Here is a 113,321-nt window from a genome sequence, read left to right on the forward strand (position 1 = left end):
CCCAGGCCGGGATCGCCGTCGACCTGGCCGAGATCAAGCCGGACGTCACGGCGGCCGGTTCCGGGATCACGTTGCAGGGCAACGCCTTGCGCGAGCTGAAGCAGCTCGGGGTGTGGGACGAGGTGAGCCGGGCCGGGTATCCGTTCGACGTCACCGCCCTGCGCGCGCCCGATCCGGCCGGCACCGTGCTGGCCGAGATCCCCGACGCGCGTACGGGCGGGCCGGACCTGCCCGCCGTGCTGGGCATGCCGCGGCCTGCGCTGGCCCGCATCCTGGCCGACCGGGCGGCCGCGGTCGGCGTGAAGTTGCGGCTGGGCACCACTCACACCGCCTTGAGCCAGGACCCGGACGGGGTCGGCGTCACGTTCGCCGACGGGTCGACCGGACGCTACGACCTGGTGGTCGGGGCGGACGGGGTGAAGTCGTGGACGCGGCGGGCGCTGGGCGTCGAGCTCGAGACGAAGCCCGTCGGCATGGGCATCTGGCGCGCGTTCGGGCCCCGGCCGGCCTCGGTGACCCGCACCGACCTCTACTACGGCGGGCCGTCCTTCATCGCCGGGTACTGCCCGACCAGCGAGACCACGCTGTACGCCTACATCGTCGAGCCGGCCCAGGACCGTTCCACCCTGACGCCGGACGAGCAGCTGGCCACCATGAGGGAGCTGTCGCAGCCGTACCACGGGCCGTGGGACGAGATCCGGGACAGCCTGACCGATCCGGACCGCGTCAACTACACCTGGTTCGAGACCCACGTTCTGCCCGCGCCCTGGAACCGGGGCCGCGTGGTGCTGATCGGCGACGCCGCCCACACCTGCCCGCCGACGCTGGCCCAGGGCGGGGCGCAGGCCCTGGAGGACGCGTCGGTACTGGCCGATGTGATCGTCCGCCGCGACCGGCTCGACCAAGGCCTGTGGGACGCCTTCCACGCCCGCCGGGTCGACCGGGCCCGGGCCGTCGTCGACGCGTCCAACCAGATCGCCCGCTGGCAGCTCGACCACGTACGCGGTGACGTGCCCGGCTTGATGCGCGACATCGCCCGCCTCGTGGCTCAGCCCGCCTGACCGTCTTGATAGGACAGAAAATGATCACTCACCTGCGGCACGTCGACCTCGCGGTCACCGACTACGCCGCCCAGCTCGACTTCTACACCGGCACCTGGGGTCTGAAGGCCGAGCACAGCGACAGCGGCATCACCTTCCTGGCCGCCGAGGGCAGCCCCGAGCAGTACGTCGTACGGCTGCGGCAGGCCGCCGACAAGCGGATCGACCTCATCGCCTTCGGGGTCGCGAGCACCGCCGACGCCGACGCGCTCGCATCCCGGCTGGCGGCGGACGGCGTGCGGCTGGTGACCGAACCCGGGAAGCTGCAGACCCCCGGCGGCGGCTACGGCTTCCGGTTCTTCGACAACGAGGGCCGCACCGTCGAGATCTCGGCCGACGTCGCCGTACGCCGGCACCGGGCCATCGAGGAGGGCGAGTCCGTCCCCGTCCGGCTCTCGCACGTCGTCATCAACTCGGCCGATCCTGAGGGCACGCGCCGCTTCTACGAGAAACACCTCGGCTTCGCGCTCTCGGACACGCTGACCCACCCGCGCATGGGCGACATGATGTGGTTCCTGCGGGTCAACGCCTGGCACCACAGCCTGGCCATCGCCCGCTGCCCGCACCCGTCGCTGCACCACGCGTCGTTCGAGCTGCGCGGCCTCGACGAGTACATGCGGGGGACCGGCCGCGTGCTGCGGGCCGGTGTCGAGAAGATCTGGGGCCCGGGGCGGCATCTGGCCGGCAACAACACCTTCAGCTACTTCCTCGACCCGAGCGGCAACACCATGGAGTACACGACCGAGCTCGAGCTGATCGACCAGGACACCTGGCACCCGCACCTCTACGACTTCTCCGACCCCGCGGTGTCCGACCAGTGGGGCACGGCCAACGCCATGAACGAGTTCGTCGCCAAGCGCTCGTTCAACGACCCGGACCGGGGCCTGTTCGTGGCCCCGCCGGTCTGATGCGCCTCGCGACGTGGGAAGCGGCGGGCGTCGTACGGTCCGGGGTCGTCTCCGCCGCCGGGCTGCACGCTTTCCCTTCCGGTACGACGGTGCTCGACCTCGTGCGGGCCGGGCTGCCCGCCGCGCTGGAGGCAGGAGCTGCCGCCGAACGCGAGCCCGCCGTTCCCGTCGCGGCGGTTCGCCTGCTGCCGCCGCTGGAGCCGCCGACCGTACGGGATTTCGTGACGTTCGAGAAGCACGTCGAGGGCATCGCCGGCCGGGTGCCCGCGGAATGGCACGAGGCGCCCACCTTCTATTTCACCAACCCGTACGCGCTGATCGGCGCCCACGACGACGTCGCCATCCCGCCCGGCTCGAAGCTGTTCGACTTCGAATTGGAGGTCGCCGCCGTCGCCGGCCGGGACGTCGCGTCGGCCACGCCCGAACAGGCCCGAGCGGCCATCTTCGGCTACACCGTCTTCAACGACTGGTCGGCCCGCGACCTGCAGCGCCGCGAGATGAAGGTGAACCTCGGCCCGGCCAAGGGCAAGGACTCGGCCACCACGCTGGGGCCGTGGCTGGTCACCGCGGACGAGTTCGAGCTCGACCGCGACGGCTTCCTCGACCTCGACATGCGGGTGTCGGTCAACGGCGCCGAGATCGGCCACGACCGGCTGTCCGGGATGGGCTGGCCGTTCGAGGAACTTATCGCGTACGCCTCACGCGGCACCTGGGTGCGGGCCGGTGACGTACTCGGGTCGGGCACGTGCGGCAACGGCGGCTGCCTGGCCGAGTTGTGGGGCCGGCGCGGCGACGGCGATCCGCCGCCGCTGCAGCCGGGCGACGTCGTCGAGATGACGGTCGAGGGCATCGGCACCATCCGCAATCGGGTGGTCCCCGGGCTGGAGTTGCCGCCGGTGAGGCCGGCCCGCCGCAACGAGAGGACCTAGAGGTGTTCGAGTACTTTCCCGGCAACTACGTCTGGAACCTGGGCGTCGTCGCCACGCTCAACTCAGGCGGCCTGATCGACGAGGTGGACCGGGCCTGCCGGCCGATCCGGGAGGCGGCCGCCGGCGGCGAGGACGCCGGCACCCCGGACTTCCTGCGGGCGTGGACGGGCCTCACCGATCAGCTCGTCGCGCAGGCCGCCGGCGCCGAGAAGGCCGGTCACACCCGTACGGCCGGGCAGCTCTACGCCCGGGCCACCAACTACCTGTGCCAGGCCGAACGGATGCTGGCCCACTCCGACCCGAACCGCCTGCCTGCCTACCGCCGCGTGCTCGACCTGCAGCAGAAGGCCTTCGACCTCCACAGCCCGTCGGTGAGCCGGGTCGCCGTCCCGTACGAGGGGACAACCCTGCCCGCCTACTTCAGCGCGGCCTCGGCCGGCGGGCGGCCGGCGCCGGTGGTCGTGCTGGTCAACGGGCTGGACTCGACCAAGGAGCACATGTACTCGTCCCGGCACTGGGAGGAGCTGGCCGCCCGCGGCATCTCGTGTCTGATGCTCGACCAGCCCGGCACCGGCGAGGCCCTGCGGCTGCAAGGCCTGACCGCCCGCATCGACGCCGAGGCGTGGGGATCGGCGGCCGTCGACTGGCTGCAGGCGCGCGACGATGTGGACCCGGCCCGGATCGGCGTCGTCGGCTGGTCGCTGGGCGGTTACTACGCCCCGCGCGCGGCCGCGTTCGAGCCCCGGTTCGCGCTCTGCGTGGCGTGGGGGGCCAACCACAACTGGGGCGCGGTGCAGCGCCGCCGCCTGGAACGCGAGGGCGAACGACCCGTCCCGCACTACTGGGAGCACGTCCTCTGGGTGTGGGGCCACGACGACCTCGGCGAGTTCATCGAGTTCGCCGACGCCGTCCACCTCGACGGCGTCGTCGAGCGCATCCGCGTCCCGTTCCTGATCGCCCACGGCGAGAACGACCGGCAAATTCCTTTGGCGTACGCCCATCGCTCGTACGAGCAGGCCGTCCACTCACCGAAGCGGGAGCTGCGTGTCTTCACCCCGCAGGAGGGCGCCACCGAGCACATCGGTCTCGACCACCTGCCGCACGTGAGCGTCTTCATCGCCGACTGGGTGGCCGACACGTTCGCGGAGCTCGATCGCTGATCCGGCGGCCGGTTGGCAGTATGGGGGCATGACCGAGATCGTCGGGCGGGGCGCCGAGGCCGGCGTGCTCGATGCTCTGCTCGCGGAGGTGGCCGGGCGGCGCGGTGCGACGAAGGTGTTGCGGGGTGAGGCCGGGATCGGGAAGTCGGCGCTGCTCGAGTACGCGGTGGAGGGCGCGCGGCGGCGCGGGGTGCGGGTTCTGCGGGTCACCGGCGTGCCGGGTGAGGCTCGGATCCCGTACGCGGGAATCGACCACCTCGTCCGGGCGGCGGCCGGCACGTCGCCCTACCGGCTGGCCATCGACCTGCTGCAGCAGCTCGGCGAACCGGACGAGCCGGTGCTGCTGGCGGTCGAGGACGCGCACTGGCTGGACGACGCGAGCTGGCAGACGCTGACGTTCCTGGGGCGGCGCCTCGAGTCCGACCGGATCGGCCTGGTGCTGACCGTGCGCGACGGCGAGGACGTCGACCGGCGGCTGGCCGCGGCCGGGCTGCCCGAGCTGCGGCTCGAACCGCTGGCCGCGGCCGACGCCGAGACGCTGCTCGAACGGACCGCGCCCGGCCTGGTCCCGGCGCTGCGGGCCCGGGTTCTGGACGAGGCGGCCGGGAACCCGCTGGGCCTCGTGGAGCTGGGCGCGGCCGCGGCCCGGTCGGGCGGGTCGGCGCTGCTGCCGTCCTCGATCCCGCTCAGCACCCGGCTCGAGCGGACGTTCGGCGGGCTGGTGGCCGAACTGCCGCCGGACACTCAGGAGCTGCTGCTGGTGGCCGCGCTCGACGACGGCGGCGACTTCGACGAGATCGTGGCGGCCGCGGCGGTGCCGGCCGAGGCGGTCGAAGCGGCGGTGGCGGCCCGGCTGGTGACCGTGGACGAGGCGTACGAACTGCGGTTCCGGCATCCGCTGCTGCGCTCGGCCCTGCGCCAGCGGGCCCGGCCCAGCGACCGCCGCCGGGTGCACGCGGCCCTGGCCGGAGTCGTGCTGAGCCCGCAGCGCCGGTTGTGGCACCGCGCCTCGGCCGCGCCCGGACCGGACGAGGCGATGGCCCGGGAACTGTTCGAGGTGGCCCTGGGCGCCGCCCAGCAGAACGCGGTCGCCGTCGCGCTGGCCGCCGTCGGCCGGGCCGTGCGGCTCAGCGAGGACCCGGCCGAGCGGGGGAGCCGGCAGATCTGGGCCTGCGACCTCGCCCACGAGCAGGGCGACGCGGAGACCGTGCGGCGGCTGCTGGGCGAGATCGACGAGACCGCGCTGCGGCCGGGCGACCGGGCCCGGCTCACCTGGATCCGCGGCTTCTATCTGGCCCCGGAGGGCTCGGCGGCCGACCGGCTGTCGACCTACGCCGACCTGATCGAGGGCATGCGCCTGGACGGCGACCCCGTCACGGCGGTCAAGGCGATGAGCGAGATCTCGCTGGCCGCCTATTACGCGAACCTGACCCCGTCCGTACGGGACCGGCTCGTCGCCGTGGCCCGGGCCCTCGACCTGCCCGACGACGATCCGCGGCGCACCGAGATCCTGCTCAACGTCGCGCCCGTGCAGTGCGGCGCGGCCGAGCTCGAGCGCCTGCGGGCCTTCGCCAACCGGGTGGACCTGGCGCCGGTCCGGCGCTTCGAGATGGCCATCGCCGCCTTCTCGGCGGGCGCGCTCGACCTGTCCCGCCGGCTGGCCCTGTCGGCCGCGGCCGACCTGCGTGCGCAGGGCCGCATCGGCACCCTGACCCAGGCGCTGAGCACGGCCGCGTCGGCGTCGGCCGGGCTCGGCGACACCCGGGCCGCGCTGCCGCTGGCCGCCGAGTGCGTCGCCCTGGCCACCGAGACCGGGCAGCGCTCGTGGGCGCTCGGCGGCAGCCTGGTGGCCGGGCTGGCCGAGGCGCTGCGCGGGGACACCGACGCCGCGCGGGCCCGGGCCGACGCCGCCGAGCAGGCGCTGCACGCCGTCGGCCGGCTGCCGATGCTGGCCCTGGTGCAGCGCATCCGCGGCGTGGCGGCCCTGGCCGAGGGGCGGGCGAGCGACGCCTTCGGGCAGCTGCTGCGCATCTACGACCCGGCCGACAGCGCCTGGTTCCCGAACTACCAGCTGCTCACGCTGGGCCACCTGGCCGAGGCGGCAGTGCTGGCCGGCCTGCCGGACGAGCTGCGGCCGGTGGTGACCGACCTGGAGCCGATCGCCGAGCAGAGCCAGTCACCGGCGCTGCAGGTGGGTCTCGCGTACGCCCGGGCGGTGCTGACCGGGAACTATGACGAAGCGCTGGCCGAGGATCTGGCCGCGTGGCCGTTCGACCGAGCCCAGCTGCAACTGACGTACGGCGCGACGCTGCGCCGCCAGTTCCGGGTCACCGACTGCCGGCCGCTGCTGCGGGCCGCGGCCGGAACCTTCGAAGCGCTCGGCGCCACGCCGTGGGCCGAACGCGCGCGGGCCGAACTGCGCGCGGCCGGCGAGGCCCGGATCCGGCCGCCGTCCGCGCTGGCCACCCTCAGCCCGCAGGAGCAGCAGATCGCCCGGCTGGCCGCGGACGGGCTGAGCAACCGCGAGATCGGCGCCCGGTTGTTCCTGTCGCCGCGCACGGTCAGCACCCACCTGTACCGGGTCTATCCGAAGCTGAATGTGACCTCGCGCGGGGAGCTGGCCCGCATCTTTACGTCATCCGACGTAGGCGGCTGAACCCCCGCACTGCCTAGCCTCGGCTCATGTCTGGCGACACGGTCAACCTGCGCATCCTGGGCCCGCTGCAGGTCTGGCGGGGCGGAGTCGAAGTGGATCCGGGGCCGCGGCAGCAGCGGGGCCTGCTGGCGGTGCTGCTGGCCCGGCCCGGGCACGCGGCCGGCGTCGGCGAGCTGATGGAGCTGCTGTGGGGGCCCGAGCCGCCGCCGAGCGCGGTCAACAGCATCCAGAAGTACGTCGGAACGCTGCGCCGCCTGCTCGAACCGGGGTTGCCGCCCCGGTCGGCGGGCGCCTACCTGACCCGCCACGGCGGCGCCTACCGGTTCACGGCCGGGCCGGAAACCCTGGACCTGGTGCGGTTCCGGCGGCTCGTCGCCCAGGCCGAGGCATGCGCGAACCTCGAACGCTCGCTCGACGGCTACGTGGCGGCGCTGCGGCTCGGGCGGGGCGCGGCCGGCGCCGGACTGGCCGACTCGCCCGAGGCGGGCGCCGTCTTCGCCAACCTGGACCGGGAGTTCTCCGACGCGGTGGTGGCCGCGGCCCGGGTGGCCGTCCGCCTGCGACAGCCGGACCGGGTGCTCGCGCCACTGCGCCGGGCGGCCGGCGCCGAACCGCTCAACGAGGTGCTGCAGGCGAGCCTGGTGACCACGCTGGCCGCCGCCGGGCGTCTGGCCGAGGCGGTGGCGGCCTACCGGTCGGCGCGGCGGCGGCTCTCCGAGGACCTTGGTGTGGAGCCGGGGCCGGAGCTGCGCGCGGCCTACCTGACCGTGCTGGAGCGGGACGACATCCTGATCGACGAGCTCATCGAACTGTGTGATCGGCTACCGGTGCTACTGGGCCGGCTGTCGGCCCGGCTGGCCGCTTCCGGCGGAGCGCCGTGACTCCGTACAAAACAAGACCCGCAGCCGTCAGCACGAAGCCGGCCCAGACGGTCGACAGCGTCCCCCAGCCGGCGTCGAGGGTGATCGCGCCGCCGATCGCGCCCAGCGAGTTGGCCAGATTCAGGGCGGCCAGATTGAGCGCGCCCATCAGGGTCGGCGCGTCCGGGGCGAGGTCGGTCAGCCGCACCTGGATGGTCGGGATGGCGAACATCATGGTCGCGCCCACTCCGAACAGCGCCGGCATCAGAACCGCGACGTTGCTGCCAGCGACTCCGATGACGACCAGAATGACCAGCACGCCGCCGAAACCGGCGACCAGGCCGCGGCTCTCGTAACGGTCGGCGATCCGGCCCCCGAGATAGTTGCCGACGGCCATGCCGACGCCGAAGACGGCCAGCGCGATCGGGATGAGCGAGGCGTCCCGGCCGGTCGCGTCGGTGATGAACGGCCCGATGAACGTGTAGACGGCGAAGATGCTGGAGATGCCGAGCGCGGCCACGGCCACCATCACCCAGACGGCGGGCCGTCGCAGCGCGCTCAGCTCGCGAGCGACCGAGCTGCCGCGCAGATCGTCGGTGCGCGGAAGCCAGGCGACCAGCGCCAGCAGCGAGAGCACGCCGACACCGACCACCATCCAGTAGGTGGCGCGCCAGCCGAACGCCTGGCCGACGTACGTGCCCAGCGGCGAACCCACGATGGTGGCCACGGTCAGGCCGCCCATGACGGTGGCAAACGCCTTGCCGCCCTTGCCCGGCCCGTACACATAGGCGGCGACGACCGCGCCCGCCCCGAAATAGGCGCCCTGCACGCTGCCGGTGACGAACCGGAAGACGACCAGCAGCGCGATGTTCGGGGCCAGCGCCGACAGCACATTGCCGGCCAGGAACAAAACCATGAGACCGAGCAGCAACGTACGGCGGTTCACGCGCGCGCCCAGCACGGTGATCAGCGGCGACCCGATCATGACCCCGAACGCGTACGCCGTGATCGCGTACGTGGCGACCGGCACCGACACGTCCAGCCCGGACGAGAACAACTGGATGATGCCGTTGCTGCCGAACTCCCCGGTGCCGATCGCGAAGGTGCCCAGCGCCAGCGCGAACAGGGTGCGCCCGGTGTGCCGGACCGGGGTGGTCGCCCCGGTGTGACGCCCCTCCTCGGCGGTGCATTGTTTCTCGTACGCGCGCTGATGCATCCCCAGATGGTGGGGGCCGCCAGTGGATCGTGACTGGATCGCGGCGGCCGACGATCCAGTCCGCGCTCACTCGCGAGGATTCGTCGAGCTTCCGGTGTCAAACGGCCCGTCAAACGGGGGCGCTCTTTGATGGTGTGAGCACCCGGGAAACGCCCGGGGCGGCACCGATAGGAGCAAGGTCATGCCCGTTTTCATGGACGTCCACAATGTCGAAGGTGGCGTGTCGGCGAGCGATGTCGCCGCCGCGCACGAGGCCGATCTGGCCACCCAGGGCCCGCATGGGGTCAACTATCTGAAGTACTGGGTGGACGAGGAGGCGGGGAAGATCTTCTGCTTGGTCGAGGCGCCCGACGCGGAGGCGGCCAACACCGTGCACCGGCAGGCGCACGGTCTGGTCGCCGACGAGATCTACCCGATCAGCGCGCAGGGCTGACATGGGCCTGACTGTGCACCTGCTCGGGTCGCCCTGGGTCGACCGGCCCGACGGGGTCCCGTACCAGGTGCGCAGTCGCAAGAGCTGGGCCCTGCTGGCCTGCCTGGTCCTCAGCGAACGGCCGCTGACCCGCAGCCGGCTGGCCGGCCTGCTCTACCAGGAGGCCGACGACCCGCTGCGGGCGCTGCGCTGGGGCCTGGCCGAGATACGCCGCTGCCTGGGCGTGGAGGTGGACGGCGACCCGGTCGTCCTGCGCCTGCCGCCCGGGGCGGTCGTCGATGTCGACGTGCTGCGGCACGGCTCGTGGGCGGCCGCCGTCGACCTGCCCGGGCTGGGCGCCGACCTGCTCGACGGCATCGCCGTGCGGGGCGCTCCCGCGTTCGAGTCGTGGCTGCTCTCCGAGCGCCGGCGGATCGCCGCGGCGGCCGAGGCGATCCTGCACGAGGCGGCACTGGGCCGGTTGGCGGCGGGCGATCTGGTAGCGGCCCGCGGCCTGGCGGTGCGGGCGGCCGGGATGAACCCGCTCGAAGAGAACCACCAGGCCCTGGTGATCCGGCTGTACCGGCTGGCCGGCGACGACCGGGCCGCCGAGAAGCAGTACCGGGCGGTGGCCGAGCTGTTCGCGCGGGAGCTCGGCGTCCGGCCCGGCGCCGCGGTCGAGGCGGCGATGGCGGCCACGCGCGAATCCCGTCCGGAGGCCGACGACGCCTCCCTCGAGGCCATCGTCGAGTCGGGCGCGGCAGCGGTGGCGGCGGGCTCGGTCGAGGCCGGGGTGCGGTCGTTGCGGACCGCCGTCCGGCTGGCCGACCGGGCGCGGTCGGACCGGTGGCGGCTCGCGGCCCGGGTCCGGCTGGCCGAGGCGCTGATCCACTCGCTGCGCGGCCTGGACGAGGAGGGCCTGGCCTTCCTGCACGAGGCCGACCGGATAGCGCTCGCCGTGGGGGAGCGGGCGGTGGCAGCGCAGGCCCGGGCCGAGATCGGGTACGTCGACTTCCTGCGCGCCCGCTACGACCGCGCCGAACGCTGGCTCACCGACGCCCTGAGCGTCGCCGACGGCTCGCCCGCGATCACGGCCCGGGTCAGCATGTATCTCGGCTCGGTCGAGAGCGACCGCGCGTTCTATCCGAAGGCCCGGCTGTGGCTCGAGAAGGCGATCGGGCTCGCTGCCGACGCCCGCACCGAGGCCTACGCGCTGTCCATGCTGGGCCGGATGCACCTGCTCACCGGCAACCTGGACGAGGCCGCGGCCCGCCTCGACGAGTCGACCCGCGTCGCCGAACGCGACCACTGGCTGGCTTTCGTACCGTGGCCGCAGGCGATGCGCGGCGAAACGTTCCTGGCCGCGGGCAACCCCGCCGCCGCAACCCGTCTGCTGCAGCAGGCGTTCGCCCGCGCCTGCCAGATCGGCGACCCCTGCTGGGAGGGGATGGCCGCCCGCTCGCTCGCGCTCGTGGCCGACGCGGCCGGCGACCCGGCCCGCGCGTTCGACCTGCTGGCCGACGCGCGCACCCGTTCCAACCGGCTGGCCGACCCGTACGTCTGGCTCGACGCCTACATTCTGGACGCCCAGTGCGACCTCGGCCGCCGCCACGACCACCCCGAAACTCAGGAGTGGGCCGGCGCGCTGCGCCGGTTGGCCGCCCGCACGGGCATGCGCGAGATGACCGTCCACGCACTGCGCCACTGCGCCGGCCCCGGCGACGAGGAGGCCGCCGCGCTCCTGGCCGGCGTCATCGCCGGCCGCCCGGACGCGTCGTGACGGCCATGCTCGAGCGTCAGACCCGGAGACGTGGTCCGGCGAGTCAGCGGAAGACGTCGATGTTCCGGGCGGCCCACTCGGCGAACGGCTGCGGAGGCCGGCCCAGAACCTCCGTCACATCGGGACTGACTCGCTGCTCGCTGCCGGTGGGTGCCCCGAGAATCGCCAGGGTGCCTTCGACCACCGGCGGCGGCATGAACGCCAGCATCTGCCGGCGCGCCTCGTCCGGCGACTGCTCGACGAAGCGGACCGGTTCGCCGAGCGCGGCAGCGAGGTCCGCCGCCCGTTGGCGTGGGGTGCTCAGCGCCGGGCCGGTCAGCTCGTAGGTGCGACCGTCGTGGCCGCCGTGCAGGGCGATGGCGGCCACCCCGGCGATGTCGTCCGGGTCGACCACCGGCAGGCCGACGTCGCCGAAGGGCGCGGCCACCGTACGGCCGGACCGGACCGAACCCGCCCAGGCGAAGGTGTTGGAAGCGAAGCCGCCCGGGCGCAGGATCGTCCAGCCGAGACCCGACCGGCGTACCTGCTCCTCGATGACGTGCAGCGGAGCGTGCGACGCGGTTCCGGGCCGGGTGCCGACGGCCTGCGAGGATTGCAGCACGATCCGCTTCACCCCGGCCGCGGTGGCCACCCGCACAATCTCGGACCCGTCAAGGCCGGCGCCCGCGCCTTCCACCAGGAGGAACATCGCGTCGGCGCCGGCGAGTGCCATACCCAGGCTCTCCGGGTCCTCGAGGTCGGCGCGTCGGTGGCGAACGCCGTCCGGCACCGCGACCGGGCGCCGTCCACGCGACACCGGCGTGACCGCGGTGCCCGACGCCGCCAGAATCGACACCAACGACCGGCCGACGTTCCCGGTCGCTCCTGTTACGACGATCATGTTTGTCTCCCCTTCGGACCGCTCGCTCGTGCGGTCGAGAGGGACGTTAGTTGCCTCCGTATACTAGGTACCTAGAAGATAGTATTGGCTTTGTGGTGGAGGGCACATGCAACGCTCAGCGGACCCCGAGGTCGCGTGCCCGGTCGCGCCGGTCGTCGACATCGTGTTCAGCCGGTGGACAACCCCGATCCTGTGGGCCTTGCACGAGTACGGGCGGCAGCGGTTCGTGGAGCTGGAGCGCCGGCTGACCAGCATCACCCCGAAGGTGCTCACGCAGCGGCTGCGTCAGCTGGAACGCGACGGGCTCGTCGCGCGTACGTACTACGCCGAAGTGCCGCCCCGGGTGGAGTACGAGATCACCGAGCTCGGCGCCGGCCTCGGTCCGCTCTTCGCTCACCTGGCCACCTGGGCGGATGCCAACCTGCCGGCGGTGGAGCGGGCACGGAACGCCTACGACGCCCGATCGCGGGCGTAGCATCGAGATCGGTGCGGCCTGTGTGCCGGCTCAGTCGATGATCGCCGTGACCTCGGCCTCGACGAGGATGCCGGGCTCGAAAAGGATGTCGACCCCGATCAGCGCGGCCGGCGGGGTGGCGAGGTCGAACTCGCGCGCCGCCTGGTCGACGCCCGCGGTGAAGGCGTCATACATCTCCCGCTTCCAGCCCGCGGCGTACCAGGTGAACCGGACGACGTCGTGGAAGGTCGCCCCGGCCGCGTCCAGTGCCTTGGCGACATTGCGGTACACCTGGGCGACTTGTCCGGCGAGGTCACCCGGCGCGACGAGTTCGCCGTTCTCGTCCCACGCCACCTGGCCGGCGATGTGGACCTGCCGGCTGCCGGTCGCCACCGCGACGTGGTGGTAGAGCGGGATCTGCACATGCCGGTCGGGGTTGATGAACGAAACAGCCACGACTTGTCTCCTGCTCTCTTGTAGTTACTGAGGAACCGTAGGAGAGTGTGGGCTGACGTGGAAGAACGCACTTTTCAGTGACTGGGGAACCCGATGGTGACCAAGCAGCTCAGCGGCCTGCCGGAGGACGCGGATCTCAGGCGCGCCGACTCGTTGGCGCGGGAGATCTTCTCTGATGTCGCCAACAAGTGGGCGTTGCTGATCATTGAAGCGCTCGGTGAGCGCACTCTTCGCTTCAGCGAGTTGCGCACCGAGGTCGAGGGCATCAGCCACAAGATGCTCACCCAGAACCTGCGCATGCTCGAGCGCAACGGCCTGGCCGTGCGAAAGGTGCACCCGACGGTGCCGCCGCGCGTCGAGTACACACTCACCGAGCCGGGTCAGGCCCTGCGCGCGACGGTCGACCTGATCTGCGGCTGGACCCACCAGCACTTGAGTCACATCGAGTCGGCCCGCCGCCGCTTCGGAAGCTGACCTGTTGTTCCGACCCCTTGCCTCTGTCGGCCAGTGTTGGGACAGCCGGGGTCACGGATCTGCCGCTGATTACGCGTCTAGAAGTCGCGCCACTCGTCCGTCAGTTGGCTTCGGTCGAGGTCGCGGCGTTCGGTTACGGCGTCGACGTCGACGCCGGCGGCGGTCACCACGTCGTCGATGTACTCGCACAGTTCTTCGCGGGTCATGGTGTCGATGCCGGTCTGCACGTCGTTCAGGGTGAGCACCACCCGCTCGACCGCGCGCCAGACGGCCTGGTCCGTCGGTGCGGGACCGAGCTGGGCCACCTCGCGTTCGTACGCCGTGAGCCTCGCATCGACGGCGTCGATGAACTCCGGCGGCCATGCCATGGCGGCATACGCGTGCTCACGCGCCAAGGTTCCGGCCGCGACTTGCTGGGCTTGTTCGGCCACCTCGCGCCGCCACCGGTCGGTCAATCGCTCGATCATGGCGGGCAGCCTAGACCGCCGGAGAGGTTGGCTACAGCCAGATCTGCTCCCAGGTGCGGTCGCCTCGATCGTCCGGGTCCTCGAGGTATCCGCGAAAGATCTGCGCGACTTCTTCGAGTGCGTCGACCTCGCATCGGAAGTGCCGGTCCGGTCCGCCCTCGCGTCGCTCGACCTGGAACTTCCGGGCCGGCACGTCGTGACGGCCGCCGGCGGCTGCTTGGAGGTAGTGCTCACCGCCGCGGTCGACGATGAGATAGTCGAGCCCGTCGCCGAGCCGCTGGACCTGTGACTCGACGTCGAGGGCTGACGGTTGCGGGATCGGGCGGCCGTGCGAGCGTTCCAGTGTCAGCTTCGGCGCACCCCGTCGGTAGCCGGCCAACGGCACCAGGTCCGGATCGGGCATTCCGTCCGGCGGTGTCCCCTCGATGGCGAACCCGCACAGGGCGGCCAGCGCCTCCTCGCCGAGATCCAGCGGATGGAACGGCAGGGGATAGGGCTCGTCGTCCTCGTCGTCGGGCTCGACCGGGTGCCGACCGGCCCAGTACGACTGCTCGAACGGCAGCCGGTTCCCGTGGTCCTCGACGATGCCACGGGCAGGGTTCAGGCACAGCGCTCGTTCCTGCGTTCCGTCGGCGGTCCAGACCGCGAAGCCGAGGAAGTCCGACCCGCTGTGCATCGAGTGCAGGATCACGCGCCGGCCCGACCCCTCGGCCAGCCAGCTCGGCCGTAGGTCAGCCGGCCGGATCTCGCCCAGGTCGGCGTCGCAGATGATCGTCAGGCCCGGGAACACTCCCGCGTAGAGCAGACCGGCCGGCGGGTTGACGGCCGAGTCCAGGCTGCCGTCGCCGACCGGGACGACGTCGAGCCCGGGCAACAGCCGGGCCACCAGCGCGTCGGTCGCCGCGCGGTCCAGTTGGAGCGCGTCAGGCAATGCCCGACGCGCATCACCTTCGGCATAGATCAGCAGTGCTGTCTTGGCACCCACGCCCGGACACCCTGCAGACGGGTCAGCTGTCCAGGTCGCCCAGAAGTTGTTCGGCTACTCGGCGGGCCGCTTTCCGGCCTGCGCGCTGGGGGATGAGGCCTTCCTTGGCCACGCCGCGGACCGTGGCGACGACCGTGTCGTCCTGTTCGCGGAGCGTCACCGTGACGACTGCCGGGTTCAGGTTCATCGCGCCCGAGCCCATGACGGCTTGCGACTCGGCTGTCCTCGTGCCGAGGGCATCCAGGGCCAGGCCGACCAGCTCCGCGGCGGCCGGCAGCGACAGCGGGAGCTCCACCTCGGTCTCGAAGATGTCGGCACGCATTCTCCGGGCCGCGAAGCTCGCTCCCTGCCCGGCGCCCCGCTTCACACTGTTGCCCACCGCCTGAAGGCCGGCGACCAGCAGTTGGTTCTCCTCGGGGGTCAGCTCCATGATCGGCAGTAGATCATGATCAGTGGCCCGTGGCGAGCGACCTCATCCGAAACGAATGAGGCCGGCGGCGGCCGGGTGGTCGATAGTGAGGGGATGAGCAGACCGATCACCTCCACGCTTCTCATCACCGGGGCCGCGCTCACCGTGGTGGGCGGGATCATCGGGCTGGCCGGTGCGGCCGTCACCACGATCGGCGCCGTCACCGCGGCCCGGCGGCGCATCGAGCAGATGGACACCCCGCCGAGTGAGCTCGCCCGCCGTCAGTGGCGGCGAGCCCGGACAGCCGTGACAGCCGGCACCGGCGCCTGGCGCAACGGCGATCTGTCAACGGTTCCCTGAGCTCACGGTGCGGCGGTGCGGTACCAGTCGAAGGCGGCCGATCCCCGTGTCACGTACAGGCCGATCACGCGCCCGGTGAAGCCGGTGGCCACTTCGGTGGAGAGGTAGCGGCCGTCCAATTCGGCCAGGGGCGGCCCGTCGCCGACGCGGAACGTGATCCTGTCCGGCCCTTGGAAGGACTCGTGCGTACGGGTCTCGACGGTCAGGTCGAGCGAGCCAGGCGGCACCGGCTGCTCGGCGACGACCTGGCGAACCGGGCCGATGCTGGCCACCACCCGGGCCTGGCCGTCGGTGATCTCCAGGTCGTAGTGGTGCGCGTCGTCCATGCGTACGGATAAACCGGCGCACGCCGTCCCGGGGTCCAGCCGGGTCGTCACCCGGGTGTCGTGCTGCTGCTGGCGGCGGCCGACGAACGCGCCGGCGTGCAGGGTGAGCCAGCCCGGCCGCTCGGTCAGCGACCACGAGTCGTCCGGGCGCTGCCGTGGCGAGATCCACTGCGGGGCCAGGGTTACCGCGTCGAAGTCGTCCCGTTCCGCCGGCAGCGAAGGCCCGCTCGGCACGCCGACCTCGCCCACCACGGGCCAGCCGCCGGCCCAGTGCACGCGGGCCAGGAACGTCTCGCGGCCGAGCACGTGGAAGGCGGGCGTCTTGCCGCGCGGGCGCGTGGCCAGCAGAACCATCCACCAGTTGCCGTCGGGGTCCTCCACGAGGTCGGCATGGCCCGTGCTCTGGATCGGGTTGTCGGTGCTGCGGTGGGTCACCAGCGGGTTGTGCGGGGCCGGCTCCCACGGGCCGAGCGGCGTCCGGGCCCGGGCCATGGCCACGGTGTGCCCGCGTTCGGTGCCGCCCTCGGCGATCATCAGGTACCACCAGCCGCCGATCCGGTAGAGGTGCGGCGCCTCCGGATACTGCAGGCCCGTGCCCGCCCAGGCCGGGAACGGGCCGTCGAGCACCTGGCCGGTGGCCGGGTCGATGCGCGCGACCTGCGTGCCCGACACCATGCACCAGCAGGAACCGTCGTCGCCCCAGGTCAGGTCGGGGTCGATGCCGGGCAGGTCGATCCGGACCGGGTCGCTCCACGGGCCTTCCGGGTTCTCGGCCGTGACCAGGAAGTTGCCGCCGGCCGAAGTGTTCGTCGTGATCATCCAGAACCGGCCGTCGTGGTGGCGCAGCGTCGGGGCGTAGATGCCGCCCGACGCCTCGGTGTCCGCGGGCAGCGGCAGCTGGGACGGCCGGTCGAGCACGTTGCCGATCTGCCGCCAGTTCACCAGGTCACGGCTGTGGAACAGCGGCACGCCAGGGAAGTACTCGAAGCTGGAGCAGACGAGGTAGTAGTCGTCGCCGACCCGGCACACGCTCGGGTCCGGGTGGAAGCCGGGAATGATCGGCCGGCTCATCAGGGGTCGCCGAGACGCGTACGCAGGAACTCGAGGGCCTTCTGCTCGTCGAGGATCGCGCCGCCCTCGTGACCGTTGTACTCCCACACCTCGATCTGCTTCTCGCCGCCGTACTCGTGGTAGGAGCCGAACACGGTCGACGGCGGGCAGACGGTGTCGCGCAGCGCGGCCGAGAACAGCGCGGGCGCGGTCGCCCGGCCGGCGAAGTTGACCCCGTCGAAGAACTGCAGCGTCCGGTGCACCTGCTCCACCTCGGTGCGGTGCACGACCAGATAGTCGATGATTTCCTTGTACGGATACGACTCCGTCACTCGCAAGGCGCGCGGGAAATCCGACAGGAACGGTACGAAGGCCACCACCGCGGCCAGGTCGGAGCGCAGCCCGGCCACCGCGAGCGCGTTGCCGCCACCCTGACTGCCGCCCAGCACGGCGATCCGGTCGTTGTCCACCTGCTCGAGCGAGCGCGCCGCGTCGACGGCCCGGACGGCGTCGGTGAACATGCGCCGGTAGTAATAGGTGGCCGGGTCGAGGATGCCGCGGGTCATCACGCCCGGCACCTGGGGCGACGCCGTGGCTTCGTCGGGGGTGACGCCCAGGCTCCAGCCCGAGCCCTGCCCGCGCGTGTCCATCTGCAGATGGGCGAAGCCGGCCGAGGCCCACAGCAGGTTCTCGAGCTCGTGGCCGCGCCCGCCGCCGTACCCGACGTACTGCACGACCGCGGGCAGCGGGCCGGTGGCGTGGGTGGGCACCCGTAGCCAGCCGCTGACGTCCTGCCCCGCATAACCCCGGAAGGTCACGTCGTACGTGGAAATGGTCTTGAGGCCCGTCGGGACCGCACGCAGGCGCACGTCGATGTCGTGGGCGGCCGCCTCGGCCAGGGTCCCGGCCCAGAACTCGTCGAAGCCGCCGGGCGCGGTCTGCGTGCTGCGGTAGGTGGCGAGCTGGTCCAGCGAGAGGTCAGTGAGCACGCCAAGATCCTAGGGCGATACCGGCTAGCCGGTATCGCCGTTGGGTGCCTGCCCTGACGACAACCGGCCCGGCGCGCGGGAGGGTCAGGGCATGACAGCTGTCTCGTACGCGCCGGCGCGCCGCCCACTCGGGAGCCGGACGCTGGCCGACGCGATCCGGGCCGAGGGACGCCTGCCGCTCGACCAGGTCTGCCGGATCGGTCTGCGGCTGCTCGACGCGATCGAGGCGGCCCACGCGGCCGGGGTGGTGCACGGCAACGTCCAGCCCGGCACGGTGCAGTTGTTCGACGACGACCGGGTGGTCCTGCTGTTCGGGGCCGAGGGCGGCGTGGCCGAACCGACCCGGGACGGCGACCTGGTGGCGCTGGGCGCGACCCTGTTCGCGGCGTCGGCCGGGCGGCCCGGCTTCCTGCGCTCGGTGATCGACGACCTGTTCGATCCCGGAACGCGGTGCGGCATTGATCAGATTCGCGCGGCCCTGACGATTGGCCAAGGTCAATTCTTCTGAGAGTTTGCGCGATATGAATTGACCGATTGCCGGTCAACAACGCGGCCGCGACGGGGTAGCGGGGCGGAGCCGAGGTGTCTACGGTCTGCTCAGGTTTCAGGTTCGTCGAAACGTTCGGCCGTGGCTCCGCGGCGTTTTTGCCCCGTTCGTTCCCGGTTGGGTGCGGGTGGCGCGGGGTGGCGTGTGCCGCGGGGGAAGGTAGGCATGCGGTATCAGATCCTCGGTCCGCTTCTGGTGGAGCACGAGCAGCAGACCCGCCCGGTGACCGGCGGCAAGGTCCGCACGCTGCTGGCCGCGCTGTTGCTGCACGCCAACCAGCAGCTGTCGGTGGCCCAGCTGGCCCAGCGGATGTGGCCCGGCGAGGCCCCGAACTCGCTGCGCCGGGTGGTGCAGACCAACATTGTGCGGCTGCGCCACGAGCTGCCCTGGCCGGGTTCGGTGGTGACCGGTCCGGCCGGTTATTCGCTGCTCGTCGAACCGGACGAACTCGACATGCACGTGTTCGACCGGCTGGTCGCCGAGGCCGGAACCGTCTCGAGCCTGGACGCCCAGGCCCGGCTGCTGCGCGAGGCGCTTGACCTGTGGCGCGGGCCGGCCTGCGCCGACGTCGCCTCGCCGTGGCTGCACGAGATGGACCTGCCCTCGCTCAACGAGCGCCGGCTGCTCGCGCTGGAGCGGCGCATCGAGGTCGACCTGCTGCTGCACCGGGCCGAGGGCATCGTGCCCGAGCTGCGCCGGCTGACCGTCGAACACCCCTTCCGGGAACGCTTCTGGGTGCAGCTCATGGCCGCGCTGTACCGGCAGGGGCGGCAGGCCGAGGCGCTCAGCGCCTACCACACGGTGTCCCACCGGTTCATCGACGAGCTGGGCGTCGAGCCCGGCGGCGAGCTGCGCGAGGTCCACCAGCAGATCCTGCGCGGCTCCGGGCTGCATCCGCTGCTGTCCGAGGCGGCCGCTCCGGTGCAGGTCGCGGCGGCGCCGGCCGTGGCTCCGCACACGCTGCCGTCGGGGCCCCTGCATTTCGTCGGGCGGGCCGAGGAGTTCGCCACCCTCGACTGGCACCGGGACGAGGCGGCCGCCGTGATCGTGCTGGACGGGCCGGCCGGCATCGGCAAGTCGGCCCTGGCCGTGCGGTGGCTGCACGACATCGCCGGCGACTATCCCGGCGGGCAGCTCTATGTGGACCTTCGCGGGTACGCCGAGGAGCCGCCCCTGGACCCGTCGGACGCGCTGGCCGTGCTGCTCGAGGGCCTGGGCGTGGCCGCCGCCGAGGTGCCGCCGGGCGTCGCGGCCCGGGCCCAGCTGTTCCGCTCGCTCACCGCGACCCGGCAGCTGGCCGTCCTGCTCGACAACGCGCTCGACGCCGTGCAGGTGCGCCCGCTGCTGCCCGGCCCGGCTGCGACCGCCGTGATCACCAGCCGCAACCAGCTGCGCGGCTTGGTGGCGCTGGACGGCGCGGTACGGGTGACCGTGCCCCGCCTCGAGCCGGCCGAGGCGTCGTCCCTGCTCGGCCTCAAGCCGGGCACGGAAGAGGCGGCCCGGCTGGGGGAGTTGTGCGACCGTACGCCGCTGGCGTTGCGCATTCTGGCCGAGCGCATGGCCCGGCTGCCGCACGTGTCACCCTCGTCGTGGATTGCCGAGCTGCGCGACGAGGCGGACAGGCTGACCGCCCTCGACGCCGGTGACGGCGGCTCGGGGTCGCTGCTGCGCTCGCTCTCGTGGTCGTACCGGCGGCTCGACCCCGACGCCGCCGAGCTGATGCGCAGCCTGGCCGTGCACACCAGCGAGGCGTTCACGACGGCGCGGGCGGCCGAGGTGGCGATGATGCCGGTCCCGGCCGTACGCCAGCATCTCGATCGCCTGGTCGGTGTGCACCTGGTCGAGCAGATCTACCACGATCGTTACCGGGTGAGCCCGCTGGCCGGGCTGTACGGCCGGCACGGCGCTCAGCTCGACCCGGCTTCACTTCGGCTTCAATGAGGTTTCACGGCGGGGGAACGGCCAGTTTTCCCCGAACCGGCCGTTGTGCCGGCCGTCACGGCCGCCGAAGCTTCACTGCGTGCAACGGGGGAGCCGAATCGGCTTCGTTGCCTTCGGTGATATCAAGGCGAGCAATCGGGTGAGGAATCAATGGCCAAAGATCTTTCCGTCGATGTGAATGCGTTCTGGGAGAACGGTTACCAGATCATTCGTAACGTCTACTCGCGCGACGAGATCAAGGGTTTCCGTGAGGCGGCCTTCGCCTCCCGCGGCCGTGGTCCCGGCGATCTGCTCTCCAACCCGAAGATGCGCAGCTCGCTGACCGACGGCCGGTTCGTCAGCGTCGCCCGCCAGCTGCTCGGCAGCGACGACATCTGGTACTCGGGCGACAGCTCGTACACGATCAACTCCGGCCAGCGCGGCTTCCACAAGGACAACGTGGACCGCAAGGACGGCAACGGGCCGGACTGGAAGGGCCGCTACACGCTGCTGCGTTTCGGCATCTACCTGCAGGACCACTACCGGCACACCGGCGGCCTGAACCTGCGCGCCAAGTCGCACAACACGGCCGACCACAACTTCGGGCAGAACGTCTACGTCCGTACGCGCCCGGGTGACCTCGCGGTGTGGAGCATGCGCACCACCCACAGCGGCAACGGCGTCCTGTACAAGTTCCCCAAGTGGGTGCACCCGGAGCCCAAGGACATCCCGAACATCCCGCAGTGGCGCATCGCCAAGGCCGACGGCGACCGGCTCGCGGTCTTCGCCGCGCTGGGCCTCGACGACGCCCACCACAACCGCTACGTCGAGTACATGAAGACCCGCACGTACATGGTCAACTCGTTCCGGGCCTCGATCTACGACGACGAGACGCGGCTCGAGGCCAAGAACGCCGGCCTCAACATCCGCGACGTGGCGGCCGAGATCGAGGGCGACGACACGGTCGGCAAGAACCTCAACTGGGAGCCCATCCCGTACGAGGTCGGCGCCGAGCCGCGCCCGCGGGCCTAGGCACACGCTCCGGTCGGCACGGCTTGGCGGAGCCGTGCCGACCCTTCAGCTCTCGCGCAGGGCGAGCAGACTCTCGGCCGTCTCGACAATCGTGTCCTCGATCGGGCGGGCCTTCCAGCCGAGCAGGCGTTCCGCCTTGGCCGAGGTCGCGTCGAGGTTGCGTCCCAGCAGCAGACGCAGGGCGCCCATCTGCGGGTTCACCTTGGCCAGGCCCCGGGCCACCACGAGCGGCATCTCGCGGGTCGGCACCTTGGCCGCCCGCTCACCGAGCCGCGCGCGCAGGATGGCGGCGATGTCCCGCTGCCAGAGGCTGTGCCCGGCGGTGGCGATGAACCGCTCGCCCGCGGCGGCCGGCTCGGTCATGGCGAGCAGATGCAGCGAGGCGACGTCGCGCACGTCGACGTAGCCGGTGGCGAACTTCAGCAGGGCCGGCGCCGAGCCGTCGAGCATGCTCGCGATCGAGTTCAGCGACGGCGAGTAGTCCGGGCCGAGCACCGGGCCCAGCACGGCCGTCGGGTTGACCGTGGCCAGTTCCAGCCCGCGGCCCTCGCCGTTCACGAAGTCCCAGGCGGCCCGCTCGGCCAGCGTCTTCGATTTCTGGTACGGGGCGATGTCCGCGTCCACGTTCGTCCAGTCCTGCTCCGTGAACGGGGTGTCGCGCGGCGGGTGGCCGTAGGCGATGGCCCCGATCGCCGAGGTCATCACCACCCGCCGTACGCCCGCCTCGCGCGCCGCTCGCAGCACCCGCAGTGTGCCGTCGATCGCCGGGCGCACCATCTCGTCGTCGTCGCGCGGCACCTGGGTCAGCGTGGGCGAGGCGACGTGCAGCACGTGGTCGCAGCCCGCCACGGCTTCGGCCCAGCCTTCATCGTTCTGCAGATCGGCCCGTACGAACGTCAGTTGCGCGCCGGAATCGGCCTTGAGCATCGCGCGCACCTGGGGCTCGCGAGCCAGATCGCGCACGGTCGTGCGCACGGCGTACCCCGCGTTCAGCAGCGCCAGCACGCAGTAGCTGCCGATGTAACCCGAGCCGCCGGTAACCAATACGTCAGTCATGCCCCAACGGTACTGGAGACCTCTCCACTTATGCCAGAGTTAAGCGGAGAATTCTCCGGATAGACCGTCGAGCAGCAGCGCCAGCATGGGCTGGGTCCGCTCGGGGGCGGCCCGCCAGAGAGCGCCGGTGAACTGCAGAAAGTCGCCCGGCTCGGCGTCGGCGCGGATGCTGCCGTCACGCTTGCCCGCGTCGAGCAGCCGGGTGATGACGTCGATCACCGGCCCGTACGTCTGCTCGGTGATCGACTTGTGCGCGTCCGGGCTGAGGGCGGCCCCGAACGCGTGCTTCTGCCGCATGGCGTCGACCAGTTCGGTCGTCCAGAGCCGCAACGCCTCGCGAGGCGCGTGCCCGGCGAGCAGCCCGTCGGCCGAGCCGATGATCCGGCCGACCTCGTCGGCATAGATCTCCAGGATCAGCGCCTCGCGCGACGGATAGTTGCGGTACAGCGTGCCCGGCCCGACGCCGGCCCGCTGGGCGATCTGATTCATCGACGCGTTGTCGTCCTCGGCGAACGCCGCCCGGGCGGCGGCCAGAATCCGCGCGCGGTTCTCCCGCGCGTCAGCTCGAACCATGGCTCACTCCCTCACCCGGAGACGTCTCCGCAACTGTAGACGGGCTCGTATCGCCCGCGTATCGGGAAGCGCATACGCCGCCGCAACGTCAGGCTGTCTTCAGTGGAGGAATGGACAAGCAGATAGGTCGGCGACCACTGATCCTCGGCGGCAGCGCGTTGGTGGCCGGGATCGGCCGGGCCGGGCCGATGCCACCGGGCGCCGGGGCGGTCGAGGCATACGACAAGTACGTGGCGGGTCTGGCCGCCGAGGGCAAGTTCTCGGGCGTGGTGCTGCTTTCGCACCGCGGCCGTACGGTGTTGTCGCGCAGCTACGGCTGGGCCGACCGGGAGAGGCGGATCCGCAACCACGAGGGCACCGCGTTCAGCCTCACGTCGGCCGGCAAGCCGTTCCACGCGGTGGCCATGCTGCAGCTGGCCCAGCGGGGCGCGCTCGCCCTGTCCGACCCGGTGGGCAAGCACCTGACCGGCTTCAGCCAGGACATCGCCGAGCGCGTCACCGTGCACCACCTGCTCTCGGGCACCTCGGGGCTGGACACGCCGCCCGAGGAGGTGGGCCGGGTGTTCCGCAGCCGCGACGAGGTGCACGCGTTCTATCAGCGGCGGGCCCGGCAGGCGACCCTGGCCGGCGTGCCGGGTCTGCCGACCACCACCCACGCCGAGGCCGAGGTGACGCTGGCCGCGCTGATCGTGGAGGCGGTGACCGGCACGACGTACTGGGACTACGTCCGCCGGAACATCTTCGAGCGCAGTGGCATGACCAGCTCGGCCTTCCACACGCGGCCGCAGTGGCTCACCGGGCGGGACATCGCGCACCCGTACATGAAAGTGGCCGGCGGCGGCGTGGTGGACGCCCTGCGGAACCTCGGCCAGGGCAGCCCCTACCCGTACGTGCTGGGCAAGAACCCGGGCCGCGCGTTCGTCGACGCCCCGGGCGACGGCGGCTTCGCCAGCGCCCCCGACCTGGTGCGGTTCGCGCGGGCCCTGAGCGACGGCACGCTGCTGGACCGCCCGTGGCGCGACGTGCTGTTCGCCCCCAAGCTCCCGCACGGCCCGGCCTCGTTCGGGGCGTACGGGCTCGCGGTCGAGATCGCCGGCGGCCAGTGGGTGCAGCAGCGGGCCGGCGGCAACCCCGGCGTCGGCGCCAACTGGACCATCTACCCGGACACCGGCTGGGTCGGCGTCATCCTGGTCAACCGTGACGCCGACGGCGTCGCGCTGGCCGACCTGATCGGCCGCGAGACCTGGGCCGTCACCGGCGTCCCACCCGGCCCGGGAGCGGGCGGCTGACCCTCATCGGTACGGCGGGGTCACCTCGACCCAGTAGTCGTCGATGTAGGAGCGGTAGAGAAGGCCCGCGAGGATGCGGACGAACTCGGTGCGGCTGTCCGGGCCGGCGTTCTCGCGCAGGCGGGTCACCAGGTCGTAGGCGGCGTCGCGGCACTGCGCCCCGATGCTGCCCTGCGGCACGACGATCGCCCCGTCGTCCAGGCGGTCGGCCAGCCAGCGGGCGAACGGCCGGTCCGGGTCGTCCTCGGTCCAGATCTCGCCCTCGTCGTCGTGCCAGTAGGCGTCCAGCACCCTCAGCGCCAGCTTGCGGGTGAAGCGTCTCCACCGGTCCTCGCTGTTGACGGCCTCGAGCTCGCGGACGAGATCGTCGGCCGCCGTCGAACACTCGGCGCCGAGCGGCCCGGCCGGCGCCAGGGCGTCCGGCTCGGCCATGCGGGCCACGTAGCCGGCGAGCCAGGGCTCGAACGGTCGTTCCGGGTCCTCGACGCTGAAGTCGATGGTGTCGGCGGCGTCTTCAACCACGACCCGAGCTTATGAGCCTCCGGTCCGGCTCGGAGGCTGAAGTCGTGACTACGCTGGGGCGGGTGCCCTACCTGCGGATCGGCGACGTTGACCTTTACTCGGAAGTCGACGGAGAGGGCGAGCCCGTTCTGCTGCTGCACGGCGGTTTCTGCTCGCTCGAGTCGCTGCGGGTGACCTCGGATGCGCTGGTGGGCGATCACCGGGTGTACGCCTTCGAGCGGCCCGGGCACGGGCGGTCGGCCGACATCGCGGGGGAGTACGGGTACGCGCGGATGGTGGCCGACACCCTCGGCTACCTCGACGCGGTCGGGCTGGAGTCGGCTCACGTCGTGGGGTACAGCGACGGGGCGATCATCGGGTTGCTGCTGGCCCTCGACCACCCGGGGCGGGTGCGCTCGTTGACCGCGATCAGTGGGAACCTCGATCCGTCGGCGTTCGGCGACACCGGCGGGGCGCTGTCGAAGGAGGAGGCGGCGGAGCCGGGGCCGGATGTCGAGCGGATGCACTACGAGCGGTTGTCCCCCGACGGGGCTGCGCACGCTGACGTCGTACTGGGAAAGCTCTTTCGCCTCTGGACCAGCGAACCGCACATCGAGCCGAAAGAGCTCGCCCGCATCGACGCTCCGGCGCTGATCATGTCGGGCGACCGGGACACGATTCCGCCCGGGCACAGCCTGCTCATCGCCGCGTCGATTCCCGGCGCGCAGCTCTGTGCCGTGCCGGGGACCACGCATCACCTGGTGGCCGAGCGGCCCGAGCTGGTCAGCGGGCTGGTCCGCGACTTTGTGACCGCAGCAGCCACACGAAGTACGGGGCGCCGATCAGGGCCATCATGAGCCCGGCCGGGATCTGCGAGGGCGCGATCAGCGTACGGCCGAGGGTGTCGGCCACCGAGACGAGCAGAGCGCCGAGCAGCATGGCGACCGGGACGATCCGTCCGTGCCGTACGCCGACCAGACCGCGGGCCAGATGCGGGGCGACCAGCCCGACGAAGCCCACCACGCCGACCGCGATCACGCTGACCGCCGCCGCGACCGCTGCCGCGGTCAGTAGGGACAACCGCGCGCCCTCCCGCCGTACGCCGAAGATCTTGGGGGTGTCCTCGTCGATCGCCAGCAGGTCGAGCTGGCGGCGCAGCCCCACCACGATCGGCGTCGCGAGCAGCAGCACCACGGCGACCGGCGCGACGTCGGCGAACGTGCGGCCGTAGGTGGTGCCGGACAGCCAGGTCAGGATGCGCGGCGTGTCCCACGGGTCGGCCCGCAGCAGCAGGAACGTGCTGACGGCGCTGAGCGCGTAGCCGCAGCCGATGCCGATCAGCAGGAACCGGTCGGGCAGCAGCCCGCCGCGCCAGGCCAGCACGGCGATGAGCCCGAAGGTGGCCAGCCCGACGGCCACCGCACAGACGATCAGCGCCGTCCGGCCGCCGAGGCCCGAGGTCACCACGAACACCGCGCCCAGGCCGCCGCCGGCCGTGATGCCGAGGACGCCCGGCTCGGCCAGCGGGTTGCGGACCGTGCCCTGCACGACGGTTCCGGCCAGGGCGAGCGCGGCCCCGGCAGTGATGGCCGCCGCCACGCGGGGCGCCCGGTCATCGAGCGCGCGGCCGATCAGATCGGGTGCAGTGCCCTGCAGCCACAGCGCGATGTCGCCCGTACGCAACCACAAGCTGCCCGCCAGCAGACCGGTCACCGCGGCCGCGGCCAGCAGCACCGCCGCGACCACCACGACCGTGAGGAAGCGCCGCCGCGAGCGGACCGCCACGTACGCCCGGGGCACGATCCCGGTGTCCCGCAGCCGGAGGGCCAGGATCACGATGACCACGGCCCCGAGCAGGGAGGTCGGAACTCCGGTGGGGATCGAGGCGGCCGCCTGGGCGCCCATGACCGCCCGCAGCACGGCGTCGGCCAGCAGCACCAGAAGCGCGCCGGCCAGCCCGCAGGCCGGGATCAGAAACGCGTGCCGGCCGAGCGCGCTGATCCGGTTGGCGGCCAGCCGCACCGCCACCGGCGCGGCCAGCCCGACGAAGGCCAGCGGCCCCGCCAGCGTCACCGAGATGCTGGTCAGCAGCACCGCGCACAGCACCGCGAGGACCCTCGTCGAGCGGACCGGCACGCCCAGCGAGGCGGCCGCGTCGTCGCCCAGGCCGAGCACGTCGAGCCGCCGGGCCAGCAGCAGGGCGGCCACCAGCACGACGACGATGACGGGGGCGGCGCGGGTGGCCGCGTCCAGGTTCAGCTGGGCCAGCGAGCCGCTGCCCCACGCGTACAGGCCGGTCGTGCTCTCCTTGAACAGGATCAGCAGCATCGCCGTGGCCGCGTCGAGGGCCATCGCGACCGCCGACCCGGCCAGGATCAGCCGGGTCGACGCGGTGCCCGAGGCGGCGCCGACCAGGCCGAGCACCAAGGACGCAGCAAGCAGACCGCCGGTGAAGGCCACCGCGCCCGAGGCCCACACCGGCACGGCCAGCCCGAACGCGGCGACCAGGCACAGCGCGAAGTACGAGCCGGCGGTGACGGCCAGCGTGTCCGGGGCGGCCAGCGCGTTGCGGGTGACCGACTGCAGCAGCGCGCCGGCCGAGCCGAGCGCCACCCCGACCGCGACGCCGGCCAGCAGCCGCGGCACCCGGGAGCCGAGCAGGATGCCGTCCACGTCGCCCTGCAGCAGGTCGAGGAGCCCGATGCCGGACGTCCCCTGCGTCAGGTGCCACGCGCCGACGGCCAGCACGGCGACGAGCAGGACGGCCAGGACGGCCGCCCCGCGCACACCTTTCACTTCCGGGTCAGAATTTTCACGTACGCGTCGATCGCCTGCTCGTTCGACTTCGGGCCGCCGGCGCCCCACACCCCGGCCGGGAAGGCGTACGCGCGCTTCTCCTTGACGGCGGGCAGCGCGGTCCAGATCGGGCTCTTGGTCAGTTCCTTGACGTAGCTGTCGGGGGTCTCGTCGTCGGAGTAGAACAGGGTGGCGGCGCCGACGGCGGTCAGCCCCTCGATGTCGGTCTGCGCGAGCCCGTACGCCGGGTCGACCCCGCCACTGCCGTACGCCGAATTGATCTTGTCAGTCCAGGCCGGGGTCAAGCCGAGCTGCTCGCCGAGTTCGGTGAAGAGCGCACCCTTGCCGTACGGACGGATGACCACGTTCCCGCCCTCGATCCAGCCGTCGAAGAACAGGAAGTCACCGGTCGCCGTGACCTTCTGCTTGGCCTCGGCCAGATGCTGATCGAACTGCTTCAGGACGAGATCCGCGCGCTCGGTCCGGCCGGTGGCCTGGCCGATCATCGAGAAGACCTTCTTCATGTTGGCGATCTGGCCCTTGGCGTCCGCCCCGACCGTGGCCAGCACGGGGACGCCGCGCTTCTCGAGCTTGGTGATCAGCTCGTCGTCGGCCTTGAACGCCTCGACCACGATCAGGTCGGGGTTGGTCGCGTAGAGCGCGTCGAAGTCGGGCTCCCCGCGCTCGCCGGCGTTGGCGACACCGGCCGGCAGCGGTTCCGCCTTCACGTACGTGCCGTAACCCTTGGGGTCGGCCACCGCGACCGGGTTGAGGCAGAGCGTGAGCAGGTCCTCGGTCTGCTGCCACTCCAGCACGGCGACCCGCTGGGCCGGCTTGGCCAGCTCGACCTTGCGGCCGACGCCGTCGGTCATCGACACCGGGTCGGTCGAGGTCTTGGTGGTGTCGTCGGCGCACGTCTGGGACGCGGGCGGGGCCGTGTTCTCGGCGGCGGGCTCGACGGTGGTGGTGCCGCAGGCGGTGATCGCGGCTGCGGCCACGACGAGGGTCGCCGCCAGGCGCGTGAGGCGGATCATGTCGCTCCTGAAGAGGTACGGGCGGGATGCCGCCCGACGGGGTCGATGCGGAGGCGGCCGGTGCGCGGGTCGGCTTCGACCTCGACGCGCAGGCCGTAGACCTCGCTGAGATGCTCGGCGGTGAGCACGTGGAGGGGGTCGCCGGCGGCGTGGACGCGGCCGGCGTGCAGCAGCAGGAGCGTGTCGGCGACCCGCGCGGCGTGATCCAGGTCGTGCAGCACCACGCCGACGGCGACGCCGTGTTCGTCGGCCAGGTCGCGGATCAGGTCGAGCGTCTCGATCTGGTAGCGCAGGTCGAGGTGGTTGGTCGGCTCGTCCAGCAGCACGACCCCGGTCTGCTGGGCCAGGCAGGCGGCGAGCCAGACGCGCTGCATCTCGCCGCCGGAAAGCTCGCCGACCGGTCGTTCGGCCATTTCCCGTACGCCGGTCACGCGCATGGCGTGGTCGACCGCGCTCCGGTCGGCCGCCGACGGCCCGGCGAAGCGCCGCCGGTGCGGATGGCGCCCGAACGCGACGACCTCGCTGACGGTCAGCCCGTGCGGGGCCTGCCGCGACTACGAGAAGAGGGTGACCTCGCGGGCGAACTCCCGCGCGCTGAGCAGCGTGACCTTCCGCTGGTCGAGCGCCACCTCGCCGCCGTCGACCCGGTGCAACCGGGCCAGCGCGCGCAGCAGGGTCGACTTGCCGCTGCCGTTCGGCCCGACCAGGGCCGTCACGCGCCCGGACGTCAGCACCACCTCGACGTCATGGACCACCGTGGTGCTGCCGTAGCGCAGCACCAGGTGATCACCGCGAAGGGACATCGACCGTCTCCGTACAAGTAAGGTTTGCCTTGCCTTACGGAGGCTAGGTGATGATCAACTTGTCGGCAATCCCGCACTCAGGACAGGCGATACGGGATTTCGGACATGAGGGCTCCCGGCGTCACTTTCATCACCCGCCGGAAGGCCGCGATGAACGTGCTCGGCTGCGAGTACCCGAGCCGTTCCGACACCCCTTGCACGTCGACGCCGTCCGACAGCAGCTTCAGCGCCTCGTGCACCCGGAGCGCCTGCCGCCACTGCGCGAACGACAGCCCGGTCGCCTCGCGGAAGGCCCGGGTGATCGTCCGGTCGCTCAACCCCAGCTCGTTCGCCCACTCCAGCAGGCCGCGGTCGTCGGCCGGATCGGCCAGCAGCGCCTCGGCGATCGGGTCGATGCGGCGGTCGCCCGGCAGGGCCAGGGCGAACTGCCGTTCCGAGGGATCGAGCACGTCGAACACGACCGCTTCGGTGCGCGCCCGCGCCCCGGCTTCCAGATCTCGCTGCGCCAGCCGGAACAACAGCGACTCCAGCAGCGGAGTCATCGTGATCGGCGTCGGCCCGCCGAACTCGACCGGCGTGCGGTCGGGCGCGAAGAAGGCATCGTGCAACTCGGCCGCCGCGGTCAGCCGCCCGCCGTGCACCACCCCGGCCGGCAGCCACAGCCCGAACCCCGGCGGCACGGTGAAGATCCGGTTCCCGATCCGCGAGGTCAGAGTGCCGCCGCGCACCCACACCAGCACATGCATCGGATGCGCGTGCGGCGCCCACTCCGTCGCCACCCCGGGCACCTCGGACTCGGCCACGATCGCGCCGGCCGCCGGATCCCCCTCGGGCACCGTGACCCCGCGCCGCACCACCGTGCCCGGGTCCCGCCGCCAGGTCCCCAGCCCGAGCTCCATGCCGGCGAGCGTACGCGGCAACCGATCCGCCCCCGGGCCGGACGGTGGCGGCGGCCGGTCACGGCCGCCGGCAGCATCGGCTACGCGCTGGGCCGGGCCGGCCAGTCACCGGACGAGGTGCTGACCGCGGCCGACGCCGCGATGTGCCGGACCAAGCGCGCCGCCCGCGTCTAGCAGGACGCCTTGCCGCCGAGCTTTTCGGAGCTGTGGCGCTGATAGCCGACCTCGGCCCCGCCGCGCAGGGTGATGGCGTTGCAGCGGTGGCTGGCCGGCGTCTGGTGGGCGACGAAGCTGGCCGTCGACACCGTGTTGCTGGTGAAGGTGACCGTGCTCAGGTCGCCGTCGAGGATGGGCGGGTCCTGCGAGCCCGTGCTCGAGATGGTGTTGCCGGTGATGGCGATCTGGGCGTCGGCGATGGCGAAGTTGTTGTCGGTGTGCAGCACCAGGCCGCCGTGCGAGTTGGTGAACTTGTTGTTGCGCAGCTTGATGTTGCGCGCCGACGAGTCGGGCTGGTCGGCGCCGATCTCGAGGATGCCCTGGGTGTTCGAGCCGGTGCTGTGGTGCACGTCGAGGTTGTCGGCGTTGTTCCACACCTCGACGAAGCCGCCGTCGTGACCGTAGTCGTTGCTCGGGGCCCGGCAGTTGGTGCAGCTGCTGTGCCCGATCTCGACGTCGTGCGCCTCGACCAGGAAGCCGACCGCGCCGTAGTCGTCGTCGCCGCCGGGGGTGTCGCGCACCATGCTCAGGTCGCGCACGGTCACCTTGTCGGCCCAGGTGCCGGGGGAGCGGAACTGCACGCCGACGCCGGACTTGTCGACGGTGCTGGACCGGACGCCGCTGTTCGGGCCGTGCACCACGATGCCGTTCTTCAGGGCGTTGGTGACCCGGATGTTCTCGACGATCTGGTACTGACCGGTGAGCAGCACGACGCTCTCTTGGTCCGCTTTGCCGCCGTTGATGACCGGCAGTGCTCCTGACCCGTACGCGGTGAGTTTGACCGGTTTGGCTTTGGTGCCGTCGCCACGAAGCTCCACAGTGGTCTGCCACGTGCACCCGCGGGCCAGGCCGACAACCGTGCCGGCGTCGAGCGAGCGGGACGTGGCGGCCCCGATCGTGCGCAGCGGTTCAGCCAGCGTTCCCTTGTTGTTGTCGTTGCCGTCCTTACAGTTCACGTGGATGTCGACGTGCTGCGTGGGCGCGGACGCCTTCGGCTTGGGTGAGGCCGTGACGTACGCCGCAGTTCCGAGGCTGGGGGCGACGCTGACCGTGGGCGACGGCGCCGCGGACGGGGAAATCCTTGCACCGGACGGCGAAACGGGCACCGCGAGCGAAGCCGGTTCTTTTTCACCGGGCGAAAACGGGGAGAAACCGGCGACGACCAACGCGCCGCCCAGCACGACCGTCGCGGCGGTGGCCACCAGCGGGAGACGAAGGCGTCGGCTCGGCATGGCGCCACCCTAGCTGACCTGCGTGACACACATATTCAACAAGATCATTAGGTGACAACCGACGCAGTTTTATGTCGTACCCCACGGGTATGCTGCTGGCACGTCACCGAAACACCCGTCGCCGCCGTGCGGGTGTGGCCGGGGGCGGACGGCCATGGGGAGGTCGCAGTGCACATGCTCGCGGGGCGTTACGGATTGGGCGCGGCCCTGGGCCAGGGCGGGAGCTCGGTCGTCCATCACGGATTCGACAACACGTTGAAGCGTTCCGTGGCCATCAAGATCTTCGACGAGGCGGCCACCGACGTCCTGCGCGAGGCGCGCACCGCGGCCGGCCTCAGCCACCCCAACATCGCCCAGGTCTACGACTACGGCGAGGTCGTCGACGGCTCGCGCCGCACGCCCTTCCTGGTCATGGAATTCGTCGACGGCGAGACCCTGGCCGACCGGCTGGTCACCGCGGGCGCTATGCGCTGGCGTCAGGCCGCCGAGATCTGCGCCGAGACGGCGTGCGCCCTGGCCGCCGCCCACGCGCAGAACCTGGTGCACCGCGACGTCAAGCCCGGCAACATCATGCTCACCGCCGACGGTGTGAAGGTGCTCGATTTCGGCATCGCCGCCGCGGCCGGCCACAACAGCGTCGACATCAACGGCGCGCTCTGGGGCAGCCCGGCCCACCTGGCGCCCGAGCAGCTGCGCGGCGAGCCGGTCTTCCCCTCGGCCGACGTGTACGCGCTGGGCCTGGTCCTGTTCGAATGCCTCACCGGTTCCCGGGCCTGGCCGGGCGCCAGCCTGGGCGAGATCCTGGCCACCCGCCACGGCCGCCCGGCCCCGCGCCTGCCTCGCTTCGCCGGCCTGCCGCGCGAACTGGTCCGCCTGTACGAGGCCAGTACGGCCGAAGACCCGGCGGCCCGGCCCTCGGCCACCGAACTGGCCGAGGCCTTCCGGCTGCTCACCAGCCCGGCTCCGCTGGCCCGCCCGATCCAGCCGCTGCGGTACGGCGCTCGCCCGCTGACGCCCGCGCCGGCCACGAAGTCGCCGCCCACGATGTCGCAGCGGTCGCGCCGCCGGGCCACCGTCATGGCCTCGGCCGCCGTCGTGGCGGCGGTCGTCAGCGTCTTCGGCATCCAGCTGGCCAACGGCACGGCCACCCCGGGCGGCCGTCCGGCCGAGGCGGCCGTGGAAGGCGCCGGTCCGGCCAAGACCTCGCCCAAGGTCACCAAGCCCGCGCCGTCGGCCTCGACGTCGCCGGCCGCCCCGCGCATCCGTGAGGCCGACTCGTCGACGACCACCACGACCGTACGCAAGAAGAACCGCCGCACGACGCCGGTCGACTCACCCACCACCACGCCGACCAAGCGCCCGGCCGCCACCAAGCCGCCGGTCGTGTCGCCGAGCACCCCGCCGGTGACCACGCCGCCGGTCACCAAGCCGCCGACGAAGCCGACCGAGCCCGAGACCACCACCCCGCCGCCCACCAAGCCGACCGAGCCCGAGACCACGACGCCTCCCGTCGAGACGCCGCCGGTCGAGACGCCCCCGGTCACCACCAGCCCCCAGGCGGAGGACGACAGCGCGGACGGCGCCCGCATGGCATGATCTCGGCCATGTCGTTGACTCGCCGCCACGTCCTGGGCGCCGGCGCTGCCGCGCTGACTGCCACCGTCACCGGCTGCGGGCGTGGCGAGGGCGGCTGGGTCGACGGGCAGGCGAGCGGCGGTACGGGTGGCGGTGCGGCGGCTGCTGCGGCGCCGGCCTATGTCGCGCCGCTCAAGGCGGTGCTGACCAAATACCTGAAGCCCACGACGGCCAACCCGAAACACCCCACGTACGCCGGGGCGGCGCTGGTCGTGATGGTGAACAACTCGACCACGGCCAACCTCGCCGTCGGGCACGCGTTGCGCTACGGCGCCGGCCCGGTCGAGCTGGCGGCGGCCAAGCGCGTGGCCATGCGGACGGACTCCATCTTCGACCTGGCCTCGCTGACGAAGGTGTATGTGTCGATCGCCCTGCTGCAGCAGGTGGACAAGGGCAAGGTCGAGCTGGACGCGCCGGTCGTGCGCTACCTGCCCGGGTTCACCGGCGCGGGTAAAGACAAGATCACCGTACGGATGCTGCTGACCCACACGAGCGGCCTGCCGGTCGGTGTCACCGGCGTTAAGGGCTTGTCGGTGGCCGCCCAGCGGGCCAAGGTGCTGGCCACCCCGCTGGTCGGCGGCGCGGTGCCGGGCAAGACGTTCCGCTACTCCAGCGCCGGGCTGATGGTGGCCGGCCAGATCGTCGAGAAGGTCACCGGCCTCGCCCTGGACGCGGCGATCAAGAGCGGTGTCACCTCGCCCATGGGCATCCGCTACATGGGCTTCAACCCGCGCAAATGGCTCACCGCGGCCGACCAGGCGGCCCGGCTCGTCGCCACCGACGCCCGCACCGCCCGCGGCCTGCTGCGCGGCACCGTCCACGACGACATCGCGGCCCAGATGGGCGGCGTCATCGGCAGCGCGGGCCTGTTCGGCACGGCCCGCGACGTCGCCCTGACCGGCCAGATGCTGCTGGCCGGCGGCGTCTACGGCGGTAAGCGCATCCTCTCGGCCCAGATCGTCAAAGACATGCTGGCCAACCACAACGCCGGCCTGCCCGCCGTCGACCCGGAAAGGCCGGGCCGCCCCTCCGACCACGGCCTCGGCGTGACGTTGCGCCAGCCCTGGTTCATGGGCGCCCTGTCGTCCCCCACGACGTTCGGCCACACCGGGTTCACGGGCACGTCGCTGCTGGTCGCGCCCCAGCACAAGCTGGTGCTGTCGCTGATGACCAACCGCGCCCACCCCAACTGGAGCTGGGCCAACCCCGACCCCATGCGGGCCGAGATCGCCACCACCCTGGCCAAATACCTCTGAGGCCCAACCGTGCGGCCGCGCACCGACGCGGCCGGCCGCCTCGGGCAGCGCGGGGGACCCGGCCGAGCGCATCAGCCGGCGCCCGCAACCGCCCCCAACCGGCCGCGACGCCGCCAGGTCGTGGGCCTGCTCACCCACCGGGTCGCTTGCGTAGTCGCATTGCTTCCGGGGCGCCCGCTGACGGGCCATACGCGTCAGGAGGACATGTTTCTTGGAGCGCATCATGTATGGCGTGCTTGCCGTGGCCGGCGTTCTGGCCATCTTTTTCAACCGCCGGTTCGGGATTTCGGGGGTCGAGTCGAGTCGTTCCTTCTTCGGGCGCGACCCGCGACCGGGGTCGCGAGAGCACCGATTCACCATGGCGTATGGCCGGGCAATGGCCGTCCTGGTCGGCGCGGCAATGGTGGTGTTCGGCGCTCTGGGCGTAGTCGGCATCTTTCCGCTCGAATAGGGAGCGCGAAATGTGTGAATGGCGGCGGATGCTCCGCGATGTCAACGGCGCCTGAATACCGACCCCGCGGTGGGTGGCGACGCTCGATAGCCTCGACCCCGTGCTGCGCTGGTTCCTCGACGACGTGCGGGACCGGTTTCCTGGATCGCCGGCGCTGGTCGCCGACGAGTCCGGCGGCCGGTTGCAGCTGAAGGCTTCGGGCTGATCGTGACCGGCACCCGGAAAGCCAAACAGAACAACGCGTTTCGCGGCCGGGCGATGCCGTCGGCCCGACGCGCGTGCCCGAGTGTCTGGGGACACCGTGACCGAAGCCCGGCATCTGCGTGTCGCAGCTCGGATCGTCAAAAGCGCGCTGCCGCTCTACGTCAACACTCTGATCGCGTCGGTGGGCGCCCTCGTCAACACGGCCACTCTTGGCCGGCACGGGACTGCCTCGCTGGCGGCGTTCGTTGTCGCCGTCGCTGTTTACGGGCCGGTCGTCACCACGGTGACCGGGGCGATGCGCGGGATGATGCCCTACGTCAGCGAGCACGAGAACGACCTGCCGCGCCTCGGTAAGTTGCTCGGCAATGGGCTTTGGCTCGGCTACACCGTGGGCGGAGCCGGCGCCGTTGTCGTGCTGTCGACGTCGCAGATCGGTCGGGTGACCGGCGTGGCGGAACCGGTCCTGCGCGGGCTCGGTGCGCTGCCGGTGCTTTTGGCTCTCGCCGTGGTGGCTCAATCTGTGGGTGCCGCTGCGAGCTCGACGCTCGTGACGCTCGGTCGCGGCGGGACGGTCATGCGGGCCGGCCTGATCAGCACTGCCGTGACTGTGGGACTGTCGGGCTCCCTGGTGCTCGGACCGGGACCGCTGCCCGCGCTCGGAGTGACGGGCGCGGGAGCCGCCATGCTGGCCTCCAGCGTCGTCTACACCGCGCAGACGCAGCTCGCGCTCCGGCGCATCACCGGCCTGCGCCGGACGATTCTGCCCGGTCGCCCCGACCGCCGCGAGATCGTGCTGCTCGCCCGCACCGGGATACCGATGGCCGGCACGGTGCTGGTCAAGTTCACGGTGCTGGCCGTGCTGACGATCGCGGCGGCCCGGCTCGGCACGCAGCAGGCGGGCGTGCACGGCGTCGCCGAGGCGCTGGTCAATCTCATCTACACGATCGCGGTCTCGATCGGCCAGGCCGTCGTGCCGATGGTGGACCGGTCGGTACGGGCCGCTGATCTCGACGGCGCGCGCCGGGCCGTGCGAACGGGCGCAGTTGTCGCTTTCCTCTGGGTCGGTGTGCTGGGCAGCGCCGCGGTGATCCTCGGCCGGTGGATCGTGCCGCTGTTCAGCTCGGACGCGGCGCTGCAACCCCGGATCGAGGCTATGCTCCCGCTCGTCGTATTCGTCGTCGTCACCGACGCTCTTCAGGCCGTCTTCGGGTTCGGCCTGCTCGGCCTGCGCCGCACCTACCCCGGCTTCGTCTCCACCGCCGTCTTCTTCGGCCTGCTCTGCCTGGTCGCGGTGCCCGTGGCCGACGCCGGTGGCCTGACCGCCCTGTGGTGCGCCCTCGGCATCGCCAACCTCGCGCAGGCCCTCAGCAAAGGCTTCTTCTTCCACCGCGCGAGCCGAAGTTGAACGTCGTGTCGAAGGTCGTGGTGAAGAAAACCGCGTAACCCCGCGACGACAGGTACCGCGGCACGATGGCCGGCGCCTGATCGACGCGGTTGGAGGCCAAGCGCCTCGGCGGCGAGGGCCGTCCCCGGCAGCATGCTCCCGGGGACGGCGGCCATACCGGCTGCTTCGAGGAAATCGCGGCGCGACGGCATGACAAACGATTGTTACGTCAATCTCTCACGGGCTGCAGCGATGCGGATTGACCCAGTCGCCCGCGTAGCCGTTCCACACCGCCCGGAACTTCCGGACGCTGTAGCCGATGTGGTAGGGACTGCTCTGACCCGGGTACTGGATGACGGTCGTGCCGTTGTCGATGCGCACGTAGGTCGAGGCCCCGTCGGGCGTGGTGTCGATGACCGAGACCTCGGCCGGATCGCTGGTGTCGTCCCAGATGATGGTGGCGACGACGGACCCGGCGTCGGTCTTGTAGTCGATGCGGATCCGGTTGTACGGGTCGCAGGACGGCCCGATGACGCTGAAGGCCAGCGCGGGCGAGGCGTAGACCCCGACCATGCAGGCGCCGGCCAGCACGACGGCCAGGGCGCGGGTGAGCATTCTTCTCAGCACGGAAGAACTCCTCGGATGTGGTGGGCAATTCATCGATGCCCATGAATCGGACTGGCGCCAGTCTGGCCGCGCGTCCCTGTGGAATTCTTGTGGTCGTCCCGCTCCGGCCACGGGCGGCGCGGAAGCCGCCGGTAGGGTCGCGGCATGTCTGGTGCTGGTTCGTTCGACGCTGTTCTGTTCGACTGCGACGGGGTCCTGGTCGACTCCGAGAGCATCACCAACGGGGTGCTGCGGACGATGCTGCACGAACTGGGCTGGGCGATCAGCGAGGAGGACTGCTTCCAGCTCTTCGTCGGGCGGGCCCTGCGCGACGAGACGGCCATCATCACCGCGCACACCGGCTTCGAGGTCACCGAGCAGTGGCTGGCCGAGTTCCGCGACCGGCGCAACGAAGGCCTGCGGGCGCGTCTGCAGCCGATTCCGGGGGCCGTGGCCGCCGTCCACGAGATCGACTCCCGGACGGGTGGCCGGATCGCCTGTGCCAGCGGCGCCGACTTGGGCAAGGTGCAGCTGCAATTGACCAAGGTCGGCCTCGACCGGGTGTTCGCGGGCAAGATGTTCAGCGGCATGGACCAGCCGCACAGCAAGCCGGCGCCCGACGTCTACCTGGCCGCGGCCGCCCACCTGGGCGTCGATCCGGCCCGGGCCGCCGTCGTCGAGGACACGGTGCCCGGGGTGACCGCCGGAGTGGCGGCCGGCGCCACCGTTTTCGGCTTCTGCCCGCCGGACAGTCCGGCCCACCACCCGCCCCAGGCGCTGCTCGACGCGGGCGCCGCGCACATTTTCACCGACATGACCGAGCTGCCGGCTCTCGTGGCGGCCGCGGTGTCCAATAGGCCCGCCTAATGCTCGCGGATGATCAGTGCTTGCGCATCACCGATCGATATAGAAGCATGTCTGGCGTACATCGTTCGAGCATTGCCGTGGCGGCGGCTCACGATCGCACAAAGGACTGAATAGTTAACCGGAACTCACTGTAACGAGAGTTAATTATTGGTTCACGCACACCCGCGCCGCGCATTTCCGCGTTAGCGCGTACTCCCTGGTGTGTCCACCACACGCTTCTCGAAATGGCCGTCGCCGATCAGCGCTGCGCTGTGCGTCATGGCCTCACGGGCGGCGGGGTGTCCCGCGGCCGCCACCGTGGGGCACCCCGCCCCGGCCCGGGGAAGCACCTTTGCACAGAGCGGACCAGGGGCACAGCAGTGAGAATTTCTCCCTATCGGGTAATGGCTTTCCGCCCCGACGCGCGGCGGCTCGCGGTCAGCGCGCCCAACGGCGAACTGACGCTGTGGGACACCACTGATCCGGCGCGTCCGGGCCGGGCCGGGCGGCTGCGGCTGGGCCGGGGGATCGTCGCGGCGGCGTGGAACCCGGCCGTGAGCGACCGGCTGGCGACGGCGTCGACCGACGGCACGGGCGCGGTCTGGCGGGTGGGCGACGACCGTACGCCCGAAATGCTGGCCCGTTGGCGAGCCTTGCCCGACCGGCCGCGGCACGTGGGGTGGGTGGCCGGCGGCACCCGGGTCTTCGTCATGACGGCCACCGGTCGCACGACCGTGTGGGAGGTCGCCGGCGGCGCGTGCGTCGGGCAGTCGGACCTGAGCGGGGGACGGCCGGTCGTGGCCGCCCACTACCGCCGGGACGAGGTCGTGGCGGTCACCGGCACCGGCTGGGCCCGGGCCTGGGTGCCCACCCGCCAGCCGGGGGAGTGGGTGCGGCTCACCGGCAAGCCGGTCAGCGCCTGCGCCTGGTCGGGCGCCTGGCTGGTGGTGGCCGGGTCCGACGGGCAGGCGGCCTGCTTCGACGCCGAGTTCCAGCCCGTGCACGCGCTGCGGGTTGCGCGGGAACGCCCGTACGCGCTGGCCTGCCCCGAGGACGGCCGGCTGATCGCCTCGTGCGGCGACAACTGGGCGGTGGCGGTCGACCGGGGCGGGTCGGTGCGGTGGGAGAGTTATCTGGCCCCGTCGGCCGCGCGGTCGATCGAGGTCGCCGGGGATCTGGTCGCCGTCAGCGGGGACCAGCCGAGGCCGGTGATCCTGGCCCTGGCCGACGGCGCGATCATGACCGGTGAACACGTCTGAGGCCGGCTGTCCGACGATAGGATCAGGGCATGTCCGGCCGATCACGCGGGGCTGCGGCGAGGCCCAGGCGGCGCCTGACGGCGTCCGCAGAACGGCCACATACAACACCGGTATGCGACCGCTCTGCGGCCGACGTCAGCCACCACCTGGACCGCGCCTCGCACCCACGTGATCGGCCGGACATGCCCTAGCCGAAATCGGGGAAAAGGAACAGTCATGGATGCGCCTGCTTACGTTCTGGCCACGCTGACCAAGGCCGAGAAGGGCGGTGCTCATCCGGCCGAGCTGGCCGCGCTGCGCCGCCGGCTCGAACAGCTGGACTCGCCGCACGCCGGTCTGCTGCCCGGCAGCGACCTCGAGCCGCTGACCGACGTGGCCGGGCTCGAGGAGCTGCCCGAGCCGTCGCCCGAGGTGGCCCGCGAGGTTCTCGACCGGCTGGTCGTGGTGAAGCTCAACGGCGGTCTCGGCACGAGCATGGGCCTGACCGGGCCGAAGTCGCTGCTCCGGGTGAAGGGCGGGCTGAGCTTCCTCGACGTCATCGCTCAGCAGGTGCTGGCGGTGCGGGAGCGTTACGGCGTACGGCTGCCGCTCCTGCTGATGAACTCGGTGATCACCCGCGAGCCGTCCCTGGCCGTGCTCGAGCGCTACGACGACCTGGACGTCCAAGACTTCCTGCAGGGCCGCGAGCCCAAGCTGCGCGCCAACGACCGGTTCCCGGTGGAGTGGCCGGCCGACCCCGAGCTGGAATGGTGCCCGCCCGGCCACGGCGACCTCTACACCGCGCTGACCGCCTCGGGCACGCTCGACCGGCTGCTCGACGCGGGCATGCGCTGGTGCTTCGTCTCGAACTCCGACAACCTGGGCGCGATCGTCGATGCCCGGGTGGCCGCGTGGGTCGCGGCCGAGCAGATCCCGTTCGCCATGGAGGTCGTGCGGGGCACGGCCGCCGATCGCAAGGGCGGCCACCTGGCCCGCTACGGCGACCGCATCGTGCTGCGCGAGACAGCCCAGGTGCCCGAGGGCGACGACTCGTTCAGCGACGTCGAGCGCTGGCGCTACTACAACACCAACAACCTGTGGATCGACCTGGAGGCGTTGAAGCGGCTGCAGCAGGAGGACCCGGCGGCGCCGGAGCTCCCGCTGATCGTCAACCGCAAGACCGTCGACCCCAAAGACGCGTCCAGCACTCCCGTCATTCAGCTCGAAACGGCGATGGGCGCCGCCATCGGCTCGATCGCCGGCGCCAGGCCGGTGCTGGTTCCGCGTACGCGATTCGCCCCGGTCAAGACGACCAACGACCTGCTCGTGGTGCGTTCCGACGCGTACGAGATGGCCGACGACGGCCAGGTGCTGCCCGCCTACGAGGGTGCGGGCCCGGTCGTCACGCTCGACCCGGAGCACTACCGCCTGATGCCCGACTTCGAGCAGCGCTTCCCGGCCGGCCCGCCGTCCCTGCGCCAGGCCCGCCGCCTGCAGGTCGACGGCGACGTCACCTTCGGCGCCGACGTCACCATCGAGGGCGACGTCCACCTGACCGGCCCGAGCCAGATCCCGGACGGAGAGACGCTGACCTCCTAGCGTCGCTCCGCAGCAAGTCATACCCTTCGATGGAGGAGGGGTCATGAGACTTGTGGGCAGAATCGTAATGACCGTGGTGCTGGTGGGGGCCGGGCTGGTCGGGTCGGCCGGGGCGGCGTCGGCGCACTCCCGGTTCAGTGCGCTGGTCTTCTCGAAGACCGCCGCCTTCCGGCACGACTCGATCCCGGCCGGGGTGGCCGCGATCAAGCAGCTGGGCGCCCGCCACCACTTCAAGGTGGACGCGACCGAGGACGCCGCGGTCTTCACGTACAAGAACCTGTCCAAGTACGACGTGGTGATCTGGCTCAGCACCACCGGGGACGTGCTGGACGACGCGCAGCAGGCCGCGTTCGAGCACTACATCCGGCACGGCGGCGGGTACGCGGGCATTCACGCGGCCTCCGACACCGAGTACGACTGGGCCTGGTACGGCGGTCTGGTCGGGGCGTACTTCCGCGACCACCCGGGCGGGGTCAACCCGCAGTTCCAGGTGGCCACGGTGAACGTCCTCGCCCGCGACACGGCGGCCACCCGCCCGCTGCCGCGGCGCTGGCAGCGCGAGGAGGAGTGGTACAACTTCCGCACCAACCCGCGAGGCAGCGTCCGGGTGCTGGCCGAGGTGGACGAGAGCACGTACGACCCGCGCGGCTACAGCGAGCCCGAGGGCTCACCCGGCATGGGCCCGCACCACCCCGTCTCGTGGTGCCACCCGTACGCCGGCGGCCGCGCCTTCTACACCGCGATGGGCCACAAGGCCGAGTACTACTCCGACCCGCTGCTGCTGGCCCACCTGCTCGGCGGCATCCGCATGGCCGCCGGCGAGGCCCGGTTCAACTGCGGACGTTAGACCCCCAGTCCGGGCGCTCTCCCACAACGGCGTGCGGTGATCGGCCGGGCATGGCTGCCGTCCACGCGGGCGGTGAAGATGTCCGGCTGGTCGCCCACGCCGCCGCGGGCGTAGACGATCTGCCTGCCGTCGGGCGAGAACGAGCTGGACAGCAGCATGGTGTCCGCGCTGACGTGGGTGACCTGGCGCAGGCCGCGACCGTCGGGGCGGACGACGTACAGCTGCGAGTTCAGGCGATCCGCCCGTTGACCCCCGGCGTGGTGGCCACCGCGGGCGCCGCCATCACCCCTGTGACCACCAAACCGAGCGCCGCCGCGGCGAGCTTCCGCGTCATCGTCATCACGGGCCTCCGTCCCTGGGAGCAACCAACGGCCGGCGTGCCTTCGTCGGTGCGCCGGAGCATCGGATGATCCGGCAGAGTCCGGATCAGAGGGACGAGAGCGCCAGCGAGGCGGCGAAGCCGGCCACCACGAACGGCCCGGTCAGCGGCCCCTCCACCTCGTAGGCCTCCGGCAGCAGCGTGTTCGAGAGCATGGCCAGCAACGCGCCCGCCGCGAACGCCTGCACCAGCGCGCCGGTGCGGCCGGCCGACGGGTCGAGCAGGGCGTAGCCGGCCACGGCGGCCGCGCCCGACACGAGCACCACCGCCGACCACATCAGCAGCACCCGCCGTTCCGGCCAGCGGGCCACCCGAAGGCCGGACGACGACGCCATGCCCTCGGGCAGGTTGGACAGCACGATCCCGGCCAGCAGGGCCACGCTGATCTGACCCTGCATGATGGTCAGGCCGAGCACGAACGACTCGGGAATGCCGTCCAGCACCGAGCCCAGCACGATCGCCAACGGAGAGCCGGACGCCTGAGCGCCGTCGGCGTCCTTGCGCTCGCCGCCGCCGCGCCGGCTCAGCATCCAGTCCCCGGCGGCGAAGACCGCGGCGCCGATCAGCACCATCAGGCCGACCGCGCCCACCGTGCGGGTCCGCAGCGCCTCGTCGATCAGTTCGAACGACACCGAGCCGAACAGCAACCCGGTGCCGAACGCCATGACGACCGCGATCAGCCGCCGCCCCGGCCGCAATTGATACGCGACAACCGCCCCCGCCAGCAACGACGAGGCACTGACCGCACCCCACAGAAAAGCCCCCACCACCACGCCACCCTGAGCCGCCCGCTCCCGCCCCCACATCACCTGCGGCGAATGAGGACGGTCCTCGACTCCGTCTGGATCCGGCCTTTCTCACCCCCGCCGCTGACGTTCGTCCTTGATCGGCGTCGGCATCGGCCGTCCCGTCAGCTGCCCGGGCGGTTCCCGCCCGCGATGGCCCGTCGGCGGCCGGTCGGCCTGGTGGTCCGGTCCGTGGCCTGCGTCGCGCTGAGCGCCGGCATCAACCGCGTCCGGCAGCGTCGATCGGCGGGATCACTTGACGGTGACGGTGGCCTTCATGAACGGGTGGATCGAGCAGTGGTAGGCCACCTCGCCCGCCGCCGGGAAGGTGTGGGTGTAGGTCTGGCCGTTGCCCATCGGCTGGGACGCGAACGAGTTGTCGTCGGCCACCACGGTGTGGTCGGTGGAGTCGTCGAACGTCCAGGTGACCTCGGCGCCGGGCTTCACTGTCAGGGTGGGCGGGTCGAAGGCGAAGTTGTGGATGGTCACCGCGTCGCCGTTGCTCGGCGCGGATCCCGCGACCGGGGCCGGCGCGGCGCCGGAACCGCATCCGGCAACCGCCAGGACCAGGACCGCCGTCAGGGACATGAGAGTCTTCATGCTGAAGCGGACGCGGGCCGGCGCGGGGAATTCACGGCGTGACGCTCGACTCGTGAATTCGGGTCGGATGGGCGCGTCCGCACCGACATGAGCGATTCTTTGTCCACCGAGGAACACGCGCTGTTCGACGCATTCGTGAGCGCCGCCGTCACCGTCCAGCGGGGCGTCGGCGGGGATCTGCAGGAACTCAACCGTACGCTCAGCGAATACCTGACCATGCGGCATCTGTCCGAGGCGCCCGCGGGCCGGCTGCGCATCGGGGAACTGGCCACGGCCGCCTTCGTCAGCATCAGCCGGATGAGCCGGATCGTCGAGAAGCTTGAGCACGAGGGCCTGGTCGAGCGCGAGACCGACGTCAACGACCGGCGGGCCTCGTTCGCGGTGCTCACCGAGGCCGGGCGCCGGTGGCTGCGGGAGGCCCGGAACCCGTACGAGGCCAGCGTCCGCCGCCACTTCCTGCGCCTGCTCGATCCGGGCGGGGCGAGTTCGCTGGCGGCCACGGCGCACCAGCTCACCGGCGGCGCCACCGGCGTAGGGTCTGCACGGCGACGACCGTGATGAACGACGAGATGGCCACCACGATCATCCACGCCCACACCCGCCAGCCCACGGGGCGTTCCAAGGCGAGCCATTCGACGGAATAGTGCGCCACCGCCGCGTACGGGAAAGTGAAGGACCAGAACCCGAGCGAGAAGCTCAACCGCCGGTATCGAGGCGCCAGCGCGAATTGCATCACCGTCAGAATGACGGTGGCCCCGCCCAGCGACAGGGCCATCACGTCGGCCCGCGGGCCGTTCAGGGCGAACCACGCGCTGCCGCCGACCGCCGGCGGCGCCACGAAGATGGCCAGCGTCGGGATCAGCGGCGCCGGCAGGTCGGAGTGGACGGCGATGCGAGCCAGGATCAGCGTGCCGATCATCAGCCAGAACAGCAGCCCGACGGCGAACGCGCAGTAGCCGAGCCCGGGCAGTCCCACCTTGGCCAGGCTGCCGCCCGCGACGAACCCACCGGCCACCGTGGGCAGGAAATAGCCGCCGTGCACGCTCTCGAGGTGCAGGTGGCCGCTCACCCAGTGCGCGAGCATCCAGCCGGCGAACACGGTGGCGACGACGGCGAACACGATAACCAGGGCCGGCCCGAGGCGGGGCAGCCAGCGGTGCGCCTCGGCCCCGACGAGCAGCCCGACCACCGGCATGAGCGCGGCGATCGGCCCCTGCGCGGGATGCCGCAGCTGATCGGCCAGGGATTCGTCGCTCTGCCATCCGCGTACGGCATGGGCCACGGTCAGCCCCACCCAGGCCACAACCGCGACCGCCCACAGCAGGAGGGCCACGGATTCGGGCGCGCCCAGCACGTCGGCGGCGAGCGTCCACATGCCGGCCAGCCCGGACAGGCCGAACGCGACGGCCAGGTTGTTCAGCGGCAGGCGGGTCCTGCGTGGTGCGACGACGGCGGTCATCTGCGGCGCCCCTTCGGGAGAGAAGTTTCGGCGAGGCAGACGCAGCCGGGCCGCCGTTGCTCAGGAGAGCTGCGGCACACCGCTGCGATCTTGAAGTGAAGGACGGCCGGCGGCCTGCGTTGACGGGTTATGAGGTCCTTTCCCCCGGCGTTCGACGACCGCCACGATCTGGCGCCCGTCGTCGTCCGCTGCGACTACTCCGACGACGACGCCTTCACCGCTGTCGTGCACGCCCTCACCAGGCCGTTCTTCATCATCCGGGGTCCGGAGTGGGACGGCGCGACCGTCGGCGAGGTGATGGCGGTGGCCAGGTGCCACCCCGCCGTGCCGGTGGTGTTCATCGCCGACACCCGCACCATGTCGTCCCCGGAGCACCCGCTGCTCGCCGTGGCCAACACGACACCGGACGACGACGACTACGCCGAGACGACCCGCGCGGGCCGCGCCTTCCGGGTGCGGCCGTCGGCGGCGCACGAGGTGCACGGGCTGCTCGAACTGCTCGTCGCCGGGTTCGCCGGCCTGGCCGAGCAGGCGGCCCGCGAGCCGGACCAGGTGTATCGCGGCCTCCGGTGAATTCTGCCCCGCGCGCGGCGTCTGACCGGGGTGGAGACACGTGCCGGACTAAGGAGAGCAATGACTCTGAAGGGAAAGGTCGCCCTGGTCACGGGATCCTCGGAGGGTCTCGGGCGGGCGGTTCTGCAGGGGCTGGCAAGTCAGGGCGCCGACGTCGTCGTCAACTACCACAGCCATCCCGAGGGCGCTGAGCAGGCGCGCAAAGACGCCGAGGCCGCGGGCGTACGGGCCATCGCCGTGCACGCCGACGCCACGTCCGCCGGCGGCATCAAGCGCCTGTTCAACGCGGCCGTCGACCACTTCGGGCACGTCGACGTGGTGGTGGCCAATGCGGGCATCGAGATCGTCAACGTCACGGTGGCCGACACGACCGACGAGCAGTTCGACCGGCTGGTCGCGATCAACACCAGGGGCTCCTTCCTGGTGCTGCGCGAGGCGGCCCGGCGGATCAGCGACAACGGCCGGATCATCACGGTCTCGTCCAACACGACGACCGTCCCGCAGGTCGGTGTCGGCGCCTACGGCGGCAGCAAAATCGCCACAAATTATCTCGTACGAGTTCTGGCCCTCGAACTAGCAGCCCGGAAGATCACGGTCAACACCGTCGTCCCCGGCCCGATCGACGGCGCCGGCATCTTCACCGACCCGGCCGTGAACGTCGACTACCGCAAGGACCTGATCGCCCGGATCCCGATCGGGCGGCTGGGCACCACCGACGACGTCGCCGCGGTGACCATCTTCCTGGCCGGCGAGGGCGCCGCGCTGATCACCGGCCAGCAGATCGTCGCCGACGGCGGCATGCACTGAGAGGGGTACGACCATGACCATGCGTGCGGTGCAGGCTCAGGTGGCCGGGGCGCCGTTCGTCCTGACCGAACTGCCGGTTCCCGAACCGAAGCCGAACCAGGTGCGGATCAAGGTGCACGCCTGCGGGGTGTGCGCGGGCGAGGCGATTCCCCGCAACGCCCTGTTCGGCACCCGGCTGCCGCGGGTGCCCGGCCACGAGGTCACCGGCGTCGTCGACGCGGTCGGCGAGGCCGTGACGGTGTGGCGCCCGGGCGACCGGGTCGGCGTCGGCTGGTCCGGCGGCGTCGACTTCACCTGCGAGTACTGCCGCCGGGGCGACTTCACCAACTGCGAGATGCGGACGATCACCGGCAGCTCGTTCGACGGCGGCTACGCCGAGTACACGGTCGCGCCGCAGGACGCGGTGGCCGCCCTGCCCGACGAGCTGGACTTCGCCGAGGCGGCCCCGCTGATGTGCGCCGGCATGACCGCGTTCAACGGGCTGCGGCACTCGACGGCCGGCCCGGGTGACCTGGTCGCCGTGAGCGGGGTCGGCGGCGTGGGCCACCTGGCCGTCGCCTTCGCCAACGCGATGGGCTTCCGGACGGTCGCCATCAACCGGGGGACCGCCAAGGAGGAGATGGCCCGGCAGCTGGGCGCGCACGACTACATCGACAGCACCGCGCACGACGCCGGCGAGGCGCTGCGGGCCATGGGCGGCGCCCAGGTCATCTACGACACGACGTCGCGCGGGGACGTGCAGACCGGCCTGATCAAGGGGCTCAAGCACAGCGGCCAGCTGATCGTGGTCGAGGGCGCGGACCCGATCGGGGGCACCGGCCACGACCTCTCATGGTGGCGGCTGCACATCGACGGCTGGTACAGCGGGGTGGCTCGGGACAGCGAGGACGCCCTGAACTTCGCCGTCCTCAAGAACGTCCGCCCGATCATCGAGACGCACAAACTCGAGGACGCCGAACAGGCCTACTCGAACATCGGGAAGGCGCACATGCGGTCGGTGCTGCTGCCCTGACCCGTACGGCCTACTGTCCGCGCTCCCAGACGGCGACCGCTTCCTCGTCCTGGCGGGGCACCCAGCCCACGGCCTCGGGCCGGGCCGAGGTGCCGGCGAAGGTCAGGCCGAGGGAGCCGGCGCCGGCGGCGAACCGGACGCGCTTGGTCTGCTTCGGGTCGTACTCGTAGCCCTGGGCGTCGTACAGCGTGAACAGGGCCGGGTTGATCGTGAACGGCCGGGCGGCTTGGACTGACAGAACCAGCTTGGCCGAGCGCGCGGCGTAGGTGGCCGAGGCGAGCTTGACGGTCGCCACCTTCGCGCCGCCCTTGGTGATCGTGACGACCCGGCCGGACTGGACGTACTTGAGCCCGCGGTCGTGGTCGTCGATCACCGGGACGGTCTTCACCGCGACCGGAGCTGCCTGCGCCGCGACCGGCGCTGGGGCCGCCGGAACGGCGCGGGCCGGCGGCTCGGCGGCCGCGGCCACACCGGCGAAGGCGGTCATCGCCACGGCCGTGAGGCCGAGCGACGCGAGGCGGGCGAACTTCTTCATGCGCGACATCTCCGGTTTTGAGGTGGTGGCGGCGTCTGACAAGTGCAACGGCGAACTGCCACCACGGTTGTGCCGGTCGGCACATCTTACAGGTGGTTGGCGAATCCCCGGTGACCCGTGGGTCACGCCCTCAGCCGGGGATCGGCGATCCCTGGATGAGCCCGCGCGGCGGCGTTACAAACGACGCAGAACACCGAAGGGAGCGTCTGGTGATCGATCGAGCCGGCCTGGCCGATTTCCTGCGCCGCCGCCGTGAGTCGCTGCAGCCCGAGGACGTCGGGCTGCCCCGCGGCCCGCGCCGCCGCACCGACGGCCTGCGCCGCGAAGAGGTGGCCGCGCTGTGCCACATGTCGATCGACTACTACGAGCGGCTGGAACGCGAACGCGGCCCGCACCCGTCGACCCAGATGGTGGCGGCGATCGCCCTGGGTCTGCACCTGACGCTCGACGAGCGTGACCACCTGTTCCTGCTGGCCGGGCATCAGCCCCCGCCCCGGGGCGAGAGCGGCGAGCACGTCGGCCCCGGGCTGTCCCGCGTGTTCGACCGCTTGACCGACACCCCGGCCGAGATCGTCACCGAGCTCGGCTACGCCCTGCGGCAGACGCCGCTGGCCGTGGCCCTCACCGGCGACGCCTCCGCGTACACGGGCCCGGCCCGCAGCCGCGGCTACCGCTGGTTCGCCGACCCGGCCGCCCGCCGCATCCATCCGCCGGAGGATCACGCGTTCCTCTCCCGCGTGTACGCCTCGGGCCTGCGCCGCCTGGTCACCCTGCGCGGCCCCGGCTCCGAGGCCGCGCGCTTCGTCGAGCTGCTGCTGGCCGAGAGCGACGAGTTCCGCACCTTGTGGGACGAGCACGAGATCGGCGTCAAGCCCGACTCGACGAAGCGCTACGTCCACCCCGACGTCGGCCTGCTCGTGCTGAACTGCCAGACCCTGGTCGACCCGCAGCAGTCCCACCTGCTGATGGTCTACACCGCCACGCCCGGCAGCGAGAGCCACGAGAAACTGCGCCGCCTGGCGGTCTTGCCGGCGCCTTGGCCGGCCGGCGGCGATCTTCAGGCGCGGCGGACCAGGTCGGCCTCGAAGCGGTAGGCGTCGCCGCGGTACGTCCGCCGGCCCGAGCGGGAGCTGCGCGGCTTCGACAAGGTGACCCTCGAACCCGGCCGGAGCGCGCGGGTCACCTTCGAGCTGAGCAGCCGCGACTTCGCCTACTGGGACGTCGCCGCCGACGCCTGGCGGCGCGAGGGTGGCGAGTTCGTCGTCGAGGTCGGCGCCCGACGACCCGGAGCTAGCGCCCCTGGTGCCCGACGAGCGGCTGCTCGAGTTCACGTCCTCCCGCTTCACCGAGGGCCACCGCTGAGCGGAGGTCGGCCGCGGGCATCGGGCGCGCGAAGTGAAAGCCCTGGGCGCGTTCGTAGCCCAGCTCGGTCAGGCGCTCGGCCTGCTCCGCGGTCTCGATGCCCTCGGCCACCGCCTGCAGGCCGAACGCCCGGGCCATCTGCAGCACGGCGTCGGCGATCGCCTCCGAGCCGCCGTCCGGCACGAACGAGCGGTCCAGCTTGATCTGGTCGACCGGGCAGGTGGCGAGCAGGCTGAGCGTGGACGCGCCGGTGCCGAAGTCGTCCAGCGACAGCCTTACGCCCAGGTCCCGCAAAGCCTGCAGGTTCTCGCTGGTGGCCCCGCCGCCGACGGCCACCGACTCGGTGATCTCGACGGTCAGCCGGTGGGCCGGCAGGCCGCTGTCGCGCAGCGCCGACGCCACCACGGCCGGGAAGCCGGTCTGGCGCAGCTGCCGGGCCGACACGTTCACCGACACCGTCAGCTCGCCCGGCCAGGTCGCCGCCTCGCGGGTGGCCGCCCGCAGCACCCACGTGCCGAGCGGGACGATCAGGCCGGATTGCTCGGCGGCGTCGATGAACGCGCCCGGGCCGAGCAGTCCCTTCTCCGGGTGCTGCCAGCGGACCAGCGCCTCGGCCCCGGTGATCCGGCCGCCGGGCAGCGTCACCACCGGCTGGAAGAACACCACCAGCTGCTCCTCCAGCAGCGCCGTGCGCAGGGCGGCGACCTGGCGGCTGCGCTCGGCGCCGCGGGCCTCCATGCCCGGCCGGTACCGCTCGTAGCCGCCCTCGCCGCGGCCCTTGGCCTCGTACATGGCGATGTCGGCCCGGCGCAGCAGGTCGCCCGCGTCGTCCCCGCCGCGGCCGTCGACGATGCCGAAGCTGGCCCGGACGGTCATCGGCTCGCCGTCGATCAGGACCGGCTCGAGCAGGGCGTTGGCGATCCGGGTCAGCGCCAGGTCCACGTCGGGTCCGGCGACGCCGGAGAACAGGATGGCGAACTCGTCGCCGCCCAGCCGGGCCACCATGTCGTCCGGCCGCACGCTGGCCCGCATCCGCTCGGCCACGTGCACCAGCAGCGCGTCGCCGGTGGCGTGCCCCAGCGTGTCGTTGACGATCTTGAAGTCGTCCAGGTCGACCAGCACGATGCTGAGCGGCTGGTCCGGGCCCGCGCCGGCCAGCGCGCCGGCGACCCGGTCGCCGAACAGTGAGCGGTTGGCCAGGCCGGTGAGCATGTCGTGGCCGGCCTCGTAGCTGAGCCGTTCCTGCAAGGTGTCGTTGTGCCGGAAGGTGATCAGCTGGCGGATCACCACCAGCATGGTCAGCGTGACCGCGACCGCGTCGATCAGCAGCCCGTCGGCGGTGTGGCGCACGTTGTGATAGACCACCATGGCGTTGACCGCCGCGATGCCCACGTACGGCATCAAGCTGTAGCCGCGCACCTTGCGCGGACGCCGCTCGCCGGCCGCGGTGTCGACCACCTGCATCCGGGCGCCGACCGCGGCCGCGTAGGCGGCCAGGGGCAGCACCAGCACCAGCAGGTTGCCCTCGGGCTGCTGCCGGTGCAGGAAGGCCACGGCCGAGCCGAGCCCGCCGATCAGGGCCGAGGCGCCGATCCAGTAGAGGCCGCGCCGGGCGAACGAGTCGACGCCGGCCAGCACCACCTTGGCCGCCAGGTAGACGCCGTTGACGCCGGCGCCCATGATGACGACCGCGGCGGCCACGCGCGCCGGGGTGACCTGGCCGCCGGCGAACTGCTCGGACGCCGCGAAGTGCCAGATCAGCAGCCCGGCGGCCGAGCACAGGGTGCCCAGGTCGAGCCCGACGCCCAGCTTGCGGGCCCGGCTGCGGGCGCTGAACGGCAGGCCGACCAGCGGCCAGGTGAGCACGATGCCGCCGGCCAGGTGCAGCACCACCGAGACGGGCACGAGCCAGCCGCCGGCGCCGAGTTCGGACAGGAAGCGCAGGGCGGCGACGACGACGAACAGCGAGGCGCCGATCCGCACCGTCAGCCAGTAGCGGCGCACCACCGGGGCCGACCCCGGGTCCGTCTCGACCCGGCGGCACAGCACGAGCGTGGGCACGATGACCGCGATCATCAGCAGCCAGTTCAGCGGCGCGGGCCAGAGCCGGCCGGTGTGCTCCTGCGCCACGAAGGCGGCGACATCGATGATCAGCAGTGCCGTGACGGCCTGGAACGCCCGGTCGGCGAACAGCGACGGGCGGCCGGGCGTTTCGGGCATGCCCTCCTATCGGCGGCGGCCCGGCCCGGGGTGAGTTGCGGAACGGGAGTTTTTCGCCGGCAGCGAACGCCGGAAGAGGATCGAGGCCGCCGAGGTTGAGCCGCGCATACTCAACTTTTCGGAGGTGCCGGGTGACCAGCAAACGTCTCCCCGTGTTGTTCCTTGACGACGTCGTGCTCCTCCCGGGCATGGTCGTCCCGGTCGAGCTGGACGAGGCGGCCCAGGCCGCCGTCGACGCGGCCCGCACCTCGGCCGGCTCCGAGCTGCTGATCGCTCCGCGGCTCGAGGACCGTTACGCAACCCACGGCGTCGTGGCGAGCGTCCGGCAGGTCGGCAAGTCCCGCGGCGGTTCGCCCGCGGCCGTTCTGCGTACGGGTGTCCGCGCCCGCATCGGCGGCGGGGTCACCGGCCCCGGCGCGGCCCTGTGGGTCGAGGTCGAGCCGGTCGAGGTGGCCGCCCCCGGCGAGCACGCCCGCGAGCTCGCCGCCGAGTACAAGCAGCTGGTGGTCTCGGTGCTGCAGCGCCGCGAGGCGTGGCAGGTCATCGAGTCGGTCAGCGCCATCGACGACCCGGGCGACCTGGCCGACACCGCCGGCTGGGCCCCCTACCTGGCCAACGACCGCAAGCGCGAGCTGCTGGAGACCCCGGACGTCGAGGCCCGGCTGCGCCTGCTGATCGAGTGGACCCAGGACTTCCTGGCCGAGTCCGAGGTCAGCGACAAGATCGAGCACGACGTCCGCGAGTCGGTCGAGAAGCGCAACCGCGAGTACCTGCTCCGCGAGCAGCTCAAGGCCATCCGCAAGGAGCTCGGCGAGGACGAGGCCGAGGGCAACGACGACTACCGTGCCCGCGTCGAGGCGGCCGACCTGCCCGACTCCGTACGCGAGGCCGCGCTGCGCGAGGTGGGCAAGCTGGAGCGGGCCGGCGACCAGAACCCGGAGGCGGGCTGGATCCGCACCTGGCTCGACACCGTGCTCGACCTGCCGTGGAACGTGCGCACCACCGACAACACCGACCTCGAGGCGGCCCGGGCCGTGCTCGACGCCGACCACCACGGGCTGGACGAGGTCAAGGACCGCATCGTCGAGTACCTGGGCGTCCGCGCCCGCCGCGAGTCCCGCAACCTCTCGATCGTCGGCGGCCGGGGCTCGGGCGCGGTGATCCTGCTGGCCGGGCCGCCCGGAGTCGGCAAGACCTCGCTCGGCGAGTCGGTCGCGCGCACGCTGAACCGCAAGTTCGTCCGGGTCGCCCTGGGCGGCGTGCGCGACGAGGCGGAGATTCGAGGCCACCGGCGTACGTACGTCGGGGCTCTTCCCGGTCGCATCGTGCGGGCCATCCGCGAGTCGGGCTCGATGAACCCGGTCGTGCTGCTGGACGAGGTCGACAAGGTCGGCAGCGACTACCGCGGCGACCCGGCCGCGGCCCTGCTCGAGGTGCTGGACCCGGCGCAGAACCACACGTTCCGCGACCACTACCTGGACCTCGACCTGGACCTGTCGGACGTGCTGTTCATCGCCACGGCGAACGTGCTCGAGACGATCCCGCAGGCGCTGTTCGACCGGATGGAGCTCATCTCGATCGACGGCTACACCGAGAGCGACAAGGTGGCCATCGCCCGCGACTTCCTGGTGCCGCGGCAGCTGGAGCGGGCGGCGCTGTCCGAGGGCGAGGTGACGGTCACCGAGGACGCCCTGCGCGAGATCGCGGCCAACTACACCCGCGAGGCGGGCGTGCGGTCGTTCGAGCGGCTGCTGGCCAAGGCGTTCCGCAAGGCGGCGCTGAAGGAGCTGCCGGTCACCGTGGACGCGGCCGACCTCAAGGAGCTCATCGGCCGGCCCCGCTTCACGCCGGAGTCGTCCGAGCGTACGGCCGTGCCCGGTGTCGCCACCGGCCTGGCCGTCACGGGCATGGGCGGCGACGTGCTCTACATCGAGGCGTCGCTGCTGCCAGGCGACAAGGGCGGCCTCTCGGTCACCGGCCAGCTCGGCGACGTGATGAAGGAATCGGCTCAGATCGCGCTGTCGTACGTGCGGGCCCACGCCGAGGAGTTCGGCATCTCGCCCGAGCAGCTCGACCACCCGATCCACCTGCACGTGCCGGCGGGCGCGGTGCCCAAGGACGGGCCCTCGGCCGGTGTCACGATGACCACGGCCCTGGTCTCGCTCCTGCTCGGCCGCAACGTGCGGGCCGAGGTGGGCATGACCGGTGAGGTGTCGCTGACCGGCCGGGTGCTGCCGATCGGCGGGGTCAAGCAGAAGCTGCTCGCCGCTCAGCGGGCCGGCCTCACCGAGGTCTACCTGCCGCAGCGCAACGAGCCCGACCTGGACGAGGTGCCGGCCGACGTGCTGGCCGCGCTGACCGTGCACATCGTCTCCGACGTACGGGAAATCCTGAAGACCGCCCTCGAGCCGGTGGCCGCCGGCCTGGTGGCAGCGGCCTGATTTCCACCCGGAGCCCGCGGCGGATTCGCCTCGCCGCGGGCTTCCGCACGCCCGGAAACAATCCCTATTAATCCCATAGGCATTGTGCTACGTTGCGGTCATGGGAAAGCGAACTTCATGACTGAGCATGCCGTGCCGCTCGCCACCAACCAAGACCTGGACCCGGTGCGTCTGCGCCAGGCGTTCGGCATCTTCCCCAGCGGTGTCGTCGCGGTCGCCGCCCAGGTCGACGGCGTGCTGGCCGGGCTGGCGGCCAGCTCGTTCACCTCGGTCAGCCTCGATCCGCCGCTGGTGTCGTTCTCGATCGCCAACACCTCCAAGACGTGGCCCGGCCTGCGCCGGGCGACCCACCTGGGCATCACGATCCTGGCCGACCGCCACGGCGGCCTGGCCCGCCAGCTGGCCGGCCCGCCCGCGACCCGCTTCGACGGCGTCGAGGTGCTGATCGGCCCCGACGGCGCGGTCACCCTGCCGGACGGCCTGGCCCAGTTCGACACCACCATCTACCGCGAGGTCGAGGCGGGCGACCACACCATCGTCCTGTTGCGACTGCACGCCGTGCAGCACGCCGACCACTCGCTGCCCCTGGTCTTCCACCGCAGCGCCTTCGGCCTACGCGCCTGATCCGTCCAGCTCCTCGAACAGGGTGATGTGCAGGTCGCCCGGCGCCTCCAGCCGGGCGTTCAGCGACCGCCACGGCGTCTCGGTCGGCGGGGCGACGACCTGAGCGCCCGCCTCAACCGCCTCGGCCGTGCTCGCGGTGGCGTCGGCGACCTCGAACGCCAGCCGGAAGCGGGGCGCCACCGGGCGGCCCACCTCGACCTGGTCGACGTAGCGGTGGTGGGCCGGGTTGGCCAGCTCCAGCGTGGCCCGGCCGGCGTCCAGGATCATGACGCGTTCGTCGCCGTCGCCGCTGAACGCCGCCTCCTCGGGCAGCCCCAGCGCGTCCCGGAAGAACGCCACGGCGGCGTCGTAGTCCTCGACCTCGACGATCAGCCGCAACTGCCGCGCGCCGCCGCTCATCGCCGGGCCGCCCGCTCGTGCAGGACCCGCATTTCTTCGTCGTACGGCGTGACGGGGCCGGTGACGCTGAGGCCGGGCACCACGGTCGTGATGGGCAGGACGGCCACGGGGGACGACGGCTGACCCCAGCCCGCCCGCCAGCCGGCCAGCTGGGCGCTGGATCCGGCGTACACGATCGGGCCCAGACCGACCCAGCCGTGCGCGGCCGCACACATCGGGCAGTGCTCGCCGGACGTGTACACCGTGCTGGCCGCGCGGTCGGCTGGACCGAGGTTGGCCGCGGCCCACTGCGCCAGCCGCAGTTCCGGGTGCGCGGTCGGATCGGCCTCGGTGACCTCCCGATTGCGGTCCTCGGCCAGCACCTTGCCGTCCGGCCCGGCCAGCACCGACCCGAACGGATGGTCCCCGGCCTCCAGAGCCTCGGCCGCGAGCTCCACACACCGCCGCAGATGTTCGTCAGTCATGCGGCCCACCTTAGGGTCGGTCTAGGGCCGGGCGGGCAGGCGTACGACGAAGCGGCAGCCGTCGCCGGTGTTGCCGACGCCGACCCGGCCGCCGTGCGCCTCGACCAGGCCGCGGACGATGGCCAGGCCGAGCCCGCCGCCTGCCGTCCCGGCCGGCGCCGGGCTGCGCGCCCGCTCGCCGCGGAAGGCCACGTCGAACACCCGGGGCAGGTCCGCCTCGGGGATGCCGCCGCAGGTGTCGGTGACCGCGAGCCAGGCGTCCCGGTCGTCGTGCCCGGCCTCGATGCGTACGGTGCCGTCGGGCGGGGTGTAGCGCACGGAGTTCACCAGCAGGTTGGTCACGACCCGGCCCAGTTCGGGCTCGCTGCCCAGCACCACGGGCCACCCCGACTCGGCCGCCACCAGCCGGATGCGGCGGTGGGCGGCCAGCGGGGCGGTGGCCGCGATGGCCTCGGAGACGACGTCGCCCAGGGGCACCCGGGCCAGGGCCAGGCGCAGGGCGCCGGCGTTGATCCGGGACAGCTCGAACAGGTCGTCGACCAGGTGGGTCATCCGGTCGGTCTCGACCCGGATCCGGCGGTGATAGTCGGCGACCGCGACCGGGTCGGCCACCACCCCGTCCTCCAGGGCCTCGGCCATGGCCCGCAGCCCGGCCAGCGGGGTCCGCAGGTCGTGCGAGACCCAGGCCACCAGCTCGCGGCGGCCCGCCTCGAGCCGCCGTTCCTGCTCGCGGGCCTGCGCCGACCACATGGCCGCGGCGGCCAGGCGGCGGCCGAACGTGATGCCCAGGGCCAGGCTGACCACGGCCGCCGCCAGCACGGTGAGCACCACGACCTGCAGGTCGTGAGCGGACAGGAACATCGCCTGGGCGACCGTCACCACACCGGCCACGACGGCCGCGACCGTGACGACAAGCAGCACACCCACGTGGACGGCGATCGACCGCCCGCCGAGCCGGCGCAGCACGAGCAGCCCGGCCCCGCCCACGACAGCGCCCGCGCCCAGCGCGTAGACGGCGATGAGCACCAGGTCAGTCATGCGCGGGCTCGTAGCGGTAGCCGACACCCCAGGCGGTGACGATCCGCCGGGGCGACGCCGGATCCTTCTCGATCTTCTCGCGCAGCCGCCGCACGTGCACGGTCACCGTCGACTGGTCGCCGAACTGCCAGCCCCACACCTGGTCGAGCAGCTCGGCCCGGGACCAGGCCCGGGCCGGGTGGCGCAGCAGGAAGACGAGCAGGTCGAATTCGCGGACGGTGAGCGACAGCGGCCGGTCGCCGACCGACGCCGTCCGGCGGCCGGTGTCGGCGGTCAGGTCGCCGTCGCGCAGCAGGCCGGACCCGGTGGCCGGGGGACTGCGGCGCAGCACCGAGCGGACGCGCAGAACGAGTTCGCGCGGCGAGAACGGTTTGGTGACGTAGTCGTCGGCGCCGACCTCGAGACCGGCCACCCGGTCGCCCTCGTCGCCGAGCGCGGTCAGCATGACCACGGGCAGGCCGGGGCGCCGGACGCGCAGTCGCCGGCACACCTCGAGGCCGTCCAGCCCGGGCATCATGAGGTCGAGCACGACCAGGTCGGGCTGCTCGTCCTCGACGGCGGCGAGGGCGGCCGGGCCGTCGGCGGCCAGCCGCACCCGGTAGCCGTCCTGCTCGAGGTAGCGGCGGACGACGTCGCTGACGGTCGGGTCGTCGTCGACGACCAGCACGTGGGGCACGTCCCGACGCTACCGAGCCGCGAGCCGATCGGGACGCCGGCGGACCTTTCGAGGTTCTTACGGCCTACCAGGTGGTCAGCAGCAGATGGTTGATCAGCAGGGCGGTCGTGGCCTGGACGGCGAGCCAGAACCGGCGGCCGGGGACAGGAATCAGGGCGGCCCCGGCCATCAGCCAGACCGCGAACGGCAGCCAGATGCGTTCCACCTCGGCCTTGCTGTAGCCGGACAGGTCGGCCAGCAGGATCGCGAGCAGAGCCGAGGCGGGCAGCAGCACCGCCGGGCGCCGCCACCGAGGCCGCCGGTGGGCGGCCCGGCGCAGGATCACCGCAGCGGCCGGGCCGGCACAGGCGGCGAGCAGGGCCAGGTCGGCCCAGACCCAGTAGGCGTACGGGCGGACCCTCGCCACGCCCTGGTAGTACCGGACCGTGACCAGGTGATATCCCTCCGGCCACCAGAATCCGGCAAAAGTGAAAGCGGCGCCGACCGCTGTCGCGGCGCTGACGGTGAGTGCGAAGACCCGCGGCACTCGGCCTGCCAGCACGATGACGGCCGCCACCGGCACGACCAGCAACACCAGCCCGTACGAGAGATAGAGGCATCCACCGAGCAGGAGCCCCGCCCCCGCGGCGGCCGGCGCGCTCCGGCCGGGCGGCACTTGGGTGGCGGGCGCGCTGCTGCCGGCCGGCGCTCGGGTGGAGGGCGCGCTCCGGCTGGTCAGCGCGACCGCCAGCAGGGCCAGCCCGGTCGCCGCGACGCCGGCGAACAACCCGTCGGCCGAGGCTCCGATCCACACCGCCCCGGGGAAGAGCACCACGAACGGGACGGCGGCGCGGGCGGCTCGCTCGTCGCCGAGGGCGCGGATGGTGACCGGCACCGCCACCGCGCACAGGGCGCCGCCCGCGACACAGGCGATCGCCGCCCAGCCGCCTCCGCCGAGCCCGATCCGGTCGAGGCCGGCGAACACCAGCAGCGCGCCCGGCGGATGGCCGGCCACGTGGGTGGCCCACGAATCGGGCCGGAAGTCGACGATGCGGCCCGCGAAGCCGCGCAGGAAGCCGGGGACGTCGGTGACCGCGGCGACCTCGCTGAGGTATTCGTGCCGGGTGGTGAGGCGCCCGGCCAGGCCGCGCTGCCAGCCGTCGACCAGGGCCAGAGCCACGATCCAGGCGGCCGAGGCGGCGTAGGCGGCTACGAGCAGGCGGCGCCACGGAAGGACGGCGGCGAGCCGGGGGCCGTACCCGATGACCAGCACCGCCATCGCGAGCGCGAGCGGCGTGCCGGGACCCACGTGGGGCAGCCAGCGGCCGGTGAACGGCGCGGGGGTGGCGTGCACCGGGCGGCCGGCCAGATAGAGCACCGCGCCTACAAGCGCTGCGAGCGCGATCAACGACAACGCGGCGCCGGCCGCGACCACGTCGGCGCGGTGGACCGTCACCCGCTTCGCTTGGCGGGCCCTCACCGGCTCCGCGTCGGCGCGGCGGGCCTTCATCGGCGCAGGGCGGCGTGGGCGAACTCGGCCATTCCGGCGGTCAGGTCCGTGGCGGCCGTGAAGCCCAGTTCGGCTGCGGCCCGGGCGGGCGAGGCCACGATGTGCCGTACGTCGCCGAGGCGGAACTCGCCCGTCACGACCGGGCGGGGACCGTCCACGGCGCGGGCCAGTTCGGTCGCCATCGCACCGACCGTGGCCGGGCGGCCCGAGGCCACGTTGTAGGCGCGCAGGCCCGGCCGGTCCACGGCGAGGGCGGCCAGGTTGGCTTGGGCCACATCGGACACGTGCACGAAGTCGCGCCGCTGGCCGCCGTCCTCGAAGACCCGTGGCGCGCGGCCGGCCTCGAGCGCCGACCGGAAGATGGCGGCGACCCCGCTGTACGGCGTGTCTCGCGGCATCCCGGGCCCGTAGACGTTGTGGTAGCGCAGCGCGGCCACCGACCCGCCGGTCTGCCGGGCCCAGGCCGCGCTCAGATGCTCCTGGGCCACCTTCGTGGCGGCGTAGACGCTTCGCGGGTCCAGCGGCGCGTCCTCGTCGACCAGGCCCGGCGTCAGCTCGCGCCCGCACGACGGGCAGGCCGGTTCGAAGCGGCCCGCGACCAGATCGGCCACCTCGCGGCCGGCCGGCCGGACCGGGCCGTCGGCCGGGCAGGTGTAGGCGCCCTCGCCGTACACGACCATCGAGCTCGCCAGCACCAGGCGGCGCACTCCCTGCCGGGCCATGGCGGCCAGCAGCACCGCGGTTCCGAGGTCGTTGCAGCCGACGTAGGCGGGCAGGTCGTCGAGATCGACCCCCAGGCCGACCATCGCCGCCTGATGCACGACCACGTCGATCCCCTGCAGCACACCGGCCACAGTGGAGATGTCGCGGACGTCGCCGTGCACCAGCGGGGCGCCGTGGACGTCACGGGGGAGCGGGCCGGAATGCGCGGCCGGGTGGGCGGAGTCGAGCACCCGCACCTCGTGCCCGGCCCCGAGCAGGGCCGCGGTCACGTGGGTGCCGATGAAACCGGCGCCGCCGGTCACGAGAACGTGGGTCACGCGGCCGACCGTAGCCGCCGGCCGGCCCCGCCACAGCCGGGCGGAACAGCCCGTCAGGGGTTCGTAAGAACTGGCGGCGACGTAACAAAGCGGTAAGGCGGATTCGCCGCCGCAGCCGGATCGCCGCGGCTAGCTTCGGCGTCCATGACCGACGTAGTGCTGCCCTGCCTCAACGAGGCGCCCGCCCTGCCCTGGCTGCTGAGCCGGCTGCCCGAGGGCTACCGGGCGATCGTGGCCGACAACGGCTCCACCGACGGCACGGCCGGCGTGGCCCGCGACCACGGCGCGTCAGTGATCACCGTGCCCAGCCCCGGATACGGCGCCGCCGTGCACGCCGGAATCCTCGCCTCGGCCCCGGCCGACGGCGTGGTCTGCGTGATGGACGCCGACGGCTCCTTCGATCCGGCCGACCTGCCCCGGCTGGCCGGCCCGGTGCGGACCGGCCGGGTGCGTCTCGCGGTCGCCCGGCGCCGGCCGGTCACCCGCCGGGCGTGGCCGCCGCACGCCCGGCTCGGCAACGCCGTGCTGGCCCGCCGGCTCCGCCGCGGCACCGGCCTGGACGTGCACGACATCGGTCCGATGCGCGCGGTCCGCCGCGACGACGTGCTCGCCCTCGGTCTGCGCGACCGCCGCTTCGGCTACCCGCTCGAGCTGCTGATCGCGGCCGCCCGGGCCGGCTGGACGGTGGCCGAGGTCGACGTGGCCTACCACCCACGCGCGGCCGGGACGAAGTCCAAGGTGAGCGGCACGGTCCGCGGCACCCTGCGCGCCGTGCGCGACATGAGCGCGGTGCTGGCCCGATGAGCGCGCGGATCGTGGTGCTGGCCAAGACGCCGGTGCCGGGCCGGGTCAAGACGCGGCTCTGCCCACCGTGCACACCGGAACAAGCCGCCAGGATCGCCGCGGCCGCGCTCGGCGACACCTTGGCCGCCGTCACCGCGACCCCGGCCGCAGCCCGGATCCTGGCCGTCGACGGCGATCTGCCCGCGCCGCCCGGCTGGGAGCGGGTGATCCAGCGCGGCGGCCCGCTCGGCGAGCGACTCGCTTTCGCGTACGCCGACACCGCCCCGCCCCGCTCGGCCACGCTGCTGATCGGCATGGACACCCCGCAGGCTGGCCCGGCCCTGCTGGCCGAGGCGTCGGCTCGGCTGACCGCCGGGGACGCGGACGCGGTGTTCGGCCCGGCCACGGACGGCGGGTGGTGGGCGCTGGGCCTGCGCGATCCCACGCACGCGAGCGTCCTGCGCGACATTCCGACGTCGACCGGCGAGACCGGCGCACTCACCCGAGCCGCACTCGAGGCCCTCGGCCTGCGCGTGGCGACCCTGCCCCAGCTGACCGACGTCGACACGGCACCCGACGCGCTGGCGGTGGCCGCACTATGCCCACCGGGCAGCCGATTCCGGGCCGCGGTCGCCGCAGAACTGGCCGCCATGCCCGCGGAGGGGGCCGGTGTTCCGGCGACGCCGTCCGGCGCGACTGTGGAGGCGGCCGCGTGACCGCCGCCGCGCTGGCTGTCTTCGACGCGGCCCTGGAACGTGCCGTCGCCGGAGCGCCGGGCACGCTGACCGTCCGCCACCGCAGCGGGGCCGAGCACGCCGTCGACACCGCCGCCTGGTGCCGGGGCCGGCTGCCGGGCGACCTCGGCCTGCTCGACCGCTGCCAGGGCCCGACTCTCGACGTCGGATGCGGCCCGGGTCGCCTCACCTACGCCCTCAACCGGCGGGGCCACCCGGCGCTCGGCATCGACATCAGCGCCGCCGCGGTGCGCCTGGCCCGGGCCCGCGGCGCCACCGTCCTGCGCCGCGACGTCTTCGGTCCCCTGCCGGGCGAGGGACGGTGGCGGCACGTGCTGCTGGCCGACGGCAACATCGGCATCGGCGGCGACCCGGTCCGCCTGCTGCGCCGCTGCCGCGAGCTGCTGGCCCCCGACGGCCTGGTGCATGTGGAGCTGGCCCCGCCCGACACCCCCAGCTGGTCCGGCGCAGCCCGGATCACTGCCGTCGGTGGAGCCGCGGGCGAACCGTTCCGATGGGCCGTGCTGGCCGCCGGCGACCTGCCCGCCACGGCGGCCGCCGCCGGTGGTCTGCCGGTCGTGCGCACCTGGACGGAGGCGGGCCGATGGTTCGCGACGCTGGGCGGCTGATCCGCCGGGCCCACGCCTGGATGAGCCGGCCGCTGCCGCCCCCGCCGGCCGCCCTGCGCCGCGGGCCGCTGCGGCGCGGCGCCTTCGACACCAGTGGCCGCTCGCCCCGGCTGACCAGCCTGCTCGGCATCGCGCTCGGTTCAGCGTTCGCGGTCTGCTTCCTGACCGGCCTGCTCAGCCACCTCATCCAGCACCCGCCGTTCTGGTTCGTCTGGCCGTCGCGGCCCGTCGCCCTGTACCGGGTCACCCAGGGCCTGCACGTGGCGACCGGGCTGGCCTCGGTACCGCTGCTCGGGGCGAAGTTGTGGTCGGTCTATCCGCGTCTGTTCGGCTGGCCGCCCGTACGGAACCTCACCCACGCGATCGAGCGGGCGAGCATCGCCGCGCTGGTCGCCGCCGCCCTGTTCCAGGTGATCAGCGGCGTCCTCAACGTGGCCCGGTGGTACGACCCCATGCCGTTCTTCTTCACCGCCGGGCACTACTGGTCGGCCTGGCTGGCCATCGGCGCCCTGCTGGCCCACATCGGCGTCAAGCTGCCGATCGTCCGCCAAGCCCTGGCCCGACGCATCCCGGAGCGGGCCCCGGCGGGCACGCTCACCCGGCGCGGCCTGCTCGGCACGGTCGGCGTCGCGGCCGGACTGATCACGGTGGCCACGGCCGGGCAGACGGTGGCCCCGCTGGCGCCGGTCTCGGTGCTCGCACCCCGCCGGCCCCGGAGCGAGCCGCAGAACCTGGCGGTCAACAAGACGTCCGCCGCGGCCGGCGTCCGCGACGCCATCTTCGACCCGGCCTACCGGCTGGTCCTGGCCGGCCTGGACCGCAGCCAAAGCCTGACCCTGACCGACTTGGCGGCCCTGCCCCAGCACACGGTTGTGCTGCCGATCAGCTGCGTCGAGGGCTGGAGCGCCACCGGCGCCTGGACCGGGGTGCGGCTGCGCGACCTGATCCGGCTGGCCGGGCTGGACCCGGAGGACGCCGAGGCGTACGTGGAATCGCTCCAGACCTCCGGCCGCTACCGGGCCACGACCGTGCCGACGCCGCACGCCCGGGACCCGTTCACGCTGCTGGCGCTGCGGCTGAACGGCGAGCCGCTGCATCCCGACCACGGCTACCCGGCCCGGCTGATCGCGCCCAACCGGCCCGGCGTGCTGCAGACCAAGTGGGTCGGGCGGATCACCGTACGGAAGGCGTCGTGAGAACCGCGCGGCGGGTGCTCATCGCCTTCGGCGGGCTCGGGATGGCGTACGCGGTGGTCGGCGCCCTCACCGACCCCGACCTCAAGGGCGGCGCGTTCGTGTTCCTGGCCGGCGTGCTGGTCGCCCACGACGCCGTCCTGCTGCCGCTCACGATCGGCGCCGGCGCGCTGGTCGGCCGCTTCGTCCCGCTGCCGTCCCGCGCGTTGGTGCGCTCGGCCCTGCTGGTCAGCCTGGCCGTCACCGTCGTCGCCCTCCCGCTGATGGTCGGCCCCGGGAAACCCGCGCCGGCGGGCTTCGCGACCTACGGTCTCGTCTGGGCCGTGACCGGTTCGATCATCCTCACCCGGCGTGTTCGCGAAGCCCGTCGCCGTCGAGCAGATAGGCGCCCGCCAGCGCCGCGCGCGGATCCGCCGCCAGCGCAACAATCTGGGTGCCCACCGACTCCGGGGACGGCGCCCCGCTCACCCGCGCCCGGAACTCCTCCGCCGTGATGCCGGACGCGGTCGCGTAGGCGCCGATGGCCGTCTCGCCGACGGTGGTGTGCGGGGTGATGCCGGGCAGCACGGTCGTCATCGTGAGGCCCAGATCGGTCGCCTGCCCCGCCGCGTACGCCGTCATCAGCCGGACCATCGCCTTGGCCCCCGCATAACCGCCGCTCAGCGGGGAGCCGCGCAGCTCGGCGGCGCTGCCGAACACGACTACCCGCGAGCCCCGGTCGAGCGGCAACGCCAGCGCGGCCCGCAGCCACACGAAGGCGATCCGCACGTCGCTGTGCCAGTTGGCCGAGAACGTCTCCCAGGTGTGCCCGGTCAGCGGCCGCATCTCGGGCGCCACCCCGGCCGTGATCACCAGCAGATCGGGGCGCTTGGCGGCCAGCACCTTCGCCGCGAACGCGTCGTCCGTGGCATCGCCTTGTTCGCCGTCGAAATCGGCGACCGGCGAGAGGTCGCGGGCGACCACCGTCACCCGGGCCCCGGCGTCGCGGGCGGCCCGGGCCACGCCGAGCCCGTGCCCGCGGCTGCCACCGACCACCACCGCTGTCTGTCCTGCCATCGCTGTCACGGTTCCTCCTCCAGGATTGGTGTCAGCGGTGTGGATCCGCGCCGGCGGGCAGAATCACCGGGCGGCCGAAAATCGGGAACAGCTCCGGCTGCAGATAGATGTGGATGTGCCGGATGCCGCCGGCGGCGACGTCGAGGACCTGCAGCGCGTGCGCGGCGAGGTCGCCGCCGGGCTCGCGGTGATACATCGCGTACGTCGGCTGGCCGTTGGCCACGAGCGGGACCGGCGCCATCACGAAGCGGCCCGGTTCGCGCAGCACCTGAGCGCCGAGGAAGCCCAGTACGGCGTCGCGGCCGGCGAACCAGGTGGCGTGGGGCGGCATCTCTAGCGTGACGTCCTCGCGCAGCACGGCGGCCAACGCGCGCACGTCGGCCCGCTGAAAGGCGTCGACGTAGCGGCTCAGACGCGTGCGCAGCTCGGCCCCGCCCGGCTCCCTCAGTGCCTCGGGGTCGGGCCCGGTGCGGGCGAGCCGGTCCCGGGCCCGCCGCAGGGTGCTGTTGACGGCGATCGTCGTCATCCCCAGCGCGGTGGCGACCTCGCCCGCCGGCAGCTCGGCGACGTCGCGCAGCAGCAGCACGGCCCGCTGCGACGCCGGCAGGTGCTGCAGCGCGGCCACGAACGCCAGCCGCACCCGCTGGTTGGCGCCCGCCTCGTCGGCCGGGTCGACCGGCAACGGCCCCAGCCAGCGGGTCCCCGTGGGCGCCGCGCGGGCCGGCCGGTGGAAGTCGTCCTCGGCCTGGCCCAGGTCGGACGGCAGGGCGCGGCGGCCGCGCTGTTTCAGCTGACGCAGGCAGACGTTGGTGGCGATCTGGTGCAGCCAGGTGCGGGCCGAGGAGCGCCCCTCGAAGCGGCCGAAGCCGCGCCAGGCCCGCAGCATCGTCTCCTGCGTCGCGTCCTCGGCGTCGGCGGCCGAGCCGAGCATCCGGTAGCAGTGGGCCAGGATCTCCCGCCGCAGCGGCGCCGTCGTCTCGGTGAACCTCGTGTCGTCCACGCCTTATGGACCCGCGCGGCGGCCCGGAATCATCGGTTCGAGGACAGACAGCCGGTCGGCCGGCATCGGACGGGCGAAGTGGTAGCCCTGGGCCCGGCGGTAGCCCATCTCGGTCAGCCGCGCGGCCTGCTCGGGGGTCTCGACGCCCTCGGCCACGGCCTCCACGTCCATGGCCTGGGCCAGCTGCAGGACGGCGCGGGCGATGGCGTCGCGCCCGGGCTCGGGGACGAAGGAGCGGTCGAGTTTGATCTGGTCGACCGGGCAGTCGACCAGCAGGCTCAGGGTCGACGCCCCGGTGCCGAAGTCGTCGAGCGCGACGCGGACGCCCATCTCTCGTACGGCCGCCAGGTTGGTCTGGGTGGCGCCGCCGCCGACCGCGGTCGACTCGGTGATCTCGACGGTCAGGCCGGCCGCGGGCAGACCGGCTTCGGCCAGGGCGCCGGCCACCTCGGCGGCGAAGTCGGGGTCCTGCAGCTGCCGCGGCGAGGCGTTCACCGAGACGGTTCGCGGCGCGGCCTCGCCCAGTTCGGTTCGCCAGGCTGCGGCCTGCCGGACCGCCTCCCGCAGCACCCACCGGCCCAGCGGCACGATCAACCCGGTCTCCTCGGCCGCCTCGATGAACTCGCCCGGGCCGAGCAGGCCGCGGTCCGGGTGCTGCCAGCGCACCAGCGCCTCGGCCCCGGCCATCGAGCCCTCCGGCAGCGTGACCACGGGCTGGTAGTGCAGCACGAACTGGTCCTCGGCGACGGCCCGGCGCAGCTCGGCGTGGCGGCGGCTGCGTTCGGCCGCGCGCGACTCCATGCCGGTCACGTAGCGCTGGTGCCCGCCCTCGCCGCGGGCCTTGGCCTCGTACATGGCGATGTCGGCGTGCCGCATCAGGTCGGCCGGGTCGTCCCCGGCCCGGCCCTCGGCCACGCCGAAGCTGGCCCGGACGCTGAGCAGCTGCCCGTCCGCCTCGACCGGGATCAGCAGGGCCTCGGCGATCCGCCGCAGCGCCCGGTCGACGTGGTCGCCGCCCAGGTCCTCGAACAGGACGGCGAACTCGTCGCCGCCGAGCCGGGCCACCGTGTCGACCGGCCGCACGCTGGCCACCATCCGCTCGGCCACCGCCACCAGCAGGTCGTCGCCGACGTGGTGGCCCAGCGTGTCGTTGACGGTCTTGAAGTCGTCGAGGTCGATGAGCACCACGCTGAACCGGTGGTCGGGCGGGCCGGCCGTGCTGCGGGCGATCCGCTCGGCGAACAGCACCCGGTTGGCCAGCCCGGTCAGCGCGTCGTGGGTGGCGTCGTGGCTGAGCCGGTCCTGGATCGTGCGGGTCTCGGTGATGTCGCGGTTGTTGGTGACGATGCCGCCGAGGCTGGGCTCGTGCAGAAAGTTGGCCCCGGTGGTCTCGAGCCACCGCCACGACCCGTCGGCGTGCTGGTAGCGGGCGTGCATGGTGACCGATGCCCCGGGCGCCTCGAGAATGCTGAGGAAGGCCGTGCGTACGGCGGGCAGGTCGTCGGGGTGGGCTAACCCCAAAATGCCCCGGCCCAGAAGCTCGTCCGGCTCGCGGCCGAGCACCCGGCCGACGGAGGGGCTGACGTAGCGGACGGCGCCGTCGGCCTCGGCGATCATCACGACGTCGGTGGAGTTCTGCACGAGCAGCCGGAAGCGCTCGCCGAGCCGGTCGTTCTCGCGCAGCGTCAGCAGTTGCCGCGCCACCACCACGGTGGCCAGCACGAGGGCGCCGGCCGTGATGACCGGTGCGTCGGCGGCCCGGGTGACGACAGTCTGCATCAACAGGGCGCCCACGGCGGCGATCGCGGTGTACGGATACAGCGTGTACATGCGGCGCTGGTCGGCCGTCCCCGCCGGCCCGACGGCCTGGTAGCGGACCGCCGCCGCCACAAGCAGGGCCGCGAAGCCGCCGACGACCAGGTTCGGCTCCAGTCCGGGCCAGCGGTCGAACAGCGTCGAGACGGCCATGCCGGGACCGCCGACCAGCGCGGTCAGGCCGATCATCCGCAGCGCGCCCGGTGCCAGATCGCCGCGGCGGCCGAAGACGACCTTCATGACCAGGCCGATGCCGAGCACGCCACCGACCAGGTGGCCGACGGTCGGACCGGCCTCGGCGAGCGAGGTGCTGCCCGCGCGCACCGGCTCGACCACCAGATGCCAGGCGAACAGGGCGCCGGCGGCCAGAACGGTGCTCATGTCGAGCGTCAGGGTGACGACCTCGCTGCGGGACATGCGGCGCATCGGCAGCAGCAGTATCGCGCCGACCATGACGATCACCGCCGCCACTTTCAACGTCCGGCTCACGGCCGGCAGCGCGGGGACGTCGATCCGGTAGTAGTCGAGCCGCAACCACCAGGCCAGGGCGTACAGGAACTGGGCGGCCGCGTAGAGACGCCAGAACACGCGCCGGACGCCGCGCTCCGGCAACCGCGCGCACATCCAGCCGGCGAGCAGGCAGGCCAGACCGGCCAGCAACACCGACAGAGCCTTGAGCCAGCGCTCGCCGGTGACCGTGTCGACAGCGAACACGGCGGCGTTGGCCACGGCCAGAGCGGCGGTCACGCGGACAAGGCGGCTGTCCCACAGCTTTTCCGGCATCACCTAGCCCATCGGCCCCGTCGTGGCCGAATTGAGCGCGATCAGGCGGCCAGGGGGTAGTCCACGTACGCGAAGTGGCGCGAGTCGGGGGACCAGCTGTTGACGTTGATGGTGCCCTGCCCGCCGGCGAGCTCGACGACCGTACGCGGGAAACGCCAGTCACCCCCGCGCACCAGCCGCAGTTCGACCGGCCGGTCGGCCGGATGGCCCTCGGTGCCGGGCGGGTAGCTCAGGTAAACCGCGTGCTCGCCGTCGGGGGCGAAGTGCGGGAACCAGTTGACCCGGTCGTCGAAGGTGAGCTGTTCCAGGCCGCTGCCGTCAGGGCGGATGCGGGCGATCTGCGCGTGGCCGTCGAAGTGCTCGGTGTTGAAGTGGATCCAGGCGCTGTCGGGCGTGTACTCGGGGCCGTCGTCGCGGCCGCCGGGCGGGGTGAGCTGCTGGTCGCCGGTGCCGTCGACGCCGACGGTCCGCAGGCTCGCCGTCGACCAGTCGCCCGGCTCGACGCCGACGTAGGCCAGGGTGGCGCCGTCGGGGCTGACGCCGTGCAGGAAGTGCAGGCGCTTCTCGTGGGTCACCTGACGCACCGAGCCGCCGCGCAACGAGGCCGCGTAGATGTGCCCGTCGTTGGCCGACAGGTAGGCGGTCTCGCCGTCCGGGGCCAGCACGTGGTCGTTGTTCAGCTCGGGCAGGCCCTCGTAGGGGATCGGGCGGGGCGGGGCCGAGCCGTCGGCGGGCAGGCTCCACAGGATCCCGTCGCCGTTGAGCACCAGGTCGCCGCCGGTCGTCCAGTTGGGCGCCTCGAACAGCACCGTCGGGCTGGTGTGCACGAGCGTGCTCTCACCCGTGGCGATGTCGTAGCGGTGGATGCGGCAGGTCTGGCCGTCGGCCAGCTTGCGGGCGTACGCCATGAGGGCCCTCCGGGCAGCCGGTGATCACGCGGGCGTAGCTTCCCACAACCGCCCGCGAGCCGCCCGCCCGCGGCGCTACCGTGAACAAACGTTTGTATCGGCTGTGTGAACGCGTGTGAACTCTTCCCGCGCCGCTCATCAGCTGTTCGGACGAGCTCTTCAGGCAATCGTTGCGGTCTGGCTGTGAACAACCGTCAGCCCCTTGTTCACTCTCACGTTATCCGGTAGAACTCCGTTCACGGCCCTGAAGGGTCGCCAGCCGTTCGGCTCGAGGAGGACCACTCATGGCTCCGCCAAACATTTCCCGTCGCGGCCTGCTCCAGCTCGGTGGCAGCGTGGCGCTTCTGATGACGACCGGCGCCTGCGCCGCCGGCAGCAAGGACAACCCGGACGCCAAGGCTTCCGGCGGCCCGGCCGCGAGCACCCTGCGGATCGCCGTCTCCAGCTACCTCTCGAGCTGGGACCAGGACTTCGTCGGCTTCGACCTGACCGCGCTGATGCTGTTCAAGAACGTCTACCCATACATGATCGACTATGGCGTCACCAAGGCCGGGGACAGCGAGATCCTGGACACGGCGAACATCACCCCCACCTTCGCCGAGTCGTTCGAGCCGGACAGCACCCAGAAGATCTGGACCCTCAAGCTGCGGCAGGGCGTCAAGTTCGCCAGCGGCAACGAGATGAAGGCGGCCGACGTCAAGTGGTCCAAGGACCGCGCGTTCGCGGCCCAGGCCAACGTGGCCGGCATCTACCGCACGATCGGCCTCACCAAGCCCGAGCAGGTCGTCGTCAAGGACGAGTACACGGTCGAGTTCCACCAGGAGTTCCCGAGCGCCCTGACCAAGCAGATCCAGGCCATCTCGCTCTACGTGTTCGACTCGGTCGAGGCCAAGAAGCACGCCACCGACGCCGACCCGTGGGCCAAGGAGTGGTTCGCCAAGAACGCGCCCACCGGCGGCTACTTCAACGTCGCCAAGGCCACCCAGGGCCAGGAGATCGAGCTGACCGCCAACACCGGCTACCCGGGCCCGGACGGCGCCAAGACCCCGACCATCCGGCTCTCGGTCGTGTCGGCCGCGGCCAACCAGCGGCTGCAGCTGCAGGCGGGCGACATCGACATCGCGCTCGGCATCACCGGCCAGGACCTGCAGGACCTGAAGAAGGTCGAGGGGGTCAAGGTGCTCTCGGCGGCCAGCAACAACCAGGTCGCCATCCAGATGTCGGTCACCACCGCCCCGTTCGACGACGTGAACGTCCGCAAGGCGCTGGCCTACGCGGTGCCGTACGAGCAGATCATCAAGAACGTGTACGGCGGGGACGCCCGGCCGACCAAGAGCCTGGTGCCGCTCGACATGCCGGGCTACGCCGAGACCGGCTACCCCTTCGCGTACGACCTCGAGAAGGCCAAGCAGGCCCTCGCGGCGTCCGGCAAGACCACCGTCAACTCGGAGCTGGTCTTCGCCTCGGACAGCGACGAGCAGCAGAAGATCGCCGTGCAGGTGCAGGCCGAGGCGGCCAAGGCGGGCATCACGCTCAAGCTGACCCCGCTCGACCCGGCCACGCTGGGCGAGCGCCGCACCCAGAAGAGCATCCCGCTGCAGATCACCACCGGCCAGCTCTGGGTCAACGACGTCGAGTACATGCTGGCCACCAGCTTCGTGAAGGGCGCCGCCCTCAACTACTCGAACTACACCAACCCGGAGCTCGAGGAGATCTACACCAAGTCGCACACCACCGTCGAGGACGCGGCCCGCCAGCAGCTGTGGGCGCAGGCGCAGACGATCCTCGCGGCCGACGTGCCCTGGGTGATCATCTGCCAGCCCAACTTCAACCTGCCCGTCCGCGAGAAGGTGGCGGGCTGGGTGCAGCCGATGGACGGCCTGGCCCGCCTCCGCTACCTGAGCGCATCGGCCTGATCCCGTGCGAATTCTGCGTTTCGTCGGTCGCCGGCTGCTCCAGCTGATCCCGGTTCTGCTCGGGGTGGTCGTGCTGACCTTCTTGCTGGTTCGCGTGCTGCCCGGTGACCCGATCCGCAGCATCCTCGGGCCCAACGCCACCGAGGCCGACGCGGAAGCCGCGCGCGTCCGCTTCGGCCTCGACCAGCCCATCTGGAAACAGTTCCTGGACTACCTGGGCGGGCTGGTCACCGGCGACTTCGGCACGTCGATCCAGAGCGGCGCCTCGGTCACCGGCGAGATGGCGCTGCGCCTCGGGCCCACGCTCGAACTGGTGGTCATCGCCGTCACGATCGCCATCGTCCTGGCCATCTGGCTGGGCATCTGGTCGGCGCGCCGGGCCGACCGGGCCGGCGACCACACCGTGCGGATCTTCGCCCTGTTCGGCAACTCCATCCCGGAGTTCTGGCTGGGCCTGGTGCTGATCCTCGTCGGGTACGCCGCGCTGGGCTGGTTCCCGGCGCCCAGCGGACGCGTCGACCCGGACACCAACCTCACGCCGCTGACCGGGGCCGACCTGGTCGACGCGCTGATCACCGGCAACGGGCCGGCCATCTCGTCGGCCGCCGCGCACCTGGTGCTGCCGGTGCTCACGCTGGTGATCGGCGTCCTCGCCCCGCTGCTGCGGAGCGTACGGGCGTCGGCCTTGGAAGTTCTGCGGTCCGAGGCGTACGCCGCGGCGGCCGCGCACGGCCTGCCCGAGCGCACGCTGCTGCGCGGTTACCTGCGGCGGGCCACGCTGGTGCGGCTGCCGTCGCTGGCCGCCCTGGTGTTCGGCACGGCGCTCGGTTCGACGGTCCTCATCGAGTACGTCTATTCGTGGCAGGGCTTCGGCCAGTGGGCGCTGCGCGGGCTGCTCTACCGCGACTACCCGGTCGTCCAGGCCTCCGTGCTGATCATCGCGTTCGCGTACGTGCTGATCTTCCTCATCGCCGACGTCGTGCACGCCTGGCTCGACCCGAGGGTGAAAATCTGATGGCAGACATCCAGATGGCGCAGCCCGACGCCGTCCCGGTCGTCTCCGGGACGCGGGACGGCCGGTTCGCCAAGTCCCTCATCTATGTGGGCGGGGCGATCCTGGTGGTGGCCGCGCTCGCCGCGATCCTCGCCCCGCTGCTGAGCAAGTGGGGCCCGACCGAGATCGACCCGTCCGGCACGCTGGCCGCGCCCGGCGGGGAACACCTGCTGGGCAGCGACGGCAACGGCATGGACGTGTGGAGCCGGGTGCTGCACGCGGCCCGCATCGACCTCGGCATCGCCGTGCTGGCGGTGGCCCTGGCCGTGGTGGTGGGCACGCTGCTCGGCCTGCTGGCCGGCTACCTGGGCGGCTGGGTCGACGACGTGCTCATGCGCATCGTCGACATCTTCCAGGCGTTCCCCACGTTCATCCTGGCCCTGGCGGTCTCGGCGCTGCTCGGCGGCGGGTTCTTCAACCTGGTGATCACGATCGCCGCGGTCAACGCCCCGGCGTACGCCCGGCTGGTGCGGGCCGAGGTGCGGACGCTGCGCGAGATGCAGTACATCGAGGCGGCCAAGACGTCGGGCGCCTCCACTCTGGGCATCATGTGGCGCCACCTGCTGCCCAACAGCTTGACGCCGGTACGGGTCATCGCCCCGCTGAACTGCGGCTGGGCCATGTTGACGCTGGCCGGCCTGTCCTTCCTCGGCCTAGGCGTCACGGTGCCCACGGCCGAGTGGGGCTCGATGATCAGCCTCGGCACGTCGGACGTCGTGGCCGGCCGCTGGTGGACCTCGGTGCCGCCCGGCCTGGCCCTGCTCGTCTGCGTCCTCGGCTTCAGCCTGCTCGGCGAAGGCCTGCAGGAACGCGCCGACGCGAAGAGGCGGTGACCGTGCCCAGTTCCAGCCAGCTCAGCGAGCGCCCGGACGCGAAGGCGGCGACCATGCTGCAGATCGAGGACTTGTCGGTGGTCATCCACCGGCCCGGCCGGCAGGTGGCGGCGCTCAGCAACGTCAGCTTCTCGGTGGCGCCGGGCGAGGTCGTCGGCCTGGTGGGGGAGAGCGGCGGCGGCAAAAGCATGGTGGCGCGAGCCATCGTGGGCATGCTGCCGTCGGGCTCGCACGCCACCGGCCGGGTCGGCTTCGACGGCGACGACGTGCTCCGCATGGACGCGGTCGCGCTGGCCCGCCACCGTGGCCGAGGCGCGGCCATGTGCTTCCAGAACCCGCGCGGGGCGCTGAGCCCGACCCGTACGGTGGGTAAGCAGTTGATCGACCGCCTGGTCACCCACCAGGACATGAGCGGCGAGCGCGCGGCCGAAAGCGCCAAGGAACTGTTCGCGGCGGTCGGCATCCGCAACCCGTCCCGGCGTCTCGAGGCCTACCCGCACGAGCTGTCGGGCGGCATGGCCCAGCGCGTGATGATCAGCCTGGCCACCGGCTGCGCGCCCGGCCTGCTGATCGCCGACGAGCCCACCACCGGCCTCGACGTCACCCTGACCCGCGAGATCCTGCGCCAGTTCCGCCACGCCGCCGACACCGACGGCCGCGGCGTCCTGCTCATCTCGCACGACCTGGCCTCCATCGCCGAGGTCTGCGACCGCGTGGTGGTCCTCTACGCCGGCACGGTCGTCGAGACCGGCCCCGCCGCGAAGGTGTTGCGCGAACCGGCCCACCCCTACACCCGCGCCCTGCTCCGCTCGGTCCCCGACGTAGGCGGCGGCCGAGTAGTGGCGACAGCCGGCGGCATGCCCCTGATGACCGCGGCCCCCCACGACTGCCCCTTCGCCCCACGCTGCGCCCACGCTACCGACGAGTGCCGTTCATCCCGCCCGGAGACGAGGGCGCTGGAAAGCGACTGGTCGCTCGCGTGCTACCACCCCCAGCAGCTCCCTCTGCACCACCGCGCACAGAACGCAGCCACGCCGACAGCAAACGCGCACAAACGTGCAATCCAAACGCACAACGTCGCGCAGCAACTGGACAGCGAGCGTTCGCGTGCGCCGCAAACGGACAACGTCGCGCAGCAAACGGACAACGACCGTCCGCTTGCACGGCAAACGGACAACGTCGCGCAGCAAACGGACAACGACCGTCCGCTTGCCCGGCAAACGGACAACGTCGCGCAGCAAACGGACAATGAGCGTTCGTTCGCGGCGCAAATGGACAACGTCGCGCAGCAGACGGACAGCGAGCGCCCGCTTGCGCGGCAGACGGACAACGTCGCGCAACAAGCGGACAGCGAGCGTTCGCTTGCGCGGCAAACGGATAGCGTCGCTCGACAAGCGGACAGTGAGCGTTCGCTTGCGCGGCAGACGGACAATGTCGCTCAGCGGATGGGCGCCGTCGCGCAGCAAACGGACAATGAGCGTTCGTTCGCGCCGCAAATGGACGACGTCGCGCAGCAGACGGACAACGTGCGTTCGTTCGCGCCGCAAATGGACGACGTCGCGCAGCAGACGGACAACGTGCGTTCGCTTGCGCGGCAAACGGACAACGTCGCGCAGCGGACGGACGGCGTCGCTCCTGGGCGTGTTGTTTTGAGCGTCAAGGACGCGCATGTCGTCTATCGCAGCCGGTTCGGGTCTGGAGGGCATCATGCTCTGCGTGGGGTCGACCTTGAGCTGCGCGCCGGCGAGACGCTTGGTGTTGTGGGGGAGAGTGGCTGCGGGAAGTCGACGCTGGCCAAGCTCATCATGGGGCTGGTCGAGCCGTCCGAGGGCAGCGTCGAGGTGTCCGGCCGGGACGTCCGGAAGCTGAGCCGGGCCGAGCGCACGCGGGCGCAGATGGTGTTTCAGGACCCGATCGGGTCGCTGAGCCCGCGGCGGACCGTGGGGGACTCCATCGCCGAGCCGTTGCGGGCGGCCAAGGTGTCCACGGCCGAGCGGGCCGAGAAGACTGAGGCTGCACTGACCAGGATGGAGCTTGACAGCTCGATCCTGAGCCGGCTGCCGCATGAGCTCTCCGGCGGGCAGGCGCAGCGGATCGGCATCGCGCGGGCGCTCGTCGGCGAGCCTGATCTGATCGTGTTCGACGAGCCGACCAGCGCCTTGGACGTCACCGTGCAGGCGCAGATCCTCGACGTCATCGCCGATGTGGCGGCCGACGCCGGCCACGGGTCCGTGTTCATCTCACACGACCTCGCCACGGTGCGCGGTTTCGCCGACCGGGTCGTCGTGCTTTACCTCGGCCGCGTCGTCGAGGAGGGTCCGGTCGACGAGGTGTTCGACCGGCCCAAGCACCCGTACACCCGGGCCCTGCTGGGCAGCGCGCCCCGCCTCGGCGAGACCCGCACCGCCGACGTCGAGCTCGTGAAAGACCTGGACGAGGCGGACGCGGCGGCCGGTTGCGCGCTGGCCGCCCGCTGCCCGTTCGTCACCGACACCTGCCGGTCGCAGGAACAGACCCTTCAGCCGTACGGCGACAGCCGGGCCGCCTGCTGGCGAGTGCCCGAGCTACCCGCCCTGATCGAGGCGTCATGACCATCAGCACCGAGGCCGCGCGCCCCCACCACCTCGCAACTGGAAGGCAGTGCCCGCTATGAGCATCAGGTTGGCCGTGGATATCGGCGGCACGTTCGTCGACGCGATGGAGCTCGACACCCGTACGGGAAAGGTCCGGTTCCGCAAGGCGTCGACCACCCCGGCCCACCCGGCCGAGGGCGTGCTCAACGCGATCGCCGCGCTCGGCACCGATCTGAGCGAGGTGGAGCTGTTCATCCACGGCACCACGCTCGGGCTGAACGCGGTGCTCGAACGGCGGGGCGGCAACACCGGCATCATCACCAACGAGGGCTTCCGCGACATTTTCCTGATCGGCCGGGGCAACGTGCCGGCCGCGCACATGTACGACTTCCGCTACCAGCGCCCGGAAAGCCTGGTCCAGCGCCGGTTCACCGCCGGCGTCACCGGCCGCCTCGACTACAAGGGCAACGTCGTCGACGAGCTCGACCCCGAGAGCGTCCGCGCCGCGGCCCGCGAGCTGGTCGAGAACCAGGGCGTCACGTCGATCGCCATCACGTTCCTGCACTCGTTCCTCGACCCCACCCACGAGCGCGAGGCGGCCCGGATCATCCGCGAGGCCTACCCCGAGGTCAGCCTCTCGCTGAGCACCGACATCGTGCGCGAGTACCGCGAGTACGAGCGGACCAGCACCACCGTCCTCGAGGCCTATATCCGGCCCATCTTCGAGCGGTACGTCGACGAGCTGGAGAAGGGCCTGGCCGACCAGGGCTTCGCCGGCCGGTTCCTGATCATGCGCTCGGGCGGCGGCTCGATGACCGGGGCGGTGGCCAAGACGTCGCCCACCCACACCGTGCTCTCCGGCCCGGCCGGCGGCATCGTCGGCGCCGCGTACCTGGCGAGCGAGCTGGGCCGCGACAACATGCTCACGTTCGACATCGGCGGCACCTCGCTCGACGCGTGCGTGATCGAGAAGGGCAGCGCGGTCGCCGCGTACGAGGCCCAGCTCGAGCACTTCCCGCTGCTGATCCCCACGTACGACATCCGCACGATCGGCGCCGGTGGCGGCTCGATCGCCTGGCTCGACCGCGGGCTGCTCAAGGTGGGCCCGCAGAGCGCCGGCGCCGCGCCCGGCCCGGTCTGCTACGGCCGCGGCGGCACCCAGCCCACGGTCACGGATGCCGCCGTGGTGCTCGGTTTCATGGATCCCGAGCGCTTCCTGGCCGGCACGATGGGCCTGGCCGACGAGGCCGCCCGGGACGCCATCCGCGAGCAGCTGGCCGAGCCGCTCGGCCTGTCCGTGCCCGAGGCGGCGGCCGGCATCTTCGACGTGCTGCTGGCCAAGACGGTCGGCGCGGTCCGGCAGATCACCGTCGAGCGCGGCCACGACCCGCGGGTGTTCTCGCTGCTCGCCTTCGGCGGGGCCGGCCCGCTGCTGGCGCCGCTGCTGGCCCGCGAGATGGGCATCGGCGAGGTGCTGGTGCCGTTCGCGCCGTCCGGCTTCTCGGCCTGGGGCATGCTCTCGGCCGACATCGTCAACGACTTCAGCCGTACGGTGATGACCACGCTCGACGGCGCCGACCTGGCCGCCCTGGAGCCGCTGTTCAAAGAGACCGAGGCCGAGGCGATCGCTTCCCTCACCGCGCAGGGTGTTCCGGCCGGCGACGGCGTGCTCGAGCGCCAGTTCGAGCTGCGCTACCTCGGCCAGGAGCACAGCCTGATGGTCACGGTCGGCTCCACTCTGGACGCCGAGGCCGTGCGGGCGGCGTTCGACGAGGTGCACCACGCGCGCTACGGGCACACGATGAGCAACCCTTTGCAGATCCTCAATTTGCGCGTACGCGGCATCGGGCGCACGTCGCGGCCGGAGCTCCCGCTCATCGAGTCGGGCGGCGCGGCCACACCCCGTACGCGCCGGGAGGCCTTTGACTTCGGCGCCCGCGCCATCGTGCCGTTCGACGTCTACGACCGCGCCGACCTGAAGGCCGGCCACACGTTCGCCGGGCCCGCCCTGGTCGACGAGGGCACCTCCACCACCGTCGTGCCGAGCGGCCAGAGCGTGACTGTCGACGAGCACGGCTACCTGCACGTCACCCTCGAGGAGGCCGCACAGTGACCACATTGGACGGTGCCCGCGTCGAGGTCGTGCGCAGCTATCTGCTGTCCGCGGCCGAGGAGATGCGGGCCACCCTCATCCGCACGTCGTTCAACCCGGTCATCTACGAGGTGCACGACTTCGGCCTTTCCCTGTACGACGCGCAGATGCGGCCGGTCGCCGAGGCCACCGGGCTCACCTCGTTCCTGGGCGCCAACGACTACTCGCTGCGCAAGGGCGTCGAGTACGTGGGCGTCGAGAACCTGCACCCCGGCGACGTCGTGCTGCTGAACTACCCGTACTGGAACGCGGCCCACGCCTCCGACGCCACCCTTTTCGCGCCGGTGTTCGAGGGCGAAACGCTCATCGGCTTCCTCTGCATCCGGGCGCACTGGATGGACCTGGGCGCCAAGGATCCGGGCTACGTGCTCGACTCGACCGACATGCACCAGGAGGGCTTGATTTTCCCGGGTACGAAGGTGGTCTCCCGGGGCGAGCCGGTGCACGACATCCACGAGCTCCTGCGCTTCAACTCGCGCATGCCCGACGCCATCCTCGGCGACCTGCACGCGCAGATCGCCGCCATCCGCACCGGCGAGCGCCGGCTGCTCGAGATCTACGCCAAGTTCGGCCGGGAGACCGTGCTGGCCGCGATCGAGCAGGTCATCGCCGACGGTGAGGCCCGCACCCGGGCCGCCCTGGCCGAGCTGCCGCAGGGCAGCTGGACCGCCGAGGACTACCTGGACGACGACGGCATCACCGACGAGCCGGTGAAGATGCGGGTCACTGTCACCATCGCCGACGGCAGGTTCCTGGTCGACTTCGCCGGCTCCTCCCCGGCCGTCCGCGGCCCGATCAACATGCCGTTCGGCGCCACCGAGGCCATCTGCAAGGTGATCCTCAAGTCGCTGACCTCGCCCCACGAGCCGTCCAACGCGGGCACGGTGGCGCCGCTGGAGGTGCGGGCCGAGCCGGGCACGCTGTTCCACGCCGTGTACCCGCAGCCCACCTTCACGCTGTGGACCGGGATTGTCGCGTTCGAACTGATCCTCAAGGCCCTGGCGCAGGGCATGCCGGACAGGCTGCCGGCCAGCAGCGGCGGCGACGTGCCCGGCTTCATGATGGTCGGCACCCACCCCGACACCGGGGCCATGTTCGCCGTCAGCAACAACGACCTGGTCGGCTGGGGCGGCACGGCCGACCACGACGGCATGGACGCGGCCACCCACGTCAGCGGCAGCACCGGCCGGGGCACCCCGATCGAGGTGATGGAGGCCCGCACCGGCATGTTCATGGAACGGGTGGAGATCCGCACCGACTCGGGCGGGGCCGGCAAGTTCCGCGGCGGCAGCGGCCTGCGGCGCGACATCAGGTTCGTCACCCCCGGCGAGTTCCTGATGGTCATCAAGAAGACCAAGACCCAGCCGTGGGCGCTCGACGGCGGCCTGCGGCCCGACCCGAACCAGATCGTCGCGTTCCCCGGAACCGACCGCGAGGAACGGATCAGCACCAAGCGGCTGACAGTCGTTCCGGGCGACCGGGTCACCCTGCTCACCGCGGGCGGCGGCGGTCACGGCAACCCGGCCGACCGCGACCCTGCCTCGGTGCAGCGGGACGTCGCCGAGGGCTATGTCTCGGCCGCCGCGGCCGAACAGATCTACGGGGCCGGGCGCGATGACTGACGGGGCCACCGTCGAGGTCATCCGGAACCACCTCGTGTCGGCGGCCGAGGAGATGCGGGCGGCGCTCGTGCGTACGGCGTTCAACCCGGTCATCTACGAGGTGCACGACTTCGGCATCTCCGTCTACGACCGGTCGCTGCGGCTGGTCGCCGAGTCGACCGGGCTGTCGCGGTTCCTGGGCGCCAACGACTACTCGATCCGCAAGGGCGTCGAGTACGTGGGGGAGCTGGCCGAGGGCGACGTGGTGCTGCTCAACTACCCCTACTGGAACGCGGCCCATTCATACGACGCGACCATGTTCGCGCCGGTCTTCTCGGACGGCGAACTCGTGGCGTACCTGTGCATCCGCGCGCACTGGATGGACCTCGGGGCCAAGGATCCGGGCTACGTGCTCGACTCGACCGACATGCACCAAGAGGGGCTCATTTTCCCGGGTACGAAGGTGTATGCGGCCGGCGAGCCGGTGCGCGACATCCTGGAGCTGATCCGCTTCAACTCGCGCATGCCCGACCTGGTGCTCGGCGATTTCAACGCGCAGATCGCCGCGCTGCGCACCGGCGAGCGCCGGGTGGCGGAGCTGTTCACGCATTATGGGCCGGCGGTCGTCGACGAGGTTGTCGACCGTTTCGTCGCCGCGGCGGAGGAATCCGCGGCCGAGGCCGTGGCCCGGCTGCCGCAGGGCAGCTGGACGGCCGAGGACTGGCTGGACGACGACGGCGTGACCGAGGACCCGATCCTCATGCGCTGCACGGTGACCATTCAGGACGGCACGTTCACGGTCGACTTCGCCGGCTCCTCGGCGGCCGTGCCCGGCCCGGTCAACCTGCCGATCGGCTCGACCATCGCCACCTGCCGGGTCGCGTTCAAGGCCATCACCACGCCGGGCGAGCAGACCAACGCCGGCCACTTCGCCCCGCTGCGGGTCGAGGCCGAGCCGGGAACGCTGTTCCACGCGGTGTATCCGGCCGCGACCTTCACGCAGTGGACCGGCACGGTCGCGTTGGAACTGATCTACAAGGCCCTGGCCCAGGGCATGCCCGCACAGTTGCCGGCCAGCAGCGGCGGTGACGTGCCCGGCTTCATGATGGTCGGCGTCCACCCCGACACCGGCTCGATGTTCGCGGTCAGCAACAACGACCCGGTCGGCTGGGGCGGCTCGCCCGACCACGACGGCATCGGCCCGGCCAACCACCTGTGCCAGACCCAGGCCCGCAACACCCCGGTCGAAGTGCTCGAGGCCAAGACCGGCATGTTCTTCGAACGGGTCGAGGTGCGGACGGACTCGGGCGGGGCCGGCACGTTCCGGGGCGGGTGCGGGCTGCGCCGCGACATCCGGTTCGTGACCGACGGCGAGTTCCTGTCGGTCATCAAGAAGACGAAAAGCGCGCCGTGGGCGCTCGACGGCGGCCGGTCGCCCGAACCGAACCAGGTCGTCGTCTTCCCCGGCACCGACCGCGAGAAGCGGGTCAGCACCAAACGCACCCCCGTGCGCGCGGGCGACCGGATCACCCTGCTGACCGCCGGTGGCGGCGGGCACGGCGATCCGAGCCGGCGGGACCCGGACGCGGTGCGCCACGACGTTCAAGAGGGGTACGTCTCGCCCGAGGCGGCCCGCCAGGTGTACGGGGTGATCGCATGAACCAGCTACTCGGCAACTGCACGGTGGTGGACGCCCGGGCGCTTCCGGTCAAGGACGCCGGCGTCTGGATCACCGGCGACCGGATAACGGCCGTGGGCCCGTACGGGGAAATCGCTTCTCAAGCCCGAGCGGCGGGACCAGTCGTCGAGCGGGACATGGACGGCGCTTTTGTCACGCCCGGCCTGGCCAACATGCACACCCACTTCTCGCTGTCGCTGCCCGGCAGCGGCGGCAACACGGTCAAGGACCTGGGCCCGCACGATCTGGCGCTGTACATGGCCGACGGCGCCCGGCGCACCCTCGACTGCGGCGTCACCACCGTGCGCAACGTGGCCGAGAAGGACCACGCCGACTTCGCGCTGCGCCGGGCCATCAAGGCCGGCCGGGTGCCCGGGCCGCGCATGTACACGGCCGGCCGCGCGCTGGTCTGCACCGGCGGGCACGGCCACGAGAGCGGCGACACCATGGAGTGCGACGGCCCGGTCGGGTTCCGGCACGGCGTCCGCAGCCAGATCAAGGCCGGGGCCGACCTGATCAAGGTGATGATCTCGGGCGGGATCGCCGGCGAGCACGAGGGCATCGCCACCCCGCAGCTGTTCGCCGACGAGATGGCCGCGGTGATCGAGACCGCGCACGCCTGGGGCCGCAAGGTCACCGCGCACGCCGGACCGGCCGAGGTGATCGCGGCCGCCGTCGAGCTCGGGCTGGACTGCGTCGAGCACGGCTACCAGCTGACCCCCGAGGTCGCGGCGCGGATGGCCGCGCGGGGGACCGCCCTCGTGCCGACGCTGCTGGTGACCCGGTGCAAGGAGTTCTTCGACGAGCTCGGCGTGCCGGAATGGATGCAGTGCCGCTCGCTCGGCGCCGGGCCGCGGCACATCGAGAGCTTCAAGATGGCCCTCGACGCCGGGGTCGAGATCCTGCTCGGCAGCGACATGCCGCCGTTCTGGTCGTTCGAGGGCACCAACGCCACCGTGCGCGAGCTCGAGAACCTGGCCGAGCACCTGGGCCCGGTGCGGGCGCTGCACGCCGGCACCCGCGGGCCGATCGACTGGCTGGGCCTGTCGGACGACCTGGGAACCGTCGAGCCGGGCAAGTACGCCGATGTGATCGCCATGGACGCCGACCCCCTCGACGACACCTCCGCCTTCCGGGGCGTGCGGTTCGTCATGAAGGGCGGCGTCGTCAGCCGGGAGGACCAGCGATGAGTTTCGCCGAGATCGGGGCCGCGGCCATCGCGGCCGGCATCGACGACATGTACGCGTCGTTCCTGAAGGGCGATCGGCAGGGCTTCGACGCGCACCTGCACGAGGACGTGACGACCTGGGAGACGCACCTGCCGGGCCCGCTGCGCACCCGGCGCGAGCTGGACTCGTACCGCAACACCCGGGACGCGGCGGGGGAGCGGCCGGTGCTGGACCTCATGGCCGCCACCGAGAAGCGCATCGACGTCTGGGGCGAGACCGGCGTGGCCCGCTACGTGCTGGTGACGCGCGACGCCCGCAGCGGCGAGGAGCAGCACACCCGGGTCACCGACGTGCTGCGCTGCCTGAACGGCGAATGGCGGATCGTGCACCACCACGCGGAGCTGGTCCGGCCTTGATCCGGCGGCTGATCGCTGTGACGGAGGGCGAGCCGCAGGACGTGCTGCGGGTCGCCTCGCGGCCCGACGAACCGGCGCCGGGGCCGGGGCAGGTGAAGCTGGCCGTGCACGCGGTCGGGCTCAACTTCCTCGACGTGTCGCTGTGCCGGGGCGAGTACCCGGTGCGGCCCGAACCGCCGATGACGCCCGGCGTGGAGTGCACCGGGCGGGTCATCGAGGCCGGCCCCGGATCCAACCATCTGATTGGTAAGGAAGTCGTGGCCTGTCCCGCGCTGCCGCACGGCGCGCTCGGCGACACGGTGACCATCGACGCCGACCTGGTGGTGGAGCGGCCGCCGTCGGTGGATCCGATAACGGCAGCCGCGTTGCCGGTGACGTACCAGACCTCGTGGTTCGCGCTGGAGCGGGCGCGTCTGAAGCCGGGCGAGACCGTGCTGGTGCACGCCGGCGCGGGGGGCGTCGGCATGGCAACCATCCAGTTGGTTGTGGCTCGCGGGGCTCGGGTGATCGCCACGGCGGGGTCGCCCGGCAAGCTCGAGAAGTGCCGTGCCGAGGGGGCCTCGGAGGCGGTCGGCTATGACGACTTCGAAGCGGTCGCGCGGGACGTCGACGTGGTGATCGACCCGGTCGGCGGGGATCTGCTGAGCCGGTCCCTCGACTGCCTGGCCTTCGAGGGGCGGCTGGTCAGCGTGGGCATGGCGGCCGGGGCGCCGCCGCCGGTCGACCCGGCCCGGCTGATCGCCCGCAACGCCGACCTGATCGGGGTCTCGTGGGGGTCGCGGTATCCGTGGGCCCGGCCGGCCGAGGTGCGCGCCGCCTACGACGAACTGTTCCGCCGGTGCGCCGCGGGGGAGCTGCGGCCGCCGGTCACCCGGGTCGTTCCCCTGGACGGGGCGCCGGCCGCGCTGGCCGACCTGGCCGCCCGGCGCACCACCGGCAAGGTCGTCGTCCGCGTCGGCTCCGGCGCGGCAGCGTCATGAACTTCGGTATGGGGATCCTGGGCTTCAGCGAGGAGGCGTCATGAGCGAGATGGACATCTACGACCTGCGGGTCAGCGTCGACCGGATCGAGGGGCGGTCGGTGTGCGGGATGGAGGTGGGCGACCACTTCGACCTGACCAACAGCGCGCACCTCACGATTCCCGAGGGCAAGCACTTCTGCGTGTACGCGCTGGCCTCGGTGCTGCCGTTCCTGGCCGCCAAGCAGCGTGACCTGGCGGCCGGCGACTGGCTCGCCCAGGACTCGCACTTCATCTGCCCGGACCCCGAGGAGCGCCTGGTCATGAAGGTCGAGCGCACCTGCCGGCGGACCATGAACTCGGAGGACCTGACCTGATGCGTACGGAAATCGGCCTGGGTCTGCAGAGCGACAAGCCGGCCGGCACGTACGCGCGGCTGGCCCGCTCGGCCGAGGCGGCCGGCTTCGACGTGCTGACGGTGTTCGGCGACCTGATGTACCAGCCGCCGATCTTCCCGCTGCTCGAGATGGCCGGGGCGACCTCCCGGGTGCGGCTCGGTCCGGCCTGCCTCAACCCGTACTCGATGGCCCCGTACGAGATCGCCGGGCAGATCGCCGCCCTCGACCTCGCCTCGCACGGGCGCGCGTATCTGGGTCTGGCCCGCGGCACCTGGCTCGGCGCGGTCGGGCTGCCCCAGCCGCGTCCGCTGACCGCCCTCGCCGAGGCCGCCGAGGTCGTGGCCCGCCTGCTCCGCGGGGACCGGGACGCGTACACCGGCCGCATGTTCAGCCTCGAGAAAGACACGATTCTCCGGTACGAGCGGCACCGCCCCGAAGTTCCGCTGCTGCTCGGCGCGTGGGGTCCGCAGGGCGCCGCGCTGGCCGGCCGGATCGCCGGCGAGATCAAGGTGGGCGGCAGCGCCAACCCCGACATGGTCCCGGTGATCCGCGATCGGCTGGCTCTCGGCGCGGCCCAGGCCGGCCGCGACGTCGACGAGATCGGCATCGTGCTCGGCGCGGTGACCGTGGTCGACACCGACGGCGAGGCCGCCCGCGCTAAAGCCCGCACCGAGGTGGCCATGTACCTGGCCGTGGTGGCCGAACTCGACCCCACCGTCACGTTGCCCGACGGCCTCGTCGCCGAGGTGGGCGTGCTGGTCGACGCGGGCCGCGACCAGGAGGCGGGGAAGCTGATCCCCGACGTCGTGCTCGACCGGTTCGCCTTCTCCGGCACCCCGGCCCAGGTGGCCGCCCAGGCCCAGAATCTGATCGATGCGGGCGTACGGCGGGTCGAGTTCGGCACCCCGCACGGCCTCACCGATGATCGTGGTGTCGAATTGCTCGGCGCCGAAGTCCTGCCCCTGCTCTCCCGCTAGGAGCTCGCCCGATGGACGTCCTGCTGGTGCTCGGCCCGGATCTGGTGGCCGACCGCGATCTGCTCACCAAGCTGGCCGGCGACACCGCCTGGGGCCTGGACGTGGGCCTCGACGTGGTGTCCTCCGTGACCGCCGACCAGTTGGCCGCGCACGACGGCCCGGCCGTGGTCGTGCCGGCCGATCCGGCGTTGATGGCCGCGGCCCCCGCCAACACGGTGTTCTACGACCTGACGATCGCCGCCGAGCCCGCGTCGCCGCTGCACCTGCACGGGCGGGGCGTGTGGGGGCTGGCCTGGGCGATCAAGCACGCCGTGCACCGGCTGACCGAGCCCGCCACCCGGGTCGCCTACGGCGAGCACCCGGAGCAGTGGGCCGATGAGCGGACTCCGACCGGCGCGACGGACGCCCCCTCCGTCCCGCCGGTCGGGGTTCTCATCCACGGCGGGTTCTGGCGGTCGAACTGGGCGGCCGACCTGATGGACGCGCTCGCCATCGACCTGACCGCGCGCGGCTGGGTCAGCTGGAACCTCGAATATCGCCGCCCCGACCGCAACGGCTGGGCGGCCACCACCGACGACCTGCGACAGGGCGTGGCCAAGGCCCGCGAACGACACCCGGGCTCGCCGATCGTGTTGTTCGGGCACTCGGCCGGTGGGCAGCTGGCGTTGCGCCTGGCCGCCGACGACCCCGACCTGGCGCTGGCCGTGTCGCTGGCCGGGGTGCTCGACCTGCACGAGGGGCAGCGGCGGTTCCTGGGCGAGGGGGCCATCACCACCGCGCTCGGCGGGACGCCGGAGGACGTGCCGGACGTCTACGCCGAGAGCGACCCGATGACCCGGCTGCCGCTGGCCTCGCCGGCGCTGCTCGTGCAGGGCAGCGGGGACAGCCTCGACCTGGTCGACATCAACCGGCGGTTCGCCGCCGCCTCCGGCATCACGCTGCTGGAGCAGCCGGGCGACCACTTCGACGTGATCGCCCCGGGCTCGGCGATCTGGGCGGCCACCATGGAGGCAGTCTTCAGTCAGGTTTAGGGCGGTGGGCGGGGCGGTTGGACGGAGTAATTTCACGCTTGTGAACAACGATCTTGACAGCGACGGCCTCAGAAGAGGCGCGGGGTGACCACCGAGACCACGGTGGTCACCTCTTCGGTGTCGTTGTACATGCTGTGCGGCACCGACGAGCGCAGGTGCACGCTGTCACCCGGGTGCAGGCGGTGCTCGACGCCGTCGACCTCGTACAGCAGCTCGCCCGAGATGACGTACGCGAACTCCTCGCCGGCGTGCCCGTACGCGGCCTCGCGCCGGCCGCCCGGCGCGATGTGCACCACCATCGGCTCGAGCACCAGGCCCGCGCCCCGGTCGGACAGCATGCGGTAAGTCTGCTGGCCGGACACGTACTGCACGGCCGCGTTCTCGCCCCGGGTGAGCGTGAAGTGCCGGGGCAGCGGCACCACGACCGGGTCGTCGGCGGGGCCGGCTGCGGGGGCGTCGAAGAAGTCGGCCACCGAGTGCCCGAGCGCAGTTGCCACGCTGCCCAGCGCGGTCAGCCCGATCGACGAGATGCCCCGCTCGACCTGCGACAGGAACCCGATCGAGAGCCCGGAGCGGGCGGCCAGGCTGCGCAGGGTGAGCCCGCGCTGCTGACGGAACTCGCGGATGCGCGGACCGACCTGCACGGCCGAGGTGTCTTCGAGCGGCTCCGTCACGCGTTCGATGGTACTAAAAACGCGGCGGCGGCGCGATGGGCTGCCAGTCCAGCGGAGTCGCCAGGATCATGGTGCTCGACGGCGTGCCGTAGTGGCCGAGCCGGTCGGTCACTTCGGCGAACGCCTCCATCGAGGCGGCCGCCACCTTGAGCACGCAGCACGTGTCTCCGGTGACCCGGTTGATCTCGAGCACTTCGGGCCAGGTGGCCACCTTGTCGTCGCGCAGCACGCAGGTCGGCCCGTAGCACGACATCCGGATGAGCCCGAGCACCGTACGCCCGGCCTTGGCCAGGTCGACGTGGGCGTGATAGCCGGTGATCACGCCGGTCTCCTCGAGCCGCCGCACCCGCTCGGCCACCGCCGGCGGCGACAGGTGCACCCGCCGGGAGAGCTCGCTGAACGACAGCCGCGCGTCGTCCTGCAGCTCGCGCAGCAGCGCCCAATCCATCGCGTCCATCGCCCGACCTTCCGTTCGCAAACCGGCGAGCCAAATCTAGCCGCCGTTCCAAGGAAGAACGAGGTCAGAGCCGTTAGTTCGGCATTCCAACCGAGGCACCGGCAACGAAATCATGGAGCGGTTCCAAGCGCCAGAGGAGAGATCGTGAATCCCGTGAATGCAGTGCGGCCGACCACGGCCGAGGAGCGCGACGCCCGCACGGCGCGCAACGGCGGGGCGCCGACGCTCGAGTTCGGGCGGAAGGTGCCGTACGACGCGTACGTGCACGCCAGCACCCTGCACACCCTGCAGCGCACCCTGAGCGGCGACCCCGGCGAGATGTCGTTCCTGGTCGTCAGCCAGATCATGGAGCTCTACTTCAAGCTGATCCGGCACGAGCTGGAGCAGGCCCGCGACCACGTGCGGGCCGACCAGATGTGGGAGGCGCTGGCCCCGTTGAAGCGGGCCGCCCTGCACCTGGAGGGCCTGAACGCGGCCTGGCAGACCCTGCGCTGGATGACCCCGGCCGACTTCAACAAGTTCCGCGACCTGCTGGGCGAGGGCTCCGGCTTCCAGTCGGCCATGTACCGCCAGGTCGAGTTCCTGCTCGGGCTGCGCACCAAGTCGCTGATGCGCCCGCACAAGGGCACCGCGGCCTACGACGAGCTCGAGGCGGCGCTGCACCAGCCGAGCCTGTGGGACGAGGTGATCGCGCTGCTGGCCCGCCACGGTTACGACCTCAAGCCCGAGCTGCTGGACCGGGACGTCGCCGACGAGCACGAGGCCGAGCAGTCCGTCTCCGACGCCTGGGTGCGCGTCTACCGCGACACCAGCCCCGAGAACCACCTGCGGCTGCTGGGCGAGGCGTTGACCGAGGTCGCTGACCGCTTCGGCGACTGGCGCTATCTTCACCTGAAGGCGGTGCAGCGGACCATGGGCGCCAAGAGCGGATCGGGCGGCTCCAGCGGTCTGGCGTTCCTGCAGCGCAGCATGAGCCGCCCCGTGTTCCCCGAGCTGTGGACCTCCCGGACGGAGATGTAAGTGAACGAGTCCTCCCACCAGAGAGACGAGCAGGACCCGGGACATCGCCACCTGTTCCACATCCCGCCGGCCGAGGGCGGCGACCACCCCGAGGTCGCTTACTTCGCCGGCAACTCGCTCGGGCTGCAGCCCAAGGCGACCCGGACCGAGCTGAACGAAGACCTCGACGACTGGGCCCGCCTGGGCGTCGAGGGGCACCTGGACGCGGCCCGGCCCTGGCTGCCGTACCACGAGCTGCTGACCGAGCCCGCGGCCCGGCTCGTCGGCGCGTTGCCGTCCGAGGTCGTGGTGATGAACTCGCTCACCGTCGACCTGCACCTGCTGATGGTGTCGTTCTACCGGCCGGCCGGCGACCGCACGCGCATCGTCATCGAGGACGCCGCCTTCCCGTCGGACAGTTACGCCGTACGCAGCCAGGCCCGCTTCCACGGCCTCGACCCCGACACCACGGTCGTCCGGCTCAAGCCGCGCGACGGCGAGGACACCTTGCGTACCGAGGACGTTCTGGCGTTCCTGCGCGACGAGGGTGACACCGTGGCCCTGCTGATGCTGGGCGGCGTCAACTACCTCACCGGCGAGCTCATGGACATGGCCACGATCACCACCGCCGGCCGCGAGGCGGGCGCGGTGGTCGGCTGGGATCTCGCGCACGCGGCCGGCAACGTGCCGCTGAGCCTGCACGAGTGGGGCGCGGACTTCGCGGCCTGGTGCTCGTACAAATACCTGAACTCGGGCCCGGGCGCCCTGGCCGGCGTCTTCATCCACGAGCGCCACCACGGCGACGCGAGCCTGCAGCGTTTCGAGGGCTGGTGGAGCACCGAATCCGCGACGCGCTTCGAGATGACCCCCGAGTCGCGGCCGCCGCGCAGCGCCGACGCCTGGCAGGTGTCGAACCCGCCGATCTTCGCGATGGGTCCCGTACGCACGTCGCTTCGCATCTTCGACGAGGTCGGCCTGCCCGCCCTGCGCGAGCGCAGCCTGCGCCTCACGGCGTACCTGCGCGAGCTGCTGGACGAGGTGGTGGCCACCCGCCCGCTGTCGGTCATCACGCCGCGCGAGCCGGAACGGCACGGCTGCCAGCTCTCCGTGCGCCTGCACGGCGGCAACGCGGGCGCGCTGACCAAGCGGCTGCGCTTCGAGCACGGCGTGATCGCCGACGCGCGCCAGCCCGACATCGTGCGGTTCGCGCCCGTCCCGCTCTATTCGACCTACGAGGACTGCCGGCGGGCCGCCGCGGCCCTGGCCGCCTGTGTGGAGGAGACGAAGTGAAGCATGTCGCGGTCGTCGGCGCCGGGCTGTGCGGCAGCCTGCTCGCCTGCTACCTGGGCCGCCGGGGGTACACCGTCGACCTGTACGAGCGCCGCCCCGACCCGCGGGTGACCGGGGCCGAGCGCGGCCGGTCGATCAACCTGGCGCTGTCCGAGCGCGGCATCGACGCGCTGCGCCGGATCGGCCTGGACGGCCAGGTGCTCAAGGACGCGCTGCCGATGCGCGGCCGGATGGTGCACCCGCTCGGCGACGAGACCAACTTCCAGCCGTACAGCCTCGACGGCGACCGGGCCATCAACTCGATCGGCCGCGGCGCGCTCAACGACGCGCTGCTGGACGCCGCGGAAGCCACCCCGGGCGTGACCGTCCACTTCGACCACCCGCTGAGCTCGCTCGACCCCGAGACGGGCACGCTCGGCTTCGCCGACGGCTCGCAGGCCAAGGCGGACATCGTGCTGGGCGCGGACGGCGCGGGCTCGGCCACGCGGGGGCTCCTCATGGCGTACGCGGGGGAAGGCTTTTCCGAGACGGTCAGCTTCCTCGACTACGGCTACAAGGAGCTGACCATCCCGGCCCGCGACGGCGAGTTCGCGCTCGACCCGGGCGCGCTGCACATCTGGCCCCGCGGCACCTCGATGATGATCGCGCTGCCCAACCCGGACCGCTCCTTCACCGGCACGCTGTTCTGGCCCAGCTCGGGCAGCAACAGTTTCGCCTCGATCGGCAGCCCGGCCGCCGTCGAACGGCACTTCCGCGAGAACTACCCCGACCTGCTCGAGCTGATCCCGAATCTGGTCGACGACTACCGGCACAACCCGGTCGGCCTGCTGGGCACGGTCAAGTGCGCGCCCTGGCAGCTGCTGGGCCGGGTGGCGCTGATCGGCGACGCCGCGCACGCCATCGTCCCGTTCTACGGCCAGGGCGCCAACGCGTCTTTCGAGGACGTGGTCGAGCTCGACCGCTGCCTGGACGCGACCGGCGACAACTGGTCCGAGGCCCTTCCCCTGTACGAGGAGGGCCGCCGCGAGAACTCCGAGGCGATCGCCGAGATGGCCCTGGCCAACTTCGTCGAGATGCGCGACAAGGTGGCCGACCCGCTGTTCAAGCTGGGCAAGACGGTCGAGCACACCTTGGAGAGGCTGCTGCCCGGCCAATACGTCTCGCGCTACGAGCTCGTCTCCTTCTCCACCACGCCGTACGCCGATGTCCGCCGCCGGGTGAAGCGGCAGCACCAGGCGCTGGGCGTCGTGGCCGGCACGCTGGCCGCCCTGGCCGCGGCCGCGATCCTCCGTAAGGTGGTCCGATGATCGGCGATCCGCCCGTGCTGCGTAACTTCATCGCGGGCGAGTTCCGCCCGCCCGCCTCCACCTTCGCCAAGGCGTCGCCGGTCACCGGCGAGACGGTCTTCTCGGTCACCGAGTCGGAGCGCTCCGATGTGGATGACGCGGTGGCCGCCGCCCGGGCCGCCGTGCGGGGGCCGTGGGGCCGCACCTCCGAGCAGGAACGCGCGACCGTGATGCGCCGCATCGCCGACGAGCTCGAGCGCCGGTTCGAAGACCTGGTCACCGCTGAGGTCACCGACACCGGCAAGACCTACACCCAGGCCCGTACGCTCGACATCCCGCGCGGCGCGGCCAACTTCCGGGCCTTCGCCGACGTCGTCGCGGCCACCGGCACCGAGTCGTTCACCACGGCCACCGCGGGCGGCGGGCGCGCGCTCAACTACGCCGTGCGCAAGCCGATGGGCGTGGTCGCCATCATCGTGCCCTGGAACCTCCCCTTGCTTCTGCTCACGTGGAAGGTGGCGCCCGCCCTGGCCTGCGGCAACGCGGTCATCGTGAAGCCCAGTGAGGAGACGCCGGCTTCGGCCACCGTGCTGGCTGAGGTGATGGCGGCGGCCGGCGTGCCCGAGGGCGTGTTCAACCTCGTCCACGGTCACGGGCCCGACGCGGCGGGGGAGTGGCTGACCACCCACCCCGACGTCGACGCGATCACCTTCACCGGCGAATCGGCCACCGGCTCGGCCATCATGCGCGCGGCCGCGCCCGGAGTGAAGCCGGTGTCGTTCGAGCTGGGCGGCAAGAACGCCGGGCTGATCTTCGCCGACGCCGACCTCGACGCGGCGGTGGCCGGCAGCGTGCGGTCCAGCTTCACCAACGGCGGCCAGGTGTGCCTGTGCACCGAGCGGCTGTACGTGCAGCGGCCGGTCTTCGACGAGTTCGCCTCCCGTCTCGCGGCCAAGGCCAAGGAGCTGACCTACGGGTGGCCGTCCGACGAGACCACCGGCACCATGCCGCTCATCTCGAAGGCGCACCGCGACAAGGTGCTCGGCTACTACGACCTCGCCCGCCAGGAGGGCGCGACCGTGCTGGCCGGGGGCGGGGTGCCGCACTTCGGCGACGAGCGCGACGGCGGCTCCTACATCGAGCCGACCGTGATCACCGGCCTCGGTCAGGACGCGAGGACCGTACGGGAAGAGATCTTCGGACCCATCTGCCACATCGCGCCTTTCGACGACGAGGAGGAGGCGTTCGCGCTGGCCAACGACAGCGCCTACGGGCTGGCCGGCACGGTCTGGACCCGTGACGTGGGCCGTGCCCTGCGGGCGGGCGCGCAGCTCGACGTGGGCCTGGTCTGGGTCAACACGTGGTTCCTGCGCGACCTGCGGACGCCGTTCGGCGGCATGCGGGCCAGCGGCGTGGGCCGCGAGGGTGGCCGCCACTCGCTCGACTTCTACTCCGAATACACCAACGTCTGCTTGGACATGTCATGACCTCGCTCGCTTCTGCTCTCGACAACGCGCTGACCACGGCCACGGAGCTTCCAGGCGGCTCTTTTTCGGTGGGCGAACCCTACGCCGTGCAGAGAGAAGTCGTTGACCTGCGGCTGGCTCGCGGCGAGACGATCGCCGGGGTCAAGCTCGGGCTGACCAGCAAGGCCAAGATGGAGCAGATGGGCGTGGACTCGGTCATCTGGGGCTGGCTGACCGACGCCATGCGGGTCGAGGACGGCGGCGTGCTCGACCTCGGGCCGCGCATCCACCCCAAGGTCGAGCCCGAGGTTGCTTTTCTCGTACGCGCTGGGGCGATCGCCGCGGTCGCGCCGGCCCTCGAGGTCATCGACTCGCGCTGGCTCGACTTCAAGTTCACCCTCGACGAGGTGATCGCCGACAACACCTCGGCCGCGGGTTTCGTGGTCGGTTCCTGGCAACCGGTGCCGGACTCGGTCGACCGCCTCGGCGTTCAGCTGATTCTCGACGGCGAGGTGGTTCAGTCGGGCTCGACCGCGGCGATCCTGGGCGACCCGCGTCTCGCCTTCGCCGAGGCACTGCGGCTGGCCGGCACGCTCGAGGACGACTGGATCGTCCTGGCCGGCGCGGCCACGGCGGCCGTCCCGGTGGGCACCGGTCAGACCGTACGCGTGGAAGTCGAAGGTCTGGGCTCGGCCTCGCTGAAGGCCTCGTCGTGACCGGGAAGCTGGTCGACGGCAAGGCCACCCCGCGCGGCAAGTTCCCGCACGTCAAGGTGGCCAACGGGTTCGCCTTCGTGAGCGGGACGAGCAGCCGCCTCCCGGACAACACGATCGCCGGCGCTTCGGTGGACGAGATGGGCACGACCACGCTCGACATCGCCGTGCAGACCCGGGCCGTGATCACCAACATCGCCGACATCCTGGCCTCGGTCGGCGCCACCCTGGACGACGTCGTGCAGGTCACGACGTACCTGGTGAACATGAACGACTTCGGCGGCTACAACCGGGTCTACGCCGAGTTCTTCGACTTCGGCGGCCCGTCGCGGACGACCGTGGCCGTGCACCAACTGCCCCACCCGCACCTGCTCATCGAGATCCAAGCCGTCGCTGTGCTGCCGTCCAAGGAGGCGTCATGACCGACCCGATCAACTTCCCGGGCTGGATCGAGGACAACAAGCACCTGCTCAAGCCGCCCGTCGGCAACAAGCAGATGTTCCCGACCGGCGACGACTTCATCGTCATGGTGGTCGGCGGGCCCAACTCGCGGACCGACTTCCACGTCGATCCCTACGAGGAGTTCTTCTACCAGGTCAAGGGCAACATGCACGTCAAGACCATGACGCCCGAGGGGCCCAAGGACGTGCACATCCGCGAGGGCGAGATGTGGGTGCTGCCCGGCAACACCCCGCACTCGCCGCAGCGCCCCGAGGCCGGCTCGATCGGCCTGGTCGTCGAGCGGGTGCGCGAGGAGGGCACGCTCGAGAAGTTCCAGTGGTACTGCTTCGAGTGCAACAACAAGGTGCACGAGGTCGAGCTGCAGGTGCGCGACATCGTCGAGGACCTGCCGCCGGTGTTCACCGCCTTCTACGAGGACGAGAAGGCCCGTACCTGTGACAACTGCGGCGCGCTGCACCCCGGGAAGGGCTGACGCTTGACCATCGACGTCCACACGCACGTCGTGCCGAAGGGCTGGCCGGACCTCGAAGTCGCCTGCGGCGGCACCGGCTGGCCCTGGCTCAAGATCGAGTCCGAGCGCGAAGCGATCATCATGATCCGTGACACCGAGTTCCGCCGGGTCGACTCGTCGGCCTGGGACACGGTCGTCCGGGCCGCGGACATGGATCTCGACGGCGTCGAACGCCAGGTCGTCTCGCCGACGCCGGTCTTCTTTGGCTACGACCGCACGCCGGCCCAGGCCGTGGCGTTGTCGCGGATCTTCAACGACCTGACGCTGTCGCTGGTCGACGGCGACCCGCGTTTCGTCCCGTTCTGCCAGGTTCCGTTGCAGGATCCGGCGGCCGCGTGTGCCGAGCTGGACCGGTCCCTCGCGGCCGGGCACGTCGGCGTCGAGATCGGCAACCACGTCGGCGACCAGGACCTCGACGCGGCCGGCATCGTCGAGTTCCTGCAGCACTGCGCGGCGGTCGGCGCGCCCGTCTTCGTGCACCCGTGGGACATGCCGGACGGCCCCCGGCTCGACCGCTGGATGGCCCGCTGGCTCACCGGCATGCCGGCCGAGACCCACCTGTCGGCGCTGGCGCTGATCCTGGGCGGCGTGCTCGACCAGGTGCCGGACACGCTGCGGCTGTGCTTCGCCCACGGCGGGGGCAGTTTCCCGTACTGGCTGGGCCGGGCCGACAACGCCTGGCACCGGCGCGGCGACCTGGTGCGCGGACGCTCCACGCGGCCGCCGAGCGAGTACACCGACCGGCTCTACGTCGACTCGGTGGTCTTCAGCGAGCCCGCCCTGCGCCTGCTGGTCGACACCATGGGCGAGGACAGGGTGGTGGTGGGCAGCGACTACCCGTACCCGCTGGGCGAGCGCCCGGCCGGCCACGTCGTCCGCACCGCCTCGTTCCTGAGCCCCGACCAGCGGCAGAAGCTGCTCACCGGCAACGCGACGCGCTTCCTGTTCGGCTGAAATCGCGCAGCCGGGGCGCGTCGCTGCCGATCGGGAAACTGTGGCACAACTGCGAACGCGTCCCGGCCGGCTGCTGACGGGCGCCGTGTGGGGATCGGGCGCCCTGCTCGGCGTGCTGGTCGTCGTCCAGATCATCTCCGACGGCGGCACCGACCTGCAGGACCGGATCTTCAACGACCTGGCCTACCTGCCCGTCACCGTGCTGTCGGCGGCGCTGGCCCTGCGGGTCGCGCGCAAACCCGGACTGGAGCGCCGCGAGCGCCGGGCCTGGGCCCTGCTCATGGTGAGCTTCCTGTTCCAGGTGGTCGCCCATGTGGCGTCGCTGGCGCAGAACTTCGTGACCGGTCTGCCGGCGTACCCGAGCGTGTCCGACTACCTGTACGCGGTCGGTCTGATCTTCGTCGTGGCCGGCGTGCTGATGCTGCCGGTCGGGCAGCGCAGCGGCACCGAGCGCCTCAAGCTGCTGATCGACTCGCTGATCGTCGTGGCCGGCGCCTGCATGGCCCTGTGGTACGTCGAGATCGGCCCGCTCGTGCAGATGCCCGGGGCCGACCCCGTGGTGCTGGCATTCTCGACCGCCGTGCCCGTCCTCGACCTGCTGCTGGTCTTCGCGGTCATCACGCTGCTGCTGCGCCGCCCGCGAGCCGGGGCCGTGCTGGGCCTGCTGAGCGGGTCGATGGCGGTCAAGGTGATAGCCGACTGCAGTTTCACCATCGCCTACGTGCAGTTCGGGATGTTCTTCCGGCCCGGCAGCTGGCCCTACGTGCTGTGGGCGGCTGGCGCCTTCCTGGCGTTGCTGGCCGTGCACCGCCGCATGCGGCAGGACGATCTGACCGAGGGGGAGCGCCCGGGCCGGGGGCGGCTCGGCTGGCTGCCGTACGGGGCGGTCGTGCTCGCGTACGGGCTGCTGGCCTTCGTGGCCCGCGAGCAGTCGCTCTACCCGCTGGGCGGGATGATCCTGGGCGCGGTCGCGCTCACCTCGCTGGTGATCGTGCGGCAGATGTTCGCTCAGCGGGAGAACCGCCGGCTGGCCGTCACCGACCCGCTGACCGGGCTGTCCAACCGGGCCCTGATCACCGAGCGCCTGACCGAGGTGGTGCAGCAGCCGCTGCGCGAGGACCGGCACAGCGCCCTGCTGATCATCGACCTCGACTACTTCAAGCCGATCAACGACGCGTACGGGCACGAGGCCGGCGACGCCGTGCTCAAGGCGGTCGCGACGGCGCTGCGGGCGGTCATCCGCTCCGGCGACACGGCCGGCCGACTCGGCGGGGACGAGTTCGCCGTCGTGCTGACCGCGCTGCCGAGCCGGGCCGCCGCCGAGAGCATCGCCCAGCGCCTGGTCGACGCCCTGCGGACGCCGGTCATCTTCGGCGATCTGGTGCTCAGCGTCGAGGCCAGCATCGGTGTCGCGTTCCGGGACGGGAGCACCACCGACATCGCCCGGCTCACCGCCCACGCCGACGCCGCCATGTACGCGGCGAAGCGCTCCGGCCGCGGCCGCTACCGGGTCTTCAGCCCGGAGCTGGACACCAAGGCCCGCGACGCCGAACTGCGCCGGGCGATCGGCAACGACGAGCTCGTGGTGCACTTCCAGCCGGTCGTCGACCTCGCCGGTGGCGACCGGATGGCCGTCGAGGCGCTGGTGCGCTGGAACCACCCCACCCGCGGGCTGCTCATGCCGGGCGCCTTCATCGACCTGGCCGAGGAGACCGGCGCGGTCATCCCGATGGGCGAGTGGGTGCTGCGCGACGCCTGCCGGCAGGCCGCCGAGTGGCCGGATGCGGTCTGGCTGAGCGTCAACCTGTCGGCGCGGCAGGTCATGCAGACCGACCTGGTCGAGGTCATCCGGGGCATCCTCGACGAGACCGGGTTCCGGGCCGACCGCCTGGTGCTCGAGCTGACCGAGAGCGTGGTGCTGCAGCCCGACGAGCTGACCGTGGCCCGCCTGTGCGCGCTGCGCGACATGGGCATCGGCATCTCGGTCGACGACTTCGGCACCGGCTACGCGGCGCTGAGCTACCTGCGCACCCTGCCCGTGACCGTCCTGAAGATCGACCGGTCGTTCGTCACCGGCATCGACGCCGATCCTGACGCGTACGCCGTGGCCGAGGCCGTGGTCCGGCTGGCCCAGGCCTACCGGCTGCACGTGGTGGCCGAGGGCATCGAGACCGCCGAGCAGGCCCGCTGCCTGGTCGAGATGGGCTGCACGTACGGCCAGGGCTACCACTTCGCCCGCCCCATGCCCGGCCCGGCTCTGGCCGAGTTCCTGGCCGGGCGCCGCCACGCGACCGTCGTCACACCCGCCTCGGCCGGCGGCTAAGTATTTCGACGGACGACGGCGCCCGGGGGGCTGCCGACGATGGGCATGTCACTTCTGCGAAGGGAAACGACATGTCCACCATCGTTCTGGTGCACGGCGCGTTCGCCGACTCGGCGTCCTGGGCCCCGGTCACCCGGCTGCTGCTCGACCGCGGGCACACCGTGTCTGTCCCGCCGGTCTACAACCGCAGCCTGGCCGAGGACGCCGCCTCGGTGCGGGCCTTCGTCGAGGCGATCGACGGCCCGGTGGTGCTGGCCGGGCACTCGTACGGCGGCGCCGTCATCACCGTGGCCGGGGTCGCCGACAACGTGGCCGCGCTGGTCTACGTGTCCGGCTACGCGCTCGAGGTGGGCGAGAGCCTGGGCCAGCTGCAGGGCGGCTTCCCCGACTCCGAGCTGGCGGCCAACCTGGTCTACACGCCGTACCCGGTGGCCGGCGGCGAGCCCGGCACCGACGTGTCGGTCGTCGTCGAGGCCTTCCCGCGGGTGTTCGCGGCCGGCGTCGACCCCAAGGTGGCCGAGGTGCTGGCCGTGTCGCAGCGCCCGCTGTCGGCGGCCGCGTTCGGCGAGCCGGCGGCGGTCGCGGCCTGGAAGACCAAGCCGGGCTGGGGGATCGTCTCGTCGGCCGACCTCACCATCAACCCGGACGTCGAGCGGTTCGGCTACAAGCGGGCCGGCCTGCGCGAGGTCGTCGAGATCGACGCGCCCCACCTGGTCATGCACCACAGCCCCGAGCAGGTCGCCGACGTGATCGAGACGGCGGCCCGCGCCACCGCCTGACCCCGTTCTCAGGAGAGCTGGTGCCGGCCGCTGATCCCGAGCTTGGGATAGATGCTGTGCAGGTGCGCGCCGACCGTGCGGACCGAGATGAACAGCCGCTCGGCGATCTCCCGGTTGCGCAGGCCCCGCGCGGCCAGCTCGGCCACCTGCCGCTCCTGGGCGGTCAGCCCGCTCAGCCGGCTGTCACTGCCCGTCCCGGCGTCCTGCCCGCTGGCCCGCAGCTCGCGGTCGGCGGCGGTGGCCGCCGGGACGGCGCCGAGCCGGGTGAAGACGTCGGCCGCGGCGGTCAGCACCGGGCGGGCGTCCCGTGGGCGGCGGGCCCGGCGCAGCCAGGTGCCGTGGTGCAGCCGGGCCATCGCCCGGTCGTACGGCCACTGGTGCCCGGCCGGGTCGGTCGTGGCCGCCCGGAAGTGGTGCTCGGCCCGCTCGTCGTCGTCGGCCAGCAGCGCGTCGGCCGTGTGCAGCAGCATCCGCATCCGGGCGGTCGGCGCCGGGCCCAGCTGGGCGCGGACCGCCCGGACGGCGAGACGGGCCTCGTCGCGGTGCCCGGTGCGGGCCGCGGCGGCCGCCAGTTCGGCGATGCCGCGCCCGGCCGTCACGATCTCCAGCGGCTCCCAGTCGGCGCCGAACGCCGACCGCAGATGCCGGTACGCCTCCTGGTAGTCGCCGGCGGCGTGGGCCGCGGCCCCGGCCGAGCGCGACAACCGTACGTGAATGGCCCGGTTCTGTTCGACGTCGAGCCGCGCCCACGTGGTCCGCAGCAGGCGCTCGGCCTCCGCCGTGTCGCCCCGCATCGCGTACAGGTGGGCCCGCAGCGAGTCCAGATGAGCGGCCGCCATCGGCATCCCGACCGGGCCGGCCGTGTCCGCGTACCGTTCGGCCGATTCCCAGTGCCCGGCGTCGATCAGCACGTCGACGAGAACCGCGACCGTCTCGGCCGACGACGGTGACGGTCGCCGGCCGGCCGGGACGTCGACCGCGGCCCGCAGAAAGGCCATGGCCAGGCGGGGACGGTCCTCGAAGTAGGCCAGCGAGCCGGCCACCCCGAGCCGGAACCGCCGCGCGTCGTCGAGCTGAGCGCTGGGCGGCGGCACGACGACGTCGTCGCACAGCTCCCGGCCGCCGCGCTGGGCCGGGTCGGCGACCAGCCGGGCCAGGGCGGCCAGCAGCGGATCGGTCGCGGGCCCGGCCGCCTCGAGCAGGGTGGTGAGCCCGCGCCGGTGCTCGGTGCGGCCGGTGAGCGAGGCGATCGCGATGGCCGGCCCGAGCGCGACGGCCGCCCCGGACCCCTCGGCGGTGGTCACCATCGCCCACGCCTCGTGCTGCCGCCCCGACCGGGACAGCGACCGCGCGGCGACGGCGACGGCCGCCCCGGTCAGCGTCTCGTCCGCGGTCAGCCCCCGGACGGCCGCCGTCAGTTCCAGCGTCCAGTCCACCGCGCCGAGGTCGCCGGCGTCGGCGGCGGCCGCGAGGAACCGCCGGGCCGCCTCGGACGCCGGCGACGACCGTTCGGCGGCCTGCTGCAGGGCGCCGGCCGCCTCGTAGAGGTTTCCCCGGGCCCGGAACGCGGCGGCGGCCGATTCCAGGTCGGCCGCGAGCGCCCGGTTGGCGCCGGAGCTGACGGCGGCCAGGTGCGGAGCGCGTCGCCCGGGCTCGGCGGTGAGCACGGCGGCCAGATTCCGGTGGGCCCGATCGCGCTCGTGGGCGGTGCCGGACCGGTAGGCGGCGTCCCGGGCCAGCGGATGCGTGAAACGCGCGACGTCCCCGTGACGGGTAGTCAGCCCGATCTGCTCGGCCGCCGCCCACGGGTGGTCACCGACGGGGCCGGCCGCCGCCTGGACCGTGCTCGCGTCGGCCGGCGGCTGCGCGGCCGCCAGATGCAGCAGCAGGCGACGCGCCGGCTCGGGCAGGCCCGCGATCTCGTGACCGAACGCGGCCTGCAGCGGCCCGCCGCAGCCCAGCTCGAGCAGGGCGGCCGGGTTGCCCCGGGCCCGGTGCAGGATCTCGACGCGGGCCCGCCCGCCGACCGGCCGATGTTCACGGCTCTCGAGCAACCGCAGCGCGTCCCGGTCGGTCAGCGGCGGCAGCTCGATCACGGGCGCGCCGGCCAGCAGAGCCGGGATGCGGGCGCCGTCGCCCGCCAGCAGGAGCGGGCCGCCCAGACCGGCCAGCAGCGCCGCCGGCTCGGCCGGCACGCGGTCGACGTCGTCGGCCACGACCACCGTGGGCCGGTCGCGGTTCAGCGCGGCGAACACATCGGCCAGCAGCCGCGCCTCGTCGTCCGGGGGCACGCCGCCGGCCAGCCCGACGAGGGCGAGCGCGTGCCGCCCGGTCCGGCCCGGCAACCCCGGCAGGTCGTGGCGCACGCGCAGCAGCAGCTGCCGGATCAGCGGCGGCGCGGCGGTCGCGCCGCGGGCCACGACGACCCGGTGGCCGGCGGCCCGGGCGAGGTGCGCGCCCGCCGCCAGCAGGCGGGACCGGCCGGAACCGCGGGCGCCGGTGAGCAGCAGGCTGCCGCCGGTCCGCACCGTCTCGCGGAGGCGGTCCAGCTCGGCGGAGCGTCCGATCAGGCCGGACAACGGGTTCAGCGGGTCGTGGCCGGGCATGCTCAGCTGCTCCTTCCGGTGGCGGTCAGCAGGTCGCGCAGCTGGTGCCGGCTGGTCACGCCCAGCTGCGGGAAGATGGTGTAGAGGTGCGAGGCCACGGTCCGGGGCGACACGTGCAGCTGCCGCGCGATCTCCTCGTTGCGCAGGCCCTCGGCGGCCATCCGGGCGATGCGTTGCTTCTGGGCGGTCAGGGCGGCGAAGGCGGGTCCGGCGTCCGGCTCCTCGCGCCCGGGGACGTACCGGCGGGCCTGGTCGGCGTGGGCGCGGGCGCCCAGCCGCAGGAACGTGTCGAGCGCCGCCGTGAGGTGCGGCCGGGCCTCCCGGGTGCGGCGCTGCCGCCGCAGCCAGATCCCGTAGTTCAGCTGCGCCTCGGCGTACTCCAGGGGCCACACCAGCGCCCGGTCGCGGTCGGCGAGGGCCCGCCGGTAGGCCGGTTCGCTGTCGTCGAGCAGGGCGGTCGCGTGGTCGGCGAGCATCGCCCGGCGGCAGCTGAGCCCGCCGATGGCCCGGCCGCGAACCCCCTCGACGACGGCCCGGGCCGCCTCCGCCCGGCCGGTCCGCACGGCGGTCAGGGCCAGTTGGGGCAGGACGAGCGGGCCCAGGACGAAGTGCCGCGGAACGCCGGCGTCGTCGAAAAGAGCGCGAAATTGCTCGTACGCGGTCTCGTGGTCGGCCGCGGCCAGTGCGCACAATCCGGCCGCCCGGCGGTGCAGGCCGGCCGCGAAGGCGCCGCCGGCCGCCGGTCCCGGCGGTGCGGGTGACGGCCCGCAGCCCTGCCACGCGCGCAAGGTGGCCCGCAGCGCGGGCAGGACGGTGTCGAGCAGGGTCGCGCCGCAGACGGCGGCGAGGCGTTCGGTCCGGTCGAGCAGGTCGGTGGCCTCGGGCCAGCGTCCCATGTCCATCAGCGACAGGATGAGTTGCGGAAGCTGCGCGATGACCGCGCCCGGCACGCCCGCGCCGTCCAGCGCCCGCCAGCCGGCCGACAGAGCCTTGGTGGCGGCGGCAGTGTCGTCCCGCAGCCAGGCCACCGCGCCGACGAACAACTGCTGCGCCGCCCCGGCCTCGCTCGGCGCGGGCCCGGCGGGCTCGTCCGGGTCGGCCCCGGCGGACTCGTCCGGGTCGGCCACCGCCCGGACGAAGGCCCGGACCGCCGGTGAGACGTCCGCCCGGTCCAGCAGGGCGGGCAGCCGCCGCCGATGCCCGGCGTCGCCGGTGAGCAGCACGGCGGTGGCGGCCATCGACACCACGACCGGCCCGACCTGGCCGCCCAGCGGGCCGCCGGCCGCGATCCGGTCGAGCAGCTCGAACGCCGGCCCCGGGCGGCCGGTCTGGATCAGCGCCAGCCCGGCGCCGGCCGCCGCCGGGGCCAGCCGGACGGCGTCGGTGGTCAGCTCGGCCGCCCGGCGGTGCAGCTCGATGGCCCAGGCCGGCTCGCCGGCGTAACAGGCGGCCAGCACGGCCTCGCCGTACCGGCGCACGGCGGTCCCGGCCCGCGGGCTGTGCTCGGCCGCCAGCTGCAGGGCCCGGGCGGCGTCGAGGGGAGCGGCCCGGGTGGCCGCCCGTTCCAGGGCGGCGGCCACCGGTTCGTCCGGCCGTTCGGCGGCCGCCGCGTGGTGCATCGCCCGGCGGTACTCCGAGCCCGCACAGACCGCGAGCGCGGCGTGGGCTCGGCGGATCTCGTCCGGCCAGGCCGAGCCGGCCAGGCTCTGCCGCAGCAGCGGGTGCGCGAAGCGGACCCGGCCGAAGACCGTGACCAGCCCGGCCCGCTCGGCCGGCTCCCAGTCGCGCAGCTCGCCGCCGGCGGCCCGGCTCACGGCGGCGACCGGTTCCGACTCGTCGGCCAGCGCGGCGTGCAGCAACAGCCGGCGGGTGACGGCCGGCAGCGCCTCGACCAGATCGCCGTACTCGTCCGGCAGCCGCGCGCCGAGCAGCGCCGACGGGTTCCCGGCGGCCTGCCGCAGCCGCTCCTGCCGCGACCGGCCGGCCAGCTCGGGCAGCAGCCGGGCCGCGTCCTCGTCGGGCAGCGGCTCCACGTGCCGGCGGGGGATCTCCGGGCCGAGCCCGCACGGCGGCTCGTGGCCGCGGACGGCCAGCACGACCGAGAACCGTTCGGCCGACAGATGCCGCAGCAGCAGCGTGATCAGCCGGCCCGCCCACGCGTCGGCCCGGTCGGCCCGGTCGACCAGCACCAGCACCGGCGCCGCGGCGCAGAGCCGGTCGACGGCCGGCAGCAGGCGGGTCAGCAGCGCGTCCGGGTCGCCCGGCAGCGACGTCGAGGCGGACAACCGCCGCAGCAGCGCCGCGCCCGTTGCCAGGCGGACGACGCGGAACCCGCGCTCGCGGGCCTGCCGGGCGAGCGCGCCGAGCAGCGTCGTCCGGCCCACGCCGGGCTCCCCGAGCAGCGTGAGCGCCATCGGGCGGCCCGCGGCGGCGTCCAGGAACGCGTGCAGGTAGGCCAGTTCCCGCCGGCGTCCGATCATGGCAGACCTCCTTCCGGCCTTGATTCGACCACCGGGCGGACCGGCGTCACCACGAACAAAGGACGAGGAATAGCCGCGCTCAAGGGGCGCCGATCGGCACTTCCGGCCGCAACCGGTCGTGGAGCCGCCGGAGCGTGGCTGCCCGTTCCGCGGCGCTCTCGGCCCGGTCGAGCTCGCCCGCCGCGTACAGCCGCAGCAGCTCGTGGAACTCGAGCCGGCCGTCCGGCCGCTGCTGCAGCAGGCTGAGGTCGACCAGGTCGTCCAGGATGTCCTCGGCGACCGCCGGTGGCTCGCCGGTCAGCGCGGCGGCCAGCTCGGGGCCGAACGACGAGCCCGGAACCAACGACAGCCGCCGCAACAGCCGCCGGGCCGGCTCCGGCAGCTGCCGGTAGGACAGGTCGAACGCGGCCCGGACCTGCAGATCCCCGACGGCCAGGGTGTCCAGCCGGCGTTCCTCGGCGGCCAACCGGGTGATCAGACCGGCCGTGGTCGTCCCGGGCCGGCTGAGCAACTGGCCCGCGATCCGCAGCGCCAGCGGGATGCCGACGCACAGCTCGGCCAGCCGCAGCAGCTGGTTCGGCGAGGCGGGGGCCCGGCCGGGCACGGCGGCCAGCATCCGTACGGCGTCGTCCTCGGGCAACGGGTCGAGGCGCAGCCGGAACACGTCGTCGAGCCCGCTCAGCGAGCGCCGGCTGGTCACCAGCGTCACCGCCGGGCCGGACGCGGGCAGCACCGGGCGCACCTGGCTCTCGCTGATCGCGTTGTCGAGCACCACGACCAGACGCCGGTCGCGGATCAGGGTCTGCCACAGCGCCGAAGCCTCGTCCACGTCCCGGGGAACGGCGCGGACGTCCGGGCTCACCGCGCGGATCAGGCGGCCCAGCACCTGCACGGCCGTCGCCGGCCTGGCGTCCAGACCGCGCAGGTCGGCGTGGAGCCGGTCCCCGGGCGGCCACGCCTCGGCCGCCCGGGCCGCGAGGGTGGTCTTGCCGACGCCGGCGTCGCCGCTGATCGCCACCACCGGCGCCGCCGGGCCGGTGTGGGTTGTCCAGGCGGCGATCAGGGCCAGCTCCTCGGCGCGCCCGGTGAAGCCGGCGATTCGGCGGGGCGCCAGGGGCGCGGGCTCGGGGCGCTGCACGCTTCGGGCCCGGCGGGCGGTGGCGAGCAGGTCCTCCAGGTCGGCCGGGCCGGCGCCCAGGCCGTCGGCGATGGCCCGGACCGTACGGGCCCGGGGCCGCACGTTGACCCCGCGCTCCAGGTTGCTCAGGGCGCGGTCGCTCAGCCCGGCCGCCTCGGCCAGCTGCTCCAGGGTGAGACCGGCGCCGGCCCGCAACCGCCGGAGCAGCGCACCGAACGTCTCTTCCTGGGCCACCTGATCCTCCGCTCTCGACATCGGCAATGCTGCCGAGCGGCGACGGAGGTCGTCGTCCGTAGAACGACTGTCAGCCGTCGCCCGGGTCGACGACCGCGCGGAGCTGGCTGCGGCGGGTGACCCCGAGGACCGGGAACGCCCGGGACAGATGCGTGGTCACGGTCCGCGGCGAGAGGGCCAGCCGGGTGGCTATCTGCTGGTTGGTCAAGCCCTGCGCGGCCAGCCGCACCACCTGGTGCTGCTGCGGGGTGAGCTGGGCACTGAGGTCCCGGTGAGCGGGCGCGGTGGCGGCAGCCAGTTCGCCGGCGGCCTGCTGCTGCCAGGCGGGCAGCCGGGCCGCGGCGAAAGCGTCGCGGGCCTCCTCCAGCAGGGCCCGGGCCGCGGCCGGTCGCCGTTGGCGGCGCAGCCAGCGGGCGTAGTCGACGCTGGCGGCGGCCCGCTCGAGAGGCCACTGCGCGGTGCCTGGGTCGGCCAGCGCCAGCCGGTAGTGCTCCTCGGCCGCCGGGTCGGGCCCGGCGAGCAGGGCGCGGGCCCGCCACCCGATCGCGGTGAGCCGGACCGAACCCAGAACCCGGAACCGAGCCTCGGCCGCGGCGACGATCGGAGCGACGTCGTCCGGCCGGTCCAGCGCGACCGCGGCGGCCACCAGATCGGCCAGGCCGAGGTCGGACACGCGGTAGTGGACCGGCCGGCCGTCCTCGTAGAGGCGGCGCAGCCGGCGGTAGGCCAGGTCGAAGTCCCCGGCCACCAGGTCGGCCTGCCCGCGGGCGCGGATCAGCCGCTGCTCGTGGGCCGGGGCGGCGGTCACCGGGCTGTCCAGGACGTCCCGCAGCCGCTCGGCCCGATGGTCCCGCCGCTGCAACAGGGCCACCGCGGCCCGTACGGCGAACGCCCCCACCTGCACGGCGGCGGCGATGTCATCACCCGCTCCCGGATGGCGCAGCGCCGCCACCGCGATGTCGTCCGCCCGGTCCAGCTCACCCGAGTCGAACTCGGCCCAGGCCAGCGCGGTCAGCGCGATCGGCCGCTGGTAGCCGCCGGCCGGACTCAGATCCGCCGCCAGCCGCAGATGGCGCCGGGCGTGGGCGGTCTCGTGCCGGGCCAGAGCCACCACCCCGGCGAAGGTCGCCTGCTGGGCCGGCGTGATGCCCGCCAGGTTTACCTCGTACGAGGCTCCGGCGTCGTCGTCGGCGATCGCCCGGGCCCAGGCGGGCGGCCCGCCGGTGCTTTCGTCGTCGGCGGGCGGCCTGCCGGTGTTCTCGTTGTCGGCGGGCAGCCTGCCGGCGCTGTCGTGGTCGACGGTTCCCCGGGCCGAGGCGGGCGGCGCGCTGGTGGTTTCGTTGTCGGTGGTCGCCCGGTCCGGGGTGGGTGGCGCGTCGGTGTTTTCGTGGTCGGCGGTTGCCTGGCTCGCGGCGGGCGGCGTGCCGGTGCTCTCTTCGTTGGCGATCGCCGCGGCCCAGGCTGGCGGCCCGCCGGCGCCGAAGGCCGCGCGCAGATTGGCTCGGGCGCGGTCGTCGCCGCGCAGCCAGGCCCAGCCGACGAGGTCGACGATCGTGGTCGCGGAGGCGGTGTCGGCCCCGGCCAGCTGCTCGGCCCACGCGACCTCGCCGGCCGAGCGGGCGCAGTGGACGGCGTGGTTCCGGCGTTCCCGGGCCGGCCCGGGAAGCGGGGTGTGGCCGGCCGCCATGGCCAGCGCGTACGCGGCCGGGCGCAGACGGCCGGTCGCGGCCAGCCGGTGCCCGGCCCGCTCCAGCGCCGTGGTGTGGGCGTCGCTCAGCGGCCGGCCGCTGCGGGCGAGATGCCACGCGTACGCGGGACTGTCCGGGGCCAGTCGAGCCGCGAGCTGCCGGCGGGCGTCCTGCTGGGCCGCGAGCCCGGCCCGCTCCAGCACGGCCGCCCGGACGACCGGGTGGGCCGGGCGGTGCAGCCGGCCCGGCCGCACCACGCCGGCCTCGGCGAGTTGGGTCCAGACGGCCGGGGCGACGAGGGCGTCGAGGGCGTGAGCGAGCGCGCGGCCGGGCGTCTCGGCCGCCACGGCCGCCAGCACCGCGCCGGCCAGGGCGTCCGGGCCGAGGCCGGCGACGCCGGGGGCGAGGGCGTCGCGCAGCCGGGCCGGCACCGGCAGCTCGGTCGCGGTGGCCGGCACCGCCGCCGGGGGAGGCAGCGTGCGGGCCAGCTCGGTCAGCGCCAGCGGATTGCCACCGGCCTGGGCCAGCACGACGTGGCCGGCCGGGTGGGCCGCGAGGCCGGGCAGCGCGGCCAGCAGCTCGCCGGCGGCGGCCCGGCCGAGCGGCGGCAGGACGACGACGCTCCAGCCGGGTCGGGCCGGCGCCCCGGGCGTGTCGGCGACACTCCAGCCGGGTCGGGACGGCGCTCCCGGCGTGTCGGCAACACTCCAGCCGGGTGGGGACGGCGCCTCGGGCGTGTCGGCGACGGTCCAGCCGGGTCGGGACGGCGCCCCGGGCACGGTGGCGACGACCGGGATTCCCGGCACGGAGGCGATGGCCGAAGCCGACGACGGGTCGCACCGGTGCAGGTCGTCGACGCACCACAGCCAGCGGCCGTCCGCGGTGAGCAGCCGGGCCAGGGCGGCCACGGCCTCGCCCAGCGCGGCGGCCGACGGCACCGGCCCGTGTCCCGGGCCGCCGTTGCCGAACAGGCTGCCCAGTGTGCCGCGGGCCGCCGGCGGCAGCAGCGGGACCCGGTCGCGGACGGGCGCCAGCAGCCGTTGCAGGGCGGCCAGGGGCACCGCGCCGTCCCCGGCCAGCACCCGGGTGACCAGCACCGATCCGCCGGCCGCGGTGAACTGGCGGGCCACCTCGGCCAGGACGGTGGTCCGCCCGGCGCCCCGCTCGCCGCCGACGAGCACCGACCGCCCGGCCGACACGGCCCCGGCGATCTCGGCGAGAGCGCCCTCGCGGCCGATCACTCGCGCGCGTCCGCGGTCGCCACCAGGTCGCTCAGCTGGGCCCGGTTGGTCAGGCCGAGCAGCGGGAAGATCTTGTACAGGTGCGAGGCTATGGTCCGCGGCGAGAGGAACAGCCGCTCGCCGATCTGCTTGTTGGTCAGCCCCTGCGCGGCCAGCCGGGCGATCTGCTCCTGCTGGGCGGTCAGCGCGGCCAGCACATCGGTGCGCCCGGCCGGCGCGCGGCGGCGCAGATCCGCCTCGGCCCGGGCGATCCAGGCGCCGGCCCGGATCCGGTCGAAGGCGTCCAGGGCGTCGAGCAGCGTCGTCCGGGCCGGTCCCGGCTGGTGAGCGCGGCGCAGCCGGTCGGCCACCTCGACGGCGAGCATCCCCTCTTCGAGCGGCCACCCGCCGCTGCTAACCGCCGGCGCCTCGTCGCCCGGCAACGCGCGGGCGTTGCTCACCGGCGGCGCCTCGTCGGCCAGCAGCGCGCGGGCGGCCGCGAGCCGTGCGGCCCGGCGCTCGGTCAGCCAGCCGCCCCGCGCGCCCACCTGCTCGACGATCCTCGCGGCGTCCTTCGTGGCGTCCGCCCCGGCCCGCATGGCCGCGCTGACCAGGTCGGGCAGCACGAGCACCTGCCAGCCGTGCACGACGCCCTCGGCGGCCGCCGCCGAACGCAGCAGCCGGTACGCCCAGTCGTACTCGCCGGCCGCCATCGCCGCCCCGGCCCGGGCCCAGCGCAGCCGGATCGCGAAGGCCGGAATGTCGTACGCGTCGAGCTGCCGCCCGGCCTGGGCCAGCAGATCCTCGGCGGCGGCGGTCCGCCCCCGGGCGTAGGCGATCACCGCCAGCTGCGCGTACGCGCCGGTCCGGATCGCTGTGGCCTCGGCCGCCGCCGGCGACGAGAGCAGCGGCACGATCATCTGCTCGGCCTCGGCCCAGCGACCCCGATCGATCAGCGCCCATCCGGCGACTCCGGGCGCGGTCAGGAAGACGGCGCCCGCGGTGCCTTCCAGCACAGCCTGAACCCCGGGCCGGACCAGGCGCAGGCTGTCCTCGGGCCGGTCGAGCAGCATGGCCGCGCCGCCGACCGACACGCCCCGCACGACGTCGTCCGCCGTCACCGGATCCGGCGTCGCCCGCACCGCCTCGACCACCTCCGGCCCGGGAGCCACCAGGGCCTGCGGCATCAGGGTGATCCCGCCGGTCGCCTCGGGCAGCCGGCCCAGCCCGTCGAGGACGCTGTGGTCGAGTTCGGGCGAGCCCAGCAGGAACGACGGGAAGCCGGCGGTGACGACGACCAGGGCGAGCACGGGAACACGCAGGTCGCCGCCGGCGCCGATGGCCTGGCGCAGCAGCTCGCCACCGGCGACCGGCCGTCCCCGTACGGTCTCGAGCCAGCTCGACAGGGCCAGCAGGTCGGCCCGCAGGTTGGGCTCGGGATCCGGGCCGGCCACCGTCCGCGCGTTCTCGAGCAGCCGGGCGGCCCAGGTCACCCGCCCGATCGCCGCCGCCCGCCCGGATGCCGTGAGCAGGACGCGGGCCCGCTCGTCGACCGGCACCCGCTCGGCCGCCAGCTCCAGCAGCCGCAGGGCCGTCGGGGGATCGGCGGCCGGATCGTCGGCCGTCGCCGTCAGCTCCGCGGCCAGCGCCGGGTCGTCACCTTCGGCCGCCGACGCCCGATGCCAGAGCGCCTGGTACCGCTCGGGCACGACATCGGCCAGGCGGCGGTGCAGGTCGCGTTCCGTGGCGTCCCCGGCGACCAGCAGCGCGGCGTACTCGACGAGCGGGTGCCGGAACCGCACCCAGCCGTCGAGCACCTCGATCAGCCCGGCCTCGGCGGCGTCCTGCCACTGGCGGGCCGTGATCCCGGGATCGGCCGCCGCGATGACCGAGATGCGGCTCTCCCCGGCCGCGGCGTACGCCAGCGCCCGCCGAGCCCCGTCCGGCAGCGCCTCGATCGCGGTCACGAACAGCCGGACCGGGCCGGCCGGGGCATCGCCGCGCCGGCTCAGCTCGATCAGGGCCAGCGGGTTGCCGGCCGCGCGTTCCAGCAGCCGGAGCCGGTCCGCCCGCCCGCCGCCCCCGGCCACGGTGTCGAGCAGCCGTTCCGCCTGCTGCTCGGTCAGGGCGGGCACGGTGACGACCCGGACCAGATCGGCCAGTTCGGCGGGCAGCCGGTTGTCCCGGCAGGCGAAGAGCGCGACCACTGGCAGCTGGTTCCAGACGATCGTCGCCGTGACGGTCAGCAGCAGGTCGAAGCTCGGGGCGTCGATCCGGTCGACATCGTCCACCACCAGCACCAGCGGCCGGTCGCCACCCGGCGCCTCGAACGCCGCGGCCACCCCCAGCCGCAACGTGAGCAGATCGGTCGGCTCGACGGCGCCGCCCAGGGCCGCCTCCACCGCGTCCCGCTGCCGCTCAGGCAGGGCCGCCACCGCCTCCGACCCGTCCAGCAATTCCCTTAGTGCCGCAAAGGGGCTGGCCGCCATGCCGGCCCGCCCCCGCGTCCGCGCCACCACGTGCCCGGCCGCCTCGGCCGCCCCGACGAACCGCTCCACGAGCGCCGTCTTCCCGATCCCAGCCGGCCCGGCCAGCAAAACCGCCGCCGCGGCGTCGCCGGTTGGCGATCCGGTGAGTAGTCCGGTCAGCTCGGCCCAGAGCGCCCCGCGCCCCACGAGCCCCGGCGCGTCCACCGGATCGCGATGATCATTCACGGTTCCAGTCTGCCCGGCCCGCGCGGTGACCAGCGGCGTCGGGCAATACTGTGCCCTTGCGCAACGCCGGAGTGCCCTGGGTCGGACGGGCCGGCGACCGACGGTGGGGGAGACATGGCCGAGGACGTCCCGTTCGGGGAGCTTCTGCGCCGGATGCGCATCGCGGCCGATTTGACCCTGGACGGGCTGGCCGCCGCGTCCGGGGTCAGCGACCGGGCCATCAGCGACATGGAGCGCGGCGTCAGTCTGCGCCCCCGGGCCCGTACGGTGGAAGCGATCGCCGACGGCCTGGGCGTCACCGGCGCCGACCGGGAAGCGTTGCTGACCGCCGCCCGGGGTGCCCGCGCAACGACCGCGGCGACACCGGCCCACCAGCTTCCGGCGCCCCGCCAGGTGACCGACTTCGCCGGCCGCGACGCCGAACTGGCTCAGGTGCGCGAGTGGACCGCGGGCGGCGGGGTCGTCGTGATCAGCGGGGACGCCGGTGTCGGCAAGACCACGTTCGCGGTGCGGGCCGTCCGGCCGACCCTGTTCGTCGACCTGCGCGGGCTCGACGCGAAACCGCTGAGCGCGGCCGCCCTGCTCGCCCGACTGATCCGGGCGCTCGACCCCGGCGTACGCATAATTCCGCGGGACATCGCCGAGGCGTCCACGCTGTGGCGGACGATGATCGGCGGCCGGCCGCTGGTGATCGTGCTGGACAACGCGAGCAGCGAGGACCAGGTGCGCCCCGCGCTGCCGCCGGACGGCCCGGCCGTCGTGCTGGTGACCAGCCGCCGGACCCTGAGCGGGCTGGACGACGTACGCCGCCTGCGGCTCGAGCCGCTGCCCGAGACCGACGCCGTGACCCTGCTGGCGAGCATCCTCGGGCCGGCCGCCGCCACGGATGAGGAGCTGCGCCGCATAGCCGAGCTGTGCGTCAACATCCCGCTGGCTCTGCGGATCGCCGGCAACCGGCTGGCCGGCCGCCCCGGTTGGACGGCCGGTCACCTGATCGCCCGGCTGGCCGAGCAGGAGCGGCGGCTGGACACGCTGACGGCCGGCGACGTGCGGGTGCGGGCCGCCTTCGACCTGTCCTATCAGCAGCTCGCCGGGCCGGCCCGCCGGTTGTTCCGGCGGCTCGCGCTGGTGCCCGGCCCTTCCACCGGGCCCGAGCTGGCGAGCGTGCTGGTGGCCGAGCCGGTGCCGGTCACCGAGGACGCGCTCGACGACCTGGCCGATTTGAGCCTGCTGCAGCAGCGGCCGGACGGCCGGTTCGAGTTCCACGACCTGCTGAGGCTGTACGCCGACGGCGAGCTGCAGCGGGAGGAGGATCCGGCGGAGAGGGCGGCCGCGGCTCGCCGGCGGGACGAGTGGCTGCTCGACACGGTGATCGTGGCCGGGCGCCACTTCGAGCCCGGCTTCGGACCGGGCCGGGCCGGCGTGGCCGAGGTGGTCGCGCTCGACTCGCGCGAGGAGGCCGAGGACTGGCTGCGGGCCGAGGCCGACAACTGGCTCCCGGCCCTGCGGGCGGCGGCCGAGGCGGGCCGGCACGAGCGGGTCGTCGACGTGGCCGAGTCGCTGCACTGGTTCTCGGACTTCTGGTTCTCGTGGACCGGCTGGGAGGACGTGTTCACCCTCTCCGTGACGGCCACCCGGCACCTCGGGGACGACCGCCTGCGCGCCATCCACGAGGGCTATCTGACCTGGGTGTACGTCATCGTCCAGGGCCGGTTGGCCGAGGGGCTGAGCCACGCCCGTCTGGCCGTCGAGCACGCCGTACGGGCCGGGGACCGCACCCAGATCGGCTGGGCCCGCTACTACCTGGCCGGGGCCTACGAACGCGCGGGCCAGTCCCCGGAGGCCCTGCGCGAGGCGCGCGCGGCGGTGGAGGACTTCCGCTCCGTCAACGAACGGGAGGGCCTGCCGAACGCGCTTCTGCAGTCGGCCCGGATCGCCGCCGGGGCCGGTTCGCTGGACGGTGCGGCCGAGCTGTACCGCGAGGTCCTCACGCTGGTGCGCGATCCCGCCACGGCGCCGCCGCCGCACATCGCCGACTTCGCCGAGGCGACCGCGTACGGACTCTTGGCCGACCTGGAGGAGGCGGCCGGGCGCGGGCCGGAAGCCATCGAGGCGGCCACCCGGCAGCTCGAGGTGCGGGAACGGCTGCACAAGGATCCGGTGGCGCTGATGCCGTCGCTGGTGTTCCGGGCCCGGCTGCACGCGAAGTTCGGGAACTCCGAAGCAGCCCGCGCGGACCTGAACACCGTACGGGAAACGCAGTCGCAAGCCGGGGCGGAGGTCACCTGGAAAGCTGATCTTCAGGACCGGATCGACGAGTTGGAGCGCGAGCTTGCCGGGCGGGACGACGCGACGGAGCCTAGGCTTCGATCATGACTTCGAGGCCCGTCCGGATCGGGCTGCAGCTCCAGCCGCAGCACGCCGACTACCAGACCATCCGCCGCACCGCCGCCGAGGCCGAGGAGCTGGGCGTCGACATCCTGTTCAACTGGGACCACTTCTATCCGCTGTACGGCGAGCCCGAGGGCCTGCACTACGAGTGCTGGACGATGCTGGCCGCCTGGGCCGAGCAGACCAGCCGGGTCGAGATCGGCGCCCTGGTCACCTGCAACAGCTACCGCAACCCGGAACTGCTGGCCGACATGGCCCGTACGGTCGACCACATCAGCGGCGGCCGGCTGATCCTGGGCATCGGCTCGGGCTGGTTCGAGAAGGACTACCAGGAGTACGGCTACGAGTTCGGCACGGCCGGCGGGCGCCTGGACGACCTGGCCGAGGCGCTGCCCCGCATCGAGTCCCGGTTCGCCAAGCTGAACCCGGCGCCGACCCGCGACATCCCGGTGCTGATCGGCGGCGGCGGCGAGAAGAAGACGCTGCGCCTGGTGGCCCGCCACGCCGACATCTGGCACAGCTTCGGCGACGCCGAGACGGTCGAACGCAAGATCGGCATCCTGCGGCAGCACTGCGCCGACGTCGGCCGGAACCCCGACGAGATCGAAATTTCCACGGCCGTACGGGGTGAGCCCGCCGAATCCGGGCCGGAGTTCCGCAAGCTCGGGGCGTCGCTGTTCACGGTGAGCGCGAGCGGCCCCGACTACGACCTCAGCGAGCTGAAGTCCTGGCTGACCTGGCGCGACCAGACCAACGGCTGAGGTCGTGGCCTTCTCCATCCGGTCGGTGAGCTGGGACGACCCCGCGGGCGAGGCGCTGCGGGCGGCGATGCGGGCCGAGATTCGCGAGCGCTACGCCGACCGGATGCCGCCCGTCGGTGACGAACCGCAGATGGTCGTCACGAGTGAAGGTGTGGTGTGGGTGGGTCTCGCGGTGGCGGACGACGGCACCGCGATCGGGCACGCGTTGCTCCGCCGCCACGGGCCCGACCTGGAGATCAAGCGGATGTACGTCGCGCCGGCCTGGCGCGGCCGCGGTGTCGCCGCCGCCCTTCTCGACGCCGTCGAGGTGGAGGCGCGGCGGCTCGGCGCGCCCCGGGTCATCCTGCACACCGGCGACCGCCAGCCCGAGGCGGTCGCCCTGTACGTCCGGCACGGCTATCAGCCGATTCCGGTGTACGGGGTCTACGTCGGCATGCCGGGCGCGCACTGCTTCGCCAAGGTGCCCTCCGCGACCGGCTGACGGTTCGCCGCTGTCTCGGAGCTGCTGGCCGGCAGGCCGGCGGGCGCGCTTCGGGCGGGCAGGCCGGCCGACGCGAGCAGGGCCAGCTTCTCGGCGTCGCCGGAGCCGGCGTCCGGGTGGTAGACGACGAGCATGAGGCTTTCGGCGCCGGCGATGCTCAGGCGTTCCCGGTTCAGGGTCAGCTCGCCGACCTGCGGATGGTTGAGCCGGATGGGCGTACCACGCTGGCTTCGCACCTCATGCCGGGCCCAGAGCTGACGGAACCGCGGGCTGGCCAGCGACAACTCGCCGGTGAGCTC

The 113,321-nt window shown here is 72.7% G+C and carries 103 protein-coding genes and 2 pseudogenes (2 of these 105 running past the window's edge); 64 read left to right on the top strand and 41 right to left on the bottom strand.

From position 1 onward, the window contains the following. The 6 genes in view from OWR29_RS01520 to OWR29_RS01545 are tightly spaced (at most 28 nt apart) and all read left to right on the top strand, a layout consistent with a single transcriptional unit that may run on beyond the window. On the top strand, positions 1–1,061 hold the 3' portion of the coding sequence (locus OWR29_RS01520) for an FAD-dependent oxidoreductase (protein WP_267560424.1). The gene continues 70 nt to the left of window position 1, outside the view; 1,061 of the gene's 1,131 nt are visible here — the last part of the coding sequence; its start codon lies beyond the left edge, outside the window; the stop codon is at positions 1,059–1,061. Positions 1,062–1,081: 20 nt separating this feature from the next. Further along, positions 1,082–2,008: a VOC family protein gene (locus tag OWR29_RS01525; protein ID WP_267560425.1), complete on the top strand. Its 927-nt coding sequence runs from the start codon at positions 1,082–1,084 to the stop codon at positions 2,006–2,008. Then, positions 2,008–2,937 (top strand): fumarylacetoacetate hydrolase family protein, encoded by a 930-nt coding sequence (locus OWR29_RS01530; protein ID WP_267560426.1) that lies wholly within the window; start codon positions 2,008–2,010, stop codon positions 2,935–2,937. Before OWR29_RS01525 ends, OWR29_RS01530 begins: the two co-directional genes overlap by 1 nt. Positions 2,938–2,939: 2 nt before the next feature. Further along, the gene (locus OWR29_RS01535) at positions 2,940–4,097 is read left to right on the top strand and encodes an alpha/beta hydrolase family protein (protein ID WP_267560427.1); all 1,158 of its coding nucleotides are present in this window, start codon (positions 2,940–2,942) and stop codon (positions 4,095–4,097) included. A 28-nt stretch (positions 4,098–4,125) separates the two neighbouring features. Further along, positions 4,126–6,753: a helix-turn-helix transcriptional regulator gene (locus tag OWR29_RS01540; protein WP_267560428.1), complete on the top strand. Its 2,628-nt coding sequence runs from the start codon at positions 4,126–4,128 to the stop codon at positions 6,751–6,753. Between the two features lie 26 nt (positions 6,754–6,779). Next, positions 6,780–7,634: an AfsR/SARP family transcriptional regulator gene (locus OWR29_RS01545; protein ID WP_267560430.1), complete on the top strand. Its 855-nt coding sequence runs from the start codon at positions 6,780–6,782 to the stop codon at positions 7,632–7,634. Here OWR29_RS01545 and OWR29_RS01550 read toward each other — a convergent pair. Then, positions 7,555–8,829, bottom strand: coding sequence for an MFS transporter (locus OWR29_RS01550; protein ID WP_267560431.1), 1,275 nt, complete (start codon positions 8,827–8,829; stop codon positions 7,555–7,557). The two genes, OWR29_RS01545 and OWR29_RS01550, sit on opposite strands and share 80 nt — an antisense overlap. A gap of 181 nt (positions 8,830–9,010) precedes the next feature. On the opposite strand from OWR29_RS01550, the gene OWR29_RS01555 reads away from it, so the two are divergent. Together OWR29_RS01555 and OWR29_RS01560 are read left to right on the top strand one after the other, a co-directional pair. Next, positions 9,011–9,262 (top strand): DUF4242 domain-containing protein, encoded by a 252-nt coding sequence (locus OWR29_RS01555; protein WP_267560432.1) that lies wholly within the window; start codon positions 9,011–9,013, stop codon positions 9,260–9,262. A gap of 1 nt (position 9,263) precedes the next feature. Further along, a complete protein-coding gene (locus OWR29_RS01560; protein WP_267560433.1) occupies positions 9,264–11,021 on the top strand; it encodes an AfsR/SARP family transcriptional regulator in 1,758 nt (585 codons plus the stop codon). Positions 11,022–11,064: 43 nt separating this feature from the next. Here OWR29_RS01560 and OWR29_RS01565 read toward each other — a convergent pair whose 3' ends face one another. Next, positions 11,065–11,901 (bottom strand): NAD(P)H-binding protein, encoded by an 837-nt coding sequence (locus OWR29_RS01565; RefSeq protein WP_267560434.1) that lies wholly within the window; start codon positions 11,899–11,901, stop codon positions 11,065–11,067. 106 nt (positions 11,902–12,007) lie between these two features. Here OWR29_RS01565 and OWR29_RS01570 point away from each other — a divergent pair, with 106 nt between their 5' ends. Beyond that, complete coding sequence (locus tag OWR29_RS01570; protein WP_267560435.1) at positions 12,008–12,376, top strand: winged helix-turn-helix transcriptional regulator; 369 nt, start codon at positions 12,008–12,010, stop codon at positions 12,374–12,376. Positions 12,377–12,406: 30 nt separating this feature from the next. On the opposite strand, the gene OWR29_RS01575 is transcribed toward OWR29_RS01570, so the two are convergent. Then, positions 12,407–12,811 (bottom strand): RidA family protein, encoded by a 405-nt coding sequence (locus OWR29_RS01575; RefSeq protein WP_267560437.1) that lies wholly within the window; start codon positions 12,809–12,811, stop codon positions 12,407–12,409. Between the two features lie 93 nt (positions 12,812–12,904). Between OWR29_RS01575 and OWR29_RS01580 the strand changes: the two genes are divergently transcribed. Beyond that, entirely contained in the window at positions 12,905–13,285 is a 381-nt protein-coding gene (locus OWR29_RS01580; RefSeq protein WP_267560438.1) for a winged helix-turn-helix transcriptional regulator, read from the top strand. A 77-nt stretch (positions 13,286–13,362) separates the two neighbouring features. Here the strand turns inward: OWR29_RS01580 and OWR29_RS01585 are convergent, their stop codons facing one another. The 3 genes from OWR29_RS01585 to OWR29_RS01595 are packed head-to-tail and all read right to left on the bottom strand — an operon-like array spanning position 13,363 to position 15,167. Next, the gene (locus OWR29_RS01585) at positions 13,363–13,752 is read right to left on the bottom strand and encodes a hypothetical protein (RefSeq protein WP_267560439.1); all 390 of its coding nucleotides are present in this window, start codon (positions 13,750–13,752) and stop codon (positions 13,363–13,365) included. Between the two features lie 31 nt (positions 13,753–13,783). Then, entirely contained in the window at positions 13,784–14,737 is a 954-nt protein-coding gene (locus OWR29_RS01590) for a DUF6928 family protein (RefSeq protein ID WP_267560440.1), read from the bottom strand. A 22-nt stretch (positions 14,738–14,759) separates the two neighbouring features. Continuing rightward, positions 14,760–15,167, bottom strand: coding sequence for a hypothetical protein (locus OWR29_RS01595; RefSeq protein WP_267560441.1), 408 nt, complete (start codon positions 15,165–15,167; stop codon positions 14,760–14,762). Between the two features lie 93 nt (positions 15,168–15,260). Between OWR29_RS01595 and OWR29_RS01600 the strand changes: the two genes are divergently transcribed. Then, positions 15,261–15,506 (top strand): hypothetical protein, encoded by a 246-nt coding sequence (locus OWR29_RS01600; protein WP_267560442.1) that lies wholly within the window; start codon positions 15,261–15,263, stop codon positions 15,504–15,506. A 2-nt stretch (positions 15,507–15,508) separates the two neighbouring features. Here the strand turns inward: OWR29_RS01600 and OWR29_RS01605 are convergent, their stop codons facing one another. Both OWR29_RS01605 and OWR29_RS01610 read right to left on the bottom strand, forming a co-directional pair. Continuing rightward, the gene (locus tag OWR29_RS01605) at positions 15,509–16,903 is read right to left on the bottom strand and encodes a glycoside hydrolase family 43 protein (protein WP_267560443.1); all 1,395 of its coding nucleotides are present in this window, start codon (positions 16,901–16,903) and stop codon (positions 15,509–15,511) included. Further along, positions 16,903–17,871 (bottom strand): acetylxylan esterase, encoded by a 969-nt coding sequence (locus OWR29_RS01610; RefSeq protein ID WP_267560444.1) that lies wholly within the window; start codon positions 17,869–17,871, stop codon positions 16,903–16,905. Before OWR29_RS01610 ends, OWR29_RS01605 begins: the two co-directional genes overlap by 1 nt. A gap of 91 nt (positions 17,872–17,962) precedes the next feature. Between OWR29_RS01610 and OWR29_RS01615 the strand changes: the two genes are divergently transcribed. The 3 genes from OWR29_RS01615 (at position 17,963) to OWR29_RS01625 (ending at position 21,370) form a co-directional block, all read left to right on the top strand. Beyond that, entirely contained in the window at positions 17,963–18,379 is a 417-nt protein-coding gene (locus tag OWR29_RS01615; protein ID WP_267560445.1) for a protein kinase family protein, read from the top strand. Between the two features lie 204 nt (positions 18,380–18,583). Then, positions 18,584–20,359, top strand: coding sequence for an AfsR/SARP family transcriptional regulator (locus OWR29_RS01620; RefSeq protein WP_267560446.1), 1,776 nt, complete (start codon positions 18,584–18,586; stop codon positions 20,357–20,359). A 150-nt stretch (positions 20,360–20,509) separates the two neighbouring features. Beyond that, positions 20,510–21,370 carry a phytanoyl-CoA dioxygenase family protein gene (locus tag OWR29_RS01625; protein ID WP_267560447.1) on the top strand — a complete coding sequence of 287 codons (861 nt, stop codon included), beginning with the start codon at positions 20,510–20,512 and terminating at the stop codon, positions 21,368–21,370. Positions 21,371–21,415: 45 nt separating this feature from the next. Here the strand turns inward: OWR29_RS01625 and OWR29_RS01630 are convergent, their stop codons facing one another. Both OWR29_RS01630 and OWR29_RS01635 read right to left on the bottom strand, forming a co-directional pair. Then, positions 21,416–22,426, bottom strand: coding sequence for an SDR family oxidoreductase (locus OWR29_RS01630; protein ID WP_267560448.1), 1,011 nt, complete (start codon positions 22,424–22,426; stop codon positions 21,416–21,418). Between the two features lie 39 nt (positions 22,427–22,465). Next, positions 22,466–22,999, bottom strand: a complete 534-nt coding sequence (locus OWR29_RS01635) for a TetR/AcrR family transcriptional regulator (protein WP_267560449.1) — start codon at positions 22,997–22,999, stop codon at positions 22,466–22,468. Positions 23,000–23,109: 110 nt separating this feature from the next. On the opposite strand from OWR29_RS01635, the gene OWR29_RS01640 reads away from it, so the two are divergent. After that, complete coding sequence (locus tag OWR29_RS01640) at positions 23,110–24,288, top strand: serine hydrolase domain-containing protein (protein ID WP_267560450.1); 1,179 nt, start codon at positions 23,110–23,112, stop codon at positions 24,286–24,288. 3 nt (positions 24,289–24,291) lie between these two features. Here OWR29_RS01640 and OWR29_RS01645 read toward each other — a convergent pair whose 3' ends face one another. Beyond that, positions 24,292–24,810 (bottom strand): hypothetical protein, encoded by a 519-nt coding sequence (locus OWR29_RS01645; RefSeq protein ID WP_267560451.1) that lies wholly within the window; start codon positions 24,808–24,810, stop codon positions 24,292–24,294. 44 nt (positions 24,811–24,854) lie between these two features. Between OWR29_RS01645 and OWR29_RS01650 the strand changes: the two genes are divergently transcribed. Then, positions 24,855–25,646 (top strand): alpha/beta fold hydrolase, encoded by a 792-nt coding sequence (locus tag OWR29_RS01650; RefSeq protein ID WP_267560452.1) that lies wholly within the window; start codon positions 24,855–24,857, stop codon positions 25,644–25,646. Here the strand turns inward: OWR29_RS01650 and OWR29_RS01655 are convergent. From OWR29_RS01655 to OWR29_RS01675, 5 genes and pseudogenes are all read right to left on the bottom strand, one after another. Beyond that, the gene (locus OWR29_RS01655; protein WP_267560453.1) at positions 25,573–27,576 is read right to left on the bottom strand and encodes an iron ABC transporter permease; all 2,004 of its coding nucleotides are present in this window, start codon (positions 27,574–27,576) and stop codon (positions 25,573–25,575) included. The genes OWR29_RS01650 and OWR29_RS01655 overlap by 74 nt on opposite strands. A gap of 5 nt (positions 27,577–27,581) precedes the next feature. Continuing rightward, a complete protein-coding gene (locus tag OWR29_RS01660) occupies positions 27,582–28,619 on the bottom strand; it encodes an iron-siderophore ABC transporter substrate-binding protein (RefSeq protein WP_267560454.1) in 1,038 nt (345 codons plus the stop codon). Continuing rightward, positions 28,616–29,422 (bottom strand): annotated as a pseudogene (locus OWR29_RS01665) (ABC transporter ATP-binding protein). Before OWR29_RS01665 ends, OWR29_RS01660 begins: the two are co-directional and overlap by 4 nt. A gap of 77 nt (positions 29,423–29,499) precedes the next feature. After that, positions 29,500–30,321: a helix-turn-helix domain-containing protein gene (locus OWR29_RS01670; protein ID WP_267560455.1), complete on the bottom strand. Its 822-nt coding sequence runs from the start codon at positions 30,319–30,321 to the stop codon at positions 29,500–29,502. A gap of 170 nt (positions 30,322–30,491) precedes the next feature. Next, complete coding sequence (locus OWR29_RS01675; RefSeq protein WP_267560456.1) at positions 30,492–31,769, bottom strand: hypothetical protein; 1,278 nt, start codon at positions 31,767–31,769, stop codon at positions 30,492–30,494. A gap of 174 nt (positions 31,770–31,943) precedes the next feature. Between OWR29_RS01675 and OWR29_RS01680 the strand changes: the two genes are divergently transcribed. From OWR29_RS01680 to OWR29_RS01700, 5 genes are all read left to right on the top strand, one after another. Beyond that, positions 31,944–33,365: a serine/threonine-protein kinase gene (locus OWR29_RS01680; protein ID WP_267561164.1), complete on the top strand. Its 1,422-nt coding sequence runs from the start codon at positions 31,944–31,946 to the stop codon at positions 33,363–33,365. 8 nt (positions 33,366–33,373) lie between these two features. Then, positions 33,374–34,660 (top strand): serine hydrolase domain-containing protein, encoded by a 1,287-nt coding sequence (locus tag OWR29_RS01685; protein WP_267560457.1) that lies wholly within the window; start codon positions 33,374–33,376, stop codon positions 34,658–34,660. Positions 34,661–34,871: 211 nt separating this feature from the next. Next, positions 34,872–35,111, top strand: coding sequence for a hypothetical protein (locus tag OWR29_RS01690; RefSeq protein WP_267560458.1), 240 nt, complete (start codon positions 34,872–34,874; stop codon positions 35,109–35,111). A gap of 73 nt (positions 35,112–35,184) precedes the next feature. Next, the gene (locus tag OWR29_RS01695) at positions 35,185–35,316 is read left to right on the top strand and encodes a hypothetical protein (RefSeq protein ID WP_267560459.1); all 132 of its coding nucleotides are present in this window, start codon (positions 35,185–35,187) and stop codon (positions 35,314–35,316) included. Between the two features lie 81 nt (positions 35,317–35,397). Continuing rightward, on the top strand, positions 35,398–36,720 hold the full coding sequence (locus OWR29_RS01700; protein ID WP_267560460.1) for an MATE family efflux transporter: 1,323 nt from the start codon (positions 35,398–35,400) through the stop codon (positions 36,718–36,720). 216 nt (positions 36,721–36,936) lie between these two features. Here OWR29_RS01700 and OWR29_RS01705 read toward each other — a convergent pair whose 3' ends face one another. Then, a complete protein-coding gene (locus OWR29_RS01705; RefSeq protein ID WP_267560461.1) occupies positions 36,937–37,326 on the bottom strand; it encodes a hypothetical protein in 390 nt (129 codons plus the stop codon). Between the two features lie 144 nt (positions 37,327–37,470). Between OWR29_RS01705 and OWR29_RS01710 the strand changes: the two genes are divergently transcribed. The 5 genes from OWR29_RS01710 to OWR29_RS01730 all read left to right on the top strand — a co-directional run bounded on the left by OWR29_RS01710 (position 37,471) and on the right by OWR29_RS01730 (position 42,245). Next, positions 37,471–38,172, top strand: a complete 702-nt coding sequence (locus OWR29_RS01710; RefSeq protein WP_267560463.1) for an HAD family hydrolase — start codon at positions 37,471–37,473, stop codon at positions 38,170–38,172. 383 nt (positions 38,173–38,555) lie between these two features. After that, on the top strand, positions 38,556–39,410 hold the full coding sequence (locus tag OWR29_RS01715) for a WD40 repeat domain-containing protein (protein WP_267560464.1): 855 nt from the start codon (positions 38,556–38,558) through the stop codon (positions 39,408–39,410). Between the two features lie 216 nt (positions 39,411–39,626). Continuing rightward, positions 39,627–40,988, top strand: coding sequence for a UTP--glucose-1-phosphate uridylyltransferase (locus OWR29_RS01720; protein ID WP_267560465.1), 1,362 nt, complete (start codon positions 39,627–39,629; stop codon positions 40,986–40,988). A gap of 67 nt (positions 40,989–41,055) precedes the next feature. Continuing rightward, the gene (locus OWR29_RS01725) at positions 41,056–41,835 is read left to right on the top strand and encodes a ThuA domain-containing protein (RefSeq protein WP_324291210.1); all 780 of its coding nucleotides are present in this window, start codon (positions 41,056–41,058) and stop codon (positions 41,833–41,835) included. Between the two features lie 50 nt (positions 41,836–41,885). After that, entirely contained in the window at positions 41,886–42,245 is a 360-nt protein-coding gene (locus OWR29_RS01730; RefSeq protein ID WP_267560466.1) for a hypothetical protein, read from the top strand. Between the two features lie 16 nt (positions 42,246–42,261). Here OWR29_RS01730 and OWR29_RS01735 read toward each other — a convergent pair whose 3' ends face one another. Both OWR29_RS01735 and OWR29_RS01740 read right to left on the bottom strand, forming a co-directional pair. Then, positions 42,262–42,984 (bottom strand): ZIP family metal transporter, encoded by a 723-nt coding sequence (locus OWR29_RS01735; RefSeq protein WP_267560467.1) that lies wholly within the window; start codon positions 42,982–42,984, stop codon positions 42,262–42,264. Between the two features lie 267 nt (positions 42,985–43,251). Beyond that, positions 43,252–43,587 carry a cupredoxin domain-containing protein gene (locus tag OWR29_RS01740; protein WP_267560468.1) on the bottom strand — a complete coding sequence of 112 codons (336 nt, stop codon included), beginning with the start codon at positions 43,585–43,587 and terminating at the stop codon, positions 43,252–43,254. A gap of 99 nt (positions 43,588–43,686) precedes the next feature. On the opposite strand from OWR29_RS01740, the gene OWR29_RS01745 reads away from it, so the two are divergent. Then, entirely contained in the window at positions 43,687–44,157 is a 471-nt protein-coding gene (locus OWR29_RS01745) for a MarR family winged helix-turn-helix transcriptional regulator (protein WP_267560469.1), read from the top strand. Here OWR29_RS01745 and OWR29_RS01750 read toward each other — a convergent pair. Beyond that, positions 44,111–45,058, bottom strand: coding sequence for an SLAC1 family transporter (locus OWR29_RS01750; RefSeq protein WP_267560470.1), 948 nt, complete (start codon positions 45,056–45,058; stop codon positions 44,111–44,113). The two genes, OWR29_RS01745 and OWR29_RS01750, sit on opposite strands and share 47 nt — an antisense overlap. 129 nt (positions 45,059–45,187) lie before the next feature. Between OWR29_RS01750 and OWR29_RS01755 the strand changes: the two genes are divergently transcribed. Genes OWR29_RS01755 through OWR29_RS01765 form a run of 3 tightly spaced genes read left to right on the top strand, consistent with a single transcriptional unit; the run spans position 45,188 to position 47,450 of the window. Next, the gene (locus OWR29_RS01755; protein WP_267560471.1) at positions 45,188–45,631 is read left to right on the top strand and encodes a DUF6924 domain-containing protein; all 444 of its coding nucleotides are present in this window, start codon (positions 45,188–45,190) and stop codon (positions 45,629–45,631) included. 60 nt (positions 45,632–45,691) lie between these two features. Beyond that, positions 45,692–46,438, top strand: a complete 747-nt coding sequence (locus tag OWR29_RS01760) for an SDR family oxidoreductase (protein WP_267560472.1) — start codon at positions 45,692–45,694, stop codon at positions 46,436–46,438. Positions 46,439–46,451: 13 nt separating this feature from the next. Then, entirely contained in the window at positions 46,452–47,450 is a 999-nt protein-coding gene (locus tag OWR29_RS01765; RefSeq protein ID WP_267560473.1) for an alcohol dehydrogenase catalytic domain-containing protein, read from the top strand. Between the two features lie 10 nt (positions 47,451–47,460). On the opposite strand, the gene OWR29_RS01770 is transcribed toward OWR29_RS01765, so the two are convergent. Next, complete coding sequence (locus OWR29_RS01770; RefSeq protein WP_267560474.1) at positions 47,461–47,985, bottom strand: hypothetical protein; 525 nt, start codon at positions 47,983–47,985, stop codon at positions 47,461–47,463. Positions 47,986–48,194: 209 nt separating this feature from the next. On the opposite strand from OWR29_RS01770, the gene OWR29_RS01775 reads away from it, so the two are divergent. Beyond that, positions 48,195–49,079 (top strand): helix-turn-helix transcriptional regulator, encoded by an 885-nt coding sequence (locus OWR29_RS01775; protein ID WP_324291211.1) that lies wholly within the window; start codon positions 48,195–48,197, stop codon positions 49,077–49,079. 54 nt (positions 49,080–49,133) lie between these two features. Continuing rightward, positions 49,134–49,202, top strand: a pseudogene (locus OWR29_RS01780) (fibronectin type III-like domain-contianing protein); the annotation flags it as partial. A gap of 73 nt (positions 49,203–49,275) precedes the next feature. On the opposite strand, the gene OWR29_RS01785 reads toward OWR29_RS01780, so the two are convergent. Beyond that, the gene (locus OWR29_RS01785; protein ID WP_267560475.1) at positions 49,276–51,567 is read right to left on the bottom strand and encodes a putative bifunctional diguanylate cyclase/phosphodiesterase; all 2,292 of its coding nucleotides are present in this window, start codon (positions 51,565–51,567) and stop codon (positions 49,276–49,278) included. Between the two features lie 188 nt (positions 51,568–51,755). Here OWR29_RS01785 and lon point away from each other — a divergent pair, with 188 nt between their 5' ends. Both lon and OWR29_RS01795 read left to right on the top strand, forming a co-directional pair. Next, positions 51,756–54,008 (top strand): endopeptidase La, encoded by a 2,253-nt coding sequence (lon, locus tag OWR29_RS01790; protein ID WP_267561168.1) that lies wholly within the window; start codon positions 51,756–51,758, stop codon positions 54,006–54,008. A 117-nt stretch (positions 54,009–54,125) separates the two neighbouring features. Continuing rightward, positions 54,126–54,632, top strand: coding sequence for a flavin reductase family protein (locus OWR29_RS01795; protein ID WP_267560476.1), 507 nt, complete (start codon positions 54,126–54,128; stop codon positions 54,630–54,632). Here OWR29_RS01795 and OWR29_RS01800 read toward each other — a convergent pair. The 6 genes from OWR29_RS01800 to OWR29_RS01825 all read right to left on the bottom strand — a co-directional run bounded on the left by OWR29_RS01800 (position 54,621) and on the right by OWR29_RS01825 (position 59,738). Next, complete coding sequence (locus tag OWR29_RS01800) at positions 54,621–55,031, bottom strand: VOC family protein (protein ID WP_267560477.1); 411 nt, start codon at positions 55,029–55,031, stop codon at positions 54,621–54,623. The genes OWR29_RS01795 and OWR29_RS01800 overlap by 12 nt on opposite strands. Then, entirely contained in the window at positions 55,028–55,495 is a 468-nt protein-coding gene (locus tag OWR29_RS01805; RefSeq protein WP_267560478.1) for a nucleoside deaminase, read from the bottom strand. Before OWR29_RS01805 ends, OWR29_RS01800 begins: the two co-directional genes overlap by 4 nt. Positions 55,496–55,516: 21 nt before the next feature. Continuing rightward, complete coding sequence (locus tag OWR29_RS01810; RefSeq protein ID WP_267560479.1) at positions 55,517–56,533, bottom strand: sensor histidine kinase; 1,017 nt, start codon at positions 56,531–56,533, stop codon at positions 55,517–55,519. Continuing rightward, positions 56,526–57,209 carry a response regulator transcription factor gene (locus tag OWR29_RS01815; protein ID WP_267560481.1) on the bottom strand — a complete coding sequence of 228 codons (684 nt, stop codon included), beginning with the start codon at positions 57,207–57,209 and terminating at the stop codon, positions 56,526–56,528. Before OWR29_RS01815 ends, OWR29_RS01810 begins: the two co-directional genes overlap by 8 nt. A gap of 64 nt (positions 57,210–57,273) precedes the next feature. Continuing rightward, positions 57,274–58,644, bottom strand: coding sequence for a hypothetical protein (locus OWR29_RS01820; RefSeq protein WP_267560482.1), 1,371 nt, complete (start codon positions 58,642–58,644; stop codon positions 57,274–57,276). 50 nt (positions 58,645–58,694) lie between these two features. Then, positions 58,695–59,738 carry an NAD-dependent epimerase/dehydratase family protein gene (locus OWR29_RS01825; protein WP_267560483.1) on the bottom strand — a complete coding sequence of 348 codons (1,044 nt, stop codon included), beginning with the start codon at positions 59,736–59,738 and terminating at the stop codon, positions 58,695–58,697. A 144-nt stretch (positions 59,739–59,882) separates the two neighbouring features. Here OWR29_RS01825 and OWR29_RS01830 point away from each other — a divergent pair, with 144 nt between their 5' ends. From OWR29_RS01830 to OWR29_RS01845, 4 genes are read left to right on the top strand one after another with little or no spacing between them, the layout of a single operon-like run. Next, positions 59,883–60,542, top strand: a complete 660-nt coding sequence (locus OWR29_RS01830) for a glycosyltransferase family 2 protein (protein WP_267560484.1) — start codon at positions 59,883–59,885, stop codon at positions 60,540–60,542. Continuing rightward, on the top strand, positions 60,539–61,237 hold the full coding sequence (locus tag OWR29_RS01835; protein ID WP_267560486.1) for a TIGR04282 family arsenosugar biosynthesis glycosyltransferase: 699 nt from the start codon (positions 60,539–60,541) through the stop codon (positions 61,235–61,237). Before OWR29_RS01830 ends, OWR29_RS01835 begins: the two co-directional genes overlap by 4 nt. Further along, positions 61,234–61,884, top strand: a complete 651-nt coding sequence (locus tag OWR29_RS01840) for a methyltransferase domain-containing protein (RefSeq protein ID WP_267560487.1) — start codon at positions 61,234–61,236, stop codon at positions 61,882–61,884. The genes OWR29_RS01835 and OWR29_RS01840 overlap by 4 nt, the downstream gene beginning before the upstream one ends. Next, positions 61,860–63,080, top strand: coding sequence for a molybdopterin-dependent oxidoreductase (locus tag OWR29_RS01845; RefSeq protein WP_267560488.1), 1,221 nt, complete (start codon positions 61,860–61,862; stop codon positions 63,078–63,080). The genes OWR29_RS01840 and OWR29_RS01845 overlap by 25 nt, the downstream gene beginning before the upstream one ends. Here OWR29_RS01845 and OWR29_RS01850 read toward each other — a convergent pair. The 5 genes from OWR29_RS01850 to OWR29_RS01870 form a co-directional block, all read right to left on the bottom strand. Next, on the bottom strand, positions 63,058–63,321 hold the full coding sequence (locus OWR29_RS01850) for a hypothetical protein (protein WP_267560489.1): 264 nt from the start codon (positions 63,319–63,321) through the stop codon (positions 63,058–63,060). The genes OWR29_RS01845 and OWR29_RS01850 overlap by 23 nt on opposite strands. Positions 63,322–63,419: 98 nt before the next feature. Continuing rightward, positions 63,420–64,133, bottom strand: a complete 714-nt coding sequence (locus OWR29_RS01855) for an SDR family NAD(P)-dependent oxidoreductase (RefSeq protein ID WP_267560490.1) — start codon at positions 64,131–64,133, stop codon at positions 63,420–63,422. A 31-nt stretch (positions 64,134–64,164) separates the two neighbouring features. Next, positions 64,165–65,133, bottom strand: coding sequence for an RNA polymerase subunit sigma-70 (locus tag OWR29_RS01860; RefSeq protein WP_267560491.1), 969 nt, complete (start codon positions 65,131–65,133; stop codon positions 64,165–64,167). Between the two features lie 3 nt (positions 65,134–65,136). Continuing rightward, entirely contained in the window at positions 65,137–67,695 is a 2,559-nt protein-coding gene (locus OWR29_RS01865) for a putative bifunctional diguanylate cyclase/phosphodiesterase (protein ID WP_267560492.1), read from the bottom strand. A gap of 77 nt (positions 67,696–67,772) precedes the next feature. Further along, positions 67,773–68,639 (bottom strand): TolB family protein, encoded by an 867-nt coding sequence (locus tag OWR29_RS01870; protein WP_267560493.1) that lies wholly within the window; start codon positions 68,637–68,639, stop codon positions 67,773–67,775. 284 nt (positions 68,640–68,923) lie between these two features. Here OWR29_RS01870 and OWR29_RS01875 point away from each other — a divergent pair, with 284 nt between their 5' ends. The 13 genes from OWR29_RS01875 to OWR29_RS01935 are packed head-to-tail and all read left to right on the top strand — an operon-like array spanning position 68,924 to position 85,395. Next, a complete protein-coding gene (locus OWR29_RS01875) occupies positions 68,924–70,555 on the top strand; it encodes an ABC transporter substrate-binding protein (RefSeq protein WP_267560494.1) in 1,632 nt (543 codons plus the stop codon). Between the two features lie 4 nt (positions 70,556–70,559). Beyond that, positions 70,560–71,570 (top strand): ABC transporter permease, encoded by a 1,011-nt coding sequence (locus OWR29_RS01880; RefSeq protein ID WP_267560495.1) that lies wholly within the window; start codon positions 70,560–70,562, stop codon positions 71,568–71,570. After that, positions 71,570–72,442: an ABC transporter permease gene (locus OWR29_RS01885; RefSeq protein WP_267560496.1), complete on the top strand. Its 873-nt coding sequence runs from the start codon at positions 71,570–71,572 to the stop codon at positions 72,440–72,442. Before OWR29_RS01880 ends, OWR29_RS01885 begins: the two co-directional genes overlap by 1 nt. Continuing rightward, complete coding sequence (locus OWR29_RS01890; protein WP_267560497.1) at positions 72,439–75,033, top strand: ABC transporter ATP-binding protein; 2,595 nt, start codon at positions 72,439–72,441, stop codon at positions 75,031–75,033. Before OWR29_RS01885 ends, OWR29_RS01890 begins: the two co-directional genes overlap by 4 nt. Before the next feature lie 58 nt (positions 75,034–75,091). Continuing rightward, positions 75,092–77,128 carry a hydantoinase/oxoprolinase family protein gene (locus OWR29_RS01895; RefSeq protein WP_267560498.1) on the top strand — a complete coding sequence of 679 codons (2,037 nt, stop codon included), beginning with the start codon at positions 75,092–75,094 and terminating at the stop codon, positions 77,126–77,128. After that, positions 77,125–78,789 (top strand): hydantoinase B/oxoprolinase family protein, encoded by a 1,665-nt coding sequence (locus OWR29_RS01900; RefSeq protein WP_267560499.1) that lies wholly within the window; start codon positions 77,125–77,127, stop codon positions 78,787–78,789. Before OWR29_RS01895 ends, OWR29_RS01900 begins: the two co-directional genes overlap by 4 nt. After that, entirely contained in the window at positions 78,782–80,428 is a 1,647-nt protein-coding gene (locus OWR29_RS01905; protein ID WP_267560501.1) for a hydantoinase B/oxoprolinase family protein, read from the top strand. Before OWR29_RS01900 ends, OWR29_RS01905 begins: the two co-directional genes overlap by 8 nt. Continuing rightward, entirely contained in the window at positions 80,425–81,636 is a 1,212-nt protein-coding gene (locus OWR29_RS01910; protein ID WP_267560502.1) for an amidohydrolase family protein, read from the top strand. Before OWR29_RS01905 ends, OWR29_RS01910 begins: the two co-directional genes overlap by 4 nt. Then, entirely contained in the window at positions 81,633–82,031 is a 399-nt protein-coding gene (locus tag OWR29_RS01915; RefSeq protein ID WP_267560504.1) for a nuclear transport factor 2 family protein, read from the top strand. The genes OWR29_RS01910 and OWR29_RS01915 overlap by 4 nt, the downstream gene beginning before the upstream one ends. 17 nt (positions 82,032–82,048) lie before the next feature. Further along, positions 82,049–83,011: an NADPH:quinone oxidoreductase family protein gene (locus tag OWR29_RS01920; protein WP_267560505.1), complete on the top strand. Its 963-nt coding sequence runs from the start codon at positions 82,049–82,051 to the stop codon at positions 83,009–83,011. A 40-nt stretch (positions 83,012–83,051) separates the two neighbouring features. After that, positions 83,052–83,366, top strand: a complete 315-nt coding sequence (locus OWR29_RS01925) for a TIGR04076 family protein (protein WP_267560506.1) — start codon at positions 83,052–83,054, stop codon at positions 83,364–83,366. After that, positions 83,366–84,364 (top strand): LLM class flavin-dependent oxidoreductase, encoded by a 999-nt coding sequence (locus tag OWR29_RS01930; protein WP_267560507.1) that lies wholly within the window; start codon positions 83,366–83,368, stop codon positions 84,362–84,364. The genes OWR29_RS01925 and OWR29_RS01930 overlap by 1 nt, the downstream gene beginning before the upstream one ends. Positions 84,365–84,375: 11 nt before the next feature. Beyond that, a complete protein-coding gene (locus OWR29_RS01935) occupies positions 84,376–85,395 on the top strand; it encodes an alpha/beta hydrolase family protein (RefSeq protein WP_267560508.1) in 1,020 nt (339 codons plus the stop codon). A gap of 68 nt (positions 85,396–85,463) precedes the next feature. Here the strand turns inward: OWR29_RS01935 and OWR29_RS01940 are convergent, their stop codons facing one another. After that, positions 85,464–86,069: a helix-turn-helix domain-containing protein gene (locus tag OWR29_RS01940; RefSeq protein WP_267560509.1), complete on the bottom strand. Its 606-nt coding sequence runs from the start codon at positions 86,067–86,069 to the stop codon at positions 85,464–85,466. Between the two features lie 13 nt (positions 86,070–86,082). Then, entirely contained in the window at positions 86,083–86,526 is a 444-nt protein-coding gene (locus OWR29_RS01945; RefSeq protein ID WP_267560510.1) for an Lrp/AsnC family transcriptional regulator, read from the bottom strand. Between the two features lie 141 nt (positions 86,527–86,667). On the opposite strand from OWR29_RS01945, the gene OWR29_RS01950 reads away from it, so the two are divergent. From OWR29_RS01950 to OWR29_RS01995, 10 genes are all read left to right on the top strand, one after another. Further along, positions 86,668–87,546, top strand: a complete 879-nt coding sequence (locus tag OWR29_RS01950; protein ID WP_438872549.1) for a tryptophan 2,3-dioxygenase — start codon at positions 86,668–86,670, stop codon at positions 87,544–87,546. Next, a complete protein-coding gene (gene kynU / locus OWR29_RS01955; RefSeq protein WP_267560513.1) occupies positions 87,547–88,815 on the top strand; it encodes a kynureninase in 1,269 nt (422 codons plus the stop codon). It begins immediately after the preceding gene. Then, entirely contained in the window at positions 88,812–90,122 is a 1,311-nt protein-coding gene (locus OWR29_RS01960; protein WP_267560514.1) for an FAD-dependent oxidoreductase, read from the top strand. The genes kynU and OWR29_RS01960 overlap by 4 nt, the downstream gene beginning before the upstream one ends. Continuing rightward, on the top strand, positions 90,119–91,588 hold the full coding sequence (locus OWR29_RS01965) for a 2-hydroxymuconic semialdehyde dehydrogenase (protein ID WP_267560515.1): 1,470 nt from the start codon (positions 90,119–90,121) through the stop codon (positions 91,586–91,588). Before OWR29_RS01960 ends, OWR29_RS01965 begins: the two co-directional genes overlap by 4 nt. Continuing rightward, positions 91,570–92,283, top strand: a complete 714-nt coding sequence (locus OWR29_RS01970) for a 2-keto-4-pentenoate hydratase (protein ID WP_438872550.1) — start codon at positions 91,570–91,572, stop codon at positions 92,281–92,283. The genes OWR29_RS01965 and OWR29_RS01970 overlap by 19 nt, the downstream gene beginning before the upstream one ends. After that, the gene (locus OWR29_RS01975) at positions 92,280–92,702 is read left to right on the top strand and encodes a RidA family protein (RefSeq protein WP_267560517.1); all 423 of its coding nucleotides are present in this window, start codon (positions 92,280–92,282) and stop codon (positions 92,700–92,702) included. Before OWR29_RS01970 ends, OWR29_RS01975 begins: the two co-directional genes overlap by 4 nt. Continuing rightward, complete coding sequence (locus OWR29_RS01980; RefSeq protein ID WP_267560519.1) at positions 92,699–93,214, top strand: 3-hydroxyanthranilate 3,4-dioxygenase; 516 nt, start codon at positions 92,699–92,701, stop codon at positions 93,212–93,214. Before OWR29_RS01975 ends, OWR29_RS01980 begins: the two co-directional genes overlap by 4 nt. Positions 93,215–93,217: 3 nt before the next feature. Further along, positions 93,218–94,207 (top strand): amidohydrolase family protein, encoded by a 990-nt coding sequence (locus tag OWR29_RS01985; protein ID WP_267560520.1) that lies wholly within the window; start codon positions 93,218–93,220, stop codon positions 94,205–94,207. A 40-nt stretch (positions 94,208–94,247) separates the two neighbouring features. Beyond that, entirely contained in the window at positions 94,248–96,530 is a 2,283-nt protein-coding gene (locus tag OWR29_RS01990) for a putative bifunctional diguanylate cyclase/phosphodiesterase (protein WP_267560521.1), read from the top strand. 71 nt (positions 96,531–96,601) lie between these two features. Then, positions 96,602–97,309, top strand: a complete 708-nt coding sequence (locus tag OWR29_RS01995) for an alpha/beta fold hydrolase (protein WP_267560522.1) — start codon at positions 96,602–96,604, stop codon at positions 97,307–97,309. 8 nt (positions 97,310–97,317) lie between these two features. On the opposite strand, the gene OWR29_RS02000 is transcribed toward OWR29_RS01995, so the two are convergent. From OWR29_RS02000 to OWR29_RS02020, 5 genes are all read right to left on the bottom strand, one after another. Continuing rightward, a complete protein-coding gene (locus tag OWR29_RS02000; protein ID WP_267560523.1) occupies positions 97,318–99,915 on the bottom strand; it encodes a helix-turn-helix transcriptional regulator in 2,598 nt (865 codons plus the stop codon). Positions 99,916–99,917: 2 nt separating this feature from the next. Continuing rightward, a complete protein-coding gene (locus OWR29_RS02005; RefSeq protein WP_267560524.1) occupies positions 99,918–102,395 on the bottom strand; it encodes a helix-turn-helix transcriptional regulator in 2,478 nt (825 codons plus the stop codon). A gap of 79 nt (positions 102,396–102,474) precedes the next feature. Then, positions 102,475–103,788, bottom strand: a complete 1,314-nt coding sequence (locus tag OWR29_RS02010; protein ID WP_267560525.1) for an XRE family transcriptional regulator — start codon at positions 103,786–103,788, stop codon at positions 102,475–102,477. A 49-nt stretch (positions 103,789–103,837) separates the two neighbouring features. Continuing rightward, positions 103,838–106,696, bottom strand: a complete 2,859-nt coding sequence (locus tag OWR29_RS02015) for a helix-turn-helix transcriptional regulator (protein ID WP_267560526.1) — start codon at positions 106,694–106,696, stop codon at positions 103,838–103,840. Further along, positions 106,693–109,389 carry an AAA family ATPase gene (locus OWR29_RS02020; protein WP_267560527.1) on the bottom strand — a complete coding sequence of 899 codons (2,697 nt, stop codon included), beginning with the start codon at positions 109,387–109,389 and terminating at the stop codon, positions 106,693–106,695. The genes OWR29_RS02015 and OWR29_RS02020 overlap by 4 nt, the downstream gene beginning before the upstream one ends. Before the next feature lie 114 nt (positions 109,390–109,503). Here OWR29_RS02020 and OWR29_RS02025 point away from each other — a divergent pair, with 114 nt between their 5' ends. The 3 genes from OWR29_RS02025 to OWR29_RS02035 are packed head-to-tail and all read left to right on the top strand — an operon-like array spanning position 109,504 to position 113,022. Then, positions 109,504–111,765 carry an XRE family transcriptional regulator gene (locus OWR29_RS02025; RefSeq protein ID WP_267560529.1) on the top strand — a complete coding sequence of 754 codons (2,262 nt, stop codon included), beginning with the start codon at positions 109,504–109,506 and terminating at the stop codon, positions 111,763–111,765. After that, on the top strand, positions 111,762–112,541 hold the full coding sequence (locus OWR29_RS02030) for an LLM class F420-dependent oxidoreductase (RefSeq protein ID WP_267560530.1): 780 nt from the start codon (positions 111,762–111,764) through the stop codon (positions 112,539–112,541). Before OWR29_RS02025 ends, OWR29_RS02030 begins: the two co-directional genes overlap by 4 nt. Positions 112,542–112,545: 4 nt before the next feature. After that, positions 112,546–113,022, top strand: coding sequence for a GNAT family N-acetyltransferase (locus OWR29_RS02035; RefSeq protein WP_267560531.1), 477 nt, complete (start codon positions 112,546–112,548; stop codon positions 113,020–113,022). Here OWR29_RS02035 and OWR29_RS02040 read toward each other — a convergent pair. Continuing rightward, positions 112,965–113,321, bottom strand: partial view of a helix-turn-helix transcriptional regulator gene (locus OWR29_RS02040; protein WP_267560532.1) — the 3' end only. 576 nt of this gene lie beyond the right edge of the window; the window shows 357 of its 933 coding nt (coding positions 577–933); its start codon lies beyond the right edge, outside the window — the gene reads right to left on this strand; it ends in the stop codon at positions 112,965–112,967. The two genes, OWR29_RS02035 and OWR29_RS02040, sit on opposite strands and share 58 nt — an antisense overlap.

It is taken from the genome of Paractinoplanes pyxinae, assembly GCF_026626335.1.
Lineage (GTDB): Bacteria > Actinomycetota > Actinomycetes > Mycobacteriales > Micromonosporaceae > Actinoplanes > Actinoplanes pyxinae.

Bases quoted from the DNA above. Each gene is read 5' to 3' on its own strand.
- OWR29_RS01525 (WP_267560425.1), top strand. From the start codon at position 1,082: ATGATCACTCACCTGCGGCACGTCGACCTCGCGGTCACCGACTACGCC.
- OWR29_RS01530 (WP_267560426.1), top strand. From the start codon at position 2,008: ATGCGCCTCGCGACGTGGGAAGCGGCGGGCGTCGTACGGTCCGGGGTC.
- OWR29_RS01540 (WP_267560428.1), top strand. From the start codon at position 4,126: ATGACCGAGATCGTCGGGCGGGGCGCCGAGGCCGGCGTGCTCGATGCT.
- OWR29_RS01545 (WP_267560430.1), top strand. From the start codon at position 6,780: ATGTCTGGCGACACGGTCAACCTGCGCATCCTGGGCCCGCTGCAGGTC.
- OWR29_RS01550 (WP_267560431.1), bottom strand. From the start codon at position 8,829: ATGCATCAGCGCGCGTACGAGAAACAATGCACCGCCGAGGAGGGGCGT.
- OWR29_RS01555 (WP_267560432.1), top strand. From the start codon at position 9,011: ATGCCCGTTTTCATGGACGTCCACAATGTCGAAGGTGGCGTGTCGGCG.
- OWR29_RS01560 (WP_267560433.1), top strand. From the start codon at position 9,264: ATGGGCCTGACTGTGCACCTGCTCGGGTCGCCCTGGGTCGACCGGCCC.
- OWR29_RS01565 (WP_267560434.1), bottom strand. From the start codon at position 11,901: ATGATCGTCGTAACAGGAGCGACCGGGAACGTCGGCCGGTCGTTGGTG.
- OWR29_RS01570 (WP_267560435.1), top strand. From the start codon at position 12,008: ATGCAACGCTCAGCGGACCCCGAGGTCGCGTGCCCGGTCGCGCCGGTC.
- OWR29_RS01580 (WP_267560438.1), top strand. From the start codon at position 12,905: ATGGTGACCAAGCAGCTCAGCGGCCTGCCGGAGGACGCGGATCTCAGG.
- OWR29_RS01585 (WP_267560439.1), bottom strand. From the start codon at position 13,752: ATGATCGAGCGATTGACCGACCGGTGGCGGCGCGAGGTGGCCGAACAA.
- OWR29_RS01595 (WP_267560441.1), bottom strand. From the start codon at position 15,167: ATGGAGCTGACCCCCGAGGAGAACCAACTGCTGGTCGCCGGCCTTCAG.
- OWR29_RS01600 (WP_267560442.1), top strand. From the start codon at position 15,261: ATGAGCAGACCGATCACCTCCACGCTTCTCATCACCGGGGCCGCGCTC.
- OWR29_RS01605 (WP_267560443.1), bottom strand. From the start codon at position 16,903: ATGAGCCGGCCGATCATTCCCGGCTTCCACCCGGACCCGAGCGTGTGC.
- OWR29_RS01615 (WP_267560445.1), top strand. From the start codon at position 17,963: ATGACAGCTGTCTCGTACGCGCCGGCGCGCCGCCCACTCGGGAGCCGG.
- OWR29_RS01620 (WP_267560446.1), top strand. From the start codon at position 18,584: ATGCGGTATCAGATCCTCGGTCCGCTTCTGGTGGAGCACGAGCAGCAG.
- OWR29_RS01625 (WP_267560447.1), top strand. From the start codon at position 20,510: ATGGCCAAAGATCTTTCCGTCGATGTGAATGCGTTCTGGGAGAACGGT.
- OWR29_RS01630 (WP_267560448.1), bottom strand. From the start codon at position 22,426: ATGACTGACGTATTGGTTACCGGCGGCTCGGGTTACATCGGCAGCTAC.
- OWR29_RS01635 (WP_267560449.1), bottom strand. From the start codon at position 22,999: ATGGTTCGAGCTGACGCGCGGGAGAACCGCGCGCGGATTCTGGCCGCC.
- OWR29_RS01640 (WP_267560450.1), top strand. From the start codon at position 23,110: ATGGACAAGCAGATAGGTCGGCGACCACTGATCCTCGGCGGCAGCGCG.
- OWR29_RS01660 (WP_267560454.1), bottom strand. From the start codon at position 28,619: ATGATCCGCCTCACGCGCCTGGCGGCGACCCTCGTCGTGGCCGCAGCC.
- OWR29_RS01670 (WP_267560455.1), bottom strand. From the start codon at position 30,321: ATGGAGCTCGGGCTGGGGACCTGGCGGCGGGACCCGGGCACGGTGGTG.
- OWR29_RS01675 (WP_267560456.1), bottom strand. From the start codon at position 31,769: ATGCCGAGCCGACGCCTTCGTCTCCCGCTGGTGGCCACCGCCGCGACG.
- OWR29_RS01680 (WP_267561164.1), top strand. From the start codon at position 31,944: ATGCTCGCGGGGCGTTACGGATTGGGCGCGGCCCTGGGCCAGGGCGGG.
- OWR29_RS01685 (WP_267560457.1), top strand. From the start codon at position 33,374: ATGTCGTTGACTCGCCGCCACGTCCTGGGCGCCGGCGCTGCCGCGCTG.
- OWR29_RS01710 (WP_267560463.1), top strand. From the start codon at position 37,471: ATGTCTGGTGCTGGTTCGTTCGACGCTGTTCTGTTCGACTGCGACGGG.
- OWR29_RS01715 (WP_267560464.1), top strand. From the start codon at position 38,556: ATGGCTTTCCGCCCCGACGCGCGGCGGCTCGCGGTCAGCGCGCCCAAC.
- OWR29_RS01720 (WP_267560465.1), top strand. From the start codon at position 39,627: ATGGATGCGCCTGCTTACGTTCTGGCCACGCTGACCAAGGCCGAGAAG.
- OWR29_RS01725 (WP_324291210.1), top strand. From the start codon at position 41,056: ATGACCGTGGTGCTGGTGGGGGCCGGGCTGGTCGGGTCGGCCGGGGCG.
- OWR29_RS01730 (WP_267560466.1), top strand. From the start codon at position 41,886: ATGGCTGCCGTCCACGCGGGCGGTGAAGATGTCCGGCTGGTCGCCCAC.
- OWR29_RS01740 (WP_267560468.1), bottom strand. From the start codon at position 43,587: ATGTCCCTGACGGCGGTCCTGGTCCTGGCGGTTGCCGGATGCGGTTCC.
- OWR29_RS01745 (WP_267560469.1), top strand. From the start codon at position 43,687: ATGAGCGATTCTTTGTCCACCGAGGAACACGCGCTGTTCGACGCATTC.
- OWR29_RS01750 (WP_267560470.1), bottom strand. From the start codon at position 45,058: ATGACCGCCGTCGTCGCACCACGCAGGACCCGCCTGCCGCTGAACAAC.
- OWR29_RS01755 (WP_267560471.1), top strand. From the start codon at position 45,188: ATGAGGTCCTTTCCCCCGGCGTTCGACGACCGCCACGATCTGGCGCCC.
- OWR29_RS01760 (WP_267560472.1), top strand. From the start codon at position 45,692: ATGACTCTGAAGGGAAAGGTCGCCCTGGTCACGGGATCCTCGGAGGGT.
- OWR29_RS01765 (WP_267560473.1), top strand. From the start codon at position 46,452: ATGACCATGCGTGCGGTGCAGGCTCAGGTGGCCGGGGCGCCGTTCGTC.
- OWR29_RS01770 (WP_267560474.1), bottom strand. From the start codon at position 47,985: ATGAAGAAGTTCGCCCGCCTCGCGTCGCTCGGCCTCACGGCCGTGGCG.
- OWR29_RS01785 (WP_267560475.1), bottom strand. From the start codon at position 51,567: ATGCCCGAAACGCCCGGCCGCCCGTCGCTGTTCGCCGACCGGGCGTTC.
- lon (WP_267561168.1), top strand. From the start codon at position 51,756: ATGGTCGTCCCGGTCGAGCTGGACGAGGCGGCCCAGGCCGCCGTCGAC.
- OWR29_RS01795 (WP_267560476.1), top strand. From the start codon at position 54,126: ATGACTGAGCATGCCGTGCCGCTCGCCACCAACCAAGACCTGGACCCG.
- OWR29_RS01800 (WP_267560477.1), bottom strand. From the start codon at position 55,031: ATGAGCGGCGGCGCGCGGCAGTTGCGGCTGATCGTCGAGGTCGAGGAC.
- OWR29_RS01805 (WP_267560478.1), bottom strand. From the start codon at position 55,495: ATGACTGACGAACATCTGCGGCGGTGTGTGGAGCTCGCGGCCGAGGCT.
- OWR29_RS01810 (WP_267560479.1), bottom strand. From the start codon at position 56,533: ATGACTGACCTGGTGCTCATCGCCGTCTACGCGCTGGGCGCGGGCGCT.
- OWR29_RS01830 (WP_267560484.1), top strand. From the start codon at position 59,883: ATGACCGACGTAGTGCTGCCCTGCCTCAACGAGGCGCCCGCCCTGCCC.
- OWR29_RS01835 (WP_267560486.1), top strand. From the start codon at position 60,539: ATGAGCGCGCGGATCGTGGTGCTGGCCAAGACGCCGGTGCCGGGCCGG.
- OWR29_RS01845 (WP_267560488.1), top strand. From the start codon at position 61,860: ATGGTTCGCGACGCTGGGCGGCTGATCCGCCGGGCCCACGCCTGGATG.
- OWR29_RS01855 (WP_267560490.1), bottom strand. From the start codon at position 64,133: ATGGCAGGACAGACAGCGGTGGTGGTCGGTGGCAGCCGCGGGCACGGG.
- OWR29_RS01870 (WP_267560493.1), bottom strand. From the start codon at position 68,639: ATGGCGTACGCCCGCAAGCTGGCCGACGGCCAGACCTGCCGCATCCAC.
- OWR29_RS01875 (WP_267560494.1), top strand. From the start codon at position 68,924: ATGGCTCCGCCAAACATTTCCCGTCGCGGCCTGCTCCAGCTCGGTGGC.
- OWR29_RS01885 (WP_267560496.1), top strand. From the start codon at position 71,570: ATGGCAGACATCCAGATGGCGCAGCCCGACGCCGTCCCGGTCGTCTCC.
- OWR29_RS01895 (WP_267560498.1), top strand. From the start codon at position 75,092: ATGAGCATCAGGTTGGCCGTGGATATCGGCGGCACGTTCGTCGACGCG.
- OWR29_RS01905 (WP_267560501.1), top strand. From the start codon at position 78,782: ATGACTGACGGGGCCACCGTCGAGGTCATCCGGAACCACCTCGTGTCG.
- OWR29_RS01910 (WP_267560502.1), top strand. From the start codon at position 80,425: ATGAACCAGCTACTCGGCAACTGCACGGTGGTGGACGCCCGGGCGCTT.
- OWR29_RS01915 (WP_267560504.1), top strand. From the start codon at position 81,633: ATGAGTTTCGCCGAGATCGGGGCCGCGGCCATCGCGGCCGGCATCGAC.
- OWR29_RS01925 (WP_267560506.1), top strand. From the start codon at position 83,052: ATGAGCGAGATGGACATCTACGACCTGCGGGTCAGCGTCGACCGGATC.
- OWR29_RS01930 (WP_267560507.1), top strand. From the start codon at position 83,366: ATGCGTACGGAAATCGGCCTGGGTCTGCAGAGCGACAAGCCGGCCGGC.
- OWR29_RS01935 (WP_267560508.1), top strand. From the start codon at position 84,376: ATGGACGTCCTGCTGGTGCTCGGCCCGGATCTGGTGGCCGACCGCGAT.
- OWR29_RS01945 (WP_267560510.1), bottom strand. From the start codon at position 86,526: ATGGACGCGATGGATTGGGCGCTGCTGCGCGAGCTGCAGGACGACGCG.
- OWR29_RS01965 (WP_267560515.1), top strand. From the start codon at position 90,119: ATGATCGGCGATCCGCCCGTGCTGCGTAACTTCATCGCGGGCGAGTTC.
- OWR29_RS01980 (WP_267560519.1), top strand. From the start codon at position 92,699: ATGACCGACCCGATCAACTTCCCGGGCTGGATCGAGGACAACAAGCAC.
- OWR29_RS01995 (WP_267560522.1), top strand. From the start codon at position 96,602: ATGTCCACCATCGTTCTGGTGCACGGCGCGTTCGCCGACTCGGCGTCC.
- OWR29_RS02000 (WP_267560523.1), bottom strand. From the start codon at position 99,915: ATGCCCGGCCACGACCCGCTGAACCCGTTGTCCGGCCTGATCGGACGC.
- OWR29_RS02005 (WP_267560524.1), bottom strand. From the start codon at position 102,395: ATGATCGGACGCCGGCGGGAACTGGCCTACCTGCACGCGTTCCTGGAC.
- OWR29_RS02010 (WP_267560525.1), bottom strand. From the start codon at position 103,788: ATGTCGAGAGCGGAGGATCAGGTGGCCCAGGAAGAGACGTTCGGTGCG.
- OWR29_RS02025 (WP_267560529.1), top strand. From the start codon at position 109,504: ATGGCCGAGGACGTCCCGTTCGGGGAGCTTCTGCGCCGGATGCGCATC.
- OWR29_RS02030 (WP_267560530.1), top strand. From the start codon at position 111,762: ATGACTTCGAGGCCCGTCCGGATCGGGCTGCAGCTCCAGCCGCAGCAC.